This window comes from Clostridium kluyveri, from assembly GCF_001902295.1.
In the GTDB taxonomy this organism is placed as follows: domain Bacteria; phylum Bacillota; class Clostridia; order Clostridiales; family Clostridiaceae; genus Clostridium_B; species Clostridium_B kluyveri_B.
Map to the genome: position 1 here is coordinate 461,372 of NZ_CP018335.1, position 115,343 is coordinate 576,714.

Annotated in this window: 114 protein-coding genes and 1 other annotated feature (2 of these 115 running past the window's edge); of the genes, 94 read left to right on the plus strand and 20 right to left on the minus strand. The window is 30.5% G+C overall.

The window, feature by feature from the left end:
* The 3 genes from BS101_RS23660 to BS101_RS23190 all read left to right on the plus strand — a co-directional run.
* Positions 1–596 carry the 3' end of a polymorphic toxin type 15 domain-containing protein gene (locus BS101_RS23660; RefSeq protein ID WP_242951376.1) on the plus strand. It extends 1,216 nt beyond the left edge of the window, so the window shows 596 of its 1,812 coding nt (coding positions 1,217–1,812); its start codon lies beyond the left edge, outside the window; its stop codon occupies positions 594–596.
* Positions 597–607: 11 nt separating this feature from the next.
* Complete coding sequence (locus tag BS101_RS02575; protein ID WP_073537398.1) at positions 608–1,156, plus strand: T6SS immunity protein Tdi1 domain-containing protein; 549 nt, start codon at positions 608–610, stop codon at positions 1,154–1,156.
* 255 nt (positions 1,157–1,411) lie between these two features.
* The gene (locus tag BS101_RS23190; RefSeq protein ID WP_073537399.1) at positions 1,412–1,696 is read left to right on the plus strand and encodes a hypothetical protein; all 285 of its coding nucleotides are present in this window, start codon (positions 1,412–1,414) and stop codon (positions 1,694–1,696) included.
* Here BS101_RS23190 and BS101_RS02585 read toward each other — a convergent pair.
* Positions 1,693–1,983, minus strand: coding sequence for a hypothetical protein (locus BS101_RS02585; protein ID WP_073537400.1), 291 nt, complete (start codon positions 1,981–1,983; stop codon positions 1,693–1,695). The two genes, BS101_RS23190 and BS101_RS02585, sit on opposite strands and share 4 nt — an antisense overlap.
* Before the next feature lie 123 nt (positions 1,984–2,106).
* Between BS101_RS02585 and BS101_RS24160 the strand changes: the two genes are divergently transcribed.
* The 14 genes from BS101_RS24160 (at position 2,107) to BS101_RS02645 (ending at position 14,210) form a co-directional block, all read left to right on the plus strand.
* Entirely contained in the window at positions 2,107–2,235 is a 129-nt protein-coding gene (locus BS101_RS24160; protein WP_265874829.1) for a hypothetical protein, read from the plus strand.
* A gap of 53 nt (positions 2,236–2,288) precedes the next feature.
* Positions 2,289–3,947: a hypothetical protein gene (locus BS101_RS02590; RefSeq protein WP_073537401.1), complete on the plus strand. Its 1,659-nt coding sequence runs from the start codon at positions 2,289–2,291 to the stop codon at positions 3,945–3,947.
* A gap of 4 nt (positions 3,948–3,951) precedes the next feature.
* Complete coding sequence (locus BS101_RS02595; protein WP_073537402.1) at positions 3,952–4,368, plus strand: immunity 70 family protein; 417 nt, start codon at positions 3,952–3,954, stop codon at positions 4,366–4,368.
* Between the two features lie 226 nt (positions 4,369–4,594).
* Positions 4,595–4,723: a hypothetical protein gene (locus BS101_RS24165; protein ID WP_265874825.1), complete on the plus strand. Its 129-nt coding sequence runs from the start codon at positions 4,595–4,597 to the stop codon at positions 4,721–4,723.
* A gap of 136 nt (positions 4,724–4,859) precedes the next feature.
* Positions 4,860–5,222, plus strand: coding sequence for a WXG100 family type VII secretion target (locus BS101_RS02600; protein WP_073537403.1), 363 nt, complete (start codon positions 4,860–4,862; stop codon positions 5,220–5,222).
* A 1-nt stretch (position 5,223) separates the two neighbouring features.
* Complete coding sequence (locus BS101_RS02605) at positions 5,224–5,571, plus strand: hypothetical protein (RefSeq protein WP_198039553.1); 348 nt, start codon at positions 5,224–5,226, stop codon at positions 5,569–5,571.
* A 38-nt stretch (positions 5,572–5,609) separates the two neighbouring features.
* On the plus strand, positions 5,610–5,888 hold the full coding sequence (locus BS101_RS02610; RefSeq protein WP_073537405.1) for a DUF4176 domain-containing protein: 279 nt from the start codon (positions 5,610–5,612) through the stop codon (positions 5,886–5,888).
* Positions 5,889–6,036: 148 nt separating this feature from the next.
* Complete coding sequence (locus BS101_RS02615) at positions 6,037–6,291, plus strand: hypothetical protein (RefSeq protein ID WP_073537406.1); 255 nt, start codon at positions 6,037–6,039, stop codon at positions 6,289–6,291.
* A 156-nt stretch (positions 6,292–6,447) separates the two neighbouring features.
* Entirely contained in the window at positions 6,448–6,984 is a 537-nt protein-coding gene (locus tag BS101_RS02620; protein WP_198039554.1) for a hypothetical protein, read from the plus strand.
* A 5-nt stretch (positions 6,985–6,989) separates the two neighbouring features.
* A complete protein-coding gene (locus BS101_RS02625) occupies positions 6,990–8,225 on the plus strand; it encodes a D-glucuronyl C5-epimerase family protein (RefSeq protein ID WP_073537408.1) in 1,236 nt (411 codons plus the stop codon).
* Positions 8,226–8,305: 80 nt separating this feature from the next.
* On the plus strand, positions 8,306–8,680 hold the full coding sequence (locus BS101_RS02630) for a BlaI/MecI/CopY family transcriptional regulator (RefSeq protein ID WP_073537409.1): 375 nt from the start codon (positions 8,306–8,308) through the stop codon (positions 8,678–8,680).
* Positions 8,681–8,699: 19 nt separating this feature from the next.
* On the plus strand, positions 8,700–10,748 hold the full coding sequence (locus BS101_RS02635) for a M56 family metallopeptidase (RefSeq protein WP_156875989.1): 2,049 nt from the start codon (positions 8,700–8,702) through the stop codon (positions 10,746–10,748).
* 58 nt (positions 10,749–10,806) lie between these two features.
* Positions 10,807–11,796, plus strand: a complete 990-nt coding sequence (locus BS101_RS02640; RefSeq protein ID WP_073537410.1) for a cell wall-binding repeat-containing protein — start codon at positions 10,807–10,809, stop codon at positions 11,794–11,796.
* Between the two features lie 257 nt (positions 11,797–12,053).
* Positions 12,054–14,210, plus strand: a complete 2,157-nt coding sequence (locus tag BS101_RS02645) for an EAL domain-containing protein (protein WP_073537411.1) — start codon at positions 12,054–12,056, stop codon at positions 14,208–14,210.
* Positions 14,211–14,329: 119 nt separating this feature from the next.
* Here the strand turns inward: BS101_RS02645 and BS101_RS02650 are convergent, their stop codons facing one another.
* Positions 14,330–14,908 carry a cyclase family protein gene (locus BS101_RS02650; RefSeq protein WP_073537412.1) on the minus strand — a complete coding sequence of 193 codons (579 nt, stop codon included), beginning with the start codon at positions 14,906–14,908 and terminating at the stop codon, positions 14,330–14,332.
* 161 nt (positions 14,909–15,069) lie between these two features.
* Between BS101_RS02650 and BS101_RS02655 the strand changes: the two genes are divergently transcribed.
* The 4 genes from BS101_RS02655 to BS101_RS02670 all read left to right on the plus strand — a co-directional run bounded on the left by BS101_RS02655 (position 15,070) and on the right by BS101_RS02670 (position 16,614).
* Positions 15,070–15,567, plus strand: coding sequence for a MarR family transcriptional regulator (locus BS101_RS02655; RefSeq protein WP_073537413.1), 498 nt, complete (start codon positions 15,070–15,072; stop codon positions 15,565–15,567).
* Between the two features lie 38 nt (positions 15,568–15,605).
* Entirely contained in the window at positions 15,606–15,806 is a 201-nt protein-coding gene (locus BS101_RS02660; RefSeq protein ID WP_073537414.1) for a hypothetical protein, read from the plus strand.
* Positions 15,807–16,012: 206 nt separating this feature from the next.
* Positions 16,013–16,267 (plus strand): hypothetical protein, encoded by a 255-nt coding sequence (locus BS101_RS02665; protein ID WP_242951377.1) that lies wholly within the window; start codon positions 16,013–16,015, stop codon positions 16,265–16,267.
* Between the two features lie 83 nt (positions 16,268–16,350).
* Positions 16,351–16,614, plus strand: a complete 264-nt coding sequence (locus BS101_RS02670) for a hypothetical protein (RefSeq protein WP_083585625.1) — start codon at positions 16,351–16,353, stop codon at positions 16,612–16,614.
* Between the two features lie 605 nt (positions 16,615–17,219).
* Here BS101_RS02670 and BS101_RS02675 read toward each other — a convergent pair.
* Positions 17,220–17,414: a hypothetical protein gene (locus tag BS101_RS02675; protein ID WP_073537415.1), complete on the minus strand. Its 195-nt coding sequence runs from the start codon at positions 17,412–17,414 to the stop codon at positions 17,220–17,222.
* Positions 17,415–18,017: 603 nt separating this feature from the next.
* Here BS101_RS02675 and BS101_RS02680 point away from each other — a divergent pair.
* The 4 genes from BS101_RS02680 to BS101_RS02695 all read left to right on the plus strand — a co-directional run bounded on the left by BS101_RS02680 (position 18,018) and on the right by BS101_RS02695 (position 22,641).
* The gene (locus BS101_RS02680; protein WP_156875991.1) at positions 18,018–18,569 is read left to right on the plus strand and encodes a hypothetical protein; all 552 of its coding nucleotides are present in this window, start codon (positions 18,018–18,020) and stop codon (positions 18,567–18,569) included.
* 162 nt (positions 18,570–18,731) lie between these two features.
* The gene (locus BS101_RS02685) at positions 18,732–19,391 is read left to right on the plus strand and encodes a response regulator transcription factor (RefSeq protein ID WP_073537417.1); all 660 of its coding nucleotides are present in this window, start codon (positions 18,732–18,734) and stop codon (positions 19,389–19,391) included.
* 100 nt (positions 19,392–19,491) lie between these two features.
* The gene (locus BS101_RS02690; protein ID WP_073537418.1) at positions 19,492–20,745 is read left to right on the plus strand and encodes an IS110 family transposase; all 1,254 of its coding nucleotides are present in this window, start codon (positions 19,492–19,494) and stop codon (positions 20,743–20,745) included.
* Positions 20,746–21,147: 402 nt separating this feature from the next.
* Entirely contained in the window at positions 21,148–22,641 is a 1,494-nt protein-coding gene (locus tag BS101_RS02695; RefSeq protein ID WP_073537419.1) for a sensor histidine kinase, read from the plus strand.
* A 207-nt stretch (positions 22,642–22,848) separates the two neighbouring features.
* On the opposite strand, the gene BS101_RS24495 is transcribed toward BS101_RS02695, so the two are convergent.
* Genes BS101_RS24495 through BS101_RS24500 form a run of 4 tightly spaced genes read right to left on the minus strand, consistent with a single transcriptional unit; the run spans position 22,849 to position 23,619 of the window.
* Complete coding sequence (locus BS101_RS24495; RefSeq protein ID WP_083585626.1) at positions 22,849–22,962, minus strand: hypothetical protein; 114 nt, start codon at positions 22,960–22,962, stop codon at positions 22,849–22,851.
* Positions 22,949–23,119 carry a hypothetical protein gene (locus tag BS101_RS23195; protein ID WP_198039555.1) on the minus strand — a complete coding sequence of 57 codons (171 nt, stop codon included), beginning with the start codon at positions 23,117–23,119 and terminating at the stop codon, positions 22,949–22,951. Before BS101_RS23195 ends, BS101_RS24495 begins: the two co-directional genes overlap by 14 nt.
* A gap of 38 nt (positions 23,120–23,157) precedes the next feature.
* Positions 23,158–23,415 (minus strand): transposase, encoded by a 258-nt coding sequence (locus tag BS101_RS22240; protein WP_083585627.1) that lies wholly within the window; start codon positions 23,413–23,415, stop codon positions 23,158–23,160.
* A 24-nt stretch (positions 23,416–23,439) separates the two neighbouring features.
* Complete coding sequence (locus BS101_RS24500; RefSeq protein ID WP_073537420.1) at positions 23,440–23,619, minus strand: transposase; 180 nt, start codon at positions 23,617–23,619, stop codon at positions 23,440–23,442.
* Positions 23,620–23,679: 60 nt separating this feature from the next.
* On the opposite strand from BS101_RS24500, the gene BS101_RS02710 reads away from it, so the two are divergent.
* Both BS101_RS02710 and BS101_RS02715 read left to right on the plus strand, forming a co-directional pair.
* Entirely contained in the window at positions 23,680–24,099 is a 420-nt protein-coding gene (locus tag BS101_RS02710) for a sigma factor (RefSeq protein WP_073537421.1), read from the plus strand.
* Between the two features lie 11 nt (positions 24,100–24,110).
* Positions 24,111–25,340 (plus strand): DUF4179 domain-containing protein, encoded by a 1,230-nt coding sequence (locus BS101_RS02715; RefSeq protein WP_278335280.1) that lies wholly within the window; start codon positions 24,111–24,113, stop codon positions 25,338–25,340.
* Positions 25,341–25,515: 175 nt separating this feature from the next.
* On the opposite strand, the gene BS101_RS02720 is transcribed toward BS101_RS02715, so the two are convergent.
* Both BS101_RS02720 and BS101_RS02725 read right to left on the minus strand, forming a co-directional pair.
* Positions 25,516–26,526, minus strand: a complete 1,011-nt coding sequence (locus BS101_RS02720) for an AI-2E family transporter (RefSeq protein ID WP_073541051.1) — start codon at positions 26,524–26,526, stop codon at positions 25,516–25,518.
* A 368-nt stretch (positions 26,527–26,894) separates the two neighbouring features.
* A complete protein-coding gene (locus BS101_RS02725; protein WP_073537423.1) occupies positions 26,895–27,086 on the minus strand; it encodes a hypothetical protein in 192 nt (63 codons plus the stop codon).
* A gap of 805 nt (positions 27,087–27,891) precedes the next feature.
* Between BS101_RS02725 and BS101_RS02730 the strand changes: the two genes are divergently transcribed.
* From BS101_RS02730 to BS101_RS02785, 10 genes are all read left to right on the plus strand, one after another.
* On the plus strand, positions 27,892–29,181 hold the full coding sequence (locus tag BS101_RS02730) for a Wadjet anti-phage system protein JetA family protein (protein ID WP_198039556.1): 1,290 nt from the start codon (positions 27,892–27,894) through the stop codon (positions 29,179–29,181).
* Between the two features lie 36 nt (positions 29,182–29,217).
* Positions 29,218–29,832 (plus strand): DUF4194 domain-containing protein, encoded by a 615-nt coding sequence (locus tag BS101_RS02735; RefSeq protein WP_347472835.1) that lies wholly within the window; start codon positions 29,218–29,220, stop codon positions 29,830–29,832.
* A complete protein-coding gene (locus BS101_RS02740) occupies positions 29,801–33,037 on the plus strand; it encodes an ATP-binding protein (RefSeq protein ID WP_083585631.1) in 3,237 nt (1,078 codons plus the stop codon). The genes BS101_RS02735 and BS101_RS02740 overlap by 32 nt, the downstream gene beginning before the upstream one ends.
* Positions 33,024–34,241, plus strand: coding sequence for a Wadjet anti-phage system protein JetD domain-containing protein (locus tag BS101_RS02745; protein WP_073537425.1), 1,218 nt, complete (start codon positions 33,024–33,026; stop codon positions 34,239–34,241). The genes BS101_RS02740 and BS101_RS02745 overlap by 14 nt, the downstream gene beginning before the upstream one ends.
* Positions 34,242–34,516: 275 nt before the next feature.
* Positions 34,517–34,717, plus strand: coding sequence for an IS66 family insertion sequence element accessory protein TnpB (tnpB, locus tag BS101_RS02750; protein ID WP_083585632.1), 201 nt, complete (start codon positions 34,517–34,519; stop codon positions 34,715–34,717).
* A complete protein-coding gene (locus BS101_RS02755; protein WP_073537426.1) occupies positions 34,692–35,120 on the plus strand; it encodes a C-GCAxxG-C-C family protein in 429 nt (142 codons plus the stop codon). Before tnpB ends, BS101_RS02755 begins: the two co-directional genes overlap by 26 nt.
* 675 nt (positions 35,121–35,795) lie before the next feature.
* Positions 35,796–36,020, plus strand: coding sequence for a hypothetical protein (locus tag BS101_RS02765; protein WP_073537427.1), 225 nt, complete (start codon positions 35,796–35,798; stop codon positions 36,018–36,020).
* Positions 35,983–36,639, plus strand: a complete 657-nt coding sequence (locus BS101_RS02770) for an abortive infection system antitoxin AbiGi family protein (RefSeq protein ID WP_073537428.1) — start codon at positions 35,983–35,985, stop codon at positions 36,637–36,639. Before BS101_RS02765 ends, BS101_RS02770 begins: the two co-directional genes overlap by 38 nt.
* Positions 36,640–36,953: 314 nt before the next feature.
* Positions 36,954–37,217: a phage holin family protein gene (locus tag BS101_RS02780; RefSeq protein WP_083585634.1), complete on the plus strand. Its 264-nt coding sequence runs from the start codon at positions 36,954–36,956 to the stop codon at positions 37,215–37,217.
* 334 nt (positions 37,218–37,551) lie between these two features.
* Positions 37,552–37,797: a hypothetical protein gene (locus tag BS101_RS02785; RefSeq protein WP_073537430.1), complete on the plus strand. Its 246-nt coding sequence runs from the start codon at positions 37,552–37,554 to the stop codon at positions 37,795–37,797.
* Between the two features lie 59 nt (positions 37,798–37,856).
* Here BS101_RS02785 and BS101_RS24170 read toward each other — a convergent pair whose 3' ends face one another.
* Positions 37,857–37,979, minus strand: a complete 123-nt coding sequence (locus tag BS101_RS24170) for a hypothetical protein (RefSeq protein WP_265874811.1) — start codon at positions 37,977–37,979, stop codon at positions 37,857–37,859.
* A gap of 179 nt (positions 37,980–38,158) precedes the next feature.
* On the opposite strand from BS101_RS24170, the gene BS101_RS22570 reads away from it, so the two are divergent.
* From BS101_RS22570 to BS101_RS02820, 8 genes are all read left to right on the plus strand, one after another.
* Positions 38,159–38,296 (plus strand): hypothetical protein, encoded by a 138-nt coding sequence (locus BS101_RS22570; protein ID WP_156875992.1) that lies wholly within the window; start codon positions 38,159–38,161, stop codon positions 38,294–38,296.
* 377 nt (positions 38,297–38,673) lie between these two features.
* A complete protein-coding gene (locus tag BS101_RS02790) occupies positions 38,674–39,690 on the plus strand; it encodes a 2-hydroxyacyl-CoA dehydratase family protein (protein ID WP_073537431.1) in 1,017 nt (338 codons plus the stop codon).
* Positions 39,691–39,695: 5 nt separating this feature from the next.
* Positions 39,696–40,460: an acyl-CoA dehydratase activase gene (locus tag BS101_RS02795; RefSeq protein ID WP_073537432.1), complete on the plus strand. Its 765-nt coding sequence runs from the start codon at positions 39,696–39,698 to the stop codon at positions 40,458–40,460.
* A complete protein-coding gene (gene queC / locus BS101_RS02800) occupies positions 40,457–41,137 on the plus strand; it encodes a 7-cyano-7-deazaguanine synthase QueC (protein WP_073537433.1) in 681 nt (226 codons plus the stop codon). Before BS101_RS02795 ends, queC begins: the two co-directional genes overlap by 4 nt.
* A complete protein-coding gene (locus BS101_RS02805; protein WP_073537434.1) occupies positions 41,138–41,641 on the plus strand; it encodes a QueT transporter family protein in 504 nt (167 codons plus the stop codon). It begins immediately after the preceding gene.
* A gap of 62 nt (positions 41,642–41,703) precedes the next feature.
* Positions 41,704–41,984, plus strand: a binding site (T-box leader).
* Between the two features lie 93 nt (positions 41,985–42,077).
* Entirely contained in the window at positions 42,078–43,316 is a 1,239-nt protein-coding gene (gene ilvA / locus BS101_RS02810) for a threonine ammonia-lyase (protein ID WP_073537435.1), read from the plus strand.
* Positions 43,317–43,512: 196 nt separating this feature from the next.
* The gene (locus tag BS101_RS02815) at positions 43,513–44,364 is read left to right on the plus strand and encodes an Mrp/NBP35 family ATP-binding protein (RefSeq protein WP_073541059.1); all 852 of its coding nucleotides are present in this window, start codon (positions 43,513–43,515) and stop codon (positions 44,362–44,364) included.
* A 317-nt stretch (positions 44,365–44,681) separates the two neighbouring features.
* Positions 44,682–44,990: a 2Fe-2S ferredoxin gene (locus BS101_RS02820; RefSeq protein ID WP_073537436.1), complete on the plus strand. Its 309-nt coding sequence runs from the start codon at positions 44,682–44,684 to the stop codon at positions 44,988–44,990.
* A 202-nt stretch (positions 44,991–45,192) separates the two neighbouring features.
* On the opposite strand, the gene BS101_RS02825 is transcribed toward BS101_RS02820, so the two are convergent.
* The gene (locus BS101_RS02825; protein ID WP_083585635.1) at positions 45,193–47,373 is read right to left on the minus strand and encodes a methyl-accepting chemotaxis protein; all 2,181 of its coding nucleotides are present in this window, start codon (positions 47,371–47,373) and stop codon (positions 45,193–45,195) included.
* 887 nt (positions 47,374–48,260) lie between these two features.
* Between BS101_RS02825 and BS101_RS02830 the strand changes: the two genes are divergently transcribed.
* Both BS101_RS02830 and BS101_RS02835 read left to right on the plus strand, forming a co-directional pair.
* Complete coding sequence (locus tag BS101_RS02830) at positions 48,261–49,490, plus strand: ammonium transporter (RefSeq protein WP_073537437.1); 1,230 nt, start codon at positions 48,261–48,263, stop codon at positions 49,488–49,490.
* A gap of 111 nt (positions 49,491–49,601) precedes the next feature.
* Positions 49,602–49,967, plus strand: coding sequence for a P-II family nitrogen regulator (locus BS101_RS02835; protein WP_011989000.1), 366 nt, complete (start codon positions 49,602–49,604; stop codon positions 49,965–49,967).
* Positions 49,968–50,022: 55 nt separating this feature from the next.
* On the opposite strand, the gene BS101_RS02840 is transcribed toward BS101_RS02835, so the two are convergent.
* A complete protein-coding gene (locus BS101_RS02840; RefSeq protein WP_073537438.1) occupies positions 50,023–52,497 on the minus strand; it encodes a DsrE/DsrF/DrsH-like family protein in 2,475 nt (824 codons plus the stop codon).
* Between the two features lie 40 nt (positions 52,498–52,537).
* A complete protein-coding gene (locus tag BS101_RS02845) occupies positions 52,538–52,816 on the minus strand; it encodes an ArsR/SmtB family transcription factor (protein WP_073537439.1) in 279 nt (92 codons plus the stop codon).
* Positions 52,817–53,009: 193 nt separating this feature from the next.
* On the opposite strand from BS101_RS02845, the gene BS101_RS02850 reads away from it, so the two are divergent.
* Positions 53,010–54,137, plus strand: coding sequence for a THUMP domain-containing class I SAM-dependent RNA methyltransferase (locus BS101_RS02850; RefSeq protein WP_073537440.1), 1,128 nt, complete (start codon positions 53,010–53,012; stop codon positions 54,135–54,137).
* 26 nt (positions 54,138–54,163) lie between these two features.
* On the opposite strand, the gene BS101_RS02855 is transcribed toward BS101_RS02850, so the two are convergent.
* Entirely contained in the window at positions 54,164–55,609 is a 1,446-nt protein-coding gene (locus BS101_RS02855) for a DEAD/DEAH box helicase (protein ID WP_073537441.1), read from the minus strand.
* Positions 55,610–55,768: 159 nt separating this feature from the next.
* Here BS101_RS02855 and BS101_RS02860 point away from each other — a divergent pair, with 159 nt between their 5' ends.
* Positions 55,769–56,731: a hydroxyacid dehydrogenase gene (locus BS101_RS02860; protein WP_073537442.1), complete on the plus strand. Its 963-nt coding sequence runs from the start codon at positions 55,769–55,771 to the stop codon at positions 56,729–56,731.
* 70 nt (positions 56,732–56,801) lie between these two features.
* Here BS101_RS02860 and BS101_RS02865 read toward each other — a convergent pair whose 3' ends face one another.
* The gene (locus BS101_RS02865; RefSeq protein WP_073537443.1) at positions 56,802–57,662 is read right to left on the minus strand and encodes an AraC family transcriptional regulator; all 861 of its coding nucleotides are present in this window, start codon (positions 57,660–57,662) and stop codon (positions 56,802–56,804) included.
* Between the two features lie 172 nt (positions 57,663–57,834).
* On the opposite strand from BS101_RS02865, the gene BS101_RS02870 reads away from it, so the two are divergent.
* The 7 genes from BS101_RS02870 to BS101_RS02900 all read left to right on the plus strand — a co-directional run bounded on the left by BS101_RS02870 (position 57,835) and on the right by BS101_RS02900 (position 66,330).
* Positions 57,835–59,103: a dicarboxylate/amino acid:cation symporter gene (locus tag BS101_RS02870; protein WP_073537444.1), complete on the plus strand. Its 1,269-nt coding sequence runs from the start codon at positions 57,835–57,837 to the stop codon at positions 59,101–59,103.
* Between the two features lie 439 nt (positions 59,104–59,542).
* Positions 59,543–60,733, plus strand: a complete 1,191-nt coding sequence (locus BS101_RS02875) for a PLP-dependent aminotransferase family protein (protein WP_073541063.1) — start codon at positions 59,543–59,545, stop codon at positions 60,731–60,733.
* 340 nt (positions 60,734–61,073) lie between these two features.
* Positions 61,074–62,750 (plus strand): formate--tetrahydrofolate ligase, encoded by a 1,677-nt coding sequence (locus BS101_RS02880; protein WP_073537445.1) that lies wholly within the window; start codon positions 61,074–61,076, stop codon positions 62,748–62,750.
* A gap of 20 nt (positions 62,751–62,770) precedes the next feature.
* Positions 62,771–63,403: a cyclodeaminase/cyclohydrolase family protein gene (locus BS101_RS02885; RefSeq protein WP_073537446.1), complete on the plus strand. Its 633-nt coding sequence runs from the start codon at positions 62,771–62,773 to the stop codon at positions 63,401–63,403.
* 57 nt (positions 63,404–63,460) lie between these two features.
* Positions 63,461–64,315, plus strand: a complete 855-nt coding sequence (locus BS101_RS02890) for a bifunctional 5,10-methylenetetrahydrofolate dehydrogenase/5,10-methenyltetrahydrofolate cyclohydrolase (protein WP_073537447.1) — start codon at positions 63,461–63,463, stop codon at positions 64,313–64,315.
* A gap of 107 nt (positions 64,316–64,422) precedes the next feature.
* Positions 64,423–65,682 carry an NAD(P)/FAD-dependent oxidoreductase gene (locus tag BS101_RS02895; protein ID WP_073537448.1) on the plus strand — a complete coding sequence of 420 codons (1,260 nt, stop codon included), beginning with the start codon at positions 64,423–64,425 and terminating at the stop codon, positions 65,680–65,682.
* A gap of 27 nt (positions 65,683–65,709) precedes the next feature.
* Positions 65,710–66,330, plus strand: a complete 621-nt coding sequence (locus tag BS101_RS02900) for a DUF1836 domain-containing protein (RefSeq protein ID WP_073537449.1) — start codon at positions 65,710–65,712, stop codon at positions 66,328–66,330.
* Positions 66,331–66,387: 57 nt separating this feature from the next.
* Here the strand turns inward: BS101_RS02900 and BS101_RS02905 are convergent, their stop codons facing one another.
* Positions 66,388–67,020 carry a RusA family crossover junction endodeoxyribonuclease gene (locus BS101_RS02905; protein ID WP_073541065.1) on the minus strand — a complete coding sequence of 211 codons (633 nt, stop codon included), beginning with the start codon at positions 67,018–67,020 and terminating at the stop codon, positions 66,388–66,390.
* A gap of 171 nt (positions 67,021–67,191) precedes the next feature.
* Here BS101_RS02905 and tsaD point away from each other — a divergent pair, with 171 nt between their 5' ends.
* The 6 genes from tsaD (at position 67,192) to BS101_RS02935 (ending at position 77,479) form a co-directional block, all read left to right on the plus strand.
* Positions 67,192–68,217, plus strand: coding sequence for a tRNA (adenosine(37)-N6)-threonylcarbamoyltransferase complex transferase subunit TsaD (gene tsaD, locus BS101_RS02910; protein ID WP_073537450.1), 1,026 nt, complete (start codon positions 67,192–67,194; stop codon positions 68,215–68,217).
* A gap of 478 nt (positions 68,218–68,695) precedes the next feature.
* Positions 68,696–72,145 carry a pyruvate carboxylase gene (locus BS101_RS02915; RefSeq protein ID WP_073537451.1) on the plus strand — a complete coding sequence of 1,150 codons (3,450 nt, stop codon included), beginning with the start codon at positions 68,696–68,698 and terminating at the stop codon, positions 72,143–72,145.
* A gap of 239 nt (positions 72,146–72,384) precedes the next feature.
* Entirely contained in the window at positions 72,385–73,245 is an 861-nt protein-coding gene (locus BS101_RS02920) for a patatin-like phospholipase family protein (RefSeq protein WP_073537452.1), read from the plus strand.
* Between the two features lie 82 nt (positions 73,246–73,327).
* The gene (locus BS101_RS02925) at positions 73,328–76,249 is read left to right on the plus strand and encodes an insulinase family protein (protein ID WP_073537453.1); all 2,922 of its coding nucleotides are present in this window, start codon (positions 73,328–73,330) and stop codon (positions 76,247–76,249) included.
* 246 nt (positions 76,250–76,495) lie between these two features.
* On the plus strand, positions 76,496–76,783 hold the full coding sequence (locus BS101_RS02930) for a thiamine-binding protein (protein WP_073537454.1): 288 nt from the start codon (positions 76,496–76,498) through the stop codon (positions 76,781–76,783).
* Positions 76,784–76,945: 162 nt separating this feature from the next.
* Positions 76,946–77,479: a response regulator gene (locus tag BS101_RS02935; protein ID WP_073537455.1), complete on the plus strand. Its 534-nt coding sequence runs from the start codon at positions 76,946–76,948 to the stop codon at positions 77,477–77,479.
* Positions 77,480–77,532: 53 nt separating this feature from the next.
* On the opposite strand, the gene abc-f is transcribed toward BS101_RS02935, so the two are convergent.
* Entirely contained in the window at positions 77,533–79,443 is a 1,911-nt protein-coding gene (gene abc-f, locus BS101_RS02940) for a ribosomal protection-like ABC-F family protein (protein ID WP_073537456.1), read from the minus strand.
* 313 nt (positions 79,444–79,756) lie between these two features.
* Between abc-f and BS101_RS02945 the strand changes: the two genes are divergently transcribed.
* From BS101_RS02945 to BS101_RS03045, 21 genes are all read left to right on the plus strand, one after another.
* Positions 79,757–80,389: a redox-sensing transcriptional repressor Rex gene (locus tag BS101_RS02945; protein ID WP_011989022.1), complete on the plus strand. Its 633-nt coding sequence runs from the start codon at positions 79,757–79,759 to the stop codon at positions 80,387–80,389.
* Positions 80,390–80,604: 215 nt separating this feature from the next.
* Positions 80,605–81,384 (plus strand): short-chain-enoyl-CoA hydratase, encoded by a 780-nt coding sequence (locus BS101_RS02950; RefSeq protein ID WP_073537457.1) that lies wholly within the window; start codon positions 80,605–80,607, stop codon positions 81,382–81,384.
* A gap of 184 nt (positions 81,385–81,568) precedes the next feature.
* Positions 81,569–82,708 (plus strand): acyl-CoA dehydrogenase, encoded by a 1,140-nt coding sequence (locus BS101_RS02955; RefSeq protein WP_073537458.1) that lies wholly within the window; start codon positions 81,569–81,571, stop codon positions 82,706–82,708.
* Between the two features lie 16 nt (positions 82,709–82,724).
* Positions 82,725–83,504 (plus strand): electron transfer flavoprotein subunit beta/FixA family protein, encoded by a 780-nt coding sequence (locus tag BS101_RS02960; protein WP_073537459.1) that lies wholly within the window; start codon positions 82,725–82,727, stop codon positions 83,502–83,504.
* Between the two features lie 19 nt (positions 83,505–83,523).
* Entirely contained in the window at positions 83,524–84,528 is a 1,005-nt protein-coding gene (locus BS101_RS02965; RefSeq protein ID WP_073537460.1) for an electron transfer flavoprotein subunit alpha/FixB family protein, read from the plus strand.
* Between the two features lie 195 nt (positions 84,529–84,723).
* Complete coding sequence (locus tag BS101_RS02970) at positions 84,724–85,566, plus strand: 3-hydroxybutyryl-CoA dehydrogenase (protein WP_073541067.1); 843 nt, start codon at positions 84,724–84,726, stop codon at positions 85,564–85,566.
* 247 nt (positions 85,567–85,813) lie between these two features.
* Positions 85,814–86,707, plus strand: a complete 894-nt coding sequence (locus tag BS101_RS02975; RefSeq protein ID WP_073537461.1) for a sulfide/dihydroorotate dehydrogenase-like FAD/NAD-binding protein — start codon at positions 85,814–85,816, stop codon at positions 86,705–86,707.
* Positions 86,707–88,098 carry an NADPH-dependent glutamate synthase gene (gene gltA / locus BS101_RS02980; RefSeq protein WP_073537462.1) on the plus strand — a complete coding sequence of 464 codons (1,392 nt, stop codon included), beginning with the start codon at positions 86,707–86,709 and terminating at the stop codon, positions 88,096–88,098. The genes BS101_RS02975 and gltA overlap by 1 nt, the downstream gene beginning before the upstream one ends.
* 195 nt (positions 88,099–88,293) lie before the next feature.
* Positions 88,294–89,202, plus strand: a complete 909-nt coding sequence (locus tag BS101_RS02985; RefSeq protein WP_073537463.1) for a DNA-3-methyladenine glycosylase family protein — start codon at positions 88,294–88,296, stop codon at positions 89,200–89,202.
* A gap of 131 nt (positions 89,203–89,333) precedes the next feature.
* Positions 89,334–90,053, plus strand: a complete 720-nt coding sequence (locus tag BS101_RS02990) for a TVP38/TMEM64 family protein (RefSeq protein WP_073537464.1) — start codon at positions 89,334–89,336, stop codon at positions 90,051–90,053.
* Between the two features lie 354 nt (positions 90,054–90,407).
* Entirely contained in the window at positions 90,408–90,692 is a 285-nt protein-coding gene (gene groES, locus BS101_RS02995; protein WP_011989032.1) for a co-chaperone GroES, read from the plus strand.
* 69 nt (positions 90,693–90,761) lie between these two features.
* The gene (gene groL, locus BS101_RS03000; RefSeq protein WP_073537465.1) at positions 90,762–92,396 is read left to right on the plus strand and encodes a chaperonin GroEL; all 1,635 of its coding nucleotides are present in this window, start codon (positions 90,762–90,764) and stop codon (positions 92,394–92,396) included.
* A gap of 371 nt (positions 92,397–92,767) precedes the next feature.
* The gene (gene guaB, locus BS101_RS03005) at positions 92,768–94,222 is read left to right on the plus strand and encodes an IMP dehydrogenase (RefSeq protein WP_073537466.1); all 1,455 of its coding nucleotides are present in this window, start codon (positions 92,768–92,770) and stop codon (positions 94,220–94,222) included.
* Positions 94,223–94,374: 152 nt separating this feature from the next.
* On the plus strand, positions 94,375–95,907 hold the full coding sequence (gene guaA / locus BS101_RS03010) for a glutamine-hydrolyzing GMP synthase (protein WP_073537467.1): 1,533 nt from the start codon (positions 94,375–94,377) through the stop codon (positions 95,905–95,907).
* A 127-nt stretch (positions 95,908–96,034) separates the two neighbouring features.
* The gene (locus BS101_RS03015) at positions 96,035–97,003 is read left to right on the plus strand and encodes a tyrosine-type recombinase/integrase (protein WP_073537468.1); all 969 of its coding nucleotides are present in this window, start codon (positions 96,035–96,037) and stop codon (positions 97,001–97,003) included.
* 5 nt (positions 97,004–97,008) lie between these two features.
* Positions 97,009–97,575: a hypothetical protein gene (locus BS101_RS03020; RefSeq protein WP_242951380.1), complete on the plus strand. Its 567-nt coding sequence runs from the start codon at positions 97,009–97,011 to the stop codon at positions 97,573–97,575.
* Between the two features lie 557 nt (positions 97,576–98,132).
* Positions 98,133–98,363, plus strand: coding sequence for a type II toxin-antitoxin system MqsA family antitoxin (locus BS101_RS03025; protein ID WP_073537470.1), 231 nt, complete (start codon positions 98,133–98,135; stop codon positions 98,361–98,363).
* Between the two features lie 46 nt (positions 98,364–98,409).
* Positions 98,410–98,772, plus strand: coding sequence for a cyclic-phosphate processing receiver domain-containing protein (locus tag BS101_RS03030; RefSeq protein ID WP_073537471.1), 363 nt, complete (start codon positions 98,410–98,412; stop codon positions 98,770–98,772).
* A gap of 137 nt (positions 98,773–98,909) precedes the next feature.
* A complete protein-coding gene (locus tag BS101_RS03035) occupies positions 98,910–99,911 on the plus strand; it encodes a DUF6483 family protein (protein WP_073537472.1) in 1,002 nt (333 codons plus the stop codon).
* Complete coding sequence (locus BS101_RS03040) at positions 99,898–100,359, plus strand: hypothetical protein (RefSeq protein WP_242951381.1); 462 nt, start codon at positions 99,898–99,900, stop codon at positions 100,357–100,359. The genes BS101_RS03035 and BS101_RS03040 overlap by 14 nt, the downstream gene beginning before the upstream one ends.
* A gap of 357 nt (positions 100,360–100,716) precedes the next feature.
* Positions 100,717–102,297 (plus strand): hypothetical protein, encoded by a 1,581-nt coding sequence (locus BS101_RS03045; RefSeq protein WP_073537473.1) that lies wholly within the window; start codon positions 100,717–100,719, stop codon positions 102,295–102,297.
* A gap of 42 nt (positions 102,298–102,339) precedes the next feature.
* Here the strand turns inward: BS101_RS03045 and BS101_RS03050 are convergent, their stop codons facing one another.
* Positions 102,340–102,573: an alkaline phosphatase gene (locus tag BS101_RS03050; RefSeq protein ID WP_073537474.1), complete on the minus strand. Its 234-nt coding sequence runs from the start codon at positions 102,571–102,573 to the stop codon at positions 102,340–102,342.
* Positions 102,574–102,754: 181 nt separating this feature from the next.
* Between BS101_RS03050 and BS101_RS22575 the strand changes: the two genes are divergently transcribed.
* On the plus strand, positions 102,755–102,931 hold the full coding sequence (locus tag BS101_RS22575; protein WP_156875994.1) for a hypothetical protein: 177 nt from the start codon (positions 102,755–102,757) through the stop codon (positions 102,929–102,931).
* Between the two features lie 46 nt (positions 102,932–102,977).
* Positions 102,978–103,280 (plus strand): hypothetical protein, encoded by a 303-nt coding sequence (locus BS101_RS03055; RefSeq protein ID WP_073537475.1) that lies wholly within the window; start codon positions 102,978–102,980, stop codon positions 103,278–103,280.
* Positions 103,281–103,373: 93 nt separating this feature from the next.
* On the opposite strand, the gene BS101_RS03060 is transcribed toward BS101_RS03055, so the two are convergent.
* The gene (locus BS101_RS03060; protein ID WP_073537476.1) at positions 103,374–104,384 is read right to left on the minus strand and encodes a helix-turn-helix domain-containing protein; all 1,011 of its coding nucleotides are present in this window, start codon (positions 104,382–104,384) and stop codon (positions 103,374–103,376) included.
* 466 nt (positions 104,385–104,850) lie between these two features.
* On the opposite strand from BS101_RS03060, the gene BS101_RS03065 reads away from it, so the two are divergent.
* From BS101_RS03065 to BS101_RS03090, 6 genes are all read left to right on the plus strand, one after another.
* The gene (locus tag BS101_RS03065) at positions 104,851–105,180 is read left to right on the plus strand and encodes a hypothetical protein (RefSeq protein WP_073537477.1); all 330 of its coding nucleotides are present in this window, start codon (positions 104,851–104,853) and stop codon (positions 105,178–105,180) included.
* 63 nt (positions 105,181–105,243) lie between these two features.
* Positions 105,244–105,903 carry a hypothetical protein gene (locus tag BS101_RS03070; RefSeq protein WP_073537478.1) on the plus strand — a complete coding sequence of 220 codons (660 nt, stop codon included), beginning with the start codon at positions 105,244–105,246 and terminating at the stop codon, positions 105,901–105,903.
* Positions 105,904–105,906: 3 nt separating this feature from the next.
* Positions 105,907–106,710: a type II toxin-antitoxin system HicA family toxin gene (locus tag BS101_RS03075; protein ID WP_073537479.1), complete on the plus strand. Its 804-nt coding sequence runs from the start codon at positions 105,907–105,909 to the stop codon at positions 106,708–106,710.
* A 74-nt stretch (positions 106,711–106,784) separates the two neighbouring features.
* Entirely contained in the window at positions 106,785–107,714 is a 930-nt protein-coding gene (locus tag BS101_RS03080) for a ParM/StbA family protein (protein ID WP_242951382.1), read from the plus strand.
* On the plus strand, positions 107,714–108,202 hold the full coding sequence (locus BS101_RS03085; protein WP_073537480.1) for a hypothetical protein: 489 nt from the start codon (positions 107,714–107,716) through the stop codon (positions 108,200–108,202). The genes BS101_RS03080 and BS101_RS03085 overlap by 1 nt, the downstream gene beginning before the upstream one ends.
* Positions 108,203–108,306: 104 nt before the next feature.
* Positions 108,307–110,481, plus strand: coding sequence for a hypothetical protein (locus tag BS101_RS03090; RefSeq protein ID WP_073537481.1), 2,175 nt, complete (start codon positions 108,307–108,309; stop codon positions 110,479–110,481).
* A gap of 169 nt (positions 110,482–110,650) precedes the next feature.
* On the opposite strand, the gene lepB is transcribed toward BS101_RS03090, so the two are convergent.
* Entirely contained in the window at positions 110,651–110,896 is a 246-nt protein-coding gene (gene lepB / locus BS101_RS03095; protein ID WP_073537482.1) for a signal peptidase I, read from the minus strand.
* 231 nt (positions 110,897–111,127) lie between these two features.
* On the opposite strand from lepB, the gene BS101_RS03100 reads away from it, so the two are divergent.
* From BS101_RS03100 to BS101_RS03110, 3 genes are all read left to right on the plus strand, one after another.
* Positions 111,128–113,935 (plus strand): hypothetical protein, encoded by a 2,808-nt coding sequence (locus BS101_RS03100; protein ID WP_073537483.1) that lies wholly within the window; start codon positions 111,128–111,130, stop codon positions 113,933–113,935.
* 699 nt (positions 113,936–114,634) lie between these two features.
* Positions 114,635–114,826 (plus strand): hypothetical protein, encoded by a 192-nt coding sequence (locus tag BS101_RS03105; RefSeq protein WP_073537484.1) that lies wholly within the window; start codon positions 114,635–114,637, stop codon positions 114,824–114,826.
* 12 nt (positions 114,827–114,838) lie between these two features.
* Positions 114,839–115,343, plus strand: the 5' portion of a protein-coding gene (locus BS101_RS03110; protein ID WP_073537486.1) for a hypothetical protein. 62 nt of this gene lie beyond the right edge of the window; the window shows 505 of its 567 coding nt (coding positions 1–505); its start codon is at positions 114,839–114,841; the stop codon falls past the right edge of the window.

Consider the following 115,343-nt stretch of genomic DNA (forward strand, 5'->3'; position numbering starts at 1 on the left):
GGGGTGCTGCTACAATTAAATCAGCACATAATTTTAGTGAAGACTTGTTCTCATTGATTAAAGGTGAAGGGAATAAAGGGGCGGCTGAAGTTGAAAAAGCGATATCAAGAATAGATGAAGTTGAAGTGAATTTTAATTATAAGACTAAGTATGATGAAGCCGAATTTGCAAGACAATTAGCTGATCAAGAAGCTGGAATGAACAAATTAACGGTTGATGAGTACTTAAAGAATAGAGAAAGATACATTGCCGAAGGTAGAGCGATAGAAGGAAATATGGCTCAGCAAGCTGCTAGAAAAGAGGCACTTGCAAATAAAATAGATGAATTACTTGATTCTGGTATGTCATATCAAGAAGCTGAAAGACATGCTAATAAATGGTTAGAATCTCAAGCTGCACTACATAATCCAGACCAAGTCGCAGGAGGAAATTCATTAAATATTGGTGGCATGGGTGATAAAACAATCAATTCGTCTATTGGGGTACAGTGGAAGTATAGAATAGATGCTGTTGATGAACAAATTCAACAAATGGCTAAAAACATGACTGATATTGAAAAGGAAAGCACTTACTTAAATGTAAAATTAAAATATTAGGAGGATAATCTATGAATGATGATTTATTTAAAGAATATAACTTTAATAACAAAGTTGATATTAAAGTAATTGATAAATATAAAGAAATTATACCAATAGAATTAATATCTGTCTGGGAGGAGTATGGATTTGGTTCTATACTAAATGGTTGCTTAAAGATAGTTAATCCAGAGGAGTATCAATCAGTTGTAGATATGTCATATTTTAGAGCAAATGTGGCTATTCCAATAATGATAACTGGTTTTGGAGATATAGTTATATGGGAAAAAAATGAATATGTAAGTATTATAAAATATAAGAATGGAACATTTGATATTATATTAAAAAGATTCAAACATTTTTTTAATTGTTTAAAAGATGAGTATTTTGTAGAAAAATATTTAGAAGTAGATAAGTACAGTAAAGCAGTTTCTAAATTGGGAGAATTAGAATATGACGAATGCTTTGGATATGTACCTTTGCTAGGCTTAGGTGGTAGTGAAAAAGTTGAAAATTTAAAGAAAGTAAAAATAAAAGAGCACATAGAATTAATTACACAATTAGTAGGGAAAATAGAATAATAAAAATTAGTCAATTTGAGATGAGTACTTACTACAAAACTATAAAAAACTAAATGCATAAAACTTATCTCATAAGATATTGTTGAAAGTATAATAGTTTAATAAATTTGTTGAACTGCATAATAATGATAATGCAGTAAGATGTAACAAAGGTAAAAATCAAATATATATCATAGTAATAATGAAGGCTACCGCTGATGTAAAAAGGCGTTAGCCTTTTTTCTATGCCTAAAACAATGAAAGGAGCAAATAAGCATGATAAATGAACTTGTACAAAGATTCAAGATACACCTAGAAGAAGACGGAAAGAGTGTAAAAACAATAGAAAGTTATGTTGGAGCTTGCATTCCGCATGTAGAATTTTCCAGTATGTCTATTGGAGACTCTTACATTCTACAAAGGAAATATAGACTAGCATTACATAGCATTACAACTTTAATTAAGCATTATATGTTATATTTACCACACAAAAATCAAAAAGTTAAAGACCCATTAATAGTTTGTGGTATAAATAGGAATTTTTTAATATTTCTAGATTAATAGATAAAATCCTCTGTATATATTTTTTCACTAAAACCAGCTAAATTTAAAATCCTCTTTGTATTATCATTGATGTTGTTTATTACACGCATAGTACTGCCGTCCTTAAACGTGATAATAGATACAATGATATTCTTCAGGAGTTCCATAATATTTTTAGCCGTAGGAGTGTAACTTTTAACTTTACCAGGTATTATAACAGGCTCTTTCTGTTTTTTTAAAGCATTTCTTACTTCCCTTTCAATTGTAGTATAAACCATCAGTGCCAGCAGAAAAACATATCCCAAAGCCTCTATCCTTTTAGGTATTTTAAGATAAATTTCGTCTATAAAGTCAGAGTTTTTAAGAGACTTAAAGTTTGTTTCTACGCAAACTTGCTTTACCTCAATTGCATGAAATGGAGAAAATAAATGGATTTTAAATTAGATATTGGTGAATTAACTAATGCAATAAATGAATATGAAAACATTATAAAGACATTAGAAGAACAAAAAGAAAATATCAAGCGATTCTTAGGTTCAGATGGAGTTTTCTTATGAGGAATGCAATTTCTCCATCTGAACCTTAGAAGAACTTATCCAGGTGCGTAGCAGTGCTTATCCCCCACTTTGAAGAAGATGGGAGTGTTAGCAATGGTAGCATTCGGATAAATAAAACTATCGCAGAGCTTACTGAAGCTGGATGGTCAGGTGAAGCAAAAGATAAATTTATGGAAAAGCATATTAAAGATCAGGAGTTTTATACAAATTTAATAGAAGATATAAAGTACGTGAAAAATGCTTTAGAAAATGAAGAAAAGCCAAGGGCAATTAGATTAAAAAAGCAAAGTGAGGATTTTGTAAACTGCATAAAAAGAAGTGGTGGTGGGTCAGCCCTTACAAATGATGATACAGGAGTTATTTCACTCCAATATGGGGGACAATTCCAAATAAATAATAATGTTAGTGAATGTATAGATAATTATAAAAAGATGAATTCTAAATTTGAAGAAATATTAAATTTAGCAAATAGTTTAAGTTTTACATCATTTCCGATTGCAGATGATGTCCTCAATTTACAGAATTCGCTTAAAAATCAAACAACAAGTTTGACAGAATTCAATGATTCATTTAATTCATATTGTAATGGTGTAAGAGATATGGAAGAAAATATATGCTCAGTATTTTCAAAAATATCTGGAATAACTGTAGGAATATCTGAATTCAGGGGTATTTCTGCTATTTCAGAAAATGGACAAGTAGATAAGAATAAGGTAATGCAGTTAATGTTAAAGAATCCAAATGACTTGACTAATGGAGAAAAAGAGTTATTATCATATGTAGAAAAAGTATTAAGTAAAGATGAATATGCTGAATTAAAAGAACAAATGATAAAGGAAGATAATGAGGAGATAGCTGATAATTTAAAATTAAAGTTTGGTGATACAAGTATATATGGACCATTTTTAGAGTTAGCAAATAATGATGGTTTTCTTAAGTCTATAAAGAAGGCTGGGGAAGACTTTATAATAGGAGCAGGTAATTCACTTGATAAAAATATTTTTTGGGGGACTGTATTTACTGTTGGGGGAATAAATCAAAGCAGTATGCCTAAATCAATACCATATAAAATAGGTGAGTTAGCTGGTGATATAGGGTCATTTGCATTTGGAGCTGCAGAGGCTGGAACTGGAGCTGGAGGAGAGCTTTTAGGGTTTACAGCAGACGGTACAGGAGTACTCGCTCCCGCTGGTGTTGCTTTAAACGTTGCAAGTTTAGGTCTTGTAACCCATGGGGGTGCTACTACAATTAAATCAGCACATAATTTTAGTGAAGACTTGTTCTCATTGATTAAAGGTGAAGGGAACCAGGGGGTGGCTAAAGCTGAGAATATTCCTAATCGACCTTCATGGAGGCAATCAGAATTGGATGTACAATCAGATTTTCCTGATTATGATCCACAAAAATCATTCATTGATGGTGGGGAGGTTCCTTATGGGACAAAAGGAAGTTCTAGACCAGACTTTTATACAGATGGGTCAAGTATAGAAGTTAAAAATTATAAAATTACTACTCCAGAAGGAAGAAGTAGACTGATCAATAACATTTCAAATCAAGTAAATAAAAGAATTACTGATTTGCCAGATGGAACGTCTCAAACTATAATAATTGATGCTAGAGGTCAAGATGTTTCTAATGAAATTTTGAGAAATATTAGGGATAGTATTATTGAAAAATCAAATACCAATGTAACTATACAATTTAAGAGGTGATAAAATGGCTATTGGATTTAGAGTAGATTTTTTATGGTATCAAGTAGGCACACCAGATTTTCTACATGCATTATTTTCTACTATTTGTTATAATTTGGAATCAAAAAAATGGGGAGATAAATATCCTTATTTAATGAACGAATTATATCAAGGGAAATTAAGTTGGAAGAATGCAGATAAGGTAATAGAAGAATTAAAAGAAGTTAAAAGTAAATTCAAGAATTTTAGCCCATCACAAGTAATTTGGGATATTGGAGATATCTCAAAGCAACCTCCGTGGGGTGATAAAATAAGTCCTGAGATTACAGATCTATCTAATTATTTTGTAACAAGTGATGGTAGAGATTTAATTGAGATTATGCTAATGGCTTTAAATGATTCGATTTCTGAAAAAACAGATATTGAAATAATAAATATCTAACTGCAATACATTAACAATACTAACTGCATAAAATTAATTTATATTAATTTATGTGAAAATCTTAGTGATACAGAATGAATTTAACTTGCATAATAATGATAATGCAGTAAGTTGTAGTAAAAGTAAAACTAAATACATGGTAGAAACAATCATAAAAGAGTTAATGTTTCCAATCAGGGAGCATTAACTCTTTTTTAATGTAAAGAAATTGAAGGGAGTAAAGGTGATGTGCAAAGTAATAGAAGATTTCAAGATAAGCTTAACTGAGGATGGAAAAAGTCCTAAAACAATAGAAAGTTATGTTGGTGACATTAAGGTTTTCATAGAATTTCTAGGAACTAAAAAGGAAGAATAAAACAATGTTGACACGCATGTACAAAAAAATTAAAATAAAGGAAGTATATAAATATTAATGTAAAAATTAGATATATATGGTCAATTACATTAATATAAAAATACAATAAAGTAAATTAGTACATGGGAGAAAATAAATGGATTTTAAATTAGATATAGGGGAATTAACTAATACAATAAATGAATATGAAAACATTATAAAGACATTGGAAGAAGAAAAAGAAAATATAAATAAAACTATCGCAGAGCTTACTGAAGCTGGATGGTCAGGTGAAGCAAAAGATAAATTTATGGAAAAGCATATTAAAAATCAGGAGTTTTATACAAATTTAATAGAAGATATAAAGTACACGAAAAATGCTTTAGAAAATGAAGAAAAGCCAAGGGCAGTTAGATTAAAAAAACAAAGTGAGGATTTCGTAAAAGGTGCAAAATATAGCAAGCATTGCAGGTTTTATATCTGTTTTGATGATTTGCACAATGAATCATGCATCTCTTAATATGAAAGTGATAACAGGTGGGGTACTTACTATAATAGGTTTATTAATGTTTATAGGTAGTATTTGTATTCCAAAGTTTCGTGGGGTATCAGTCATAATGTTTATTGTTTTCTTAATAGGTGCTGTAGCTACACTTGGTACTTATTTAGATTTAAAAAATGTTGATTCTAAATTTCTACTTATAATAGTAGTAATTCTTTCTATTTTACTTGCTATTGTATCATATAAAATAGCTGATAAATCTGGGAATACAGAATTAATTATACAGGTGAAAAAGGGTATAATGATATTTATAATATCTGGGGTTTCATTACTACTAATGCTTATTATTGCGAAAGTTTTTAATTAAAGCAGGATAAAAAGGTATAATAGAAGGAGAATGGTTTGATGGAAAAATTTTTACCAATAGGATCAATAGTACTATTAAAAGGTGGACAAAAAAAGGTAATGATATATGGAAGAAAACAAATAGATAGAAAAACAAAGAAAGAATGGGATTATGCAGCATGCATTTATCCAGAAGGAAATATTGACTCAAATTATAGTTATTTGTTTAATCATGAACAAATTGATACAATATTTTTTACTGGTTATCAAGATGCGGAAGAATTAGAGTTTAATAGGCTTTGGCAAGGATTAGGAAAAGATGAAAATGTAGATTGTTGATGAATTTACTAATGTAATTGTGGGATAGAAGAAAAAATACCAGCTGAAGTTTTAGAAGAATTTGATGAATTATATTTAGAACAATTACTTTTAGGTTTATCATGGCAAATAGAATATTAATGGATATTGAAAGTGGTAGGTGATAATTTTGAACAAAGTATCAAAAATTGAAGTGCACAAGTTAAAAAAATTATCAAAAGAGTTTAATAAAACAGCTTCAGAATTAAGTAAAATCTTTTATAGATATAATGCTGAAACAAATAAAATATTACCTTTGATGGATGATAACTTTTGCAGAGTTTATATGAGATGCAGAGAAAATATGGAAGAACTTATAAAATCATATAGAGAAGATTCAATACAGGCACATAAGTTAGCAAAAGAGATTGAAATGGAGCGTTAGACTTTAATTTTGTTGTAAAAACTGATTTCAAATCAGATAAACAAAGGAGAGATCAATGCAAATAGAAGATATTGAGTATCGTAGCAAAGATCATCATTTCCGATTGCAGATGATGTCCTCAATTTACAGAATTCACTTAAAAATCAAACAGCAAGTTTGACAGAATTCAATGATTCATTTAATTCATATTGTAATGGTGTAAGAGATATGGAAGAAAATATATGCTCAGTATTTTCAAAAATATCAGGAATAATTGTAAGAATATCTGAATTTAGGGGTGTTCCTATTATTTCAGAAAATGGACAAGTAGATAAGAATAAAGTAATGCAGGTAATGTTAAAGAATCTAGGAGAGTTAACAGCAGAAGAAAAGCAAATACTAGAATATGCAAAAATTGTTTTAGGAGAAGACGAATATAAGAAAATAAAAGAAACTATATTTACGTATGAAGAAGCACGGAAATACATTAATTGTACTACTTTGGGAATGGTCGTGGGGCTTAAGACATATTTTCCAAATGAGATATCTAATTTGCCTAAACAAATAACTTATGAAAAAGATGGATATATTTATACTTATGTTTTAACAGAAAATTCTCCACTTACGTTTAATGGAGTAGAATTTCCTGATGATGATATAATAACAAAAGATGGTGGAGTGATTAGCAATAAATTATATCCAGAAATGAGGTGATGTTAATGAAAAATAATAAAATTAATAATAGAATTATAATAGTAATACTTACTGTAATAATATTAACTATTATAAATGTATATTTTAAAAATAGCAGATTACCATCTGCTATAAATGTTTATACATCAATTAATAATGATCCAGAAACTATATTAAATTACTCTAAATATAAACATTCAGTAGGAGGCTATAAAGAAGCTATTGAAGGATATGAGGCTGTTATAAATAACCCTTTATCAAGTAAATCTTTGAAATTGAAAGCACAGGCATATCTTATATTATCACAGCACGGACAAGCATTAGAGCCAATTGAAACAATTAAATACTTAGAAGATAGCAAGGCTAAGAGTAATGAATTTAAAAAAACAGGATATGTATTTTTAGATAGGGTTGATTACACAACTACAGATGATTATTTTAATGCCAGTAAAGAAACTTGTTATCATGAAAGTGAGTTTACTCATCTTGATGAAAATGGCTTACCTATGGTTAAATATAGTGCTTATAATGGGGGAGATGGAAATTTTCATTATAATCCTGTAACAATAGCACAATTTTCTTTGACTGCATTTGGCAGATATAAAAATGGAACCGGTACCAGGAAACAGTTTATAGATTCAATTGATAAATTATTATCCCTGCAGAGTCCTTCAGGTGCCATGAGACTTGATTTTAATTTCAAGCATTATGTAAATAGTGATATCTATAAACCAGGCTGGGTATCATCATTAGCTCAAGGACAGGCTATAAGTGTCTTTGTACGGGCCTATCAGGTAACAGGTGATAATAAATATTTAAATGCCGCAGATAAAGCTTATATGTTTATGTGTATTCCAGTAAATGAAGGCGGCACCAAAGATACTAGTGGGGATTTAGATGGAACCGATAATGTATTTTTTCAAGAATATATTACTACACCAAAATCATATACTTTAAATGGCTTTATATTTACTATTATAGGTATTTATGATTTATCTCAAACTAAAGATAGTATATATAAAGGAGATGCTCATAAGATGTTTGTTAATTGTAATGATACACTTCTAAAAGTTATACATAAATACGATTTAGGCTGTATGACAGCTTATGATGCAGCATATATTATAAAAAAGGATCAGTATCCTAACATGAATATACAATACCATGCAACTCATATAGAACTTGTAGATGCCATGTATTCTATAACTAATAATCCCATATATAAATACTATAATTTAATGTGGAAATCCTATGTTGTTTGAGGTATAATTATTGACTTGTATTGTTTAAGGGTGTAATATTAAATTATAAATTACATTTGTAAACAGAAAGGAGAATATTTTTGAGGAAAGTAGTTGCAATCTCTGATGCGGAACTAGAAATTATGAAAATAATATGGAAAAGCCCTAATATAACAGCAAATAAAATTATTGAAAAACTTAAAGGTAAAACTGAATGGAAACCTAATACCATAAAAACATTAATAAATAGATTACTTAATAAAGGGGCTATTGATTTTCAGAAGGAAGGAAAAGAATACTACTATTATAACTTGATTAATGAAGAGGAGTACAAAATTTCAGAGAGTAAGTCTTTTTTAAATAAAATATTTAATGGATCCTTGAATTTGATGTTACTGAACTTTATAAAAACTAAGAACCTGTCAGAAAAAGATATTGAAGAATTGAAAAAAATTTTAAATAATGCCCATAAATAAATGATGATGAGGTTTGCATATGGTGGATATAGTAAAAATACTATTTTTAATGTCACTGCAGGGAAGCTTTTTAGTTGTATTTATACTTTTAATAAAATTAATTTTAAGAGAAAGACTTAATGTCAAATTTCACTACTTTATATGGTTTCTGTTAGTAATAAAACTTATCATCCCTTATGGCCCCGAGAGCAATTTCAGCATATTTAACATATTTAATTCTGTAGTGGATATAAGGACTACTGGGTTAAATCCTGTTTTTAAAATTAATAAAAATAACTTTACCATATCAGATACTAAACAGGCAGAGCTTATAAAAAACACTGGAACTACAGAAAAACCTAAAAATACTATAAACCCAAATAGTATACCTGAATCAGATAAAAAAAATGATTATAAATTTATATTTATATGTATATGGATTCTAGGCATTATGATCATGAGTATATTTATATTATATGGAACTATAAAGATTAGGCTTATTAAAAAATTATCTACTTACCAGCAATCATCTAATATTAATAAAATTTTAGATGATTGTTTAGACATAATGGGTATTAAAAAAAAAGTAAATTTAGTATATACCTATAAAATAAACAATCCGTGTATATATGGGGTTATCAAGCCTTCAATTTTTATACCTATAAAGATTTTGGAAAGTATTTCAGAAGATGAATTTAAGTATATTTTATTACATGAGGTTTCTCATTTTAAAAGAAAAGATACTTTAGTAAATTGGATATTGATAATACTGAATATTATATACTGGTATAATCCTGTGATATGGTATGGATTTTATAAGATGAGGCAGGATTGTGAAATTGCATGTGATAACTGTGCCCTGAAGTATTTAGAATATGGGGAAAATATAAAGTATGGAAGTGCAATTATAAAATTGATACAGCTAACTAATGAATCACAGATTTTAATTGGTACTACCTCAATAGTTAGCAGCAAGTCTGAAATAAAAAAGAGAATTATTATGATATCAAAACATAAAAAAACATCATGGAAAGGCATATTATTTGGGATTATAGTTATTATAGGTGTGGGAATAGTTGGATTGACATCATCTAGTTTAAAAGTAAGTGCCCTGGATAACCATAAGATCACATTTACAAATAAAACTTTGGAAAAGGCCTTAAGAGAGAAAATGAATAAACCGGAGGGAGATATATTAAAAAGCGATGTATTAAAGATAGATGAACTCAACCTATCATATAAAGAAAAAGAACTTAAATCTTTAGATGGTATTGAGAATTTAACCAACTTGAAGAGTTTAAATTTAACATTTAGTTACGCAGTTGATATATCACCTTTAAAAGATCTAACAAAACTCCACTATCTAAACCTTTCAAGAAATTATTTTATATTGAATAAAGACATATCTTTCTTGAAAAATTTAGTGAACCTGGAAAGGCTGGATTTGTCATCGGATGGAATAGAAGATTTAACTCCATTAAAAAATATGAAAAATTTAAGGGTATTGAATTTATATTCTAATGAAATTACGGATTTAAACCCTATTAAAGACTTGAATCAGCTTAAAGAAATTAATTTAAGTGGTGGTTCGAGGGATGGATATAACCATATAAAAGATATTTCTATATTAAAGGATTTTAAAGATCTTCATAATCTAAATATTTCATTTAATGATGTTACCAAATCAGTTGTTGATGATTTGCAGAAAGCTCTTCCAGATTGCAATGTGAAATGTAAACAATTAGGAGAATTAGATTATCCCAGATTTATAACCTGCCAGGGATGGACCGGAGATGAAAAATATTGGAATGATAACACTGAAAATAATTCATTTCATGCAGAATTCAATCCATTTAGTGGAGTTGATATAAGAGAGATAGCTTACAGTACAGAGCCTTATACTATAAAGCTCAATTCAAATATTGTAAGTGGAAAATTGACTGTAAGAGTCTATTATGATGGAAAAAAACTCTTTGAAAAAGAGAATCCTGAAGGTGAAACTGTAAATATTCCATATACATCTAAAGGAGTATATATTGAAAGTGTGGGAGAAGGAGCAAAGGGTAATTTTAAATTTGAATTGAAGTAGTTGATGCATTGTTATTAATTTTTGTGCCTTTGGCACAGTGAAGGGAATGATAAATTTTATGAAAAATAAAAAATTATTAGCTTTGGTTTTAATTGTGTCCTTGTCTACGTCCCCATTAATCTTATTAAAATGTAATAGGGCATATGCATATTCCACTTCTAATGGAATTCAAAATGTAGTAAGGATTGGAGGAACTAACAGGTTTGATACATCATCTAAAATAGCTGAGCATGGATGGAAGCAGTCAGACAATGTGGTATTAGTAGGTGCACAGAGTGATATTGATTTTGCAGATGCTTTGGCAGGGACACCTCTGGCATATTCTTTAAATGCACCTATATTACTTACCAATATAATTAGCACTCCTGATGAAATTAATGATGAGATAAGTAAATTAAAAGCTAAGAATATATATATATTAGGAGGGACTGGGACAGTATCTCAAGCACAGGAAAATATTTTTAAATCAGAAGGATATGCTGTCACTAGGATAGCTGGAGCCACAAGATATGACACAGCCATAAAAATAGCAGATGAATTAAACAATAAATCTAAATTATCAGTAGTGAGTCAATCTTTAGAAGATGAAGTTAAAAATATGGGGGATACTATTGACATATCTAAATTAGGTGATAGAGACCAAGTAATAAAAGATGGTAATGTAGTTATGATTTCAACAATAGATTCTCAAGATAAGGAAAATAAAAATGAGGTCTATAATACAAAAAATCTTGATCAATTTATTAGGAATTTCAACAATTTTAAAGAAGATAAAGTAAGAATAATTAAGTATGTGAAACAAGGAAACCAGATATGGATTAATAAATTAGCGGATATAAAATATGATGGCAAAAATCTAATTTATGTAACTTATGACATCTATAGTGGAGCAAATATTGTCACAGACTCAACTTCAGCCTCATTTACTAAAATAGTGAAAACATGTTCAAATAATAATGTCAGATATATTTTACTTGAAAATGAAGATACAAAAGAAGATATGGGAGTAACTGTACTTAGCTTCTCATCTAATAGTATAAAAATTTAAAAATAAATGGTTCACAGGATACAATTTCTACTATAGATGAATCAAAACTTAAGTTGATTGCAGATATTATTATAAATTCGCTAGTTAACTTGGAAGTTTTAAATTATTGAGGTAAAATAACTGCTGCCCCCAAAATACTTATGAACTAAACAATATTTATTTCTAGGAGAAATAAGTATATAATATAGAAAATTGGAATTATATTGTGTAGATTTTGGTAACATATGTTAAACAAATCCACAAGGGGGTATAAGTTCATGATAAATTATAGTAAAATAGTGGGTATATTTTCTAGAGTCGATGAAGATTTAGGTAACAGTTCTCTGCTGGTTTCAGTGAGAAAAGGACTTACATATATGATTCCATTATTGTTAATTGGTTCTATAGCATTAGTTTTCTTAAGTTTGCCCATTCCTGCATATCAAAATATGATGAAAGAAATTTTTGGTGATGAATGGAAGAATGTTTTTTTGTATATTCGTGATGGTACGTTTAACATATTATCCCTTATTATGGTGCTGTGTATTAGTTATTCTTATATTATAGAACTTAAAGAAAAATATAATCATAATGTTAGTCCAATTATTGGATGTCTGGTATCATTATCTTCTTTTATCGTTGTTTTAGGAATCAGTAAAGATAATTTTTCTATAAAAAATTTTGGAGTGATAGGTATTTTTATTGCCATAATAGTGGCGATTACTTCTTCTATGGTTTTTTTAAAACTCAGCTCCCTTGATTTTTTAAAAATAAATGCTTTTACGGATGGAGCCAGTTCTACTTTTAACTATGCTTCTAATTCTATTTATCCTGCTGCAATTACAATAGCAGTTTTTGCAATTTTAAATCAGATATTGATAAGTGTTTTTGGCATATCAGACATACAGAATTTTATATCCAATTTTTTTAGTGAAATATTTTTTAAAATAAAATCTCCATTTTGGAGTGGTATATTATTTATATTTCTTATTCATATTTTGTGGTTTTTTGGCATGCATGGCAGTAATATTCTTGAACCGGTAGCTCAAAGTATATTTATACCTGCCCTTGCGAAAAATCAGACATTAGTTAGTTTAGGCCAAAGGCCTACAAACATATTTACTAAAACTTTTTTCGATACTTTTATTCTGATGGGGGGATGTGGTACAGTTTTATGCCTGGTATGTGCTATTTTAATTGCAGGAAAATATAAGAACCATCGAAGACTTGCAAGGTTATCATCTATTCCTATAATTTTTAATATTAATGAACTTATTGTATTTGGTCTTCCCATAGTATTAAATCCAGTTTATCTTATTCCATTTTTATTTACACCAATAATATTAACTATAACTTCTTATTTAGCCGTATATTCTGGTTTGGTACCCTACACAATAACTACTGTTGAATGGACAACTCCTATTTTTTTAAGTGGATATGTTGCAACTAATTCCATAAAAGGTAGTATACTGCAAGTATTTAATTTAACCTTAGGAATTTTGTGTTATATACCTTTTGTTAAGTTGGCAGAAAGTGTTTCTTATATAAGAATGATAAATAGTTTTAGAAGGGTATGTACTGTATTTAAAGAAAATGAAGAAAAGGGAATAGTCAGTACGTTGATTTCAAGAAACGATGATACGGGAAATATATCAAGATTTTTAACAGCTGATTTGGAGTATGCCCTTAAAAATAATAAAGTCACGTTATTCTATCAACCACAAGTGGACTATAAAGGGGATATTTTTGGGGTAGAAGCTCTGCTCAGGTGGAAACATGATATATACGGATACATTTATCCTCCTTTAGTTATTGTATTGGCATCAGAAGGGCATCTCATGGATAAACTTAGCTATTGGATATTAAATAGAGTCTGTAGTGATTTAAGTAAAATGAATAAGCTTGGATTTCCAAATATCATAGTATCTATAAATATGTCTGTAGTCCAATTAGAAAACGATTATTTTGTTAATAATCTTGAAAAAAGTATTAAAAAGCATAAAATAGCACAAGACAAGCTTGAAATTGAAATAACAGAGCAAATTGCATTGAGGAGTAGTAAAGATATTCGAGATAGAATTATGGCTATGAAGAAATTGGGAGTACGATTGGCCATGGATGATTTTGGTATGGGACATAGCTCTTTGATGTATCTTAAAGAATATGAATTTGATACCATAAAGCTGGATGGCTCTTTGGTTCGGGAAATTTTATATAATAATAATTGCAGGGATATTATTCAGTCTATTGTATCCTTGGGGAAATCATTAAATTATTCAGTAATAGCGGAATATGTGGAAGAAGAAGAGCAGCGGGATATACTTTATGAACTTGGATGTCATAGATATCAAGGATATTTATACAGTAAACCTCTTAATTATGATGAGCTAATAGAATATTTACTAGACAAATGTGAAAGTAAATTCTGTGGGTAAGTGGGATAAAGTTCAGGTTTTGTTATTTTCTATATAGTGGATAAAAAAGCCATGTGTAAGGGGAAATAAATTCTCCCTATATGCATGGCTTTTGTCTACAGAAATTTAAAATATATTTACTATACTTCTGCTATTACCCGGCAAGGAAGTCCGGAAAACCCGCTCATATTTACAGGGAAAGTATATACTGTAAAGAAATTAGAGATCATTTCCTCTAATAATAAGTCTAAATTGCTTAAATTTTCAATAATAAATATTCCGCTATCTGCACAGTATTGATCTGCCCTAGGATGATTTTTAGGTTTTTTAATTCCAGCCATGTCTACTCCTATAAAGCTTACTTTTTTGTCAATGAGGTAATCAATCAATTTATCAGATAGTTCTATATATGTGGAAAAGTATTCTTTTCTACCATATCCATACTTTTTTAGTATTCCTGAATGAAATATTACAAAATCATTTTGTTGTATGCTGCTTAAATCTAGATCTTCTACATTTACTTCTGAAGCTTTTATATTACTTATATCAAATATCTTTCCTTTAGTAAGGATGTTTTCTATGGAAAATTCCTTGTCCATAACATCAAAATGTGTTCCTATATGCCCTGCTTTTTCTAAGCCTGAATTTATCTGACCTATTGAGGCTAACATAGTATCTAGCATCTTTTTTTCTATTTTAAAGCTTAAATCAATTTTCATTTTAAACTCCTCCATAAAATTTTATTTTCCCAGGAAATAATAATATAATAACACAATATCATTTCCTTGTAAACTATTTTTTTGAATATTTATATAGGATTATTACTAATACTATGGTATAATTATTTCCTAGGATAATAATTTTGAAGGAGTTTTTAATTATGGAAATAGATAATGAAAAAATACAAATAAAATTGATATTAAATAGAATGACAAATCTATGGGACTATATAACTAATTTCACTGAAATTCATGAGAAGGCTTTGAAAGAATCATTAATTAAATACCATTATGAAGATATACTTAATAAAAATTTAATGCTTTCTGAATTTCATGTCATAGATTGTATAGGAAAAAATCAGCTGCCTAATGCAACTTTTATATCAAAAGAATTAGATATGACTAAGGGAGCAATATCTAAAATAGCTGCTAAATTAATAAAAAAGGGTTTTATAAAGGGAAATCGTTTAGAGAATAATAAAAAAGAAATTTATTATAGCTTAACATCTAAGGGAAAAATAGTTTTTCAGATACATGAGGAGCTTCATGAGATAAAGAATAGAAAATTTATAAATATGTTGAATAAATATAATAAAGAAGAATTGAACACAATTAATAATTTTTTAGATGATTGTATAAATAGTTTGTTCCAAGAATAACAATGTAATACTACAGGCTTTTCTAAAGCAGAAATTTTATGTATAATCATGGAAATGTTGTGGTAGGGGTTCTAATATTGTTTGCTTTTGTAGGAAGACTTTATATTTTAGAACTTCGCCTGCTAATGGAACTTAGATTAAACTTTGCTAGTATATTAAATGGGACGAAAAGTGAAAGAAGAGTCACTTCATACTACTTTACAAGAATTTTAAAGTATGATAAAATGAAAAATGTATAAATATACTTAATTGTTTAAATTTATATTAAAAAGATATCAATCATTTTATGGCCATCTATATTTAAAAAATAAGTATTTGATTTTTCGAGTACTTATTTTTGCTTTTGAAATAGTTATCAACAGTGTGTTGTTGATAATGTGGACAACTAATATAAGAAATTGAAAAGTCAATAGAAGTTATTGCAGAAAAAGCTGAACAAGGGGCTATGTCAGCTAATGAAATTAGCAATAAAGCAATTGAATTAAAAAGTAATTCTGTAGAACTCCAAGCTGATGCAGATAAAACTCGTACAGATATTAGAAAAACTATGGATGAAGCTTTGAAAAAAATCAAAGAAGTAGAGAAAATAAAGGTTTTATCAGATGCTATTTTAAATAGTACTCTAGAATATAGTGTCTCCTTTGAAATAATGTTAAAAGTAAGTACCCTTTATTTAAGGGGTTTATTTTTTATTTTATAAGAATTAACATGGTGTTAATTATATATTTTTCCAGAGGATTAGATAATATTTTGTTGAATTATAATTTTAAGGAGGTGACAACTTTGGTTTATTTAATAACATATGAGCTTCGTAAAGAAGATAAGGATTATGATTACCTTTATGAAAAAATTAAGTCATTAGGTGAGTGGCAGCGTCCTTTAGAATCTACCTGGTTTTTGGATTCAGAATTACCAATCCCTGAAATAAAAGGAGAATTAGAAAATTTTATGGACGGTGGAGATAAGCTATTTATTTCTAAAATTACAGAGGATTATGACGGATGTTTAATTGGAAGTATGTGGTTATGGTTATCCAGTCATGTGTAGGGTTATACTAATTTTGATATCTTATCAAGTGATTCTTAGGTTCAGGTGGAGTTTGCTGTAGGGACTGCTTATCTCCATCTGAACCTTATTAACAGTATTCTTAGTGTCTTTAGCACTTAGAATACGTTATCCTTTAGGGGAAGAACTTATCCAGGCGCATAGCAGTGCTTATTTTTATTCTGTTCACACAATAATGAAATTTGTTACAAATAGTTAATCATTATGCCATTAAGTTGTAACAAATACCACATATAATAATAAGTGTCCTAAGGAGATGACCTTAGAGGAAATAGAAATTAATGTGTGTTTACATATATAAGAAAAGTAATGGTAATTACCAGACTGGTGTCTGTAGTTGCAGGGCACTATAAATTCAAATGCAACTGCCAGAGTTTAGTATATTAAATTAAGCTCCTTAAAAAATAATGTTGTTAAAAATAAGTACCTGTCATTTGGGGTGCTTATTTTTGTCAAATAAAACCCTTAACTGAGGACCAGAGATTCCGTGAATAGCTTCCATTAAAATGATAAAAATAACCTTCAATTACTTTATAAGGTTATTTATACTTTGAAGAACTAATTTAGCATTGAAAATGGAAGCCCATTTAGTAGTTCTGTTGCCCTGTATGTTCACCTTCCGATTTAGTTATAACTTGCTCTTTATAAGATTTCTTATTTAATTTTGTTTCTTCTGATTTAACTTTTAACATATTTTGCTTTATAACATAATTTATTTCAATGCCTATAACCATTGCCACAACTGATTTATGCACATAATGATAACTAGTACCATTTTTCATTAATATATAGTGTTTACATTTTTTCTTCTCACCAGTATTTACAATATCAGTACCGTCAATGGCACATACAGTGTACCCATCAATAGTCCCTTTGCTAAAAGTTTTATTTTTAACTAATACAGAAATTATATTTTGAAAGCTTTCTTCTAAAGCTTCTAAATCCCATTTAGCAAGAGTTTCACCTATGGTATCTATACTAGGTAATTTTGTTTTTCCAGGGAATACTGGGTTAAAACAGCCATTCCTTTTTTATTGTGAACAAACTATATTATAAAGGGATGTTATTTTTTTGTCCAGTTTTCATAAAAGATGTTCAACTAATTTCCAATTACAAAGAGAATTTACTTTAAAACATTAAAACATTAAAACTACTTAAAGCACTGATTCACAAAACTTTCAGTGGCTTTTTATTTGTATCTGCGGAATTCATGGGAAAAGGCCCTGCTTGCCGGTTAGCGGAAGGCCGACAGTATGGTTCGTGGAAGTAACCGCCTTAATATGGATTAAATGCAAATTCCACAAGGATTCCTAAAACATTCCATACTGCTTCCAAAACCGTCCATTATACTAAAGCCATCCCAAATAAAGAAAGGAACGATGATAATGAAACTCAGAACAAACGGAAAATTCCTTACGGCAAGTTCAGTTTTGGCAGTTGCCTTGATGGTGGGCGGCGGCTCTCTCACAGCATTTGCCGCTTCCGCGCCAGCAACAGACGGTAGCGCCACAGTCTCCTACAGCTACCTTACCGGACAGCAGGAAAACAGCGACAGGTATACGCAATATGCCGCAGTATCCAGCTTTACGACAGACGAGGAGCGGGAAGCGTATTTTGAGGCGCAGGGTATCGGCGGCGATGGCTCGTACAGCGCAGCGCAGCATCTTGATGCAGAAGCACTTATGGAGGCTGGCGTGATTGATCAGTCAACTGCTGACCAAATCGTGGCATACGCTTCCCAAAAGCATGATGATATTCATGCCCTGTATGCCAACAAATCCAGTATGACGGCAGATGAGCGCCAGGCAATGTATGAGAGCATGAAGAAAGACGGTTTTGATGGCGACTCTGTCAGCGAACTTATAAACGCGGGAATTATCACACAGGAGCAAGCCGACAGCATCAATACCTATATTGCAGGCACCAGCGCGCAATAGCATAACCATGCGCCGGGCAATCCGAAAGCAAAACCGGCGCAGTATAAGGCTGCGTCGGTTTTGCTTTTTAACAATGACAAAATAAAACATAGACATCTTTGAAAGCAACGCCGAAACTGGTGTATAATGTAATAGAAAATTCTTAACAAGGAGGTGTTGCTGATGGCAAAGCTACTAATTGTGGACGATGAACAAGACATCCACCAGATGATACGCAGATATGCCGAGCGCGAAGGGCATGAAACAATAGAAGCCTCTGATGGCTTGGAGGCTGTGGCGTTATGCCGGGAAAACGACTTCGATATTGTGATTATGGATATTATGATGCCGGAAATGGATGGGTTTACCGCCTGCAAGGAAATCCGCAAGACAAAGGATATTCCGATGCTGATGCTATCCGCCAGAGGTGCGGAATATGACAAGCTGTTCGGCTTTGAGGTTGGGGTGGACGACTATGTGGTTAAGCCCTTTTCACCCAAAGAACTGATGGCGCGTGTGAATGTGATTATCAATCGGCACAAAGCACAGTCCGGCAAGACAGCTAAGGAGCAAATCGAATTGGGCGGTCTGCGAATTGACAAGCCGGGACGAAATGTATTTGTGGATGGAGCGAAAACGGAACTGACAACCAAGGAATACGAACTGCTGGTTTACCTTGCCGAAAACAATGGCATTGTAGTGACAAGAGATCAAATTCTCACCGCGGTGTGGGGTTACGATTACTATGGCGATGACCGGACGGTAGATTGGCAAATCAAACTGCTGCGGAGCAAGCTGGGTGATTATCGCAACTGCATTGTGACCATACGAGTATTCCTGTAATAAAGAGTTTTAGACTTTGAATGAAATAAAAAAACCTGATATAAATATATTGTGTCACTTGCAAGAAGACAACAACAATCTATATCAGGAGGAAAACAATATGAATAATCGAATTATAGTTCCTAACACATTAATATTAGGGATAGACATAGCAAAGGAAAATCACTATGGTCAATTTGTAGTAAATGGTGAATATATAAAAAAGCCGTTCCTTATAAAGAATACCAGAGAATCTTTCGAATGTCTATTAGATTCAATCAGACAATTAAAGGCGAAATATAACTTAGATTATGTATTAGTAGGAATGGAGCCAACAGGTCACTATTGGAAGAATCTTGCTTACTACTTAAAAAGTCAAGGGATAGAGCTATGCTTGGTCAATCCATATCATGTTAATAAAATTAAGGAGCTTGAAGATAATAGTCCAACTAAGAATGACAAAAAAGATGCCAAGATTATTTCTAAACTTATATATCAAGGTCAATACCTAAACTGCATGTTTGAGGAAGAACTCTACGTAAATCTTCGATTATGCAGCAACAATAGGCAAGAGCTAAAAAAACAGTTTATCTCAGAAAAAGTAAGACTAATAGCGCTATTAGATGAATACTTTCCAGAATTTAAAAAGATGTTTTCAGATATCTTAGGAAAGTCCGCTTTATGTATACTGAAAACATGTCCTTTCCCACAAGATATAGTGAATATAGGAGTTTCTGAGCTTACTCAAAAGCTTCTAGATGCTACACATAATCGTGTTGGATTTAAGAAAGCAGAGCTGGTTTTTAATGCAGCTAAAACTTCAATAGGAGTGCCTGTAGGGCTTGAAGGGGCCAGATATAGATTAAGGCTTATTTTAAGGCAATTAGAAGCTTTACAAAAGGAACTAGATGATGTGGAAAAGCTCATGGAAGAATATCTTTTGCAGACAGGTTATTCAGAATATTTACTTAGCATAAAAGGTGTAGGCATAGTAACAGCTGCGGGTTTTCTAGCTGAAATTGGAGACATATCAAAATATGACAGCTATAAGCAAATACAGAAAGTGGCAGGACTTAACTTGAAAGAAACCAGCTCTGGCATGAAAAAAGGTAAAACTAAAATTAGTAAAAGAGGTCGTTCAAATTTAAGAAATATTCTATATCAGGCAGCAACTGTTATGGTAGCTAAGAATGCTGCATTTAAAGAAATATATACCCATTTAACGAAAAGACAGGAAAATCAATTAACCGGAAAACAAGCAATAGTTGCACTAAGTGTAAGACTTATAAAAGTTATGTACACTTTATGCAAGAAAAAAACAACATATACACATGACAAAGTTCATGGGTTGACAAGTTATCAACAAGCAGCTTAATTTAATATATGCATAGGTATATTGAAATTTATAGTTCTTTGAAAAGAGTAAGGCAAAGCACGTTCAAACCCCCATAAGGGCTTAATTGACCCAGTATACGAGGATTAATGCTAGCACCTGCTCTAAAATGCAGAACGAAGGAATGTAGAGACATAGATATGTACTCCGTGAGACATGGTAGGGTAAGCATTAGAGCTATATAGGTGTGTTTCCTTCAAAATATTGGAATATCACTTACACTCTTATGCACACGTTCAACCTTCTCCATCCAGTATTACCTATATATTCAATATACTCACATATTTAAATTTAACCACTTGTTTATAAATAATGAAATTCTATGAAAATAGAAGTAAATAAAAGATAAATTAAAATTTATTGAGGTAGGGGTGGGATATAAATTTGAAATGGAATCGTAAATCCTTCGGGGTGAAATTGTGGTTATATTTTGCGGTATTTACTGCAATCATTTTCGGTGCGCTTTGGTTGCTCCAGACTGTTTTTCTGCAAAATTTCTATAATGGTATGGTCATGCAAAATGTTCAAAAAGTGGCCGAACAGGTGGATCAACAGCGTGATAGTGCCGATTTGGAAAATACCATTGATAGTTTAACCTACGATAATTCCCTGCTGATTTTTTTGACAGATGAACAAGGAAATGTCTTTTACAGTTCCGATGAACACAGCTATTCCTATCAGGAAAATAAAACCTATTACACCGCCGATAGTGAAGATGATGGAAACCCCTATCGCAGCACAGACGAACTGCTAAATTGGCAAATTGGAGCGTTTCGCAACTTGCCGCAAGGATATGATTTCTTTTTACAGAGCTTATCGGGCAGCGATGACGGAACTGTCGGTTATCCGCTTGAGAGTGGTGACACATATATTTATGGAATGGTTCTTCCGGCATCCGGGGCGGATTCCAACCTGCTGGGCGGCAAAGAGGCCGTCCTCTATATCAGTACACCGTTGAATACAGTCAATGCTACGGTGGGTATCCTGCGTATACTGCTTATCTGGGTAACGCTTGCGTCACTTGTCGTCGGCTTGGTAATCGCTTTCTTTATTGCACGTAGATTTGGGCGGCCAGTATCCGTAATTTCTATACAGGCGAAGCATATGGCAGGTGGCAACTTCGAGGGAACGTTTGAAAAGGGATTTTGCTCGGAGCTTGACGAACTTTCGGATACGCTCGGCCAGACAGCGGCAGAGCTTGCGCGGGCGGAAAATTTTCGCCGGGAACTTCTTGCCAACGTGTCACATGATCTGCGGACACCGCTCACCATGATAAGAGGCTATGCGGAAATGGTGAGGGATGTTTCTTGGGACGACGCAGAAAAACGTGATACGGATTTGGCTATCATCATCAGGGAAGCGGATAGGTTGACCGGCCTTGTAAATGAAATTTTAACATATTCTGAATTGCAGTCGGAGCATCAACCTCCCGAATTTGAAGATGTCGATATTGCCTCAACGGTGCAATACATTATCGGTCAATTTGACCCTCTGTGCAAACAGGACGGCTATCACATTGAGGTTTTGCATGCTCCCTGCCCAAAGGTCAAGGGTGACAGGAAACAACTTGAGCGGGTATTATACAACTTGATTGATAACGCAATCCATCACACAGGGAATAATGGAAAAATACAAGTTATCCTAAAAGACTTGGACGTAGCCGTTCGGATTGAAGTGCGCGATTATGGCAACGGCATTCCGAAAGACGAATTTCCATATATCTGGGAACGGTACTTTACATCTAAAAAGCGCAATGGAAAAGGAACAGGGCTTGGACTTGCTATTGTTAAAGAAATTCTGGTGACGCATAAGGCTGTATTTGGCGTGGAAAGCGATCCCGATGAAGGCAGCATGTTTTGGTTTGAATTAAGGAAATAGAAGATATTGCAGTATAACGTAACCGTAAAAAAATTAACGCCTATATTTAAAAAGTTTATCTTGGTAATATTACAGATATAAAAAAATGGTTTTAAACTCTTTACCAGGAGAAGAGGCCCAGGTGGACTTTGGATATATCGGTACCTTAAGTGTTGGAACCATACGAAAAAAGGCATGGGTATTTGTTATGACACTTAGAGCTTATCCCTAAATAATTTGTATTTTTCTAAAAGCAATAAAAGCACACGCAAGATTAATAAGACCCAAATAAGAACTCCCTGTTTTCTCAAATCGGACGAGCAATTTTCTAAAGCGATTCATCCATGAATGGGTTGCTTCTACTACCCATGGACGGGCTTTGTAATTTGGATTTTTTTTCTATATTCTTTTTTTCTTGTCCACGGGAAACTACATGGGGAATATACCCCCTAAGAACTATAATTTCAAGGGCAGATTCTCCAGTATACTTTATCCGCACAAAGGTTTTGTGGGTTTTTAACTGTAGGCTCTGGACGGCTATGTAACTATAGAGTTCAGCACTTCTTTTAATTGAGATACATCATGACGATTTGCCCCTGTTACCACTACTGATAATGGTACTCCTCTGCCGTCTACAAGGATGTGCTTTTTGCTCCCATTTTTTCCTCGATCTGTTGGATTTGAGCCAACAGATTCTTTTGCAAGGGGGGCCTTATTCATACTCCCATCTATACTAAGCCACTCCCAATCAATTCCTCGGATTTCATTATATCTCTCAAGTCCTAATTTCCACATGTTTTCAAATACTCCAGCTTCACACTATGCCATAAAATATCTGTGAATTGAACTAGATGCCCCAAACTTTTCTTTTGGTAGTGCTTTCCACTGTACGCCCGTTCGAAGTACATAAAGAATTGCTTCTAAGTTGAATTTTGCGGTGTTTTTATGCTTTTTAAATAAAATAAAAGATGTGAAAAATATGAGAATATTTCCATCCATATAACGTTATATAAGGTGTAGGAGCTTTTACAAAATACCTGTTTTATAGGGAGAATTAATATGAGATCAAATGAGGAAAACTATATTGAAAGACTTAAAAGAGGAAATGAGGATGCCTTGGATTATGTTGTTGACCAATATCTTTCATTAGTTAAGGGGACCATATGCAAGGTTTTGGGTCAATTTAGCGATACAGGGCTTATAGAAGAATGTATTAATGATGTTTTTCTTTCAGTGTGGAACAATGCATGTAAGTTTAAAGGGGAAGCAGAAGATTTTAAAAAATGGATTTTTGCTATATCAAAGTATAAAGCTATTGACTGCTATAGGACAAAGCTTAAGAAAGCAGAAGTTGTTTTAGAGACCATTGATAGTTTAGATGGGGCTTCTGTTGAAGATGAGTTAATGATCTCGATCAGAAAGAATTTGAAGAGGCTTATACAAGTGAAGAAGATAAAGCTAGAATTAAACTTAATTTAAGAAAGTCTATAATTAAAAAGAAACTAAGTGTTAAAAAGAAAGCAGCAGTTGCAGCTAGCATAATTTTTCTTATTAGTTCTTCTATAATAGCAGTTAAGCCAGCCCTAGCAAATGGCATACCAATAATCGGAAATATTTTGAATAAGGACTTAGTTAGTGTAAATAAACAGTATAAAAACTACATTGATAGTATCGGCAAGACAAAATCTGATAAAGGTATAGATATAACATTCGAAAGTGCAATAGCAGATGATAATGAGCTTTTCCTAAATTTTATTGTGAGGAATAACAATAAAGAAATCAAAAATGAATATATGGAAGCTCTTGGTATACCTACGTCATTGAAGGTAAACGGAGAAAGATTAAATACAGGGGCTGGAGCTTCATGGGAGTTTATTGACAATAACACTATTAGAGTACTTAAAAAGATTGATTGGTCTCAATATAAGAAAAAGGATAAGATGAATATAGATATAGATATAGATGAGCTTTATGGCAAGAAAGGAAACTGGGGAGTTAGGTTCTTCGTTGATAAAAGCAATCTAGTACAAAAGACAGTTCAATATAAGGTTAATAAAAAGATTGAGATTAATGGCAGAGAAGGTAAAATAGATACTGTTACAGTTTCACCTCTGACAGTGTCAATAAAAGGTACAGAAAATTTTAGTAAACATAGTGGAGGACAGTTTCTGAATTTTATAGCTTTAGACGACAAAGGGTATGGCTTGCTGTGGGATGGAAGTTCTTGCTCAGATTCAGGAAATACAAATCCAAGCGATTGGACAACAAACTTTATTAATACAGAAAACTCAAAAAGCGTAACAATCATACCAGTGTATACAACTAAACAAGAATCAAAGAAACTTCCTGATGTAAAGCTGGATGTTAATGCAGCTGCTAGACCATTAGTATTAACTATAGATACTGATAGAAGTATAAAGATAAAAGATTACTTTATTGAAGGTGATTACCTAGTTGTAAAGTATGCTCAGCAATACAATGGCAAGGAAGGTCTAAATAATTATATTGATATGCCAATATATTTGATTGCTGATGGTACTGAAATAAAAGAATATACTGTAGGTGACAAAGCTATTGAGCTCTGGCGTAAATATGACAATGATAATCAGCCAATACATGTATATAAAATTGGAAAAGCAAGAGATATTAGGATAGGAACATATGATGGTTCAGATTTAATGATTATGAAGGATAAGAGTATTACAGTTAAAACAAAATAACATTATTAAAAATAAGCGGGGATGTATCTAGATTCCATTTACACAAATCTAGATACATTATAAGCTTAAAATCATAAAAGATACTAAGAAATATTTTTAGTACTTATTTTCTCGGAAATTTAACTTATGGAATATTGTGGATAAACTATAGATAACTTGATCTTTTTTCTGTCTGCTAACTTTCCGATACTTGTAGAATATCTAGTAAGAATACAAACAAAGGTATACCTATAATTAAACCCCATATTCCCATATAGTGTTCTGAAAAAATTAAAATTAAGAAAACAAAGAATATAGGCAAATGTACTGATATAGACATCAATTTTGGTTTTATTATATAGTTTTCCAATAGGTGTAAAACCCCCAGAAGTATTAACACATCAACGACTTTGGGTATTCCCCCCAGAATAAAAGCTATTATTATAAGAGGGATAAGAGCTATAATAAGTCCTGCTACAGGTATAAGACCTAAAATAAATAACATGGCACCTAAGCCTAAAACATTATCAAAACCTAAAAAGAAAAGACCTATGGATGCCAGGACTGAATTTATTATGGAGAGAATAGCTTGAATCTCCATTATTTTTCCAAAAGAACTTAAAAATTTTTTTCCTAGATACTTATAATAATTATAAAAATAACCTATTTTGCTTTTTTCGATTTTTCTTCCGAAAGTTAATATTTGATCTTGTTCTAGAATAAGTAATAGGCTTAATACAAGGGAAAGTAAAATATCCACACTTAAATGTTCAATTTTAAGTGCTAACCTTAAAATTGAACCTCCACTTTTATTGAGGTAACTGCTTATATTTGTCTCCTTTATAAATAATATAATTTTATTGTCTAGTATGTCATGGTAGTTATTAACATTAAATTCCATAAGCTGTCTTTTTATAAAAAATAACTGTTTAATAACTATAGGAATATAATCGTAAAATAAAAAGCATATTCCTAAAAACATTAATATGTAAATCAATATTGTTATAACTTTCTTTTTAATTGGAAATATCTTACGTGTAAACCTATGAATGAAATTAGTTATTTTGTAGAATAAAAAAGAAAAAATAAAGGTTAAGAGAACTAATGTAACCATGTCCTTTATAGAATAAAATAAAATTGTTAATAAAAATATCGCAAAAAGCTTTTTTATAAGATTTTCAGTAAAAATCCTTTTAAATAAATCCATTGAAATAGATATCCTTTTGTTAAAATTTAATAATTTGTAAGTATATTTATTATTATAAGGTTTTTTGTATTGATTGCACAAGATGAAATCACCAATTAATTTTTGAGCCAAGTTTTAAAATTAGCCTTAAAAAGGAGTTTATCCGAACGCTGGGATCAGCTAATACTTCCAGCTTCTTAAAAGTGGGAGATAAGCAGGTCTACGCGGCTTTATAAGTTCTTCCCCTAAAGGATAAACGTATTCTAAGTGCTAAAGACACTAAGAATACTGTTAATAAGGTTCAGATGGAGAAAATATTACTAATGAGCAGACTCCACCTGAACCTCTGAATCATTTGATATATTAGTATCTTGATGCCTTATATCTGATTAATGCCTATGTCTATGTCTGTGATGATGATCTGATTCTGATGATTTTCGAGTAAGGTCCCTATCTGTTGGAGAGTCATTAAATATTTTTGAGAGAATTTCAGCAAATTGTTCTTTAGTTAAGTCGGATACTCTTTCAAAATCATAAGAGTTGAGTACGGAATTTATGATTTTATCATTCCTGGAAGACATAATATAACCACCTTTCATAAATAATATCAGCTATATAAAAATATGCTATTAATTCTAGGATATACAAGTAGGTGGTACAAAGTGATTGAAATATTATGGACTAAAAAAGAGTGATTTAATGTTTTCTCAATATGTCAACTAAAGATTCTGGTATATCATTAAAGAGTTTCAACAGAAAAAGGAGGGGTATGAATTTGCACTAAGAGGTACAGGCTATCAAATATTGACTGAACTACTGCGCAATTATACGAAAACAGTACCTGATCAATCCGAACTGGATATGCAGGAGTAATTGGAAATATGATTGAATTCTTAAATATAAGTATCAATGTCGGTTATTTTACTTTAGTAGAATTTCATGTAAATTTACTGGATGCCCTAAGGACACAATAAATGAAATCATAAAACTTATTGAGATAAAAGGGAACATTGATTATTGAGGTGGGATAAAGATATAATATTGTATCTTTGAAAAAATATAGACATAGATAATAGAACTGTCTGCAGATTTGAGCAGATAGTTTTTTTATTGTCATTTGGAGATATGAAGCCTTGCAGAAGGATTTCTCGCTATAATGCTCTGTAACATATAATCTTAGCTATATAAATCCTTGTAAATTAAAACTCAAAAATTGTATAATTATAGATAAAGATTTAAGGTTTCAACCTTAATAAATAAAAAATGAAACATCTAGATAGGGAGAAAAAGATGTTATTTAAAAATTTACCGGAAAATTTTTTTACGCCGTTATCTTGTAAAAATAAAAATATATATTGGGATTGTATTTATATACTGTATTCTATCATGAATAGCCGTTTGTCTTTCGGTATAGAGAGAGAACTAGTGATAGATGAACTTCAGGACTATTTTGATAGCTATGTCTCTGATATTGTGGAGGACGACATAACTGTGGCGGGTAGCAGAGACAAGGCTAATCTGTTTATAAGGAAGCTTATTGATTATGGATGGCTCACCAATGAGACTACCTACAGCCATGTGCAGCTTATTCATTTTAATGATTATGCTGTAGAGATTGTAAAGACATTGGATAGGATAGTGAACAATACTAAGTTAGAGTATCAAGGGTATATTTACACAATTTATACTCTTATACATTCCACCAGTGAAAGTAAGGGTATTTTATTGAACCAGATATTTGAGAATACTGATAAGCTAATAACAGGACTTAAGACTTTGAACTCCAATATTAAAAAATATATTGATGAGCTTACTAAATATTCTACGGTGGCAGAAATTATGGATATTCTCTTCAATGATTACCGGGCAAATATTATCGATAAAGCTTATCACCGACTGAAAACTTCTGATAATGTTTCTAAGTTCAGGCCGGAGATAGTGGAAGCTTTGGAGGATTATATGAAGGATGAGGAATTTATAAAAATTGCTGCAAAGGAAATCAGCGAAATAAAGGAGTTATCAAGTGAAGAGAGTATGGAAAGAGTGAGGGATATTCTTAGAGAATTGGTGGATGCCTTTCATAATATAGATTTTATTATAGAAGAAATCGATAGCAAGAATTCCCAGTACCAGAGATCATCTATAAACAGAGCTAAGTTTTTGCTTTCAAACAGTGAGGATTTATCTGGTCAAATAAAAGATATACTTATTTATATGTCTGAAGAGATAGCTGGTTGTGATATAAGTCTTAACAGCATTTATTCCTTAGACTATGTAGAAAATTTGTTTAAAATCTACAGTCAGGGCTTCGTAGATGAAGCTTCCTTTTATGCACCTGTTGAAGGAAAGAAGTATTTCAAGCCTGAGGCGCTTGTTGATATCACTGTTGACTCCAGAAGGCGAAAGCAGAAGCTACACAGCATGAAGAACAAATTGGAGAACTCCATGAACACTAGGAATATTGAAAAATATGTGGCAAAAATCCTTGGTATCAAAGAAGTAATGCTAGCTTCAGCTATGCCTCTTAACAATATTGAAGATTTCATAAAGATTATATACGTAAGGCTTTATGGACAGAGGAAACGGGTGTCTTACAGGATTGTTAACAAGGATGAGGTTAACATAAAGGGATATAAATTCAGAGATTTTGAAATTTGGAGGCTAAAGGATTATTAATCCTTTGGTACACATAAGGAATATGGAGGGGTGACTTTGGAGTTTTTAAATAAATTAACTGCAAGAGAAATGGAAGAATTTAAAAAGATAAGCAATAAGCTACTCAGCATATGTTTTATTTGCAAGAAGAATGAAGCAAGTAAAAATGATTACTATTTCATTCTTAGGAATAAGGAGGAGTTTAACAGCTACTTTAAAATTTTAGGTTTTCAGGTGGAAATCAATGAGGAATATGGTGTTGCTCAGCTGGTGAATACCTTGAATTTTAACAGAATTCAACTAAAACTTTTTGATTCCATAATACTTTTGATTTTAAGAGTACTTTTTGATGAAAAAATCAGAGAATTATCCTTGGTTAATGATGTAGTAGTGACAGTCGGTGAGATACAGGAGAAGTTTATGGCGTTAAAAATAAGAGATAAGCTTATTGATAAAACTACCTTAAACAACTCGCTTAAGTTGTTTAAAAGGTTTAATATAATAAACAATTTAGATAGGGATCTTACAAATGAAGATTCTAGAATTATAATATATTATTCCATTTTAATGGCTTTGAGAGTGGATGATATTAAGGCGGTTTATGACAAGATAAGTATCTATAAGAAAGGCGGTGAAGTCGTTGAAGAAATTGAAGAGGATGAGATTGATTAATTGGCATCGTTTTTTGAATGAAACTATTGAAATAAACAATTCTGTGTTGCTGTCAGGGGAAAATGGGGCTGGTAAATCAACTATTCTTGATGCTATTCAACTTGTGCTTACTTGCTCCAAGAATAATTTTAACAAGGCTGCCAACGAGAACGGCAAAAGAACCTTAGCAGGCTATGTAAGGTGTAAAACTGGTAAGGAGAGGAAACCTTATGAAAGAGAAGGCCAAATTACAGCTCATATTGCCTTGGAGTTTTATGAGGAAGAAAAGAATAAAACCTTTCTTGTAGGTGCAGTAATAGACTCTGCATCAGAAACCAAGGAGAAGACGGTATGGTATAGAATAGAAAATCAAGGTATAGAGGACGATTTGTTTTTACAGGGCAATAAGCCTAAGAATATCGATATATTCAGAAATACAAACAAGAAGGCACAGATTTTCAATCAAACAGATGCAAAGAAGGATTTTAAAAACCGCTTAGGACGTCTTGAAGATAAGTTTTTTGAACTTGTACCTAAGGCACTGGCTTTTAAACCTATTGATGATATTAAGGATTTTGTTTATTCCTATGTTTTGGATAAGAAGGAAGTTAATATTGAAGTCTTAAAGGAAAATGTTAGAAGTTATCAAGAACTGGAAAAGATGTTGAGTATTATAAAAGTTAAGATACAAAAGCTGGAGGCTATTAGTGAAAGTTATGACAAGATAGTGAACTTTAAAGAAAGAGAAAAAGTTTATGACTACATTATTAAAAGAGCTGACGCTGAAATTTCAAAAGAGAATATTTCAAGATTTGAATTTAATATCAAGAAGCTCAGCGACGAAATAGATGCATTGGAAACAAAGAGAAATCACATACAGAACGAAATCTATGATAAAAATGACACAAGGGATAAACTTGAATATGAATTGCTGCATAATGAGGAATATTTAGCCATAAAGGATTTGAACAGTAAAATCAATGCTCTTGAGCCTCAGATTAAGGAACTTGAATGGAAGAAAAATAGCCTTCTTCTAGCAGTAAAGGAATCCATTAAAAATACAGAAGCTTTAATGGCAAAGGAAGAAGAGTTTCCATCTGCCACCAGCTATCTTCAAGTGGCAAGACAACTTGTTCAAAATTTTGAGATTTCCTCTCTCAGCGGCATAATTGATAAATTTGTAAAAGATAAGAGGGAAAGGGCGGAGGAAGTTTCAAAGAAGATTTATAAGTTGGAAGCTGAGAAGGATAACTTTGAAACAAGGCTTTCACAGGTGAATAAAAAAATGGCTGAACTGAAGAAGAAGAAGCTTCAGTATAAATCAGAAATCACAATGCTTTTGGAGGAAATAAAGAAAGTCTTTAAAAAAGCAGGAAAAGGCAGCGAACCAAGGATTTTATGCGAGCTTTTGAGGATAACGGATGAACGATGGAAGAATGCTATAGAAGGTTATTTAAATACTCAGAGGTTTTATATTATAGTGGAGCCAGAGGATTTTGATCTGGCGTTAAATGTATATGAGAATCTCAGAAAAAATAGAGGATTACATTCTGTTGGGTTGATAAACACATCTAAGCTAGATGGATACAACAACTGCGGTAATAATACCTTGGCGGCGGTTGTGACCTCTCAGAGTATGTGGGCAAAGCGGTTTGCTAATATGATACTTGGAAAGGTTATTCTCTGCGAAAAAGTTGAAAAGTTAAAATTTTATCAATGCTCTATTACTCCAGGTTGTATGCTTTATCAAAATCATGTCGCTAGAGCAATAGACCCAAAGGTATATAACACTCCTTACATTGGAGAAGATGCTTATAAAATTCAGCTGGAGCAGGCCCTGGAGGAAAAAAGTGTTTTGGAGAAGCAGAGAAGAACTATAATAGATAGCTTGAAAGAGATTAATAAATATAAGGAACTCTTGGGAAGAGACAAAGAAACAGGTATAAAATATAATATAGAAGTTTTGGCAAGACTTAATGCTAACAAGGAACAGCTGGAAAGCTTGAGAGGAAAAAAATCTGAGCTTGAAAAAAACAATAAATTTTTTCAAAAGCATATAGTTATTGAGGATTTAAAAAGAGAAATAGAAAAGCTTGAAAAGAAAAAAGAAGATATAATAAGTAAAAAAGGATCCAATAATAATCAAATAAAAAATGAAATTAAGGCAAAGGAGCAGGAAGAGGAAAGGCTGGGAAAGCAAGCAGAAGAACTTAACAATTCGAAAAAGGCTCTTGGGGAAAAACTTGAAAAAGCACAAAAGGACTATGAGAAGATTCTGGCTTCGAAAAAACCTGTGAGAAAGATGAAAGAGGATTATGAAGGAACGAAGAAGAGAACAGAAACTTTGCGTGATGCTCAGAAAGATTTCTTAAGAGAAATGCAGTATAAATATAAATCTGAGCATGACTTTGGTGCAGAGCCCACCTATGAAGGTACAAAACTATTTATTGAGGAGTTAAATAAGCTGAAGGGTTCGGAACTTTTGACCTATGAAGAAAAGGTATTTGAGGCTAAAAAAGGGGCTGAACTTGAATTCAAGGAGCAATTTTTATCAAAGCTTCAGGAGAATATAAAAAAGGCTCAAGGAGAATTTAAGCAGCTAAACAAGGCACTTAAGGATATCAAATTCGGAAGCGAGTCTTACGAGTTTAAATATTCGGAAAGCAAGCATTTCAGTAAATATTACAAAATGATTATGGATGATTTTAACATTGTAGAGGGCTACTCTCTTTTGAGCGGACAGTTCAATAACAGGCATAAGGAAGTAATAGAGGAGCTTTTTGAAAAACTTACTCTGGACGAGGAGAACAGTTCAAAAACCTTGGAGGAATTTACAGATTACAGAACCTATATGGATTATGATATACATATAAGTCATGGTGACGGCACAGAATCCTTTTACTCAAAGGTTGCCAGAGAGAAAAGCGGTGGGGAGACTCAGACCCCTTTCTATGTAACTATAGCTGCTTCTTTTGTCCAGCTTTACAGTCAAGGCATTGGAACTGAAAGCATAGGGCTGATTCTCTTTGATGAAGCCTTTGACAAGATGGATGACGAGAGAACTACTGGTGTGCTGGAATTTTTGAATAACCTACCGCTGCAGATGATAATAGCTGCACCGCCGGAAAAGATTCAATATATAGGTCCTCAGGTTGACAGTACTCTCCTTGCTCTGAAAGAAGATAATATAAGTTATGTAGAGGTATATTCTTATGAAAAGATATGATGAGCTTTTAGTTAACAGGCTCTTGGACTCCTATGAAGGCAGCGCATTATATACTGAAAGCAATAAAAATAATCAAAGGATTTTCTTTGCTTTTAACAAGAAGAACATTCCAGATTATTTTGATGAAGAATCCACTATTTATGAGGATATAAATCAGATGGCAATGGATCTGCAGTACAAAGAATTGATAGAGATTCTCTGGAAAAATCGACGGGAAGGTCACATTATTGAAAAAGTTGTTCTAAATACCAATAAGCTTGATGAAGTATATAAATATGTTAAAAGAAAGCAAAAGAAATCTTTGGAGAACAAGATACTTGATCTGCTTGGTAATTTCCCTTGCCAAGATGCGACTGTGGCTGAATTTATACTATCAGTGACAGAAAGAATACTGGAGAACAAATCTGTGAAAAAGTATTTTGATCTAAATAATTTAAAGTATGTAGAGGAGCTTCTTCTTGCTGTTCAAGCTGTCACCTGCAATAAGGAAGAAATATATTTAAGAGAACTATCGATGAAAGTTTTTAAGAATTCCAAAACATTGGAGGTCATGGAAGGCAAAATAAAAAATATAATCTTAGAGTTTCATCCTAATAATGAATGTCTATTAGAAGTTGAAGATTTGCTTGGCGAATTCAATATACTCAAAAATCCATCATATGTAATGTTCAAGGGAAGCGGAAAAATCAAATTTAAAAGCAGTACTATTGATTTAAGTGATTTTGAAAACGGGATGGGTATAAGCAGTAAGGATTTGGATACTTTACAATTTGAAAGCTGCCATAAGGTTAAAAGGCTTATAACTATCGAAAATTTAACAACTTTTAATAGGTTTAAGGATGGGGAAGCCATAATTATATATCTTGGTGGTTATCACAATGAGAGTAGAAGAAGACTGCTTACGAAGCTTTATGATATATACCATAATATTGAGTATTATCATTGGGGTGATATTGACTGTGGAGGTTTTAGGATTTATAGGCATCTTAAGGAAAGGACTGGAGTGCCATTTAAACCTATGAATATGGGAGCGGATGTACTGAAAAAATACAAAAGTTATACAAAACCACTTACTGAATCAGATAGAAAAACTTTGGTAAATATGGCAGGAGATATCAATTTTGATGTGTTTAGTGACTCAATAGAAATGATGCTGGAAGATGGAAGAAAGCTAGAGCAGGAAATTGTAGGGTATGATTTGTAAAAAGTAGTAAGCATCTACTACTCCTATAACTGTGTTCCCAATTAAACAATATTGTAATTACATATTGTGCTAGGTTCTATATTTCAAAATAATCAAGTGGTTTTCCAGTGTCAAATAGAAACCGTGCGATTCTTTGTTCCTCTGTAACCGTAAAAGAATTGACGCCTTTTTCTAAAAAATTTATTTTGTTAAGATTACAGATATAAAGAATAGGGGAGGAAATCTGTAATGGAAATGAACTCTAATGAAGAGACTTGGAAGGAACTTTTAAAATCATGTTAAATATTGATAAGGTTGATACTGTATACTTAGCTTGTGGAAGCACAGATTTAAGAAAAAGTATAGATGGACTAACTCTTATTGTTCAAATGGAGCTCAATCTGAATCCTTTTGATAAAGCTTTGTTTGTATTTTGCAATAAGCAGATATTGATAAGTAGGAGGGGAATCAATGAAAAGTTATCAGAATATAATTAATGAGAGAGTACATAATTATTATTGGGAAGATGATATAAATTGTGCAACTACGGTTTTAAAAACTTTAGCAGAAATATGTGAAGTAGACTTAAATCCTCAAGTTATAGATTCTGCAATTGGAATGCATGGTGCAGGAAAGTTTGGTGCACAATGTGGACTAGTAGAGGGTTCTCTCATGTTTATAGGTATCTTTGGAAGAAAACTTGAATACAAAAATGAAGATATCGCAAATTATTGTTATAACTTTGCAAACGGATTTCAAGATAGTTTTGGAAGTATAGTTTGCAAGGATTTGCGTTCTCAAGGTTTTAATTCAGATGATCCACCTCATATTTGTGAAGAAATTACTAAAAAAGCAATTGAATTTACATATAATTATGTTAATAGAATGAAAGAAAATTAATTTATAATTATAATGTTGCGAGAATTTTTTGCATGGATTTTATGTCTATAAAGTGATTTTTAGTGTCATAAATATAACATATTATAAAAATTATAATCTTATGTTAAGCCCCGATATCATAAAGATTAGTGGCGCAGGATACTACAACAGTACAATAAAACACGAGGCAAAATAGGGGCTAGAGATAGCTTTTTTCTTTTAACTGGAAATACTTATAACGAAAACTTTCATGACAAATACTATAAAGCATAAAGAATTATTGCAGACTTATGTAAAAATACTTACTACAGTAGAAGAGGTGAATTCAGTAACATGGGATATAGTTATTCCAACAACTATTACTTAAAAAATAAAATAATCCATTTTCTAGTCTTTGAAAGTCTTTATTTGAACGTAGAGATATTCTCAAGAGAAATATAATTTTATGGGGCAGATATGTTTGAAGAACTTTATCTACTGGTATTTGTTGACTGTGGTAATTATATGGTTTGATGATGTTTTATCCTGCTATTTTTATGAGGATGAAAGGCCATCAAGTTTATGAAGTTATTTTGTAAGGTTAGTTAAGTTACAATAGAAACTTAATATATGCTAATATGTATTAGTATATATTAAGTATATTTGTATTTCAAAATGTAAAATAAGGTATATAATCGTTCTTAAGGGGTGGTTATATTGTCAGAAGTAAAAAGGCAAAACATAACTATAGATCCTGAAGCTTTTGAGGATTTTTGTAAATATGCAGGTAGAAAAGGAATTAAGATATCAACATGGGGAACTATGAAAATGCGTGAGTTCGTGGAAGAAGAGAAAGCCCTTGAAGAACTGAAGAAAAGTAATCTTGAAAGAAGGCGATTTATATTTGAATACCGAAAAGGATTTTCTGTATCATTTTACTGAAAATTATGATACAATATTAAAAATTTTAAAAGATGGTTTTAGATTAAGTGGGTGCCTAGAACAAAGAAAAGGGTTACCAGGTGAATTATCATTACTAAAAACCAAAGTATCGGTTTTGTGCTTAACTGATATTAGGTTACATGAAATCAAATATCATTCAGAAAAATACGGTAGTTTTGGCATAGGTGTGACAAAGAAATGGGCTCAATCCTATCATGCTCAGCCTGTTATTTACATTGATAAAAACTCAGGTTTATGTAAAGCTATAGAAGAATACTTTCCAAGCATTAAGAACAAATTTTTAAATACAAATAAGGAATCAAGGGATGAGGAAGAAATGTTCTTATTAAATTTAGAACTTTTTTGTAAAGACATAGAATATTTTACTGAAAGAGAATGGAGAATATTGCCTCAATTTATTGATGATAAATTATTAAAAACTATCAAAGGTGAATATTATATAGATATTTCTAATCAAGATGATATAGTATGCATTATAGCTCCAAGAAAACATATTCCCCAATTAAACAAAGATATTAGGCTCATTTTTAATAAAAAATATAAGAATGAAAATATACCATTCCCAATAATACCATATGAATATTTAGAAATGATATAAGTTGACTATAGAGCTCAGAATAAGGGCTCTTTTTTTTCATACTCATGGTTATTATCACATTATTAACTATAATGTAAATATAGATGTATTAATGGTTACAAGTAGATATATAAGAGGAGAGAATGAAATGAACTATCGTATTGAAGGAAAAGAAGAATTTCACATACTTTTAAAAGTGAAATATGGATACTGGTTATAAAAAGGAATAATAATTAAGACACATTAATCGTATTATACATCACAGCATATTAAGAGTTTTGGAGAAATCCAGAGTTCTTTTTTAGTGTTCAAAAATAACTATAAAGAGGCTACAGATGAACAAACATATATTTAACAGTATAGTGGCAAGGGTAGGGGGTGTATGTACTTATGTATTTGGTGGGTGGGATACTCCTATAATAGTTTTGTTTTGGTCTATGGGTGTCGACTATGCCACAGGACTTTTGAGTGCAGCAGTACAAAACAAATTGAATTCCAAAGTAGGGTATAAAGGTATCGCAAAGAAAGCATCTATATTAGTAGTGCTTATAGTAGCAGTGCTTTTAGACAGACTTTTAAATAGTGGAATATATTTTTAAATAATTAGGAAGAAAGTTTGAAACAGCTTTCTTTTTTAAATAATTTTTATATTTTATTGCCTATAAATAAAAATCTGCATATCTATTATGTAAGAAAACAATGGCTAAGTATAGAAAGAAACCTGTAACAATAGAAGCAATACAGAATATTTCTATTGCTCAAACCGAGTATCGATAGTTTAAGAAATATTCAATATCTCTTAATATTTCACACAGAAAAACATTAATATACCACTGGAATAACATGGATGATGCATCAAATCGTCATAAAGGATAACTAGAATATTAAGTATAGCAGCTGCAATAAATATTTTAAATTCAGGAGGTAATGAAAATGTTAAAAATGAAGTATAAAATAATTTCAGCTGTAATGCTTGCAGCACCATTGTTACTTAATACAGGAATTGGTACGACAGTTAGCGCATGTTCTGCCAACAACAAACCAGGTGTAGCTTATAAATCCAAATATAAAGCACCTGCTAAACCAGTAAAAGAGGTAGTAAACAAGCATAAAGTTAAGGCACCACATGCTAAACCAGCACCAAGAGTAGTTCATTCAGCACCAAATGCTTGTAGATAGTAGCATTATATGAATAAGCCTATTGGGATTTTCTCGGTAGGCTTTTTTATATATTTACTTTATCCCCAGAAGTTAAAGTTTCCTACAGATAATGTAGCTGTCCATGATGAACTTCCTCGTTTGACAGTACTTGTTACAATCATTCCAAGTCCATATGCTACATCAATATCCACATAATTCATACCTAATAAGAATCATTAATACTATTCTTTGCCCTATAAAATAGAGTATTTAAGTCTTGTATCTCACTTTTTTCATACACAGTGACTAGTTTAGCATCTTCTTTTAAAGATCTACTTTGCGCTTGTACACGTGTTGTTGAAAATGTTATGCCTAAAACTACAGATAAGGTGGACTATTTATGACTATTGCCGCAATTGGAGGAATGATATGTGTGTCATATTTTTATATTCTTTCAGGTATACTTCTAATAATACTAGGTATAATGGGATTGGTTAAAAAAGATCAAAGTAAAGCAAAAGTTAGTGTACAATTCTAAACACTATTTTAAGAAAAACAAAACTCCAGATTTGTTTTAGCTGGAGCTTTTGAATTTTATATTTTCCATTTCTGCATATCATTTCAAAATTTATTGATTGTAAAATTCATATTTGCAAACGTAAAATATGAATTTTAATAGAATTTGTTAGCATTTAATAAGAAATAGAAAATATATATTCACCACAAAACCCTTGATTTTAAGTATATTATAGCATATAATAATGTAGAAAATTATATACAAGACAGTTCGTGACCATCCTGTCTATAAACAAAACTAGGGGAAGCTGTACAATTTGTATAGTTTATTTTGTGATTAAAAGGTAGGGGTGTCTCTACCTTTTTTATGTTATTAAAATTAAAGACAAGGTGAGATAAATGAAAAATAAAACTATAGGAATAACTACTACTGTTCCTTATGAAGTTTTGATGGCTGCAGGATATAAAGTAATTGACTTAAATAATATTTTTATTACTTCAAAGGATTATAAAAAATTTATTGACATGGCGGAAAGAGAAGGGTTTCCCAAGAGCTGCTGTGCATGGCAAAAAGGAATTTTTGGAGTGTGTATGGATAAGAAAGTCAGTGAAATTGTAGGTGTTACTGAAGGGGATTGTTCTAATACAAAAGCTTTAGAAGCCATATTGGATATGAAAGGTATAAAGATACATTCATTTGCATTTCCACAAAGTCATGATATTTGTGATATTAAAATATCTATTGATAAATTTATGAATATTTTTAATGTTTCTTATAATGAAGTTGAAAAGGTTAGAGAGAAAGTGAATAAAATAAGATACCTTGTTAAGTGTTTGGATGAATTGACTTATACAGAAAATAGGGTTTCAGGTTTTGAAAATCATCTTTATCAGGTAAGTGCCAGTGATTTTAACAGTGATATTTATAAATTTGAAATGGATATAGAAAACAAATTGAAAGAGATAAAAAAAAGAAAGCCCTTTACCCAGAAATTGAGACTTGGTTTTATAGGGGTACCCCCTATGCCCTGTGATATATATGATTATGTTGAAAAATTTAATGCTCGTTTTGTTTATAATGAGGTTCAGAGAGAATTTGCATTTTCAAGAGCTATGGAAGCTAAGAATATTTATGAACAATACTATGACTACACTTATCCCTATGATATAAAATTTAGACTCAGTGAAATAAAAAAGCAAATTGAAGAGAGAAAAATAGATGCTTTGATCCATTATACCCAGGCATTTTGTCATAGACAAATTGAGGATATAGTTATAAAAAATGAAATTAATATACCTATATTAACTATAGAAGGGGATAAACTTAATTCTTTAGATGCCAGAACCAAAATAAGATTAGAGGCATTTTTGGATATGCTTCAGGATTTAATTATTATGAATGGAAAAGAGGAATAAAAACCTTGAGAAGATTAGGTATGGATTTAGGCAGCAGAGAAGTAAAAATAGTTATAATGGAAAATAGGCATATTGTATTTAAAAATAAAATAAGTACTATGATTTTTTATAGGGATTTTTGCAGTTATGATGGTAAGATGATAGTCAATCTTGAAAAGTTAAATATTAAACATATTGATTCTGCAGTTTCAACAGGTTACGGGAGGAATAACACAGATTTAAAATTATTTAAATCAATAAATGAGATAAAAGCCCATGTTTACGGAGCAATTTTTCAAACGAAATTAAAGGAATTTATACTTCTAGATATAGGAGGACAGGATGTTAAGGTGGTAAAAGTGGAAAAGGGATTGATAACAGATCTTGAACTTAATGAAAAATGTGCAGCATCAAGCGGGAGATATCTTGAAAATATGGCCAATATGCTGGAAATCTCTTTAGAGAATTTATGTGAATTTTATAAAGATCCTGTAGAATTAAATTCTACCTGTGCAGTTTTTTCTGAATCAGAATTAATTGGAAAAGTAGCAGAGGGAATTCCAATTGAAAGACTTTGTGCAGGGGTTAACTATTCACTTTATAAAAGAATTAAGCCTTTTTTAAATAGATTCCAGGGGCAAAGGCTTGTATTGGCCGGTGGAGTAGCTAAAAATCAAGCTATATACAACTATCTGAAAAATGATTATGAAAAAATAATAGTTTTAAAAGAATCTCAATTTAATGGAGCCATAGGTTGTTGCTATTATGCTGAAAGGATGGATTTGAAATGAAGAAAGCAGTGGTTTTACTGTCTGGCGGACTTGACTCTACTACAGTTTTATATTTAGCTAAAAGTCAGGGGTACGAAGTTTATGCCATGAGTTTTGATTATGGCCAGAGGCATAAGAAAGAAATTCAATGTGCAAAGGATATTGCCAGTGGCGCAGGTGCAGCAGAGTTTGTCTTGGTTACTACAAATATGAATGTTTGGGGCGGATCTGCACTTACAGATGATTCTATAAAGGTACCTGAATTTAATGAAGAAAGTGAGAAAATACCTGTTACCTATGTACCTGCAAGAAATATGATATTTTTATCTTATGCGGCTTCCTATGCAGAGGCAATAGGAGCCTATGATATTTTTATAGGAGTAAGTGAGGTGGATTATTCAGGATATGTAGATTGCAGACATGAATTTATTGATTCCATGGAAAAAACAATAAATTTAGGAACTGTGTGTGCTGTAGAGCATAAAAAATATATAAAAATACATGCTCCATTTCTGCATAAAACAAAATCAGAGGAGATTAAAATAGGTATGAATTTAGGCGTAAAATATGAAAAAACATGGACATGCTACAATGGAGAGAAATTTGCCTGTGGTATTTGTGATAGTTGTAGATTAAGATTAAAAGCTTTTAAAGAGGCCGGCTATAAAGACCCAATAAAATATAAAGGAGAGAAGTAAATGCAATATGAAAAGAAAGATATTTTCAGAAATAAAAAATCTCTGTCGAAAATAAATAAAATTGCTATCTCTGGCATTGTTATAGCAATATATGTAGTGGTTATGTATTTTACCCAAAGCTTTGCTTTTATGCAATTTCAGATAAGGATAGCTACATCTTTATATGGTTTGTCTGCCATTTTTCCATTTCTTATTTTGCCTATGGGATTGAGTAATCTTATCAGTAATACTTTAATGGGAGGCCTTGGACTTCCTGATATGCTGGGAGGGGCAATTGTGGGCATAATAACTTCACTTTTAGTGTATTTAATAAGCAAGTATAAATTTAATGATTGGCTTATTGCCTTACCTATTATTCTTATACCAGGGTTTGGGGTACCTATATGGCTATCATATCTTCTTCATATAAAATATATGGTGTTAGTGTGTAGTCTTTTGGTAGGTCAGATAATTCCTGCTATTTTAGCTGTATTTTTAGTTAAACAATTGAGAAAATTTTATTGATTTTATATTGACATTTTTTAATAAAAAGAATATACTTTTTTACAAGATTAAATTATTAATAAAATAAAACTAAGATGGAGAGAAAAATATTTAACCTATTAACTTCAGAGAGCCAGCAGAGGGTGAAAGTTGGTGTTAATATAAATATATAATAATCACTCCGGAGTTTCCAAGTAGAAAGACTTTTGTCTAGTAAACGAGGACGTCTACCAGCGGTATTTGGTTAGGGTTATAGTGGATATTGTATCTAGTTGTTTGAAGCTGACCTGAAAAATGAGTGGCAGTTAGGATATCTAATTGCAAATAAGGTGGTATCACGGAATGTTAATCTTTCGTCCTTATAAGCATATGTAAAGTGTTTATGAGTATGAAAGATTTTTTTATTTATAGAAATATAATCTTTTAATATGAATAATTAGAGAGGAGATTTAAAATTATGAAAGAAATGTTAACTTTAGAAACAGAAGAAGCACGTTTAACTTTAGAAGATGTATTGGAAGCCAGAAAAAGAATAAAGGACATATGTATAGATACGGAATTAATATATAGTTCGGAATATAGTTTGGAAAGTGGAAATCAGGTATATATAAAACCAGAAAATTTGCAGATAACCGGGGCATTTAAATTAAGGGGTGCTCTAAATAAAATTTCTAAATTAAGTGAAGATAATAAAAAGAAGGGACTGATTGCTTCTTCAGCAGGAAATCATGCCCAGGGAGTTGCCTATGCTGCAAACAAACTTGGAATTAAAGCTACAATTGTCATGCCAGAGACTACACCGCTTATTAAAGTGCAGGCCACAAAAAATTATGGAGCGGAAGTAGTACTTAAAGGAAAAGTTTATGATGAGGCTTATGAAGAAGCTAAGAGACTTGAAAAAGAAAAAGGATATACTTTTATACATCCTTTTGATGATTTGGATGTAATGGCGGGGCAGGGAACAATAGCTCTTGAGATTATAGAAAAATTAAAGGATGTGGATGCTATAGTAGCACCAATAGGCGGCGGAGGGCTTATAAGTGGTATATCAGTGGCCGCGAAGTCCATTAATCCCAATATAAAAATAATAGGAGTTCAGGCCGATGGGGCTAATCCTATGAAATGCTCTTTTGATACGGGAAATCTGGTCAGTGCAGAGGATATTGATACTATTGCAGATGGAGCTGCAGTGAAAAATCCAGGTAAATTAACTTTTCAGGTAATAAAAAAATATGTAGATGAAATTGTCACGGTAAGTGATCAACAGCTTATGGAGGATGTATATATTCTTTTGGAAAAGCATAAACTTGTAGCAGAGGCCACAGGGGCTATGTCACTGGCGGCATTAAGTAAATTGAAATTTAAAAATAAGAAAGTGGTATGTTTAATAAGTGGTGGAAATATAGATGTGGTAACAATGTCTGCACTTTTAAACCATGGACTTGTTTCAAGAGGAAGAATATTCTGTTTTTCAGTTAAACTTAAGGATACCCCAGGGCAGCTTTTACAGATATCAAAAATTCTGGCGGAAAAATCTGCAAATATAATAAAATTAGATCATAATCAGTTTAAAGCTATTGACAGGTTAAAACATGTGGCTTTAGAAGTAACAGTTGAAACAAATGGTCATGACCATATAGAAGAGATAATTAAATCCTTAAATGAGCATGGATATAACATTGATAAGGTATATTAGTTGATGGCCAAATAACTAGTAAGTATTTTATATATTTACTGGTTATTTAATTTATCCGAAGGCTACCATTGCTAACACCTCCTTTTTGAAATTATACTATATTTAAGTTTTATAATTTAATATATGTTTGACAATAATAATAAATAGGAGTAATATAAAAATGGCAAATGCCAATATAGATGCAGGAGATGATTTTATGTCAGATTGTAATTCATGTCCATCAAATGATGGATGCAGTAAGGATAAGGAAAGTTGTGATATTGATATTGATTTTAATCCTTATAATAAGGTAAAAAGGATTATTGGCATTATGAGTGGTAAGGGAGGTGTTGGAAAATCATCAATTTCTGTACTTGTAGCTAAGCAATTAAAGAAGATGGGATATAGTGTAGGAATTTTAGATGCAGATATAACAGGCCCGAGTGTTCCTAATTTAATGGGTCTAAAAGGTAAAAGAGCTGAGACTACAGAGGAATTTATAGTACCTGTAGACACAAAAGATGCAATAAAGGCTATATCATTAAATCTGCTTTTAGAAGATGAAAGTCAGCCAGTTATATGGAGAGGACCGGTAATAGGTGGTGCAGTTAAACAATTATGGACGGATGTAATATGGGGAGAGCTGGATTATTTAATAATCGATATGCCTCCTGGAACAGGAGATGTTGCTCTTACTGTAATGCAATCCATGCCTATAGACGGCATAGTTATGATATCGGTACCACAGGATTTAGTATCCATGATAGTTTCAAAAGCTGTGAATATGGCAAAAACCATGAATATTAACATACTGGGGGTTATTGAAAACATGAGTTATATAACCTGTCCAGATTGTGGCAAACAGATAAAGCTTTTTAATGGTGAAAGCACAGATAAATTTTTAAAGGATATGGATTTGAGACTTTTGGGAGAACTTCCTATGTTAAGTAGTATAAGCAGCTTATCGGAACAGGGAGATGAAAGTATAAGTGAAAGTCTTGAAAAGATTTTTAAGCCTATTGTTGAAAATATAATCAATAGTTTAGAGGACATACCTTCAAAGGAATAATCTATAAAAATATATCCTAAAGAAGGTATTATAAGAATAAATGTATATAATTACATAATGACTTAAGGAAAGTTACAGTGTTTAATTTAAAAATATAATTTATGAGCGGGACAGGCTGCTGATCCTGCTTTTTAGTTACAGAAAATCGGAAGGTTTCTTATTATATTGATTATTATATTTTATATTAATTGATATTGTATTATAATATATACCTTATAATTGATAAATTATTATTTTGCATATTGAATATTGAGAGGCAGTATGATATATTACTATAAACAAACATTATCAAATATATTAGTAGGGGGATATTCATTATGGTTAATCCTAAATATCATATTTTTGTCTGTACAAGTTCTAGAGTTAATGGAAAACAACAAGGTTTTTGTTTTTCTAAAGAATCTGTAGATATAGTCAGTGAATTTATGGAAGAGGTGGAGAGCAGAGACTTAAGTGGAGAAGTTATGGTTACAAATACTGGATGTTTCGGTATATGTAATAGGGGACCAATAGTGGTGGTATATCCAGAAGGAATATGGTATGGAGGAGTCACTGTAGAAGATGTAGAAGAGATAATGGACAAACATATTGAAGAGGGAGAAGTAGTAAAAAGACTTCAAATATAAAATAATACAAGATAGCTGTACATATATCACGGCTATCTTATTTTATCCAAACGCGGCAGCTAATACTTCCATCTTCTTCAAAGAAGAAAAGTACGGCTAATGCGGATGGATAAGTTTTTTAGGTTCAGATGGAGAAAAGCAGTTCTCTATAGCAAACTCCACCTGGATCTAAGAAAAAGTTGATATTGTGAATTAATGACAATCATATTTTGGTATTAAAATCTCCCACCATTTCCTGAAGATCTGTAGAAGAATATTCCAGATTATCTGTTACTTCTTTTAATCTTATAGTTTTACTTAAAATATCTTCTAACAAACTCAGGGATTCTTCACTGCTGCTTGCTCCTTTGGCAGTTCTTTTATTTATCTTCTCTGCAGAGGTGTTTATGTTTGTTACCATATTATTTATGTCAGTACTTTCTTTGTTGGTTATTTTAAGAATGGTTTCCATTTTTTCTGTTATATCTGTTATATTATTTACAATATACTTAAAAGAATCTATACTATTTTTTACGCTGTGTGAAGAATTTTTAACTTTGAAATTTATATCATTAATATCCTGAAAAGTATTAGTAGTCTCATTTTGAATATTAGAAACTATCAACCCTATGGATTGAGTAGCTTCCTCTGTTTCAATGGCCAATTTTGATATTTCCTCTGCTACAACTCCAAACCCTTTACCTAATTCCCCTGCCCGTGCAGCTTCTATAGTTGCGTTTAATGCTAGAAGCTGAGTTTGCTGGCTTATACTGCTGATACTTGTAACTACCTTGGTTATGGAATCAGAGTGATTTTGAAGCACATGAATTCTATCTAAAGTTACTTTCATGGTTTCTTCCAGTTCATTTATTGAATTCAGTACATCATTTGAAAAATCATTTGCTTTAACAGCATGTTCACTGGTGTTAACTATCTTATTTGCAGCTTGATGAATAAGAGAAGTCATTTCCTGTATTGAAGCTGAAAGACTATTAAAATGTTCTTTAGTATTTTGAAATATATTATTTTGATTTTTTGATATACCTACCAGGCCATCCACAGTTTTAGCTACAGTATTCATGCTCTCTTTTATGTTATTGGTCAAATTTGAAACTACTTTTACAGAATTTTTTGAGGTTTTTGACGAAATATCAACTCTTTTTATCATAGTCATCTGATTATTGATAAATTTGTTAAACCACCTGGAAAGTTCACCTAGTTCGTCATAAGAAAGCTTGTCCACTCGTTTGGTTAAATCCCCCTCTCCTTCAGCTAATTGATGGAGTATATCTACAGTCTTATTTAAGGGTGTCACAACTAGCTTTTGTGAAGATATGTAGCTTACCACAGTTATCAAAAGCCAGGTTATAACTGAGCTTATGATACCTATAGTCGTATTTGTATTATAAGCTATGGTATTTATTAATATAGCAGTGGCTGTACTAATTGATATTATAATAGGTAACTTTAAATTTAAGCTTTTAAAGTTGTAAATTTCGGCTATATCACCTTCACACATCATTCCCCATATTTCATCACTATGAGGAGGAGTTATTAAAGTGCCTTTACCTCCTACCATTATGTGTCTATAATCAGGGTATCCAGGCCAGCAGTCTAAGTTTTCCTCGTTTTTGATAGTATTCATCACGCCGGGATGTAAGTCACCTGTTTCAGGATCTGTGAATCGTATTTCAAATTCTGTATGGTTTTTAATCTTGACAATTCCCCATTTTAAAGTTCTGATTCCATCTTTTAAATTGTCACCCATAGTAAAAGTATTGTCTTCAAATCTGCTTCTAGATATGGCAGTTCCGGGAAGTATATCTCTATTTGTTTTTACCATGAATAAATAGTTATCTCCAGAATCTTTATATACATGGGTATCTTCGTCTTGAATTACATTGCTCATATCATCATTTAGAACCCTGCCAATAAGTATTTTCTTGTATTCACAGCAATCTGTGTAAGGTATAGAAAATAATAAGGTTACTTGATCTGCGAATTTCTTCTTGGATAAATCAATATCTAAAGTGTTTTTGTCTTCATAAGGTCCATACATGAATTCTTCTCCTTTTATTCCTTTTTCATAATTAGGAAGATAACTCATATTAAGTCCTATGTGTTTGCTGCAGGTGGATTCAATAACTGTTCCAGTATCATTTAATATGAAAAATTCACAAAAATCCTTGTATTGGTTTAATTCTTCATTTAGTTCTTCAAGTAATTTTTTATCATCTTCTTGAAAACATCGTATAATGTTACAGGTATTTTCAAGCTGCATCCATTTATCTTTAAACCAATTTTCTAAAGTTTTTTTTCTGCCCTTTGAAATACCTTCAAATACCTTTTCAGATTGTCTTTTAATTCTTCTGTTTAATAAATACATAATTTTTAATTTCATCATAGATTTTGACCTCTTTCTGATAAATTGTTATAAGGTAAGATTTTTATTGTATTCACTGGTAATCTTCTAATAAAAAGTATAATGTTTTAATGGTTTTTATTACTTTATGTTACAATAATATCTCGAAGTTATTAATATTCTACATAATTTATGAAAATCCTTTAAAAAATTAAAAAAAGTATACTAAAATGAGACAAATACCTTGTTAATCTTAACAATATATAAAATTATATAAAATATTTTTATCAAATTTTAAATTATATTAAATTCAATAAAAATATACTTTCATAAAATATAAGTATATTTATTATAGTTATAATAAATATACTTAAAGATAATGATAAAGTCATAATATAAATCGCAGAAAATTGATACTTTAATATATATGTATGCTAAATAGTGAATATATTATTGCATTGTAAAAAAATGTATAATTATGTTTTTAACTATATTATTTCAAATAAAATCAATATATAAAAAGTAAAATGGCTATTCATATATGAAAATATGACATATATTGCTATGAAAATGATTTTATTGGGGTAATTTTGAGGAAATTATATTTGAATTTATTGTTCATCCATTAATTTCCTTATAAAATATGAACACAAAAATTCAAAATTATAAAATTATATTTTTATTTCATCATTTGAAGCATTATATAACAGTTGTGATGTACTCCCTTAAATTTCTATATATGCATCAAAATTTGCAATTATTAATATAAATATACATAAAATAATAAATTAATAAAATTTCAATATTTCTATTGATAATTTGCATAAAAGTTAGTATTATATAAATAAGTTTTTTAAAAGATGACAGAAAGAATATACTTAAAAAAACTTATAATTTTTTTATTAATTTATTTTTAAGGAGGTATTTTTATGAGTGGAGTGAATGCAGCAGATACTGTATTTGTCATTATCAGTGCAGCTTTAGTAATGATAATGACTCCGGGACTAGCTTTATTTTATGGAGGAATGGTTAGAGGCAAGAATACATTAAATAGTACTCTTCATAGTTATTCAGCTCTAGCAGTAATATCCATACAGTGGATACTTATAGGTTATACACTGTGCTTTGGAAATAATATTGGCGGATTTATAGGTGGTTTTAATTTTGCAGGTTTAAAAGGAGTGGGATTTGCACCTAATGCAGATTATGCAGCTACAATTCCACAACAAGTATTTATGATGTTTCAGCTCATGTTTGCAATAATAACTCCTGCACTTATATCTGGATCTATCGCAGAGAGAATGAAATTTATGCACTGGCTTGCGTTTCTTTTGCTTTGGACAACTTTTGTTTATGATCCTATTGCTCATTGGGTATGGGGAACAGGCGGCTGGCTTAAGAACCTTGGAGCTTTAGACTTTGCAGGTGGTAATGTAGTTCATATAAGTTCAGGTGTATCAGGACTTGTAGCAGCATTAATGCTGGGCAAAAGAAGGAATGTAGGTAAACCTAGCAATCTTCCTTTAACTTGTCTTGGAGCTGCACTTCTTTGGTTTGGCTGGTATGGATTTAATGCGGGAAGTGGTCTTGGTGTAAATAGTGTAGCAGTAAATGCTTTTGTTACTACAAATACCTCCGCAGCAGCTTCAGCTGTAAGTTGGGCTATTTGTGAATATATATATAGAAAGAAAGTGACTTCTCTTGGAGTTGCCAGCGGATTAGTTGCAGGCCTTGTAGCTATAACTCCAGGTGCGGGATTTGTAAGTCCTTTGGCTTCATTGATTATTGGTCTAATAGGAGGAGCTATATGTTATACTTCAATTACTTTTATTAAATCTAAACTAGGATATGATGATGCACTAGATGCCTTTGGATGCCACGGCGTAGGAGGAATATGGGGAGGAATTGCTACTGGAATATTTGCATGGACAGCGATAAATTCAGCTGGATCAAATGGATTGATACATGGAAATCCAAAGCTGGTTGGAATACAGCTCATAGCTATTTTAGCCACAGTTATATATGCAGCGGTAGTTACATTTATTATAATTAAAGTAATTAATGTAGTAAGCAGTATGAGGGCAACTGAAAAAGACGAACAGACAGGCCTTGATGTTACAGAACATGGTGAAGAGGCTTATGGAGGAATAGGAGTTTAATATGGGCCCTATCTGCATATTTATTGATGAATAGAATAATATAAATTTGTATAGGATATTTTTACGTGATTTCAGGATATTGAAATATGTGTTTAATAAGGAGGTAAAATAATGAGTGATAAGCTTACTAAAGTAGATATTATTACTTCTAAAGGCAGATTTGAGGAATTAAAAAAAGCACTGGATGATATCGGCATCACAGGCATGACTGTTACCAATGTTTCAGGCTGCGGCATGCAGAAAGGTCATAAGGAATACTATCGAGGCTTGGCTATGGATATTAATCTTATACCTAAAGTAAAAGTAGAGGTAGTTGTTTGCGAAGTACCAGTAGATCTTGTGGTTGAAACTGCTAAAAAAGTACTTCATACTGGGGAAATAGGTGATGGAAAGATATTTGTATATAACGTGGAAAATGTTATACGTATAAGTACCGGTGATGAAGGCAGGGCGGCTCTGCAGTATAAAAAATCTTAGAACTTAAAAAATTCAAGTATTGAATTCTAAATTCAATACTTGAATTTTTTAAGTTCTAAATAAACAAATTTACATTTGAATCTTCTGCTTCACCTAAATAGTAGCCTACTCCACCTAGTTTAACTCCCTCAATGAGTTCTTCCTTTTTAAGTCCCATGACGTCCATGGACATTTGACAGGCTACTATTTCAATACCGCTGTCTATGGCAGATTTGATTAAATCTTCCAGGGAACTTATATTTTTATCTTTCATAACTTTTCTCATCATTTTTGTACCCATTCCTAACATATTCATATTGGACAATTTCAATTTTTTGCTTCCACGAGGCATCATCTTTCCAAACATAGAATCCATAAATTGTTTTTTTACAGGCACTTTTTCAGGTTTTCTTAATATATTTAGTCCCCAGAAGGTAAAAAACATTGTAACTTTTTTACCCATTGAAGCAGCTCCATTGGCGATTATAAAAGAGGCCAGTGCCTTATCTAGGTCACCGCTGAATACCACAATAGTTTTATTATCATTATATGATATTTTATAGGCGTTGGTATTTTTCGAATTTAGTTTATCGTTTTTTTTTATAAAAGCCGTTACATTGCAATTATTTTTGCTCAAACTAATAAGGTCATTATCAGTTCTCCTGCACCATGCTTTAATATCTTCATAAAAACCTGGATCAGAAGCAGTTACTTTAAGAATTTCTCCCTGTTCTAAATCATCAATAGAGGATTTTGTCTGCATAAGAGGTCCCGGGCAGGAAAGACCGCAGGCATTTACACTTTTGTTATAAGAAGGTTCCTCTAAATCAAACTTTAAACTTATAGTTTGATTATTGGAATTTGATTTTTTACCTGTGAAAACCTTAGTATTATCAAATTTTTTAGGCTTAAAATTTAATAATTTATAACTTTTATATCCCCCTGCTAGAATCTTAACTTTGTATCCATGTTGAGAAAGTATTCTAGCTGCGGTATAACTTCTTAAACCCACCTTACAATAGGCTATGATTTCTTTATTTTTATCTAGTTCTTCCAGTCTGTTTCTTAGTTCATCTAAAGGAATATTTAAGGCACCTTCAATATGCTGGTTTTCAAATTCTATTTTTGCATGTACATCTAAAATAAGGGTATTTTCTTTGTTATAATTTAAAAATTCTTCTGGAGTTATAACTTCTACTTTCCCGGATAAAATATTTCCTGCCACAAAGCCTGCCATATTCACAGGATCTTTTGCGGATGAAAATGGAGGGGCATAACTTAGTTCAAGTTTGGTCAAATCCTTTACTGTACCCCCAAGGCGAATGACTGCGGCAATAATGTCAATTCTTTTATCCACACCATCATAACCTGTACTTTGTGCACCTAAAATTTTACCTTCCTGATTAAAGATGAGTTTTAAAGATAATGGAAGTGCATCAGGGTAATAGGATGCGTGGGATGTTGGGTGAACATATATAACTTTATATGGAATGTTAAATTTCTTTAAAGTTCTTTCATTATTTCCTGTACTTGCCCCAGTTAAACTGAATACTTTAATTATTGCAGTACCTTGGGTTCCATCGTAGGTAGAATCTACTCCACATATATTGTCTGCTGCTATTCTTCCCTGCTTATTGGCAGGACCTGCCAGTGCAATTGCAGTATTATTACCATTTATGAAATCTACTACTTCTATGGCATCTCCCACAGCATAAATATTTTTAATATTTGTCTGCATTTTATTGTTGACTAATATATGTCCTTTAATTCCCAGGGTTATTCCACTGTCTTTTATAAAATTTGTATTAGGTACTACACCTATGGCAAGTATAACTAAATTGGTAGTAACCTTTGTATTGCTGCCAAGGGTTATTTCCACATTTCCTTCATTGTCTTTAAAGGATTTAACTCCGTCATTTAAAATTATATTTACGCTATTGTCCTCCAGCTCTTTTTCAAGAGCAGTTACCATATCTGAATCAAAAGGTGCTAAAATATGGGGTGCAGCTTCAATTAAAGTTACATCAAGACCTCTTTCTTTTAAATTTTCTGCCATTTCAATTCCAATAAAACCGCCGCCTATAATGGCTGCACTTTGAATATTTTCCCTGTCTACCAGGGATTTTATGTTATCTGTATCTGGTATATTTCTCAGGGTCAAAATCCTTTTACTGGTTATCCCTTCAATATTTGGTCTGATGGCTTTTCCGCCAGGGGATAATACCAGGTAATCATAACTTTCTTCATAGGTTCCAAGGTCTTTGCTTTTTACCTTTACTGTGTTTTTATTAACATCTATATCGATGATTTCACTATTGATTCTGGCATCTATATTAAACTTACCTTTCATACCTTCCGGGGTTTCAACCAGCAGTCTTTCTCTATCTTTAATAGTATTTCCTATGTAGTAGGGAAGACCGCAATTTGCAAAGGATATATATTCATCCATTTCAAACATGATTATTTCTGCATTTTCATCTAGTCTTCTGAGTCTTGTAGCTGTGGAAGCTCCTCCTGCTACTCCACCTACAATCAATATTTTTTTTCTCATGAAAATTCCTCCCTCTATAATCTTAGTGTTTAGTTATAAGTTATTTAAACAAAGCATTAACTAAGTCAATAACTAGTTCATTGCAGACTTTATAATTAATTTCTACCCCATTTCTCATACCTTTTATAATTCCAGCAGCTTTTAATTTCTGAAGATGCTGGGATAGTGTAGATTGAGGTATATTCAGGCACTGCTGCATATGAGTTACATTGCAGCTTCCTGTTTCAAGTAATCCCTTAATTACACATAATCTAATAGGATGAGCCATCACTTTAAGGATTTCTGATACTTCCGTGTATTTCATATAATTACTGTCCATAACGTACCTCTTTTCCATGGAATTTATTTATCGTTATATTTATATATTACAATATAAAGATGTAACAGTCAATAACTTAATTTAAAAATAATTTGTTGGATGTTTTAAAAAATGTTAATATATTTATACTATATTTTATAATTTAATTGTATTATAGGTATCAAGTAAAGCTGAATGGTTTAAGGAGAAAAATATGGAATATACATTGATTGCCACCTCCACTTTTGGATTGGAAGCTGTGGTGGCTGGAGAACTTAAAGAACTTGGATATGATAATTTGAAACTTGAAAATGGAAAGGTTACTTTTCGTGGAGATGAAATGGATATAGTTACTTGTAATTTATGGCTTAGGACGGCAGATAGAGTACTTATAAAAATGGCAGAATTCACGGCAGAAAGTTTCGAGGAACTTTTTCAAGGCACACTTTCTGTAGATTGGGGAAATATTATGCCTGAAGATGCATTTATGCATGTAACGGGCAAATCCATAAAATCTAAATTACATAGTGTGCCAGATTGTCAATCCATAGTTAAAAAAGCTGTGGTTGAAGCTATGAAAAGAAAATATCACATGGAAAGATTTCATGAAACTGGAGTGGAATATAAAATAGAAGTGGGTATACTTAAAGATAGAGTAACTTTGACTTTAGATACTTCAGGGGAAGCACTTCATAAAAGGGGATATAGAGAAAATTCTGGGGGAGCACCTATAAAGGAAACACTGGCTGCGGCCTTGGTTCTTTTAAGCAAATGGAAATCTTCACAAATACTTGCAGATCCCATGTGCGGTTCCGGCACTATTGCCATTGAGGCTGCATTAATAGCGAAAAATATGGCTCCGGGATTAAATAGAAGTTTTGTTTCGGAGAAATGGGATATAGTTCCTCATGGCTTGTGGCAAGATTTGAGGAAACACGCCCAAAATTCTATTAACAGTAATGATTTTAGAATTCTTGCTTCCGATATAGATGGAAGAGTGGTTAAAACTGCCAGAGCCAATGCAAGAAAAGCAGGAGTGGAGGAGTATATTGCTTTTCAAAAAATGCCCCTGCAAAAGTTTAGTTCTAGTAAGAAGTATGGGTTTATAATAAGCAATCCCCCCTATGGAGAAAGACTTGGAGAAAAAAAAGAAGTGGAAAATTTATATAAAGATATGGGAGAGGCATTTTCAAGGCTTGAAAAGTGGTCTTACTTTATAATAACAGCCCATACTGAATTTGAAAAATACTTTGGTAGAAAATCTCATAAAAATAGAAAACTTTATAATGGAAGATTAAAATGCTATTATTACCAGTATTTTGCAGAAAGAGATGAAAGTTAAAAATCAGGTAGTACACCTGATTTTTTCTACTTTTGTGCTTTTTCAGCTCGTATTGTTTTACCTTTTATGGTCTTATGTTGAAGTCCTTCAAGAACTATATCAGCTTTCCCAAAAAGTATATCTACGTAGGAAAAATTATCCTTTACATCTATTATTCCAATATCTTCAGGATTTACCCCAGGAATACTTGAAATGGTACCTGCCACATCACCAGGTCGTATTTTTTTCTTTTTACCTGCACTTATATATATTTTTGTAATATCTTTGTTTAACTTTGTTGATTTGTCTTCTTTTCGTTTAGGCGTAGATTTAAGTTTTTCATAAAATAGCTTTTTTCCTGTTTCAATTTCTTCTAAAGAGGGAATCCTGCCTTCTTTAATAGTAATATGAAAATGTTCTTCTATTTTTTCCAAATAGGGATATTCTTTAGGAGTAACAAAAGTTATGGCAGTTCCATTACTTGTAAAACGTCCTGTCCGTCCTATTCTGTGAATATAGTTTTCTCTTTCTACAGGTATATCATAATTTATTATATGGGTTATATTTTCCACATCGATTCCTCTGGCGGCTATATCTGTACATATAAGAAAAGTAAATTCCCCTCTTTTAAAGCTTTCGATTTTATTGATTCTTTCATTTTGAAGCATTCCGCCATGAAGGGCCCCGCAGGAATATTTTTTAGCTTTCATTTGTAGAACTAAATCATCTACGTTCTTCTTAGTTCTGCAAAATATCATGGAACTGTCTGGCCTCTCAGTATATATTATTTTATTCAATAGAGAAAATTTATAAGGTGCTTCTATCTTGTAGTATATTTGTGTTATTCTGTCTTTTACTGAGCTTTTACACTGAACCTCTATGTTGAGTGGATTTTCCATATACACATTACATAATTTTAGTATTTTCTCAGGAATAGTCGCAGAAAAGAGAAGAGTAGTTCTATTCTTAGGAAGACTGCCTATAACGGATTCCACCTGTTCCATAAATCCTCTACTTAGCATTTCATCTGCTTCATCTATAACTAAATACTTTATTTTTTCAAGGACTAAAGTATTTCTTTCTATATGATCCAAAATTCTTCCTGGGGTTCCAGTTACCACATGAACTCTCTGTTTTAGTTTTTCTATTTGAAGGCTTATAGGTTCCTTGCCGAATACAGCAGTACAGTTTATCTTTTTTAACCTTCCAATGTATGAAAAATCTTCTTTAATCTGAAGGGCTAGTTCTCTTGTAGGAGTAAGCACCAGTGCCTGTGGATTTTTCTCTTCTATTTCTATTTTTTCACAGATTGGTATTGCAAAAGCTGCGGTTTTTCCACTGCCTGTTTGTGATTTCACTATAATGTTTTTGTTTTTTAAAACTAGGGGTATAACCTTTCTTTGAACTTCAGAGGGAGAGTCATATCCAAGTTTTTCTAATGATTCTAATATAGTATTACTTAATTGAAAATCTTTAAAATTTAATTTATCCATAGTTTTACCTCATATGTTTTTAATAACACTATAATACTATTATGTACTGATAAAGTATAGTAATAGTTATTTTTTACATTAATATGGTTTGTGAAAGGTAGAATTGTAAATTAATTTAAGATAGAATAGAAAACAAAGATTGTGTAGGGAGGCTTCAATATGAATTACAAAATTTTAATTACAGAAAGTATAGAAGAGGAAGGGGTGGAATATCTAAAGAAATTCGGATATGAGATAAAAATGCCACGGGATACCTCCGAAGATGTTCTTATAGAGGAAGTTAAAGATTGTGATGCCATACTTGTTAGAATGGCAAATATTACAGAAAAGGTAATAAGGGCAGGAAAAAAATTAAAGGTTATCTCGAGGTTTGGCGTAGGTGTAAATAATGTAGACATTAAAACAGCATCGGAACTTTCCATACAAATTACCAATGCTCCAGAGTCAAATAAAAATACAGTAGCGGAGTATACCATGGGTCTTATTGTAGCCCTTGCTAAGAAGTTTTTTCTCTATGATAGAGAGCTAAGAAAGAGAAATTTCAATATAAGAGATATTCTAGGAATTGATCTTGAAGGAAAGGTACTTGGAATTGTGGGACTTGGAAGTATAGGAAAACTTTTGGCATTAAAGGCTTCAAAAGGTTTTGGTATGAAGGTTATAGGATTTAAACGTCATATTGATGAAGAGTCGAAGTCACTGGACTACGTTGAACTTACAGACAGCCTAGATTATTTGCTTGAAAATTCGGATTTTGTAAGTTTGAATGTTCCTCTTACTAAAGCTACTACAAGAATTATAGGAAAAAGGGAATTGTCTCTTATGAAAGAGGGTGCATTTCTTATAAATACGGCTCGTGGAGAAGTGGTAGATAATGATGCCCTTTGTAATGCTCTTTTAAATAAACAAATTGCAGGGGCAGCAACTGATGTATTTGATGGAGAGATACCTTCAAAGGATAATCCTATTTTTAAGATGGAAAATGTAATTGTAACTCCTCATAGTGCGGCTCATACCATAGAAGCCATGAAAAGAATGTCTGTTCATGCAGCTATTGGCATACATGAGGTTTTAAGTGGGAATAAGCCTTCCTGGCTTGTAAATATCAAAAATAATCTGTAATACGGAAAGGGAATGTACTTGGATTTTTGTGAATTAAATTCAGATATATTCCCCTAAATTTACGGGAAAGCTACTGCTTATAAGTCTTATAATATTTATTTGGAGAAACTCCAAACATTTTTTTAAAAGCTCTTATAAAGTTGGAATAATCACCAAATCCCGATCGCACACAGGCGTCTGTTATATTTTTACCATTTCTTATCAATAAATTTGACATGATCAGTCTTTTTTGAAGTATGTATGCATGGATTGTATAACCTGTTTGTTTCTTAAATTTGTGCATCAGGTAGTATCTGCTCACATAAAACCTAGAAGAAAGAAAATCTATAGATAGGTTTTGGTCTAAATGTCCATTTATGTAATTTAAAATATCATTTATGCGTTCATCATATTTAATGTCGTATAATTCTTTAGTATTTTTTTGTTTTAAAAATAGTCTGTTAATGTATATTATAAATTGTAAAAGTAAAGAAATTCTCAGTGTTTCATAGCCAAGGTCTTTGTTTCTAAAAGTATCTTTAATATCAAAAAGTATTTTCTTTATTATGTCAATCCAGTTATCTTCTAGCCTCAAAAGATTGAATCCCTGTTTTGAAGCTAATTCAAAACAGCTTAATAGATTACAATTGTTATTATATCTTATTAAAAAATCTAAATTTATCCACATAATTATGCGCTCATAGGTTTTGTCGGGATCTATTATTGCCTTGTGTATGTCATTGTTATTTATTAAAAGTATATCCCAAGGCCTTAGTTTATAGGATTTACCTTCTATTAAATAAGTTACATTTCCATCTATGAATATTACTATTTTATCAAAATTATGATAGTGGAATTCGAAGGAAATGTCTTTTTGATCTTTTAAATAAAATATTTGAAAATCAGTTTTTAAATAACCTCTTTTTATCTTTAAATCTTTACTTTCTTCCATAAGTGATTTACCTCAATAAATATTTATTGTTATAGAAGTTATAGCATAAAGTATAAACATAATTATATAGTAGGGCATTTTTTGCCATATTTCAAGCACTTTTAGCAATAAAAATAGCAAAAAATTAGAATATAATAATTATTAGATAATATAATATAGGAGGAAATTCACAATGAAAAAGTTTCTTGGAGGATATAAATTTTCCATAGTACTGTTGGGCTCAATAATCATAGGTGCAATTTTAGGTATTTTTTTAGGACATAAGGCATCCGTATTAAAACCTTTTGGTGATTTATTTTTAAATCTAATGTTTATGATAATAATACCACTGGTATTTTTTAGTGTTACTTCAGCCGTAGCTAATATGAAAGGCATGAAAAGATTCGGTAAAATTATTGGAAGTACATTTATAGTGTTTCTATGTACAGCGCTGGCAGCTTCTATAATAGGGATAATAGGTGTTTTTATAGTAGAGCCTGCAAAAGGTATAGATTATATGGCATTAAAACAAATTGTATCTGGAAGTAATGATTCACTGCAGCAAGTTAAACACGTAGGAGTCTTCCAGCAGATTGTAAATACTATTACAGTCTCAGATTTTACATCTTTGTTTTCTAAAAGTAATATGCTTCAATTAATCGTGTTTTCAGTGCTCTTTGGCATTTCAACAGCAGCACTTGGAGAAAAAGCAGAGGCTGTTACCAAATTTTTTACTGCAGCTTCCCGTGTAATGATGGAGATGGTAAGAATAATAATGTATTATGCTCCTATAGGACTTGGATGTTATTTTGCTTCAGTAATAGGGGAGCTTGGACCTCAAATATTGCAGGGCTATTTAAAGGTTTTTATTCTTTATATAATTATATCTGTTATTTATTATTTTGGTTTCTTTACTTTATATGCTTTTTTAGCAGGGGGAAAAAATGCAATTAAAATATTCTGGAAAAATGCTGCAGTCCCTACTATCACAGCTCTTGCCACCTGTTCCAGTGCTGCCAGTATTCCCGTTAACCTGGAATTCACAGAAAAGATGGGCGTTCCAAGGGATCTGGCAGAAACAGTAATTCCACTTGGGGCAAATATTCATAAAGATGGTTCTGTAATTGGGGGAGTTATGAAAATTGCTTTTTTATTTGGATTGCTTAATAAGAATATGACTAGTATGTCATCAGTACTTTCTATAATTTTTATGTCTTTTTTAGTAGGGGCTGTAATGGCTGCTATCCCTAGTGGAGGCATGATTGGTGAAATGCTCATACTTAGTATATATGGTTTTTCTCAAGGATTACTTCCTATAATTATGGTTATAAGTGTCATCATAGATGCACCAGCTACTGTTTTAAATTCAACGGGAAACACAGTATGTAGTATGATGATATCACGGCTTGTAGAAGGGAAAGAGTGGATTGATAATAGAGTAAGCGGAAATAATAATATTTAACTTTATTTTTTATGTTGACAAACTAAGGATAAAGTGATATTGTATGCAAATAAGAACTATTAGCTATAGGTAATAAATTACTAATGATATGGAAGTTACAAATATGTTAGTAACATTTAAATATAGTAAATCGTTGACAAGGAGATAAAACTATATGTTGCACTTAAAGAGAGTTGGCGGTGGTGGAAAGCTGACAGAACGCAGTATAGAAAAGTAGCCTTTGAGAGTGTGGGTCAAAAGGATTTTATAGAGTTCTGAGTAATTCACAACATTGGGATTATGTTATAAATCCGGAATGTGTTTGCATTCTTTAATGAGTGGATGTTTTACATCAATTAAGGTGGTACCGCAGGAAGATGAATTTAAATCCTGTCCTTTGTATTTATACGAGGGACAGGATTTTTTATTTTTATATATTATTAAAAAAGGAGAGATAAACATGAATTTTAAATATGCCCATAGAATGAATGGTTTAAATGCCTCTGAAATTAGAGAATTGTTAAAGATTACTCAACAACCGGAAGTTATATCATTTGCAGGAGGACTTCCAGCACCGGAGCTTTTTCCAATTGATGAGATAAAAGAAGCAAACAGACTTGTACTTGAAGAGGATGGAAAAAGTGCACTTCAATATTCGACCACGGAGGGATATGATCCTTTGAGAAAATGGGCTGCAGATAGGATGAATAGAATGTTAGGTACTTCCTTTGATTATGAAAATATATTAATTACACATGGTTCACAACAAGCCCTTGATCTTTCAGGAAAAGTCTTTTTAGATGAAGGAGATATTGTACTATGTGAAAGCCCTACATATCTTGCAGCAATCAGTGCTTTTAAAGCATATGGTTGTGAGTTTATTGAAATACCTACAGATGAAGATGGTATGGTTATAAGTGAGCTTGAAAAGATACTTAAAACTACTGAAAGAGTTAAACTAATATACGTTATTCCTAATTTTCAAAATCCTACAGGAAGAACCTGGGGTATTGAAAAACGTAAAGAATTATCAGAACTTGCTGCAAAGTATAATGTAATTGTCATTGAGGATAACCCTTATGGTGAGCTTCGCTATGAAGGTGAGCAATTACCATCTGCAAAATTATTTGATAAAAGTGGAAATGTTCTATGTCTAGGCACTTTTTCAAAAATATTTTGTCCAGGATATAGAATTGGATGGATTGCAGGAGAAAAGGAGATTATAAAAAAATATGTATTGGTAAAACAGTCCACTGATCTTCAGTGTAATACAATTGCTCAAAGAGATATTGCAAAGTATCTTGAATTATATGATATTGATAAACATATAGCGGAAATTCTTAAGGTTTATAAGAGAAGGCGTGATTTAGCTATAAAGACAATGGAAGCAGAATTTCCAAAAGAAGTTAAGTTTACAAGACCTCATGGTGGATTATTTATGTGGGTTCAACTGCCAGAAAATATAAATGCAAGGGATGTGCTTGAAAAATGTCTTGAGAGGAATGTTGCGTTTGTTCCAGGTGGCTCTTTCTTTCCAAATGGCGGAAAAGAAAATAATTTTAGAATTAACTACTCAAATATGCCAGAGGATAAAATTGTTGAGGGGATAAAATGTATTGGTGAAGTGTTGGGGGAATTTATTAATGGGTAGTCTCCTGGGGGATTTTTAATTGTAGAAGTACTGATATATCTTAATTTTAATTTCTTTGCAAGCCATTTGTTAATATGTTAATATATAAAATATATTTTAGATCAAGTGATTCTTAGGCTCAGGTGGAGTTTGCTTGTAAGGAATACCTTTCTCCAGATGAACCTTAGAAGAACTTATCCAGGGGTGTAGCAGTGCTTATCCCCTTTGAAGAAGATGGGGGTATTAGCAATGGTAGCCTTCGGATAAAAAATGTTTTTTATATATTCTTCTTATAATATCGTTAAGATTTTAACATTTGAAAACAAATTAAATGATCGAAATAGAGACGGGGGTACTTTGAATGAATTTTAAATCAGATATACAAATAGCACAGGAATGCAGCATGGAAAATATAAAGGATATTGCAAAGAAATTGAATATTTCTGAAGATGACATTGAATTATATGGGAAATACAAGGCCAAGATTGATTACAATCTTTTAAAAACCACTAAAGGTAAAAATGGAAAGCTTATATTATGTACAGCTATAAATCCAACACCTGCAGGAGAGGGAAAAACCACTACATCAATTGGAGTGGCAGATGCATTGGCAAGGCTTGATAAATCTGTGGTTGTTGCATTAAGGGAACCTTCTATGGGACCTGTATTTGGAATAAAGGGAGGAGCTGCTGGAGGGGGATATGCTCAAGTAGTACCTATGGAAGATATAAATTTACATTTTACAGGAGACATACATGCTATGACTGCTGCTAATAATTTACTGGCAGCCCTTATAGACAATCATATATATCAGGGAAATAAATTAAATATAGATTCTAGAAGGGTTGTTTGGAGAAGATGTGTAGACATGAATGACAGACAACTTAGATTTGTAGTTGACGGATTAGGGGGAAAGGTAAATGGAATACCAAGAGAAGATGGCTTTGATATAACTGTTGCTTCAGAAATAATGGCTATATTTTGTTTATCAACGAACATAAATGATTTAAAAGAAAGAATTTCAAAAATAGTTGTAGGATATACTACAGAGGGTAGTCCTGTAACCGCCCATGACCTAAAGGCTGAAGGAGCTATGGCGGCACTTCTTAAAGATGCTTTAAAACCTAATTTAGTTCAGACACTGGAAGGAACACCAGCCTTTGTACATGGTGGGCCTTTTGCTAATATAGCCCATGGATGTAATTCTATAATGGCAACTAGAATGGCAATGCATTTTGGAGATTATGTAGTTACAGAGGCAGGTTTTGGTGCAGATCTTGGGGCAGAGAAATTCCTAGATATTAAATGTAGAATGGCAGGGTTGAGACCAGATGCAGTAATAATAGTTGCTACGGTAAGGGCACTTAAATATAATGGAGGAACACCAAAGACAGAATTAAATAATGAAAATTTAGAAACTCTTGAAAAAGGTATTCCAAATCTGTTAAAGCATGTGGAAAATATAACTAAGGTATTTAAGTTGCCGGCAGTAGTAGCATTAAATGCATTTCCTACGGATACAGAAGCTGAACTTAAGTTGGTAGAGGAAAAGTGCAGAGAATTTGGAGTGAGTGTGAAGTTATCGGAAGTTTGGGCAAAGGGCGGAGAAGGCGGAATAGAGGTGGCAAAAGAAGTACTGAGGCTTATAAATGAGGGTAAAAATAATTTTCAGTTTGCATATGATGAAAAATTGCCAATCAGGGACAAAATAAGAGCTATTGCTGAAAGAATATATGGCGCAGATGGTGTTACTTTTACCAATCAGGCGGAAAAGGAAATAGATGAGCTTGAAAAGTTAGGTTTTGGAAAAACACCAGTTTGTATAGCTAAAACTCAATATTCCCTCACAGATGATCAAAGTAAGCTTGGAAGACCAAAAGGATTTAAGATTACAGTAAGACAGGTTAGCATTTCTGCAGGAGCAGGTTTCGTAGTGGCAATAACCGGTTCAATAATGAAAATGCCGGGACTTCCAAAAGTTCCTGCTGCAGAAAAAATAGATGTGGATGAAAATGGAGTAATAAGTGGATTATTTTAAATAGCCGGGGAGGAAATATTATGAAATTAAGAGATAAAAGTTGTATGGATTTTGTAGAAGTACTGGGATCCAAGAATGCAGCGCCAGGAGGGGGCAGTGTCTCTGCCTTAGTGGGAGCTTTGGGAGCGGCACTTTGTAGTATGGCTTGTAATCTTACCCTAGGGAAAAAAAAATATGCAGAATATGAGGAAAAATTAGAATTTATATTACAAAAGACCTATAAGCTACAGAGAGAACTTTTAAATATGGTAGATGAAGATGCAAAATGTTTTCTCCCTCTTTCTAAGGCTTATGGCATGCCAAAAGATACCAAAGAAGAAAAAATGATAAAGGAGAAAACTTTGCAAAGATGTTTAAAGGACGCCTGTGAAGTACCTATAAATATTATTAAAAAGGCATATGATGCCATTAAACTTCATGAAGCTTTAGTGGACAATTGTTCAAAACTTGTAATAAGCGATGTAGGGGTAGGAGTTCAGTGTTTAAGAGCTTCAATAGTTGGAGCACAACTTAATGTAATAATCAATATAGGTTCCATAAATGATGAGGAGTATGTCCATAAGGTAAAATCAGAAATAGAATCTTTAGTTAAGGAAGGCATTGAAATTGCAGATAGGGTATATAGTAAGGTAGTTGAGATACTTTCTATGTAGCAGCATATTTTTAAATAATCACTGTAATATATTTTGAATATAAAGGAGAACGTAAGTATGGGTCTAATAATTAAAGGTAATCCCGTAGCAAATGCTATAAGTGAAACTTTGATTAAAGAAGTGGATAATTTTAAAATACAAGGTATTATTCCTAAACTGGTTATAATAAGAGTCGGAGCCAAGGCAAGTGACCTTGCTTATGAGAGGGGAATATTGAAAAGATGTAATGGAATTGGAATAGAAACATATGTGAAAGAATTTCCAGAGAATATATCACAAAGAGAATTTATAAGGGAATTAAGAAGGTTAAATGAAGATAGAAATGTAGATGGCATAATGGTATTTAGGCCCTTACCCAAACATTTAGATGAAAATATTATAAAATATGTAATTACACCTGAAAAGGATATAGATTGTTTTAATCCCATAAATTTAGCTAAAGTAATGGCAGGGGATAGTACTGGTTTTGCACCTTGTACACCACGTGCAGTTATGGAAATATTAAAGTACTATAATATTGACGTAGAGGGTAAGTTTTCGGTGGTAATTGGAAGAAGCATGATAGTCGGAAAGCCTATGTCAATGCTGCTTTTAAATGAAAATTCTACAGTTACAACATGTCATTCAAAAACTCTTCACCTGGATAAAATTTGTTCCCAGGCAGATATATTGGTGGTAGGTATTGGAAAGGCTGAATTTATAGATTCAAAGTATATTAAAGAAGGGGCTGTGGTTATAGATGTAGGAATAAATGTAGATAAATACGGGAGAATGTGTGGAGATGTAGATATAAAAAGCTGTCAGTGGAAAAATGTAATTGTGACGCCGGTTCCAGGAGGAGTGGGGACAGTTACTTCTTCTGTATTGGCACAACATGTTGTAGAAGCATGTAAACATAAAAACAAGCTGTAATTGAGTAATTATAATCCTCAAAAATTACTTATCCCCAATTTAAAAGGAGTCAGGGTGCTAATGATATCACTCTTAGGATAAATTTAGGATGGTTGGAGGTTTTATATGTGGAAAAGTATGATCTTGTGATAATAGGAGGAGGACCAGCAGGGTTATCGGCAGCTGTAACTGCTAAAGAAGAAGGTGTAGATAATATATTGATACTTGAAAGGGAAAATCAACTTGGAGGAACATTAAATCAATGTATACACAGTGGCTTTGGATTTAGTATATTTAAGAAAGAACTGACAGGTCCAGAATATGTGGAGAAGTTTATAGAAAAGATAAAAAGTATAAAAATTCCGTATAAATTAAATACCACTGTATTTAATTTAACCAGAAATAAAATCATAACTGCAGTAAATGAAGAAGAAGGAATAATTGAGATAAAGGCCAAATCCATAATTTTATCAACCGGCTGTAGGGAAAGACCCTGGGGTATTATGAATATATCCAGTAGTAAATGTGCAGGTATACTTACAGCAGGTTCCGCTCAGAGATTTATAAATATAGAAGGCTATATGCCAGGGAAAGAAGTTGTAATATTAGGTTCTGGAAATATAGCTCTTATAGTTGCAAGGAGAATTACTTTAGAAGGTGGAAAGGTGAAGGCAGTTATAGAACCACTATCTTATTATAGTGGGCTTAAAAAAAATATAGTACAGTGTCTTTATGATTTTAAAATTCCTTTAAAACTAAATCATACAATAGTAGATATAAAAGGGAAGGGTAGGGTAGAAGGTGTAACTATTTCTAAAATAGATAGAAACAAAAAAATTATTAAAGATAGTGAGGAGCACATACCTTGTGATACGGTAGTTTTATCTGTAGGATTATCCCCGGAAAATGAACTTTTAAGAAGTGCAGGAATAAAAATATCAAATGTAACTGGAGGTTCCCTGGTGAATGAAAGTCTAGCTACAAGTATAGATGGGATATTTACCTGTGGAAATGTACTCTATGTTCATGATCTAGTTGACAATATTATTTTAGAAAGCATAAATGCAGGTAAAAATGCAGCAGCTTATATACAAGGTAAAAAATTTAATGGTAATAAAATAAAAATTTTGGCTCTTTATGGTGTTAAATATACAGTTCCCCAGTATATAAATATAGAAAACGTAGACAAAACCATAAATATTGTATTAAGGGTTACAAATGTATTCAGAGATAAATTTATATCTGTATATTTTGATGGTGTTAGGGAAATGCATATTAAAAAGAAAATGCTTACCCCATCAGAAGTAGAAGAAGTTAAATTTACTAAGGAATTGTTAGAAAAATATCCCAGATGCAGACAAATAACTATAAGTGTACAAAAAGATTGATATACTTTTATATTAGGAGGATACTGTATGTATAAAGATGAATTGGAAAAATTGATACAGGGGTTTGGCAATTTTACACAGTTAAAGCTTGAAAATATACCAGATATAGATTTATACATGGATCAAGTTACAACTCTTATTGAAGAAAAATTGGCACATTTAAAAAGAACAGAAGGAGAAAGTACTCTCACTAAGACTATGATAAATAATTATACTAAATCGGGAATACTTATGCCTCCTAAAAAGAAAAAATATTCTAAACAACACATTATATTGATAGTATTGACATACTACTTAAAACAAATCTTATCCATAGGAGATATACAAAAGCTATTTTCTCCCATAGTAACATCTATAATAAATGGAGAAGATTGTAGGGAAGAATTAAATAGTATCTATAAAAGTTTTCTGAAAATAGAGAAAAGTGAAATAGAAAGTTTCATAAAGAATTTTGAACATAAAATTAAATTAGAAGATATTCTTGAAATTGAAGGAAATGATGAAAAGGGAGCCTTTGAAAACAAATTCCAGTTAGAAGGAGAAAAGGATATAGTTGATCTTATACTAGTTGTAATTATGTTAATTGTAAAGGCCAATATGGAAAAGAGAATGGCTGAAAAGATAATTGATAATTTTTTTACAAAATAAAAATATACATAAATTTATTTATAAGTTTTCAAGATAAATTTATGTATATTTGTTTTATTATTTAAATAGTTTATTAAAGCATTTCCTGCACAGTATAGTTTTCCCTTTATTTCCAGATATCATATCATCCTTGGTTACCTTTTTTCCACAGATTTCACAGTGACAATTTATATATTTACTGCTGTAGTTTAATATTTTTTCTGGTTTTTTAAGTTTATTTCTTCTATTAGGTGGAGGAGAATAATTTATAGGTTCTCTTATTACAGGATTTTCTGAAATTTTATATTCTATGTTATACAAACTTTCTCCAAATAGTTCTAATTCAAAGCGAGGATTGTCCTTATCGTAGAATTCTTCTATGATTATTTTTCTTATTTGGGCATCATTCACTATTAATCCGCTTTTTTCAATTCCATCAAATATACTTTTAGTTATATTGTTTGTATCTGGATGTCTTTTTTTACTTTTATAGTATACTTTAAGTAGTGCTATTAAAGATTCAGATATAACAAGTCCGGGATTTTGATTTCTACATTCATAAGCTATCTGTTCTTCATACAGTGCATATCTGTCGTGATATTTACCCGAGTTATAAGGTAATATGGCTCTTCCCTGTACATTGAATAACTTAAAATTTGATTTTGATATAGGGGAACCATTGATAATTATTTTTGCATAGGGTTTATTCATTTTTCTATCTCCAGTATCATAGATTACATGTTGTATTAATAAAAAACTTGTATTGTTTAAATATATCATAATTTTAGTCCCCATAGGGTATTTTAATGTATTAACTTGTATTTTTAATAAACTAATACTAAAATAAGTACAGTTAAATAACTTTAAGAAAGGTATAAAATCATGGATAAAGATTTAAAAATACTTGCCATTGAAAGCAGCTGCGATGAAACTTCTGCAGCTGTAGTAGTTGATGGGAGAATTGTATTGTCTAATATAATATCTTCCCAGATAGATATTCATAAAAAATTTGGAGGAGTGGTGCCGGAGGTAGCATCCAGAAAACATATAGAAGTTATAAGTGTGGTAGTAGAGCAGGCTTTAGAAGAGGCCCAAATAACACTTAAAGATATAGATGCCATAGGAGTTACTTATGGTCCCGGTCTTGTGGGGGCACTTCTTGTAGGACTTCAATATGCAAAAGCATTATCCTATGCTTTAAACAAACCATTAATAGGGGTAAATCATATAGAAGGACATATAAGTGCTAATTTTATACAATATAAAGACTTAAAACCACCTTTTGTATGTCTGGTGGTATCTGGAGGCCATACCTATCTAGTGTATATGAAAGATTATGGAAAGTTCGAAGTATTGGGGCAGACCAGGGATGATGCTGCTGGAGAAGCATATGATAAAATAGCAAGAGCTATTGGCCTTGGATATCCAGGAGGACCTAAAGTTGATAAAATAGCAAGAGAAGGAAATCCAGATGCTATTAAATTTCCAAGGGCAAATTTTCATGATAATAAAACTCTGGATTTTTCTTTTAGTGGTTTAAAATCTTCAGTATTAAACTATTTAAATCAAAAAAGTATGAAAGAAGAAGATATAAACAAGGCGGATGTAGCGGCTTCTTTTCAAAAAGCTGTAGTCAGTTTTTTAGTAGATAATTCATTAAGGGCGTGTAAATTAAAAAATGTAAACAAAATAGCAGTAGCAGGAGGGGTAGCTTCCAATACTTGTCTTAGGGAAACATTTAAAAGTCAGGGAAGTAAAAATAAAGTAGATGTTTTATTCCCTGAACCTATACTTTGTACGGATAATGCAGCTATGATAGGCAGCGCTGCTTACTTTGAATACATGAGGGGAAATACAAGTTCTTTAAATTTAAATGCAATTCCAAATTTAAAGTTGGGGGAAAGATAATATATATTTTTGTGTCAAACTCCACTTGAACCTATGAAGGATTTGATCGAAATAATTCAAGAAAATGTAACATATATGACACTAAATTAAATACCATATATGTTATTATTGTTACTATATTTACATATAATATAGAGTAGCATAATTATTATATATAATACACTATTTACAAAAGCAATTTTAAGATATATAATAATTTGTGTTGAGATTGATTTTTTATATAAAAAGAAGTTGCAAATATTACTTTAATCTATAGCTTTAGTTTATGAAAAATAAACGTATAAGTCTGTTTGGACGTACTATCATATGTATGACATAGAGATATTTTGGGGCAATTAGTTATAATTAATATATGCAAGGATAAAAAAAATAAAATTCAATTGAAATAATTTTAATACTTATATATAATAGTACTATATTGTCTAGATTTAATACTAGTTGTTAATAAATATGCAAAATATATTTTTTATAAAAGGGGATGGTTGATTTGGCAAATAAATTTAAAAGAGTTCTAGTAGCCAATAGAGGAGAAATCGCTATAAGAATATTTAGGGCATGCGAAGAATTGGGAATAACTACCGTTGCTATATATTCAAAGGAAGATAAAAGAGCCCTCTTTAGAACTAAAGCAGATGAATCTTATCTATTGAGTAGTGATAAAGGACCTATTGAGGCATACTTAGATATTGATAAAATAATAAATATAGCTTTAAAGAAAAAAGTTGATGCAATACATCCAGGATATGGGTTTTTAGCAGAAAATCCTGAATTGGCAAGAAAATGTGAACAAGCAGGTATTGAATTTATAGGACCTACTTCATCTATGATGGAAATGCTTGGGGACAAGATAAAATCCAAAATTGTTGCCAAAAAAGCAGATGTTCCTACAATACCAGGAATACAGGAACCTATAAAAACAGAAGAACAAGCTCTTGAATTTGCAAGATATTGCGGATATCCTGTTATGGTTAAAGCAGCTGCCGGCGGCGGTGGCAGAGGAATGAGAATAGTAAGAGAGGAAAAAGATCTTTTAGAATCCTATAATAGTGCTAAAAGTGAATCCATGAAGGCCTTTGGATCAGAAGATATATTTATTGAAAAATATATTGAAAGTCCAAAACACATAGAAGTTCAGATTCTCGGAGACAAACATGGAAATGTAGTTCATTTATATGAAAGAGATTGTTCCATACAAAGAAGGCATCAGAAAGTAATAGAATTTACACCTTCTATAGCATTATCGGATGAAAAAAGAAATGAAATATGTGAAGATGCTTTAAAAATTGCAAGAAGTGTAGGATACAGAAGTGCGGGTACTTTGGAATTTTTAGTAGATAAGCATGGAAATCATTATTTTATAGAAATGAATACCAGAATTCAGGTAGAACACACAGTAACTGAAATGGTTACAGGAATAGATTTAGTTCAAGATCAAATACTTGTTGCGGAAGGGTACGAACTTGGTTCCAAAGAGATAGGAATAAAATCTCAAGATGATATAAAGATGAATGGTTATGCTATTCAGTGTAGAATTACTACAGAAGATCCATTAAATAATTTTGCACCAGACACTGGAAGAATCGATATGTATAGGACTGGTTCTGGCTTTGGTATAAGGCTTGACGGAGGTAATGGATTTACAGGAGCCGTCATAAGTCCTTATTATGATAGTCTACTAGTAAAAAATATATCCTGGGCAAGAACTTTTGAGGATGCTATAAGAAAGTCAATACGTTCTATAAAGGAGACTATTATATCGGGAGTAAAAACTAACAGCGATTTTCTGATTAATGTTTTAAAACATGAAAAATTTATAAAAGGAGAATGTGATACTAATTTTATTGCAGATACTCCAGAGCTTTTTAATATAACTCCAAAACTTGATCCAGAACTTAGTATAATGAAGTATATAGGAGAAAAAGTAGTAAATGAAACTCGTGGTAAAAAGCCGTCCTTCAATGTACCTGTGGTTCCTAAGGTAGATGAAAGCCTTAGACCAAAAGGTACAAAGCAGATATTGGACGAACAAGGACCACAGGGGTTAGTTAATTGGATAAAATCCCAAAAGAAACTTTTGGTTACAGATACTACCATGAGGGATGCCCATCAATCACTTATGGCAACTAGGGTTAGAACTAGGGATATGGAAAAAATAGCAGCAGCTCAATCTGTTTTAGCCGGAGATATATTTTCTATGGAAATGTGGGGAGGAGCAACTTTTGATGTAGCATATAGATTCTTGAAGGAATGTCCATGGGAAAGAGTTGAAAAACTCAGAGAAAAAATACCTAATGTATTATTCCAAATGCTTTTAAGAGGAGCTAATGCAGTAGGATATAAAAATTATCCAGACAATGTTATAAGAGACTATATAACAGAATCTGCAAAAGTGGGTATTGATGTATTTAGAATATTTGACTCGCTAAATTGGCTTAAGGGAATGGAAGTTGCAATAGATCAGGTATTAAAAGAAGGTAAGATAGCGGAAGCCTGCATGTGTTATACAGGAGATATACTCGACAGCAGCAGAGGTAAGTATACTCTTAAATATTATGTAAATTTAGCTAAAGAAATAGAAAAGACCGGAACTCATATTCTAGGTATAAAAGATATGTCTGGATTATTGAAACCTTATGCAGCATATGAGCTTATAAAGGCACTTAAGGATGAAATATCAATACCAATACATCTGCATACTCATGATACTACAGGTAATGGAGTTGCAACTGTACTTATGGCTACTCAAGCAGGGGTGGACATAGCGGATCTTGCATTTAACAGTATGTCAGCTCTTACCAGTCAGCCAGCGTTAAATTCTGTAGCGGCAGCACTTAGGAATACAGAAAGAGATACTGGACTTGATGCAGATAACCTTCAAAAAATAGCTAATTACTGGGAAGATGTTAGACCTGTATACAGTCAGTTTGAATCAGGACTTAAGTCAAGTACTGCAGAAATATACAAATATGAGATTCCGGGAGGACAGTATTCTAACTTGAAACCTCAGGTTGAAAGTTTTGGACTTGGAGATAGATTTGAAGATATAAAAGAAATGTATAAGAAGGTAAATGCTTTGGTGGGAGATATAGTTAAGGTTACCCCTTCTTCTAAAATGGTAGGAGATTTAGCTATATTTATGGTGCAAAATAATTTAGATGAAAATACTATATATGAAAAAGGAAAAACTTTGAATTTCCCTGATTCTACAGTTTCATACTTCCAGGGGATGATGGGTCAACCTATGGGAGGATTTCCAGAAGAATTACAAAAGTTAGTATTAAAAGGGGAAAAGCCTTTAGATGGAAGACCAGGAGAATTTCTTCCACCAGAAGATTTTGAAAAAATAGAAGAATATTTAACTAAAAAGTTCAAGAGGAAGTTTAATAAAAAAGAGATTTTAAGTTATGCCCTCTATTCTGATGTATTTGAAAATTACTTGAAGTTCATAAATGAATATGGTGATCTCAGCCGTATGGACAGTGATGTGTTCTTCTATGGACTTACTGAAGGAGAAATGTGTGAAGTCGAAATAGGTGAAGGAAAGAGTTTGTTTATGCAGCTCCTTGATATTACTAAAGTTAATGCTGAAGGATGTAGGTTCTTAGTATTTGAAGTTAATGGAAATAAGAGGGACATACAGATTAAAGATAAGCATGCTTTTGAAGGAGGTTCAGCAGTTCAACAGGCCGAAGCAGTTATGGCCGATGAGGATAATGAAAAAGAAATTGGGGCAAGTATACCAGGAAGTGTTATTAAGGTACTTGTAAAAGCAGGAGATGAAATTGAAGAAGGACAGACTTTAATTGTAATAGAGGCCATGAAAATGGAAACTAACGTTACTGCTAGTGTTCCAGGTGTTGTTGAGGGAGTTTTTGTAAAAGAGGGTCAAAGGGTTAAAACTGGTGAACTTTTAGTTAAGTTAAAGTAAGCTGGTTTCAAAATAAAAGTTTCATGATTTAACCAAAAAACAATGTTTATTCTAAAATAACTGTATTATTTAATTATATAAGTAGGCACTATTTAAAATTTTTTAAGATAAGAAATTTTAAATAGTGTTCTTTTTTATAATTTATTATTTAAAATAGGTAACTTCACTAACTTAACCAGTTATGTTAAAATATATTAACAATAAAATATGAGAGTATTCACAAGTGAGGTGTAGAGCACATGGAAAATATAGGTTTAGTTTTAGAAGGAGGAGGTATGCGAGGATTATATACTACAGGTGTATTGGATTTTTTCATGGAAAAAAATTTGTATTTTCCATATGTTATAGGAGTATCTATGGGAGCTTGCAATGGATTGTCGTATATATCCAGGCAGAAGGGTAGAAATAAAAATATAAATGTGAATTATGTAAATGATCCAAGATATTTAAGCTATAAAAATCTAATACTAAAAAAGGGCCTGTTTGGAGCAGAATTCATATTTGACGAGTTACCTAATAAATTGGAAATATTCGATATAGAAACTTTTACTAGGGCAAAGGAGAAATTTGTAGTTGCTGTTACAGATTGTGATAGAGGTGAGGCTGTATATTTTGAAAAAAGTGAATGTAAAAATAAAGATGTATATGATGTAGTAAAAGCTTCAAGCAGCTTACCTTTTATGGCACCTGTTGTGAAATTCAGGGGATTGAACTTATTGGATGGAGGAGTGGCAGATCCTATACCTATAAAAAAATCTATAAAAGATGGAAATAGTAAAAATGTAATTATTTTAACCAGAAATAAGGGATATGTTAAGAAACCTTTTAAGATGAAATTTTTGGCACGAAAAATATATTCACAGTATAAGGGACTGACAGATGCCATGGTGTATAGATATAAAAAGTATAATAGTACCCTAGCCTATATAGAAAAGCTGGAAAGGGAAGGTAAAGTTTTTGTCATGAGACCCAGGGAGAATTTAAAGGTTAAAAGAATAGAAAAAGATAAAAATAAACTTATAGAATTATATAATCAGGGATATAAGGAAGCATCACAGTGTTATGATAAATTAAAAGAATGGATTAAACAATCAAATTAAGTTATATAATATAAATATAAGTTTTAATTTTAGTTAATGATATTAGTAAAATATATAAGATTAATAGGAGAGAATTGATAATATGGATTTAGGGAAAATATATAATGGTTTTAAACTATTAGAGAAAAAAAACATAGAAGAAATAAACTCCATGGGAATGCTTTTTGAACATGAGAAAAGTGGCGCAAGGTTGTTCTTTTTAAAAAATGAGGATGAAAATAAAGTGTTTTCAATAAGCTTTAGAACTCCACCAGATGACAGCACTGGAGTTGCACACATACTTGAACATTCTGTACTTTGTGGCTCTAGAAAATTTCCGGTAAAGGAACCTTTTGTGGAATTGGTAAAGGGCTCCTTAAATACATTTTTAAATGCAATGACCTTTCCAGATAAAACTATGTATCCTGTAGCCAGTGTAAATAATAAGGATTTCTCAAATCTTATGGACGTATACCTAGATGCAGTTTTTTATCCCAATATATATAGGTATCCAGAAATTATGATGCAGGAAGGATGGCATTATGAATTAGATAGTAGAGATAAGGAAATAACTTATAAAGGTGTAGTTTATAATGAGATGAAAGGAGCTTTTTCATCTCCAGAATCTATATTGTTTAGAAAAATATCAGAATCATTATATCCAGATACCCAATATGGAGTGGAATCGGGAGGAGATCCGGATATAATACCAGAATTAACTCAACAACAGTTTTTGGCTTTCCACAGTAAATATTACCACCCGTCTAATAGTTATATATATTTATATGGAGATATGGATATACTTGAAAAATTAGAATTTATAGATAGAGAGTATTTGAGTAATTTTAATAGAAGGCAAATAGATTCTGATATATTGGAGCAGGTTCCTTTTGATTCCCAAAAGGAAATGACCATAAAATATCCTATTTCAAGTGGTGAAAAAGAAGAGGATAAAACTTTCCTGAGCATGAATTATTCAGCGGGAAAAGTTATAGATAATGAATTATATCTGGCTTTTGATATACTTGAGCATTTGCTTTTAGAAACTCCTTCTTCTCCTCTAAAAAAAGCTTTAATTGATGCCAGTATAGGAAAAGATGTATTTGGCGTATTTGAGGCTAGTATGCTCCAGCCTATGTTCAGTATAGTAGTTAAAAATTCCAACGAAGATAAAAAGAATGATTTTAAAGAATTAGTAGAAAAAACTTTAAAGAGTATTGTGAATAAAGGTATGGATAGAAAGCTTATAGAGTCTTCCATAAATATAAAGGAATTTCAGCTCAGGGAGGCGGATTACAAAGGATATCCTAAAGGATTAATATATGGAATGAAGTGCATGGATAGTTGGCTGTATGGTGGAGAACCTTGGTCGCATCTTTCCTATGAATCAGTATTGAATAAGATAAAATCACAGGTAGATAATAATTATTTTGAAAATCTTATAGATAAATATATTTTGAAAAATAATCACAGTTCTGTGCTGATAGTTAAACCTGAAAAGGGATTGGCAGAGAATAGAGAAGCAGAATTAAAGAAAAAGTTAAAGGACTTTAAGGAAAGTATTTCAGATAGTGATATAGATAGTATAATTAAAGATACCTTAAAATTGAAAGAAAGACAAAATATAAAGGATAGTAAAGAGGACTTGATGAAAATACCTCTTCTGTCCATATCAGATATAGAGCCAAAGCCTAAAAAACTGGAGCTTATAGAGAGAGAAGAAAATAAGGTGAAAATATTGTTTTATCCTATATTCACCAATGGTATATATTATGTAAATCTATATTTTGATACTCAAGGAGTAAAAGAAGATTTAATACCATATTTATCTCTTTTAAGTACGGTACTTGGAAAGGTAAGTACAAAAAATTATGATTATGAAGATTTGACGAAAGAAATAAATATATATACAGGAGGTATAAGTTATTCACCACAGATATTTGGAGAAAATAAGAGCAATAAAGAATTTTATCCTAAATTTATAGTTAAGTCTAAAATTCTGGTTAATAATCTGGAAAAATTAATTTTACTATTGAAAGATATAATAAACTATACTAAATTTGATGAAAAAAAGAGATTGAAAGAAATAATTCAAGAGACTAAATCCAGAATGGAAATGACTATGTTTCAAAGAGGACATATAGTGGTTGCAAATCATGTTTGTTCCTATTTTTCACCTATGAGTAGATATGAAGATATATTAGGTGGACTGGAATTTTATAATTTTATATGCCAGTTGGAAAAGAATTTTGAAGATAAAGTAGAGGATATAATAAGAAAATTAAAAGAAGTTTCTAATGAAATATTTAATAAGAGAAATTTGATTATAAACTTAACTTGTGAAGAAAAAGATTATGGTATTTTTAAAAATGACATAAATGAATTGCTTTCTGAATTAAAAGATGAAGAGGTAACTAAGGTAAAATACAAATTTGATTTAGGAGCTAAAAATGAAGGTCTTATGACTTCTTCAAAAGTTCAATATGTGGCTAAAGCTTATAATTATATGGAACTTGGCTATCCTTATACAGGGAAACTTTTAGTTTTAAAAGCTATAGCTAATTATGAATATTTATGGAATCAAATAAGAGTTCAGGGAGGAGCTTATGGGAGTTTTGCTTCTTTCCAAAAAAACGGCAATGCTTTTTTTACCTCCTATAGAGATCCTAATTTAAAACGTACCATTGAAGTTTATAATAATGCAGCGGAATATTTCAAAAATTTCAAGGCAGATAGTAGACAAATGACTAAATATATAATAGGAACTATATCAGATTTGGATTTTCCATTATCACCTTCCATGAAAGGAGAACGTGCTGCAGAATATAATATAAAGCATATAACTTATGAGGATTTACAAAGAGAAAGAGAAGAAATACTAAATACTAAAGAAGAAGATATAGTTGCTTTTGCAGATTTGATTTATCATATTATGATTAAAGATAATATATGTGTCATGGGAAATGAAGATATCATAAGAGAGAACAAAGATATATTTGAAAATTTAGTAAATTTATTTGAATAAATTATTATAAAATATACAATTTTAAAAAGTTAAAATTACTATATATTTTAATATAATGGCCAAATTCCACAGTGTAATAATTTTATTTATACTGTGGATTAGGCTTTTATCTGAAGGTGGGAATAGCCAATACTTCCGCCTTCTTTAAAAAGATAAGCATTTTTCTATAGCAAAATCCACCTGAACCTTTGGATAACTTGATATTATTTTATTATAAAGTATTTTTAAATAACTAGGAGGGACATTATGGCATTAGCAAATGTTAGTATACAGGTTTTACCTGTAGTTGAAGAGATAAATTTATATAAAGTGGTAGATAAGGTTATAGAATATATAGATTCTTGTGGAGTGAAGTATGAAGTAGGGCCTATGGAAACTACCATGGAAGGTGAGTTGAGTAAGCTTTTAAAAATAGTAGAAACTGCACAGGAGATATGTATAAAATGGGGTGCATCTAGGGTAGTATCTGTAGTGAAAATAGATTATAAACCACAGGGAGTTACTATGGAAGAAAAAATTAAAAAATATAGGTGATAGGTCAGAATATTTTTCAATTCAAAGTGTATGAGCCGTATTATCCATTGTATAAATGAGCATAATATAATTTTTATCGTATGATTAATGCTAAAATTTAGTTGAAAAATAGCAGCTTATGATTTAATATATAGAGTATATAAAGGATATGGTGGTGAAACCATGAGGAAAATATTATTAGTAAACGATTGTAAATTTGAAAGTATTATTATGAAAGATAAACTGATGAATATGGGTTATGAAGTGGAAATTTCTAATGAGTATGGTGTCTTTTCAAAAATTGATAAATTTAATCCAGAAGTTGTCATAGTAAATTTTGTGATGAAGGAGATTACTGGAGACAAACTTATAGAGAAAATAAAAATCAAAAATCATAATATTGTCTGTATCCTTTCCTCCTGTGATAGAATAAATTTAAAAGATTTTAAAGGAAAAGGTGTAGATGAGGTTATAAATACACCTATAGAGGAAAAAGAACTCTCTATGCTGATAAATAAAGCTATGTTAAAGTATCAGGTAAAGGATACTGATTCCGAAGATAATGAAATTGAATATAAACAAGATAGTAAAATTGAACATAATAATGTAGTAACTATGTTAAAAAAAGTAATCTTGTTTTGTCCCTATTGTGGGGGAAAATTAAAAAATGGAAGTAATTCTTTTGTATTTTGTCCATACTGTGGTGAAAAACTATAATAGAAATTATGGAGGAAATTAGTGTATATCCTAATGCCCTCCATATCTATATCTTAAAATATTTCTTCCCATGTATTATATAGTTCATCTAGTTTATTTTGTGTAATTAAAATTTCTGAGTGTATTTCACTACTCTTATTGGGATCTGAATAAACTTCTTCTAGACATAGTTTCTGCTGTAATTCTAATATATAATCTTCTAACTTTGATATTTGGTCTTCAGTAGTTTTTATGAGAAGATTTTTTTTTCGTTGATTCTTTTCATAATCTTTTTTTCTCTTTTTATCCTGATGTGTTTGAGTTTTAGTTTTTGAAATACTTATCTCTTCTTGAAATCTCAAAGGATTTTTTTTCTTTTCTATATAGTAAGTATAATTACCTACATATTCTTTTATTTCATTCTGGTTTAATTCATATATTCTATTTATTGATTTATTCAAAAAATATCTGTCATGAGATATTACAAGTATAGTACCATCATAATCAAACAAAGCTTCCTCTAAAGCTTCCCGAGAAGCTATATCTAAATGATTTGTAGGCTCATCCAGAAGCAAAAAATTAGATTTGGATAACATTAGTTTTAATAGATTTATTCTGCATTTTTCCCCACCACTTATGGAAGAAATTTTTTTAAATACATCCTCCCCTGTAAATAGAAAACTGGCTAGTGCATTTCTAATTTCGGTAGTAGTAAGTTTTGGAAACTTATCCCATACTTCATCTATTATAGTTTTTTCAGGATCTAAATCAGATTGTTCCTGATCATAATACCCTATTGTGATATTTTTACCTAATTTACAAATCCCTGTATTAGATTCTATTTGTCCCATGATCATTTTAAAGAGAGTGGTTTTACCACAGCCATTTTTACCTACAATTGCTGTTTTATCTCCTTTCTTTACTTGAAAATTTACATTCTGGAATAATAATTTCTCATTAAATCCTTTGCTCAAATTTTCCACATAGAGTACATCATTACCGCTATTTATCTCAGTTTTAAATGTTATATTTTTAATTCTTATATCTTTATCTGGAGGAGGCAGTCTATCCATTTTATCCAACATTTTTTGACGGCTTTCTGCTGCCCTTATGCTTTTTTCTCTGTTAAAAGATCTATATTTTTCTATAATTTCTTCCTGCTTTTTTATTTCCATCTGTTGTATGTTATACGCTTTTAATTGAATCTCATAGTTCTTTTTTTTAAGCTTCAAAGAGTTAGTATAATTTCCATTATAAAAATTTATATGACCATTTATAAGCTCCATAGTTGATTGTGTTATAATATCTAAAAAATATCTGTCATGGGATATTATAATTATGGTTCCTTTATAGGATTTTAAATAGTCTTCAAGCCATTCTATAGCTTCTAAATCTAAGTGATTGGTGGGCTCATCCAGTAAAAGTATATCCGGCTTTGTTAAAAGCAATTTACAAAGGGCAACTCTTGTCTTCTTACCTCCACTTATTATGCTTATAGGATCATGAAATTCATCCATGGAAAAACCTAGTCCTGTTAAAATTTTATTTATTTCTGCTTTGTAGGTATATCCTCCCCTATTTTTATAAAGTTCTGAATAGGTAGTATAATCATTAATCAATTTGTTTCTATAGTTTTCATCTTTGGAATTATAGGGCTCATTCATTAAAGTCTCTAATTTATTTAATTTATTCTCTAAGTCAGTTATGTCCTGAAATACAGTGAGCATTTCATCGTATATTGCATTTGAAGAATCCAGTGATAAATGCTGGGTTAGATATCCTATTGTTTTAGTCTTATCTATATACATATCTCCACTATCTGGAGTTATATTATTAGTTAAAATTTCAAACAGGGTAGACTTTCCAGCTCCATTTGGACCGATTAGTGCTACACGATCTCCTTCGTTTATATTGAAAGTTACATTTTCTAATATGACGTCTATTCCATAGCTCTTATGAATATTTTTACAGCTTAAAATAATCATAGTAATAACACCTTCCTCAATTTAATATTTTACTATGTAAAATGATTTTTTTATAGATTTTATTTAAAATATAGAGAGTATTTATTGATATAATAGAAATCATTGATATAATAGATATAATATAAATATTATAAAGATTGAAAAACCTTAATAAAAAATATAAAATAATAAAAAATAGGAGATTAACATATGTTATAATTGAGATAATACTATATAGCAATAAAATTGAATTATGAACTTATAGTATAATTTATTTTGATATATAAATTTTAGTATATAATTAAAACATATAGTTATGGATATGAGGTGCGGTATGGATAAGAAAAAAGATATATCAATGTCTGTTATAAAGAGACTGCCTAAATATCATAGATATTTAGGCAACTTAATGAGAAATGATGTAGATAGGATATCTTCAAAGGAGTTAAGTGAAAAAATAGGATTTACAGCTTCACAAATAAGACAGGATTTAAATTGCTTTGGAGATTTTGGTCAACAAGGATATGGGTATAATGTAAGTGAATTATACAGCCAGATGTGCAATATACTTGGACTTACGAAAGTATATAGAACAGTTATAATAGGCGCAGGGAATATAGGGCAAGCTATATCTAATTACATCGGTTTTGAAAAATTAGGTTTTGAATTAAGAGCTATATTTGATATAAATCCAAAACTCATAGGTATCAGTATTAGAGATATTGAAATAAGGGATATAGATTATTTGGGTGATTATCTAAGAGAAAATGTTATAGATATAGGTATAATATGTGTTCCCAGTAATAATGGTCAAAAGGTTTGTAATATTTTAGTTAAAAATGGAGTAAAAGGTATATGGAATTTTGCCCCGGTGGATCTCATTGTACCGGAGGATGTAAAAGTAGAAAATGTTCATTTAAGTGACAGTTTATTGACCTTGAGTTGTCTCCTGAATGATATAGAATGATCTTTAAAGTTATATATTTTTACCGTAAATGTTAAAATGAAATATTAATATAAAATTTATTTAATATTTTATATTAATTTATATTGAAATATATAAGGTTAAGGTATATAATAATAAATGAAGTGAAAACTTCAATTATTTTTAAGTGTATTTGTGATATTATTAACAATACTTTGTTAATGTTACTTTTAAAAGGTTTAGGAGGGAGGAGTAATATGGAATTCAAAAATATCATTCTTGAAAAGGATGGAAATGTAGCTTCAATAACGTTGAATAGACCTAAGGCATTAAATGCATTAAATGCAGCAACTTTAAAAGAGATAGATGCTGCAATAAATGACATTGCTGAAGATGATAACGTATATGCTGTGATAATTACTGGTTCAGGTAAAGCTTTTGTAGCAGGAGCAGATATAGCTGAGATGAAAGATCTTACTGCAGTTGAGGGAAGAAAGTTTTCAGTTCTTGGCAATAAAATATTTAGAAAATTAGAAACTTTAGAGAAGCCAGTTATAGCAGCTATAAATGGATTTGCACTTGGTGGTGGCTGCGAATTGTCGTTGTCTTGCGATATAAGAATAGCTTCATCAAAGGCTAAATTCGGTCAACCAGAGGTTGGTCTTGGAATTACTCCAGGGTTTGGAGGTACTCAAAGACTTGCAAGAGCAATAGGCGTTGGTATGGCTAAGGAACTTATATATACCGGAAAAGTAATTAATGCTGAAGAGGCTTTGAGAGTAGGTTTGGTAAATAAAGTAGTTGAGCCAGATAAATTATTGGAAGAAGCTAAAAGTTTAGTAGATGCTATTATTGTTAATGCACCTATAGCTGTTAGAATGTGTAAGGCTGCTATAAATCAAGGACTTCAGTGTGATATAGATACAGCTGTAGCTTATGAAGCAGAAGTATTTGGGGAATGTTTTGCTACAGAAGATAGAGTAGAAGGAATGACAGCATTTGTAGAAAAAAGAGACAAGGCTTTTAAAAATAAATAATTTAATATTATTATAAATCAGATAAATAACTTAATGTATAAGATTTAAGATTATAAATTAATAACTCACGTTTAAATTGTGATCTTTATTTTGATTAAAGGTTTACAAATAAAGGTTTACAAGAAATAATAAATAAAAGATATGTGCTATATTTAGTATGAAAACTATTTAGGAGGTAAAATAAATGGATTTTACGTTAACAAACGAGCAAAAATTTGTAGAACAAATGGTAAGTGAATTTACTGAAAATGAAGTTAAACCTATAGCTGCTGAAATAGATGAAACAGAAAGGTTTCCTCTTGAGACAGTAGAAAAATTTGCTAAATACGGAATGATGGGTATGCCTTTCCCAGTTGAATACGGCGGTGCAGGTACAGATTATTTATCCTATATATTAGCAGTAGAAGGACTTGCAAAGGGTTGTACTTCAACATCAACTATATTGTCAGCACATGTTTCACTTTGTGCAGCACCTATTTATGATTGGGGTACAGAAGAACAGAAAAAGAAATACTTAGTTCCTCTTGCAAAAGGAGAAAAACTTGGAGCATTTGGTTTAACTGAACCTAATGCAGGTACTGATGCTGCTGGACAACAGACAACAGCTGTTTTAGATGGAGATAATTATATATTAAATGGACAAAAAATATTTATTACAAATGGTGCATATGCAGACATATTTGTAGTAATGGCAATGACAGACAGAAGCAAAGGAACAAGAGGAATAACAGCATTTATAGTTGAAAAAGATTTCCCTGGTTTCTCCATAGGAAAATCCGAAGATAAATTGGGAATTAGAGCTTCCTCAACTACAGAGCTTATATTTGAAAATTGCGTAGTTCCAAAAGAAAACATGTTAGGAAAAGAAGGAAAAGGATTTACTGTAGCAATGCATACTCTTGATGGAGGAAGAATTGGTATAGCAGCACAAGCTTTAGGTTTAGCAGAAGGTGCATTAGCTGAAGCACTCACTTATATGAAAGAAAGAAAGCAATTTGGAAAAGCTCTTTATAAATTCCAAGGATTAGCATGGATGGTTGCAGAGCTAGATACTAAAATAGAAGCTTGCAAACAACTTGTTTATAAAGCAGCAGTAAATAAACAGAAGGGTCTTCCATATTCAGTGGAAGCTGCAAGAGCTAAATTAGCTGCAGCTACTGTAGCTATGGAGACAACTACTAAGGTTGTTCAAATCTTTGGAGGATACGGATTCACTAAGGATTATCCAGTAGAGAGAATGATGAGAGATGCTAAGATAACTGAAATATATGAAGGAACTTCACAAGTACAAAAGATGGTTATTTCAGCAAATTTATTTAAATAAACAGGAGGAGTTCATAATGAAAATAGTAGTTTGCTTAAAGCAAGTACCAGATACAACTGAAGTTAAAATAGATCCAAAAACAGGAACATTAATAAGAGAAGGCGTTCCATCAATAATAAATCCAGATGATAAAAATGCACTTGAAGAATCAATTGCTTTAAAAGAAAAAGTAGGAGGTACAGTTACAGTAGTAAGCATGGGACCTCCACAGGCAGTGGATGCACTTAGAGAAGCTCTAGCTATGGGAGCTGATGAAGCAATATTAGTTTCAGACAGAGCTTTTGCAGGAGCAGATACTCAAGCTACTTCCTATGCATTAGCAGGAGCACTTAAAAATTTAGATTATGATTTAATATTTGCAGGAAGACAGGCTATAGATGGAGATACTGCACAGGTTGGACCTCAAATAGCAGAAAAATTAGGAATACCTCAGATAACATATGTAGAAAAAGTTGATGTAGATGGAGATACTTTAACAGTTCAAAGAGCTTGGGAAGATGGATATGAAGTAGCAAAAATTAAAACTCCATGCATGTTAACTGCTATAAAAGAGTTGAATGAACCAAGATATATGAACATGAAGAACATATTTGAAGTTTTCAAAAAAGAAGTTAAAATATGGAGTGCTGATGACTTAGATGTAGATAAAAGTAAACTTGGTCTTAATGGTTCCTGCACAAAAGTTAAGAGATCACATACAAAAGAAGCAAAAGGAGCAGGAGAAATCGTTAATAAACCAATAAAAGAAGCAGTAGCATATTCAATTTCAAAATTAAGAGAAAAACATGTCATTTAATATATAGGAGGGGTTTAGAATGAACTTAGCAGAATACAAAGGCGTATGGGTATTTGCTGAACAAAGGGATGGAGAACTACAAAAAGTAGCACTTCAATTAGTTGGAAAAGGAAGAGAATTAGCAGACACTTTAGGAGTAGAATTAACTGCTGTATTACTTGGCAGTGAAGTAGATGATTTAGCAAAAGAATTAGTTGCATATGGAGCAGATAATGTTTTATACGCAGATAGTCCTCTTTTGAAACATTATACTACAGATGGATACACTAAAGTAATAGATGAACTTATAAAAGAAAGAAAACCAGAAATATTACTTATAGGAGCTACATTTATCGGAAGAGATTTAGGACCAAGAGTTGCAGGTAGAGTGTTTACAGGTCTTACAGCAGACTGTACAGGACTTGATATAGATGAGGCAACAAAGAATTTGATGATGACAAGACCTGCATTTGGTGGAAACTTAATGGCAACTATAGCTTGCGAAAAAACAAGACCTCAAATGTCAACAGTAAGACCAGGAGTTTTTAATGCGCTTCCAAGAGATGCTTCAAGAACTGGAAAAATAGAAAAAATAGCTGCAAATGTTGCAAAGGGTGACATCAGAGTTGACGTAATTGAAGTAGTTAAATCTGCTGGTGATACAATAGATATTTCAGAAGCAGATGTAATTATATCAGGTGGAAGAGGACTTGGTGGTCCAGATGGATTCAAAGTTCTTAAAGAATTAGCAGATTTATTAGGTGGAACTATAGGTGGATCCCGTGCAACTATAGATGCTGGCTGGATAGATAAGAGCTATCAGGTTGGACAAACTGGTAAAACAGTAAGACCAGGTCTTTATGTTGCATGCGGAATATCAGGTCAAATACAACATTTAGCTGGTATGCAGGATAGTGGATTTATAGTGGCTATAAATAAAGATGAAAACGCTCCAATGATGCAAGTAGCGGATCTTGCCATTGTAGGAGATTTATATAAGGTTGTTCCAGAATTTGTAGAACAAGTTAAAGCTTTAAATCTTTAATTGATTTTGTGAATGTTTATAATCTATAAATAGTATTTCTATGTGTTAGGAACCTCCCCTGCAGTATTAATGTAAGTATTGCAGTGGAGGAAACTATATGAATAAATGCTTGTATTTTAAGCATACTAATTTTAATTAATTTATTACTAAAATTCAATCATATTAAATTTTTAAGGAGGAGTGACATATATGAGTATTAAAAGTGTAGCAGTTTTAGGTAGTGGAACTATGTCTCGTGGAATTGTGCAGGCTTTTGCAGAAGCAGGTGTAGATGTAATTATCCGTGGAAGAACTGAAGGTAGTATTGGAAAAGGTTTAGCAGCAGTAAAGAAAGCTTATGATAAAAAAGTAGCAAAGGGAAAAATGTCTCAGGAAGATGCTGATAAAATAGTTGGAAGAGTAAGTACAACAACTGAACTTGAAAAATTGGCTGATTGTGATCTTATAATAGAAGCGGCATCAGAGGATATGAATATAAAGAAAGACTATTTTGGAAAATTAGAAGAAATATGCAAACCTGAAACAATTTTTGCTACTAATACTTCTTCATTATCTATAACTGAAGTAGCAACATCTACAAAAAGACAGGATAAATTTATAGGAATGCATTTCTTTAATCCAGCAAATGTTATGAAATTAGTTGAAATCATAAGAGGTATGAATACTTCACAAGAAACTTTTGATATTATAAAAGAAGCTTCCATTAAAATAGGGAAAACTCCTGTAGAAGTTGCAGAAGCTCCAGGATTTGTTGTAAACAAGATATTAGTACCAATGATCAATGAAGCAGTAGGAATTTTGGCAGAAGGAATAGCTTCAGCAGAAGATATCGATACAGCTATGAAATTAGGCGCTAATCACCCAATGGGTCCTTTAGCATTAGGAGATCTTATTGGACTTGATGTAGTTCTTGCAGTTATGGATGTACTTTATAATGAAACTGGAGATTCAAAATATAGAGCTCATACATTACTTAGAAAATATGTAAGAGCAGGATGGCTAGGAAGAAAATCAGGAAAAGGATTCTTCGCTTATTAAAATTATGTGATTTAGATAGATTTAAATGCATTTTAAGTAATATTTAAATTATAATAATTAAAAAGAATTTTGGGCTAATTAATGATTAGTCTAAAATCTTTTTTTAATTATATAGTTTTTTATAGTAGTGAAATTATTTTAGTAATATGATATAATATAATAAAGGGCTTATGTTTGAAATTAGATTTAAGTCTTAAAGTTAAACGTTTTATAATAGTTATTAGTTTTTTCAGATGGGGTGAATGGAATGTATAAAATTGTAGACAAACAAGCTCTTGCACCTAAGATATATTCAATGGATATAGAGGCGCCAAGAGTAGCTAAGTCCTGTCTTCCAGGGCAATTCATTATAGTTATAATAGACGATAAGGGTGAAAGAGTACCTCTTACTATTTGTGACTATGATGCAGAAAAAGGAACAGTAAAGATAGTATTTCAAACAATGGGTGCATCAACACAAAAATTGGCAGAATATGAAGCAGGAGATTCTATTAGAGACTTCGTAGGACCTTTGGGAATGCATTCAGAATTTGTGGATGAGGATTTAGAAGAACTTAAGAAAAAGAATATTATATTTGTAGCTGGAGGAGTAGGAACAGCTCCAGTTTATCCACAGGTGAAATGGTTAAGTGAGCACGGAGTAAAAGCTGATGCTATAGTAGGTTGTAAATCTAAGGAACATTTACTTTTGGAAGAAGAAATGAAGGCTGTAACAGATAACCTATATATAGCTACTGATGACGGAAGCTATGGATATAAAGGATTTGTTTCAGACAAACTTAAAGAACTTCTAGATGATAAAGAAGGTAAAAAATATGATTGTGTAGTTGCTATAGGGCCAATGATTATGATGAAGTTTTTATGCAAACTCACAAAAGAATATGATTTAAAAACTATAGTAAGCTTAAATCCAATAATGGTAGATGGAACTGGTATGTGCGGAGCTTGTAGGGTTACAGTGGGTGGAGAAGTTAAGTTTGGATGTGTAGACGGACCGGAATTTGACGGACATTTGGTTGATTTTGATGAAGCTATGAGAAGACAAGCTATGTATAAGACTGAAGAAGGAAAGAAAATTCTCCAAGCAGAAGAAGGAGACACCCATCATGCTAAGGGATGTAATTGCGGAGGTGACAAATAATGGCTGTAGATAGAATGAAAAGAGTACCAATAACAGAACAGGATCCAAAGGTTAGGGCAACTAATTTTGATGAAGTATGTCTTGGATATACTGAAGAAGAAGCAGTACAAGAAGCATCAAGATGTTTAAATTGTAAAAAACCAGGATGTGTTTCAAAATGTCCTGTTTCAATAAGCATACCACAGTTTATTGAGCAAATTAAAAATAAAGACTTTGAAGCAGCAGCTAAAGTTATAGCAAAATCCAGTGCACTTCCTGCAGTCTGTGGAAGAGTATGTCCACAGGAAAGTCAATGTGAATCAAAATGTGTGCTTGGAATAAAAGGAGAAGCTGTTGCGATAGGAAAACTTGAAAGATTTGTAGCTGACTGGTCAAGAGAAAATAATGTAGACCTTTCAGATAAAGAAGCACCAAAGGGTAAAAAAGTAGCGGTTATAGGAAGTGGTCCTTCAGGACTTACCTGTGCAGGGGATCTAGCAAAACTCGGATATGATGTTACTATATTTGAAGCACTTCATGAAGCAGGCGGAGTTTTGGTTTATGGAATTCCAGAGTTCAGACTTCCAAAAGATACTGTAGTAAAACATGAAGTAGAAAATGTAAAAAAATTAGGTGTTAAGATAGAAACAAATGTAATAATAGGAAGAACTATTAGTATAGACGAACTTGTAGAAAATGAAAAATTTGATGCTGTATTTATAGGTTCTGGTGCAGGACTTCCAATGTTTATGAATATACCAGGAGAAAATTTAAATGGTGTATTTTCAGCTAATGAGTTCTTGACTAGAAGTAATCTTATGAAAGCATTTAAAAATGATTATGCTACACCAATAAAAGTTGGTAAGAAAGTTGCAGTAATAGGTGGAGGAAACGTTGCTATGGATGCAGCTAGAACTGCATTGAGATTAGGAGCAGAATCATATATAGTATACAGAAGATCAGCAGAAGAAGTTCCAGCAAGGGCAGAAGAAGTTCACCATGCTAAAGAAGAAGGAGTGCAATTCCATCTTTTAACTAACCCTATAGAAATATTAGGTGATGAAAAGGGTTGGGTTAAAGGTATGCGTTGCATAAAGATGGAACTTGGAGAACCAGATGCATCCGGAAGAAGAAGACCGGTTCCAATAAAGGGTTCAGAATTTGAGTTAGAGGTAGATACAGTAATAATGTCCCTTGGAACATCACCAAATCCATTGATAGCATCTACAACAAAAGGACTTGAAATGAACAAACGTAAGTGTTTAATAGCAGAAGAAGAAACTGGACTAACTACAAGAGAAGGAGTATATGCAGGAGGAGATTCAGTAACTGGAGCTGCTACTGTTATACTTGCTATGGGAGCAGGTAAAAAAGCTGCAAAAGCTATAGATGAGTACTTAAGCAAGAAATAGTTTATTTTCTATAAAAGCTGTATTAGGTTGTTAACCTAATACAGCTTTTATATTGGCATCGTAATGAAATAGTATTGATTGCCTTTACTTTGTTCTGGGTTATTGTATAAAATTCATTTCAATTTAAGAATCATTTAATGAAATCATAAGATAGTTAGTGTATAATGATATTAAAAATTTGTAGGGAGTAATTATATGGATTTTAATTATATAGAAAATTTACAAAATGGAGTTATATTGAAAGGTGTAAGGAATTTTGAATTACCTCATATATTTGATTGTGGCCAATGCTTCAGATGGAATAGAGAGAAAAATGGAAATTACATAGGAACAGCTTTTGGAAAAGTTATAGAAGTAGAAAAAAAAGAGGATGATGTATTTATATATAATACCTGTGAAAAAGATTTTAAGGAAATATGGTGTGAGTATTTTGATCTGTACCGGGATTATGGGGAAATAAAGCACATATTAGGTAAAGATCCTATCTTAAAAAAAGCTGTAGAGTTCGGAGGAGGTATTAGACTCTTAAAACAGGAACCTTTCGAATTAATTGTTTCTTTTATAATATCTGCTAACAACAGAATTCCCATGATAAAGAAAGCTATAGAGAATATAAGTAAAAGATGGGGTGAAACTTTAGAGTTTAAAGATAAGGTTTATTATGCCTTTCCTAAATTAGATAGGTTGAAAGAAGCCACATTAGAGGAAATAGAAGCCTGTGGAACAGGTTTCAGAGCAAAATATATTGTAGATACCATATCAAAAATTTATGATAACGGAATAAAATCTAGAGGAAGTTATCATGAGGCGTATGATATTGACTGGATTAAGATGCAGGAAGATGAAGCCTGTCATAAAGAACTACAGAAGTTTATGGGTATAGGACCTAAGGTGGCAGACTGTATTATGTTGTTTTCCATGCAAAAATACTCTGCATTTCCTGTAGATGTGTGGGTTAAAAGAGCTATGAATCATTTTTATCTGGCACCGGATGTATCCTTAAAGAAAATAAGAGATTTTGGAGTAAACAAATTTGGAGAATTATCAGGATTTGCCCAGCAGTATTTATTTTATTATGCTAGAGAAAATAATATAAAAATTTAGTTAGTAAAAATAACTTTTACAAATAAGTATTTTATATTGGGTTAAAATATATTAAAGTAAACTTTTAATTCAGAATAGTGAATTAAACATAGTTCATATTAAAATATAAGATGGATCAGAGGATAAATTATATGTTAAAACATGTTGAAAAAAATTTTAAATATTATAAACTTTATTTTGCACTGTTTATTGTATTTTTTATATTTATTATTTTAGCCTATACATATTATCATGAATATATATACTTGTTTACAGAACCCGCTAAACTAAAAAGTTTAGTAATGTCTTATGGCAAGTATAGTGTATTGGCATTTATAAGTATTCAAATTTTACAGGTGGTGGCTTTTTTTATACCAGGAGAGATTATTCAGATTGCAGGAGGATATATATATGGAGCATTTTGGGGAAGTTTAGTATCTATTATAGGTATAATTATAGGCAATATAATTGCCTATAGTGTATCTAGGTACTATGGAAGGCCCTTTGTAAATAGAATAATATCCAATAAAAATTTAACATTCTTTCAAAAAATATTAGATTTAGGCAGTATAAATACCATAGTATTTATACTATATTTAATTCCTGGAATACCCAAAGATATTTTGGCCTATATATGTGGTATATCTAAAATTAAATTTAAAAATTTTATAATTTGCTCTCTATTAGGAAGATTACCGGCAATAGTATTATCTGCTTATTTTGGGGCAGAAATATATTCTGGTAATAAGATAATAATTGTAAGTATAGTTGTGATAGCTGTATTCTTATTTACTGTAGGAATTTTTAAGGGAGAAAAAATATTAATGAAATTTTTAAAAAATAAAACATCTCAAAGTAATGAACAACTTTAGTATTCCAATCCATGTTCTCTTCCAGTAGAATATTATCATTATCTCAATTTTTATATATAGTTATTTCCCAAGTTAAATTATATCAATTCTGTATATATGTAATTATAATTGGAAAATACTAATAATATATAACACATGTGAAATTATTAGTAATAAGGTGAAATAAGGATATAATCAAAGTATAACCTATATTTTTTGCCATAAATAGTTGAATAAGTGCAAAATTTAAATTTGAAAATATAAATGCTATTCATTATTATAATAATTGTATTAGCACTCATAATTAATGAGTGCTAACAATAAAGCTAAAAATAATTTAAAATAAATTCAAAGTATTTTTAAGGAGGGGTTTAGATGAAAATTAGACCACTTGGAGACAGAGTTGTAATTAAAAAAATTGAGGCAGAGGAAACTACAAAAAGTGGTATCGTTTTGCCGGGAAGTGCTAAGGAGAAACCGCAAGAAGCAGAAATTGTGGCAGTAGGACCTGGTGGAGTGATAGATGGAAAAGAAATTAAAATGGAAGTTAAGGTAGGGGATAGGGTATTGTTCTCTAAATATGCTGGAAATGAAGTAAAAATAGATGGAGTGGAATACACTATTCTAAGACAGGATGACATACTTGCTATAATTGAGTAGTAAATTATAAAGTATGATGTCAAAAACAAATAAGTATTTATATAACGGAAGTTGTAAGGAGGGTTTTTTATGGCAAAAAGTATTTTATTTAGTGAAGATGCTAGAAAAAGAATGCAAGAAGGCGTGGACAAATTAGCTAATACAGTAAAAGTTACTCTTGGACCTAAGGGAAGAAATGTAGTACTCGATAAGAAATTTGGTTCTCCACTTATAACAAATGATGGAGTTACAATAGCAAAGGAAATAGAACTAGAGGAACCTTATGAAAATATGGGAGCACAGCTTGTAAAGGAAGTTGCTACAAAAACTAATGATGTGGCAGGAGATGGAACAACTACAGCTACATTACTTGCCCAGGCCATAATAAGAGAAGGATTAAAAAATGTTACGGCTGGAGCAAATCCTATGCTTATAAGACAGGGCATAAAAATAGCAGTAGATAAGGCTGTAGAAGAAATAAAGAAGGTTTCAAGGACTGTAAAAGGTAAAGAAGATATAGCAAGGATTGCTGCTATATCAGCTTCTGATGAAGAAATAGGCAAATTGATAGCTGATGCTATGGAAAAAGTGGGCAATGAAGGAGTTATAACTGTTGAAGAATCAAAGACCATGGGAACAGAATTAGATGTAGTTGAAGGTATGGAATTTGACAGAGGTTATTTAAGTGCATATATGGTAACTGATACGGAAAAAATGGAAGCGCTATTAGATGATCCTTATATTTTAATTACAGATAAAAAAATATCCACTATTCAGGATATACTTCCATTACTGGAGAAGATAGTACAACAGGGTAAAAAATTACTTATAATAGCTGAAGATGTTGAAGGAGAAGCACTTACAACTTTAGTTGTTAATAAATTAAGGGGAACATTTACTTGCGTTGCAGTAAAGGCACCAGGTTTTGGTGATAGAAGAAAGGAAATGCTCCAGGACATAGCAACACTTACTGATGGTAAGGTAATATCAGAAGAACTAGGAAGAGATTTAAAGGAAGTTTCATTAGAAGATCTCGGAAGAGCAGAGTCAGTAAAAATTGATAAAGAAAACACTACCATAGTAAATGGAAGAGGGGATAAAAAATCCATACAAGATAGAGTATCCCAGATTAAAGCACAGATAGAAGAAACTACTTCCGAATTTGATAAGGAAAAGTTACAGGAAAGACTTGCAAAACTTTCAGGCGGAGTAGCTGTAATAAAGGTTGGAGCAGCAACAGAAACTGAATTGAAAGAGAAGAAAATGAGAATAGAAGATGCCCTTGCAGCTACAAAAGCTGGTGTTGAAGAGGGTATGGGACCAGGAGGAGGAACTGCATATGTAAATGCAATCCCAGAGGTTTCAAAACTTACTTCAGATATAGCTGATGTAAAAGTTGGTATAGACATAATAACAAAGGCATTAGAAGAACCAGTTAGACAGATAGCAGCTAATGCAGGAGTAGAAGGTTCCGTAATAATTGAAAAAGTTAAAAACAGTGAAGCTGGTATAGGATATGATGTGTTAACTGATAAATATGTAAACATGATAGACAATGGAATTGTTGATCCTACTAAAGTAACAAGATCTGCACTTCAAAATGCAGCATCTGTAGCAGCTACATTCTTAACTACAGAGGCAGCAGTGGTAGATATACCAGAAAAGAATAATGCTGCAGGATTGCCAGGAGCACCAGGAATGGGCGGAATGGACGGAATGTATTAAAAAAATATGTATAACTTAAAACAAAAAACTAACCCGATATCTATTTAGATATCGGGTTAGTTTTTTGTTTTAAGAATATTATAAATTCACGTTGACAAAAACTAAAAAATTGAATAAAATAGTGTAAATAGTTAATAAGATAGAGAGAAATATATTAAAATTCGTAAAAAATTAAATAAGTTCTTTATTCAATTCATATATCCTGAATGTGGTAGGGAAATGTCTGCAGGAAACCATAAATTTCTGAATGTTATTGGAATTATTATGGTAAAGTCATATTAATTTTCTTTAAGTGAATTTAATATGTTTTTTTTATTACGTTATATTTTAAGAATATTTTATAAAATAATTTAGAATTGGAGTGATTTTAAGTGGCAAAGATTTTAAAAGAAGCATATACTTTTGACGATGTGCTTTTAGTACCAAATAAATCTGAAGTTTTACCTGGAGAAGTTCTATTAAATACTAACTTAACTAAAAATATAAAATTAAATATACCTCTTATCAGTGCTAGTATGGACACGGTTACGGATTCAAAAATGGCTATTGCTATGGCAAGAGAAGGAGGCCTTGGAATAATACATAAAAATATGTCTATAGAACACCAGGCCATGGAAGTGGACAAAGTAAAAAGACAGGAAAATGGTGTAATTACAGATCCATTTTATCTTTCACCGGATAATAGTATAAATGACGCATTAGCACTTATGAGCAAATATAGAATATCGGGTATTCCAATTACCGTAAATTATAAATTGGTAGGTATAATTACAAACAGAGATATAATCTTTGAAACAGATTATGATAGAAAGATATCAGAAGTTATGACCAGTAAAAATCTTATAACAGCTCCGGAAAACACTACTATTGAAGAAGCAAAGGAAATACTGAAGACTCATAAAATAGAAAAACTTCCACTAGTAGATGGTAACAATAATTTAAGAGGGCTTATAACTATAAAGGATATAGAAAAAGTAAAAAAATTTCCTAATGGAGCAAAGGATGTAAAAGGAAGACTTTTATGCGGTGCTGCGGTAGGAGTAACTAAGGATATGATGGACAGAGTAAATGCTTTAGTTAAAGTGGGGGTAGATGTAATAACCGTAGATACATCCCATGGACATTCACAGGGAGTATTGGATGCAGTTAAAATTATAAAAGAAAAATATCCTGATATACAAATTATTGCAGGAAATGTTGCAACTGCAGAAGCTACCAGAGATCTAATTGAAGCGGGTGCAGATGCAGTTAAAGTAGGAATAGGACCTGGTTCTATATGTACTACGAGAATAATATCAGGAGTAGGAGTACCACAGCTTACTGCAGTAATGGATTGTGTAGAAGAAGCTGATAAATATGGCGTTCCAATTATTGCAGATGGAGGAATAAAATATTCAGGAGATATAGTAAAAGCATTGGCAGCAGGAGCAAAGGTAGTTATGATGGGATCTATGTTTGCAGGTTGTGAGGAAGCTCCTGGTGAGACGGAAATATATAAAGGAAGAAGTTATAAAGTGTATAGAGGAATGGGATCCCTGGCTGCCATGGCTTGTGGAAGTAAAGATAGGTATTTTCAGGAGGGAAATAAAAAACTGGTTCCAGAAGGTGTTGAAGGAAGGGTACCTTATAAAGGACCTTTAGCAGATACTATATTTCAGCTTTTGGGAGGAATACGTTCAGGTATGGGATTATTAGGTGCACCTACTCTAAAAGACTTATATGAAAAAGCTACTTTTGTAGTTCAGTCTTCTGCAGGGCTAAGAGAAAGTCATCCTCATGATATATCTATGACTAGGGAAGCTCCTAATTATAGTATTGCACAGTGATAATATTGTATAATTAAATAAAGAACTATCTTTTAGTATTTATGACTTTTAATAGTTTATAATATAGGAATAAACTATAATTGATCTTCACAAAATATAAGGATGGATCTAAATAAAAGCAGTTAAGTAAATTTTACATTGGGAGGACACTAATGGAAAGAGAATTAGTTATTGTAGTTGATTTTGGAGGGCAATATAATCAACTTATAGCAAGAAGAGTGAGAGAAAATAATGTATACTGTGAAATAGTCCCTTATACCTATTCTGTAGATAAAATAAAAGAAAAAAACCCCAGAGGAATAATATTTACAGGAGGACCTAATAGTGTATATGATGATAATGCTCCTAAAATAAGTGAAGATATATTTGAAATAGGTGTACCGGTTTTAGGTATATGTTATGGTCATCAACTTATATGTACTACACTAGGGGGGAAAGTTGAAAGTGCACAAGTAAGGGAATATGGAAAAACAGATGTGGTTCTCAATAATAGCAGTGGTTTATTTTCTGGCATAGATAAAAATGAGAGTTGTTGGATGAGTCATACGGATTTTGTATCATATCCTCCAGAAGGATTTAAAATAATAGGAAAATCAGGAGAAAGCCCTGTAGCTGCTGTAGAGAATATTGATAAAAAAATATATGGAGTTCAGTTTCATCCAGAAGTTGAACATACCCCTTTTGGTAAAAAGATGCTTTCTAATTTTTTATTTGATATATGTAATTTAAAAGGAGATTGGTCTATGTCTTCTTTTGTGGATGAAAAGATAAAATCAATAAAAGAAGAAGTTGGAGATAAAAAGGTAATATGTGCCATGTCCGGTGGAGTAGATTCTTCAGTGGCAGCAATGATTGTACATAAGGCTGTAGGAAAGCAGCTTACCTGTATATTTGTAGATCATGGTCTTTTAAGAAAAGATGAAGGAGATCAGGTTGAAGATATATTTAAAAAACAGTTTAATATGAATTTTATAAGAGTAAATGCAGAGAAAAGATTCTTACAAAAGTTAAAAGATATATCAGATCCTGAAAAGAAGAGAAAAATAATAGGAGAAGAATTTATAAGAGTATTTGAAGAAGAGGCTAAAAAGTTAGGAGAAATAGCTTTTCTGGTTCAAGGAACCATATATCCTGATGTGGTAGAAAGTGGGCTTGGAACATCTGCTACTATAAAAAGTCATCATAATGTAGGCGGATTACCTGAAGATATGGATTTTAAACTTATAGAGCCTCTAAGGGAACTATTTAAAGATGAGGTCAGGGCAGTAGGTAAAGAACTTGGTATACCTCATAAATTAGTGTGGAGACAACCGTTTCCGGGACCGGGACTTGCTATAAGAGTTTTAGGAGATGTTACAGAGGAAAAGCTTCAAATAACTAGAGATGCAGATGCAATATTTAGAGAAGAAATAGCAAATGCTGATTTAGATGAGACTATATGGCAGTATTTTGCCTGTCTTCCAAACATACGCTCTGTAGGAGTAATGGGGGATGAGAGAACTTATTGCTATACTATTGCATTAAGGGCTGTCATATCCACAGATGCAATGACTTGTGACTGGGCTAGGGTACCTTATGAGGTTTTAGACAAAGTTTCAAGAAGAATAGTTAACGAAGTTAAAGGAGTTAATAGGATTGTTTACGATGTAACTTCAAAACCTCCTTCAACTATAGAGTGGGAGTGACACGGAATGGCTTAAACCCTAGATATATCAATAAAATAAGTTAATAAAAGTGTTTATGAAAAGTGTTGTTAAATTAGTTTTTCATAAGCGCTTTTTTGATGTTTTTTAATAAAAAATAAGGGTGGTCATGAAATTGAAAAAAGGTATATCAAAAGGAAAGCAATTATTCAAAAATGAAAGCCAAATTATTAAAAAAACATACCAAGAAGCATTTAAGGAATACATTGCTATTTCTAAGGTTAGAGGATTATCGGAAGATACAATAAAAACTTATTATTATCACAATAAATATTTTTGTGAATTTCTAGGAAAAAATAAAAATTGCGGTGGCTTAGATGTTAAAACAATAGAATCATACGTACTTTTTTTACAGGAAAAAGGTATGAAAGGGACTACCATTAATAGTTATTTACAGAACATATCGCCAGTTTTAAAGTATTGTATGAAAAAAGGATATATTTTTGAATATTTCAATATACCCTATGTTAAAGTACAACAAGAACATAAAGAAATTTTTACAGAAGATGAACTTAACACACTTTTACAACCTCCTAAAAGTAAAGATTTTGTAAGTATTAGAGTATATACTTGTGTTTGGTTATTAGCTAGTACGGGATTAAGAGCCAGTGAATTAAGGCACTTAAAAGTCAATAATTTAAATATGATAGATAGAATAATAACTTGTAATTATACTAAAAACAAAAAAGCTAGATATCTTCCAATAAGTAGTTCTCTTTATGAGGTTTTAGACAATTACTTAAATTTAAGAAAAGGTGATGGTGAGGATTACTTATTTCCGACTGTATATGGAGATATGTTAAGCCGAACTTCGTTGCAAAAAGGCATAGTTAAATATTGCCATCAAAGAGGGATTAAAAAAAGTGGAATTCACATATATAGACACACATTTATTACTCGTTCAGTTGAAAAGAATGTATCTCCACTTATACTAAAAAATATTACAGGTCACGCGACTTTCAAACAATTGAACAATTATTATAATTCAAGAATGTCAAGCATGGTTGAAGTTATAGATAATATTGCCCCTAAATTAAAGAGAAAAGAAAGTAATCTAAAGAAAAGGGGTAGAAGGTAATGTTAATGAGTGAACAATTAAAAGAAAAACTTAGAAACGAATTTATGCCCCTAAAAAATATAAAAGTTTTTAGTAATGCATTTCCAGTAAATATAAAAATAGCTTTCTTAAAGTCATTGCCTAAAGGTATTATGGGAGCTTGTGGTCTAATTTTGGATTTTTTTGAAGGCAGAGTTAATACTGATATAACCCAAAATAATTATATGATTGTATATGCATCACAGAAGGAGATAGCAGACGAATTTAGATTTACTAGAGAATATATATCACATTGTATTAATCGTATGGTAGAAAGCCCTCTATGCCCGTTTATAAAAATTAGACAAGGGTTGAATAAAGCTAATTACTATATTATGGCAAAGAAAAAGGAATTAGTGGATTTATTAAAACAAATATATAAAGCACAGCAAGAAGAAGCCAAAATTAAAAATGCAGAAAAGCAGGACAAGCAAAAGAAAGAATATAGAAAATATAGTAACGGAAAAACATCTACATTTAATAATTTTAAACAGCGAACATATGATTTTGATTTATTAGAAAAGCAATTATTAGGGTGGGAAGATATAGAATAAAAATATAAAAAGTTAAAGAGATTATATAAGTTGCACCCAATATAATCTCACCATAAACAAAATAATATATATTATTAAATTAATTATACCACTAATTTTTAAAGATTTCATCAAAAATTTTTAAAAACTTAGGTTTATTAAAGTCAACCTTTTTTAAAGGAAAATTTAAAAGGTCTTATTTGCTATTCATAAAAATATGCATATCTTATAAAGCTTGAAATAACAATTCTTAAATAATAGCAACTCTAAAATATAATACTTATCTTTATACCTCAAATTACCAATTCTATTATTAAAATTCTCAAAATTGACCGTATTTATTTTTGGATGTGAACTGTAGTTTTCAGTTATATGATTTATAGTTTACAACCAGATGTGGGTATCAAATTAAATTAAAATGTGGATACCAGATTACGGAAATATATATATACTATTTATATCTATTCTTTAAATAGTAATTACTAATAGCAGGCGATATATATTTGGATGATAATAACATATTATTTAGATAAATATTAATGGTATAATTGCTTAAGAACCATAAGGAAGTGATTAAGATGAATTGCATTTTATGTAAAGGTGATTTGATACAGGGTAATGTTAATCATATTGTTGATTTGGATGGACACATTATCATAATTAAAGGTGTTCCAGCAAATGTTTGTAAGCAATGTGGGGAATATTTTCTTAAAAATGATATTGCATTAAAAGTGGAAAAAATAGTAGAAGAAGCTAAAAAGAATAAAGTTGAGATATTGGTACTCAATTATTCTGAAGGAGCTGCTTAAAGAGATGCTCAATATTATATTATTAAAAAAGGATTGAAATAAAAATATGAAAGAAAAAATAAACCTCTATTTAGATGACCTACGAGATGTTCCAGAAGGTTTTATATTAGCAAGAACAGTAGAAGAAGCGATATATTACTTAGAAAACTATAAAGTTGAAATTCTTTCTCTAGATCATGATTTAGGAGAAGATGAAAAAGGTAATTTATTACCAACAGGGTATGATTTAGTTAAGTATATGTGTAAAAATGGATTAAGAGCTGATAAAATATATATACATACTTATAATCCTATTGGTAGAGACAACATGTGGCAAACATTAATAGGAGCACAGAGAAGAGGGTTCATAGATATAGATATTGAGATATATAATCGTCCAGTAGTGCCAAATAAATATACTGAAAGGTAAATAAAGATATATGAGTAGATAATGTTATAATTTACTTAGAAGTTAATTAGGAATCTAATAATAATGACTAATAATGTAATAATGCCATCTTAGAATTAATTATATTTGAAATAGTGATTTGTAGGGGGATTTTTAACATGACTAAGATTCATACGAGGAATTTAGAAATTATGCGAAAAATTAAAGAAGGGGTAGGTCTTGAAGAATTAGCTAAAGAATATAAGATATCTTTTTCAACAATTACTTCAACAATTGAGAGGTATAAAGAATTTGAATCTTATTCTAATGAAATGGAGAATTTAAAAGCAAAGAATAGAATAAATCAAGAAACAGAATTATATGATTTGTGTAAATTATTAAAATTTCATACACATAGTATTAAAGCTTTAGTTCATAAAAATATTAGAAGTATTGATAAGCTTCTATCATTAAATGAAGAAGAGTTTTATCTAATAAAAAACCTTGGAGAAGTAAGTCAAAAATATATAAAAGAATGTATAAGTGAATATAAAGAAAAAATGAAACAACATCCTAATACGAATGATAATGCTAATAAAAATGAAGTAATAGAAGAAGTTAATATTGAAGGATCTGAACTTCAAAGATCTATAAATGAGCAAGTAAGGGGCATGAAAGTGAATAGAGAATATATTTATAAACTTATTGAAGATGTACATAATGGGAAAAATAATTTAGAATTTTTGCAAAAAGAAATAAGTAAAGAATTTGAGAGAATAGAAAATGTAAACAAAGAGCTGCTGCAAACCTTAATAAATTTATATATGGCTAGAGTTATGCCCTGGGCAGATAACGCAAGAAGATATAAAGTTGATATGGAATGTGAATTACAATGGATTTTAGATAAATACAATAACAATGATGATGGAACTATTTCACAAGATGGATTATTGGAAATCATGGTGAAAAGAGATATACATGATCATAAACTTAGAGAAGCTGAGAGTAAACTAATTGGAGCAATACATTCACGTAAATCAAAAAGAAGTTATGAGATAGCATTATTCTTTTATAATGATATTGATAAATGGGATGAAGATAAACTTGCTAAGTGTAACTTTTCAAAACAAAAAATAAAAGAAGGATTAAAATTTGTAAAAGAGTTATATGAGCAGGGCTAATTTATTTGCTTGTAAATATTTAGGAATAAAAGAAATACCTTATGAAAGAATTGAGTTTAAAGATAAAAATGAAGAATTAGAAAGATTATTATTAGAAAACTTTTATAGGGAAAAAACATTTGTACAAAAAATGAAAGAAGCTGAAATATGGGAAGATATAGTCAAAGTTAAAGCCGAAAAGAGAATGAAGGCAGGAATTAAACAAAGCAACCCTACGGACAATTGTCCTGAGGGTATATCTAAAGGAAAAGGAGAAACTAGAAATATAGTAGCTCCCAAAATAGGAATTAGTGGAAGAACATACACTAGAGCTAAATCAGCATTTAAAGAGATAAAGAGATTAGAAAATGAAGGAAAAGAACAAGATGCTAAATTCTTAACAGCTATATTAAATGAAAGTGTTAGAGGGGCTAAAGATATTTCCGTTATCCTTCTCAGGGATATCTGATTTTAAATTTTAACTACCAATTTTATAACTTCATAGAGCCATTTTAAGGGCATTAGAAATGAGAGGTATGTAAAATTGTACCTCTTTATTTTTTTGGTGCCTTAAATTGTGTTTTTTGAAAAATAGATACTCTGGAAATGTTGGTATAACTATGTTTTTAAAATAAGAAAATTGGGATATATATCTTTTTTAAAAATTTATATTATTTATGTTATTTCAGGTATTTTTTGTATTATTAATGTATATTCTATAATGCATGTGGAAAAATATATATAATTAATCCAAGAATTTTATATAGAGGTGAATATTATACAACATTTACATGTAAATTTTACAAATATATTTAGTTATAGTAAAATGAATAAATCATTTGAAAAAATAAGGTCTTCAAATATTCTTAAATATGAATATAAAAGTCATGATTTGAAACAAAATTTTGATATATCTGTTTTAAATCATATAAAAAATCTAGAAGATAAAATATTTAATAATTATACAGGTATATCTGAAGAAATTATAAACTTATTACCAACAATTTATTTAACACAAATATCAGACATAGATAAGAAATTTGAAAAAATAATAACTGAGTTTGATAAATTGAATGAAAATGGGAAAAAACAAATTTTTAGTTATATTTATTGGAAATATAAAAATGAAAAAAGTAATGAAAAGGTAGATGTGTTAAAAATAAAAAGAGTAATAGGATTTAAAGGTGCAAAAGAAAACTATATAGAGCCAGTGGGGGTAAAAGTAAAGTGTCTTAAATGTAATGGAAAAGCATTCATATATTTTTATAATTATGATTTAAATTGTACTAAATATAAATGTATTGATTGTAATCACGAGGAAGAAAGAGAAATTAATATGCATGATAAATTTGATAATTTATTAAAATGTTCTTGTAGTGATTGTTTAAATGTAAAAAAAGAGTTGTTTTATGTCATAAAAGATAATTTGAAAAATGTAATTACTGAAATAAATTCTCAATTGTTAAATAAATATTTTGAAATAAATGATACAGAAATTCCGTCACAATTTATTATGGAAAAAGATTTTAAATTATATAGAAGTAATCTAACCAAAGATGAAAGAGAAGTTTTATCATTCTCACCAAAGTGTAAAAAAGAATTATATATGATAATTAAAGATATTGAGGAGAGAGATTCTAATTATAATAATAAACGTAATAATGTTTTCGAAAATCTCATACTTCATAGAGTAATATATAGTATAAGGAAGAAAAAAGGTAAAGATGAAATTAAGGACTTATTATTTAAAAGGGCTATTGATGAAATATTAGAAATACAAAATTTCAACCGATATAGCATAATGGCTATGAATGAAAAGATAGAATGTTTAAATAAATTATATAATTATTTAGATGATATAACATTTGATGAGTTTTTTGATGGAAAGTTTTTTAAAATAAAATATAATGATCATATAATTTTTAAATTTGAAAAATTCAGGATCAAATATAGTAATGATTTATATTTAGATTTAAGTAATGAATATTTTACATATGATATAATATTCAATGATTGTTACATGAAAAAAGAAAAACGAACTAATATACCATCTAATACAGAATTATTAAAAAAGGGATTAATAAAAAATATATTTAAGTCAAGCGCTGAAATAAATAAATATATATATTTGAAAGATGAATACACTGATTGTATAATAGTACCTAATTATAATTTTTCAAAGATATTTAATGTATATTCGTTAGAACATTTTTTGAATGATAATGAACTTAATTATTTAAAAACTTGTGAATTAGATTTTGTAATATGTAATAAAGAAGGAATACCTTTTAGAGTAGAAGAAGTTCAAAAAGGTGATCATCATAATGATAATGAATGGATATGGAAAGACAATGTAAAAAAACGAGCATTACAAATATTGGGAATAGAATTTGAAGAGATATTTTAAGTATATATTTATTTATACAATCTAAACGGATAGGTAAAGGATTTATTCCTCTACCTTTTCTTCATCTATAAAGTTAATAACATCTGTTAAAGCAATATTGTTATCTAATGTTTTAAATGTTTTAACTATTTTATTTAGATCATCAATATTTATTCTTTGAATGTTTTCCTTATAATATAAACCAATCGTTGTTGGTCTAATTTTTGCAGTGTCAGCAAGCCATTTTTGACTTTTCTTAAATCTACCTAATAAATCAGATACATAAATTCTAATCATAATATCTCTCCTCTAGTTATTCAATACTATTTTATAAGATATATAATACCTTGTATCTATAAAAAAGTCAAGTTAAAGTTATGAAATCCCCTTAAAAGTTATTGACATATAACCTTTATAGTGATATTATATACTTAATAAGTATAATATAACCTATGAAAGTAAAGTCCGGGAGGGAAATATGAATAATATTTTAAAAGTAAAGCAAGAGCAATTAGGAGATCGATTAGGTAAAATAGTACCTTGGGACTATAAACCACTACCAGGTGAGTATGTATTTACTGCTTACATTTTGGACAATATACCTATAAGAATATGCAGCGAATTAACGCATGAAGAATTTAAAAAAATATGTTAAATGGGTTTCCTTTTTTTAAAGGGGAAAACTAATAGGAGGGATAAATATGTTAAAAAATTTAGTGTTTGCAGCGTTAGATAATTTTGATAAGGAATGTTTATTTGTAAAAGGAACCCTGGGGGATTTCGTTATTGAGGATTTTACTGTATGTGTAGATAAAAATTTTGTAATTGTAAAAGGTTTTGAATGGGATAAATGCGACGAGGAAAGAACTGGATACATAAAGAAATTAAAAATTGATTCCAGTGAGTTAACGGATTTTGAAGAGTTAAGTTCGCCTGGAAGTGATTTTATTGCATTAGGAATAAATGATGGAATGGATTTTATAGAGATGTCTAATTGCTATTAAATGGTACATAGAATAGTAATTAAAATTGAAATAGTTACTTTAATAAAAATAATGTCTATAGGTTTATTTTTTAAAAACGTATAGACATTATTATTAAAGAATAAAGTCATCTTCAGTGGGTTGTTTATATTTTGCTATTAATTTTTGAACCTCATCAATAAATACTTTTTTTCGTTCATTAGATATATCTTTTAATTCAGAAAAATCTAGTTTCAATATACCATACATCAAATTTTTATTTAAATTTAATGATCTATAAAAGGCCTTAAGAACAGCTAGACCATATACAGGATTTATATCTCTTAAAGCAGAGAAATCTCCTGCTATATCATAAATATATTTACTACATTCACTATCTTCTTCTGAAATTATAGTACTTAAATCTATATTTCCATTTTTGGCTTTCTTTATTTTTTGATTTCTTTCCTCTAGTGTATAAAATTTAAAATCTAATAATTTTTTATCTGCTTTAATATTAGCATCAAATGGATTCATACCTTCAAGTTTGTAGATACTATATAAAATTCCTTCCATGTTAATTTTATTAATTGTTTTAATTTTTTTATTTAATATCTGGTCAATATAATCTTCAGCAAGGTTAAACTTTATTGCAGTTTGAGTTTGACCATCTTCATCCATTTTTACCCATACTACATTATCTTTTAATTTATTTAGAACACTTTCTTCTAAATCTTCATTTTGGTTGATTCTTAGAACTAAATCTTTAGGAGATATGTTTAAATTATTTAATTTAGTTTGCAAATAATTTATTATTTCGAGGGATATTGGAAATAATCTAAATTGATATTCTAAATTAAGTATCCATTCTCTTTTACGGATATCTTTTTCTGTGAACTTAATGTTTTTATCAAATTTTTCAAATATATAATCAGATAAATCTTTTTCAGGTAAATCAATTATTCTTTTAAAAATTGCATAAAGTATGCTTATATCCATAGTAGAAATAGTTCCATTTTCAATTTGACTTATATAACTCGCACTCTTATGTATATCTTTTGCTAAAATATCTCCTCTAAGACCTCTTTTTTTACGTTCTTCTTTTATAGCATTTCGCAATGTATCATCAACATGAACTACTGGCAATGAAATCACCTCCTTAATATCAATATAACACTTATATTATTAGTATAATAAGATAATTATTATTTGTCAAATAAAAATTATAGAATAAATATATATATTAATAATTAATTATAATTTTTATATAATAAACTATAATTAAGAAAGTAAACTATAATTTTTTATAAAATTACACAACTATGTATTGACGATATAATTAATCATGATATAATAGAATTACGCCAAAGAAATGCAAGAAAGTTATAAATTATGAAAGGAGATGATAGGGATAAACACAAAAAATAGAAAAAGGCATAGCAGAAGAACTAAACCTTAATCAAAAATATGTAGTTTCAAATGTAGAATATAAGTGTGCGAAACTTAAATTCTACTGAATAAAAATTTAAACTTAACTATAGTATACACAATTAACTGGATTTTAACCATAAAATTTTAAAAATTATTAAGGGAATTTAAGGAGGAATAATACATGGACAAGTACAGAGAAGAGCAATTAAGGTTAACGAAAATGCAGGATGATGACTGGGTGAAGACAATTACTGAACTAAAAACATTGGGATCTAATGCTAAGGGTAAAGGATATTGTGTTTTTTATAAGGAAAACAATCAGGGGGAGCAAAAAGAATATTCTTTTAATGCAGTGCAATATGTAGAAGAAACTAAAAATTTTATATTTACTAAATTTAATAGAGATAGAGATAGTGTGGATTCTAGAGTGGTATTAATTGACGTTGAAATCGAGAAATATACTACAGATGGAGATGATTCGGATTATGAGTTTGTATTTTCTTATAGTTAAAAAATAACATATCTATTGGAGGGGATATTCTCCTCCAATTATAAAAAATAGGGAGAATAAATTATGGATGAAAGATTAGAAAGTACTATTAATAAAATTGGGCAACAAATAAGGAATGCAAATGATTTAAGTTGTGAAAGTATTAATGAAATAGGTAAAACAATATTAGATTGGCAAGATGAATTTGCAGATTCTGATGTTGGAACATTTGATTTTTTAAACGAGGAAACAATTTTTGATAATGCGATAGAACTTGATAATAAGATTATTTTTACATTACAAGATGGTAGTAGATGGAGATATTTAAGAAATCAATATCAATGTATACTTCATCCTTTTAGTAATATGTTTGATGAAGGTTTAAATATATTTCAATGTTTAGATGAAGAAAATCTTTTTAAATGTGGAGATTGTAATGCATTTTTAAGACAAAGAGAGGATATTACTAAAAACTATTATGCAGTAGATGGAGGTTTTATATTATTTCCTATAGGGTGGAAAGATAATGGAATTATTGCATGGTGTAAAAAAAGAGAGATAAAAGAGCAGGAGTATGAAGAGCAAAGGTATGAAAATTATTTAGGAAGAAGACAAGATTATTTAAATTCTATATACAAAGATTGTTCAACTTGTATTCATATGAAACATAGTGAATGTGAATATACTTATCCAGAATATGATAATGAAACTGGTGAATGTGAAAATTGGGAAATGGAGGAATAAATAATGAACAGAGAAGAAATGGAGTTAATGATAATGAATGCTTTTAAAATACAAGAAAGAATAGTGGAAGATTTCATGATGACGGATGTGAATGATGAATTAGTTAAATTAGCAGACAGTAAAGCAAATGAAAGATATGAAAAGATAAAAGATATATCTAATAAGATGAAAAATAGGTTATTAAAAGTTAATAATTTACATGATTTTTCGAATTTTTTTAATGATTATGTTAAATATCAAAATAATTTTGTTAATTTAGTAGATAAATACATGGATTATTTTCATAAAGAATATTTTGAAGCAGAAATTTTTGAAACAGAAATTTTAAAGGTAATTAAAGAGAAAGTTGTTCCAGAAACAGATAAATTAAATGCATTGATTATAATAGCACAACTTAGTAATATGAACAAATTCGCAAATATTTTGAAGTTTAGAATGAAAAAACTAACAGATAATATAGAATTTATATGTAAAGAATGTGTAAAACCAACTTTACATATTTACAGAGTATTGGTTGAAAATTTAATAAGAGATATACAAAAATTAGAAAAAGAAAGAATTGAATTATTAAAAACTCTTACACTGGATGCTAAAGTTGATATTTCTAAAGAATATAAAAAGGATATCTATAAAATATTTAACTATAAAGACATGAATAGGTTGCTAGAAATAAATGGATATGAAGAGGATAGGCAAACTGGTGATCATAAAATCTATAAAAGTAAAGATGGCAAAAAAAGTATTCCAGTACCTCAACGTTCTTTAGGGAAATCGCTGAGTTTTAAAATTCAAAAACAGATTGGTTAGTCATATAGCTTCCCTAATAATTTTTAAAAGGGAAGCTACAAGTTATCAATTAAAATATAGGGGGAATTAATATTATGGAAAATGTAAATGTAAAAAATGTAAAGGTAAAAGAGAATTTAAAAGAAGTTAAATTTTGTGCGGCTGATCCTGGAAATTGGAACACAAAATGGATTAATAATAGAGGAGTTAAAGGTGTTTGTAGCAGTAGAATCAGTACTGACTATGAAGCTTATGACGAGGGATTTCAAAGAATAGAGTATAATGACCAAACTATATATTTTGAAATTGGAGAAATACAAAAGGAACTAAATAAAGCAGAAAAAGGATATATAGTTCCTCAAATTTTATATGCATTATGTAAAGCAAATCCAAAGGAGCAAATTGTGGAAACTAATTTAACTTTATTATTACCCATAATTCAAATGCAAACAAAAACAAAGTTAATAAATAAATTTAAAAATCAAGAATTCACTTTTAAATATAATGGAGAAGATCGCATAATTTCCATTAAAGATGTTCTTATATTACCAGAAGGGTATTCGACATATTTTTCATTATCAAGTGAGGATAAGAAAGGTTCAATAGTTATAGTTGATATAGGTTCAAGAACTGTTAATTTAGCAGTGCTAATAAATGGGAAAATTGAAAAGCTTAATACTATAACATTAGGAAGTTATAATTTTTTTCAAAAAATAAAGAATATTGAGAATGCCAAAGGGCAAAATTTTGTTGAAGAAGACATAAAAAGATTGATTGATGAAGGGTTCATAAAGGTATATCAAAAGCAATACATAGAGTTTCTTAACAATATATTAGATAGTATTAAACCGTTAATTAATTTATCGACATATAAGGTAATCTTTACAGGTGGGACATCTCTAATGTTACAAGAGTATATAAATCAATTAAAATTACCCAAATTTAAGATTCATGAAGATGCCTTAAACTCAAATGTAATTGGTGCAATGGAAGCTTCAAAAATAACTTGGGGAGCAAGTGCATAATGATTTCTAAATCAAGTAAAAGAGTCCAACTTACATTTAATGCCAATAAGGAGCATGAGAAGATAATTATAGATTATCTCTCAGAATCCTTTAACGAGAATAATGAGATTAAAAGAATATTGTATGAGTATATAGTTAATCAAAGCAGCACTAAAAGAGGAAGAAAACCTAAAAGTAGCAGTAAAACAGTAACTAGTGGTAATTTAGGGTCAAAGTTGGTTAAAGGAACCAACGGTAAATCAAAGTCAATTAAAGATAATAAAGGTGATAAAAAGTTACTTACTATTAATAAAAGTAGGCAAAAGTTAATACAAGATAGTAATAGTGATGTAAATGAAATAAAAAATACTGAAAGTGATGATTTTACACTTGATATAAGTAATTTTGATGATGAGACAATAGAAGTAAATAAAAATGATAATAGTGATGCTGAAGCAGAGCTTATAAGGCAAAATGAATTAGAGGAATTAAGAAAGTTTAGGTCATAAGAATAGATGAGGGGAGTAATTTCCTCTTGTCTAATATGCAATTTTTACATATAAGATTCTGGAGGAAGTTTGCATACTAAGAGTATAAGGTGAGGGGGAGATTAATGAGGAAGATAAGTTTAATAAATGAATTAGAATATAAAAGAAAATATGATGAAATAATTGATGCTAATGGAAATGTATATTTAGATGAAAGTAACTATACATATTGGGAAACAAATTTAATAAAAACTATATACGAAACTGATGATTTAGTTTTATTGGATAGCGATAGTAACAATATAGCTAATAATATAACTAATGGATACATAAATCTATTTACTAAGAGGGGACTGGTTGCAACTGATTCACAAAAAGAATTTGCCAAAAAAACAGCTAAAATATTATTAGGAAAATTAAAAGATGTAAATACAATACCAGTCATACCAGCTCCATGTGGTTTTGGAAAATCCACGATTACCCAGGTATTTTTAGAAGAAATCTGTAAGGCATATAAAAATAATAAATATGAAGATGGATTAATTATAGTAACGGATAAAATCGAGCAGCTTTATGAATTACATAATAGCATAAAAGATTTAATGGGATATTATAAAATTGAAACAAAAGATAAAAAAGAATATAAAACGTCCTTTACATATATATTAGAAGGTTGGAAAGAAGATAGTTATGAGCGTGGAGTATGCTTAAATAAAGATATAAAGGTATATGAAATAGGAATGTGTAGTGAAGAAAATTGTCCTTATTTTGGAGAATGTAAAATATCAAAACAAAAATATCAACAAATCTATTCTCCTATACTATTGATTACAAATGCAAGATTACAAACATGTGGTGAAAGTGTAGATATGTATTCTACATATAAGGATAAAAATGGAGAAAAGAAAAGTAGAACATTGAGAATTAATGATGAGAAACCACCAATGAGAGATACATTTATGGTTAATATAAAAATACTTAATGAAATAAAAAATGAAATTTATAAAATAAGTGATAAGGACAAAAGAAGATTACTTATAGATAAATGGACAAATATATGTAATATTGTAGAAGCTAAATTTAAGGATTATGAAGTTTATGAAAGAATGTTAATAAGTAATGTAAATAATTCTCCTATCTTATTAAATGATATTGAATTCACTAGTTTATGGAAAGAATGTATAGGAAGTAAATTTAAAAATGAATTAAGACATATTCATACAGTATTAACTAAAGGCGGGTTATATTGTAATACTAAAAAAAATAGTATATTTATTAATACATTAGGCATGAAGAATTTAATAAGTGAGAATTTTAAAACTGTAATATTTGATGCTACTGCCTTAATAGATCAGGACTACTCCAATGAAGATATTATTAGATTTGTAGATATAGAAAATCCACGAACATTTGAAAATTTAACCTTTAATTTTTACATGAGTAACAAACTTAATAAAACTGAATTTAATAATAAGAATTATCTTATAAGTGCATGTTCTAAATTTTTGAATACAATTAGTAAGGAAAATACTTATATTGTTACTTATTCAGAAAAAGCAAAAATTATGTTAAGAGAAATCAAAAACAATCCTAATATAACAATTAACAAGAAATGTTTAAGTAAAGCTAATATAATAACCTTCGATGAGGATACATTATTTTATTTTGGAAATACAAAAGGGAGTAATAAAGCTAAAGATTGTACTCAAATGGTTCAGTTTGGATGGAATAACTTACCCGACTACGAATATATTACAAGATATTTATCCACTAATTATAATCAAGAATATTTAAATAAAATATTTGAAGATTGTGCTGATATAGATAAGGCCGAAGTATTAATTGATAAATTAACTAATAAGGATTCTGATGAGATGAGGTTGTATAAGAATTATAGTATGCTGACCGATTTTGTACAAGAGATATTTAGAACTAATTTAAGGCAATATGATTGTAATAACAATATAATTATCCACTGTTTTCAATGTAATGGAATATTAGTTGAAATGATTAAACAGATATTTCCTAGATGTACTGTTAATATGATAAGAGAAAAATTAGAATGTTTTAAAGAAAGTAAGATTGATAGTAGAGCAAACGGAGACAAGGCACAAATATTAAAAAATTTTATTATTAATGAATGGAAAATTGGTGAAATATTAAAAATTAAGAATATAGTTGAAAAAACTGGACTTAGTAGAGATGATGTAAATAACCTTAAGAGAAAAAATAATTATTTTATAAAATTATTCAATAAATATAGAACTGATAAAAATGGTACTTATAAAAAGGTTTCATAAAAAAATAGTACAATCTCTTATATATAATATATAAGGAAATGTACCAAAAAATTAAATAAGATAAACTCTGGTGTTCTGACTTTGCGTAGTTTACGGAGCAAAGACAGAACGCCAGAAAAGGTTTGGTACTTTCTAAAAGTACTATATAGAGGAAAATTTATATATTATCCTATCTAAAAATATTATTTATATCACAAAGCATTTTAGCTTTAATTCTACTTATAGGAATGCTACCCAAATATCTACTATCATAACTATTAGGTCTATTATCACCTAAAACAAAAACTTCATTGTCGGGTACTGTAAAAGAAGCAATATTACTATATGTTTGTATATCGGATGGTAAATATTTCTCACTTAATTCCTTTTTATTTATAATTTTGTTACTGTCCCACAGGAGGCCACTAACAAACAATTTAAACTTTCATAGAGCCATTTTAAGCCATGTTAAATTCTAAGGTATACAATTCCACTTATTCAAAAATTAGGTGCCTTAAATGCGATTTTTTTTAGAAATGGACTTTCTGAAGTGTTGATATTACTAGATTCTTAAAAATGAAAAAATTAGATATATATAGATTGATGAAACAAAAATTTAATTGATGTGTCGCAGGGAGATACACGTTATAAGGGGGAATAATTAATAATGGAAAATAGAAATATATATATAAATTCTTTTGAAGGTGCAGTATTATGGGAACATATGAACAAGGGTAGATATTTAAAAAATAATTTTTGTGGTATGTTACCTTTCTCAAGACATTTGAATAAATTACAAGCATTAGGTATAAAAACTTTTACAACAAAAATAAATCCTGATAAATTATTAAGTAGAGAGGTAATAAATGTTAAATTTGAATGGAGTGTTGATAATACTGGACAATTATTCAATAATAATGAATACAATAGTTTGGTTGTGTTATATAATTTTAATAAAAAATATAGAACAAAATTAAAAAGATTAAGAAATAAATATGATAAAAAATTACAAAAGACACCAGGTGATGCAATACAAAAATTATTAAACAAGATTGACAATAGTATAATTAAAAAAGATAAGATAATTATTGAACAAGAAAATAGGATTAATGATATGAGAAAACCACATCTTTATAATGTAGACAAACTAAGAAAAATATTATATAGAGATGGAGTTACTATTACAAATAAAAATAAGAAAACTGGAGAAATTAAAAAAATTAAATATGTTGTAATGTCAAGGTCGTCAGCAAAATCTAGAACTGGACAAGTATTATTTGTTAAAGAAAATATTAGAGATAAGATTGTTAAATATATGAGATTAGGTATGAATTTAGATAATAGAAATGATATAAATTTTCCGAGTTTATTAGCATATGAAAGTTTGATATCTTCAGGGTCAGAAGCAACAATAAAAATAGATACTAAAAATATATTTGTAGTAAGTGATGTAATAAGCCAATTCTACATTAATTGTAATGTAGTAGAGAAGGATGATACTGGACATTTAGTAAGTAATCCTGTAGATAATTATTTAATGAAAAATGATATATTTGATGGGGAATCCCTGATTGATATTAGTTTAATGGAATCTATTAATAGAGAAAATCAAGGTATGGTTTTACTCAGGCATCATATGTTTAAATCCTGTGCTTTTAATACGAATATTCAAAAATTTTTAAAATATAATTGTCCTAAAGATATTAATTATAATGATTGGAAATTAAAAGATATGTTTGGAGAATATATATTTGCAAAAGATATTTTATATATATCAACTCCTAATTCATTAAAATTCCTAAAATTTGAAAATGTAAAAGGCAGTACATTGAAGATGTGGAATCACTGGAAATATAAAGTGAATAAAGACGATAATATATTTTTTATTTGTAAAAGTGAACATGAAAGTAAAAGGGGATATGATAAAGAAGGAAAAATAATTAATCAAACAAGTTACCAGATGTTAAATAGTATGCCTATAAAGCTTAATGATATGAAGGAGTTAAGCCGATTTGAAGTTAATTATATTAGTAGATTAAAAAATGATATTTTTACATATATACAATATTTACAGGATAATGCTAATGAAATGAACTCTAATGAAATGTTTGTAGATTTATATAGTAGAAATAATAAAATTATGAATACAGAAATATTTAGAAATAAAAGGACTAAAGATATACAAAAATATAAAGAACATGTAAAAAAAGGTAAGATTAGATTACCTGGAGATTATTTAACTATTATGCAGAATGGAAAAGAATTATTATATCATGCCATTGGTAAACTTCCAGTAAATAAAATAAAAACTAAGAAGGGTGATTATATATACATATTAAATCTAGAAGCATGGGACAATAATATGATTCTAAAGAAAAATGAGTGTTATACTACCTTGCATCCATTTAATGATGAATATGTTGCCTTTAGAAATCCAAATACAGCACAAAGTAATGTATTAATTCTAATAAATAAAGATAATGAATTTATTAAACAGTATTTCAATTTCACAGATAATATAATTTATGCAAATGCAGTAGATTTTCCATTAAACAGAATATTATCAGGCCAAGACGTAGACTCCGATTCATTAATTTTATTCAATTCAGATTGTTTATTAAAAAATGCTAAAAAATGTTATATTGGAAGTGAAGAATCTAATTATAGAGTATGTGTAAATGGTGTTGCTAAAGATACAACTCCATACAGTGTAAATTTAGATTGTATGGCAACCATTGATAATAAATTAGCAACAAGCCAGCGAAATATTGGAACTGTAGTTAATGCTGGAGCTTTATATATGTCTACATATTGGGATGAAATTAATAATGGTTGCACAGATAAAGAAAAATTAAATAAATTATTACAAGGTATAGATATCGCAACAATACTTTCAGAAGTTTGTATTGATTCTGCTAAACGAACCTTTGATATAAATATTGAAGAACAAATAAAATATTTAACCGAAACTAATCTTTTAAAAGCTAAAAAACCTTTATTCTTCGAGTATGTAAGCCAAAATGATAATATACAAAATAATATTATACATTATGATACAGCAATGGATTATTTACAAAATATACTTAATAAAATAAAAAAAGCAAATTATAATACAAAAACCAAGATTGAGTTTAATAAATTATTAAAAGATATTGATCGTAAAAAAGTAAAAGCAAGGCAAGTTAATGCTTTAGTAAAAAATATTAATGATATGACAAAAGAAGTTAAACATATTAGAAGCAAATATAATTCTGATGATAAAGAAGAACAGAAAGAAATGTATAATAGATTAGATACAGTTAAAAACAAAGGTATGAATAATATTAAGAAGTATAAGATTAAAGCAGAAACAATATATACAATAATATATAAGGTATTTGATGGAACAGTAGAATGTAAATATAAATTAGATTTGCTTAATGCTTTATATAAATACAACAATGAAATGTTTTTAGAAGTATTTAAAAAAAAGTAAATAATAGTTTTAGAAAAAAATGGGTGTTTTTTGTAATTTTGTGGACATCCATTTTTTAAAATCATTAATATGATAATGTTTTTTTGACTTAAAATTGGTGACTAATAGGAAGGGGATATGGTGGGAAGGTTAACCAATATTGTCTCGAAAGAAAGCTTGTATACGGTTAGTATTTGTATTCCCTTTCATTATTTTTTTAATTTAGTATAAATAAATCCCATTATACTATACATATAAATTAGTATAATGTCAACAACTTTAATTTATATTGTTTTTATTTTCTTCATATTTTCTCTATTGGACTAGGGGATTTTTTCTCTAGTCCAAATTATAAATAGCTGAATTTAGTTATCCACAAATTAGATGGCTAAATTGAACTATTTATATAGTTCTTTTTTTAAATTTAAATAATTTGATTTGTGCAGCAATTTGCTTGTTTATGTGGGGCAGAGCCACCTTCCTCCAAAAGTAATGAAAACAAGCTAATTTTGTAGCAGTTAAACTGAAAGGTAGATAAATTTTACCTGTATTACATATAAGTAATATCCTATGGAAGAAGTCATTTGCTATTTTTTGACAATAACTTAAAATAGTTTTTATTATTTTTTTAAAAGCACAAAATGATTATAGCTTATATTATAGAACTTAGTTAAATGCCTGTTTAAAAAAGTGTTTAAGCACAAGTAAGGAGGGAGTTGAATGGAAGATGGTGTCAGACAGTTTATAAGAGAGAAGATTATCTATCTAAAAAAGGATAAGGGTGTTACATATCAATTTATTGCTGATAAGGCAGGAATTACTAGATATGATGTGGCACATTTAGCAAAGGATAATCGAAGGTTGGGAATAGAAAAATTGAGCAAATTAAAAGAATTTATTTTAAATTATTAGGAGGTTATGTTGATGAAATTAAGTGGTTTTATGCAGGACAGACAGTTAGAATTTTTTGTAAATGATAGAGGTGTGGAAGAGAGTAGGATTGTGGAGCCAGTATTACAAGAAAAAATAAAGTTTCATCCAATTAGCAAAAAATTGTTAGAGGAATTTAAATCTATAAAAATTAACGAGGAAGATAATTATGAAGAAGTGACTTATAAATTAATAGATATTTTAACAGACGTAGATAAGGATATTTCTTTCGAAGATTTCCAAGAAATATTGGCTTACCCACCAAATGACCAATTTATTACATTTGTTGATGAAATAAATAAAAGCTTTATAAACCTAGTAAAAAGGTTTAATAAATTTAAGGAAAATATAGACAATACAAATAAAGAATTAACTGAAAGTATAAGTAAATTGCCAGAAGAATTGAAAGAGAAAATTGAAGAAGGTAAACTATCTAATGAAGAGAGGTTAACAAAGTTAGAGGAACAATATATTGCAGAGGAAAATGGCGATAAAAAGC

Excerpts from the sequence above, each read along its gene's own strand:
- BS101_RS02575 (WP_073537398.1), top strand. The coding sequence starts at position 608 with ATGAATGATGATTTATTTAAAGAATATAACTTTAATAACAAAGTTGAT.
- BS101_RS23190 (WP_073537399.1), top strand. The coding sequence starts at position 1,412 with ATGATAAATGAACTTGTACAAAGATTCAAGATACACCTAGAAGAAGAC.
- BS101_RS24160 (WP_265874829.1), top strand. The coding sequence starts at position 2,107 with ATGGATTTTAAATTAGATATTGGTGAATTAACTAATGCAATAAATGAA.
- BS101_RS02595 (WP_073537402.1), top strand. The coding sequence starts at position 3,952 with ATGGCTATTGGATTTAGAGTAGATTTTTTATGGTATCAAGTAGGCACA.
- BS101_RS24165 (WP_265874825.1), top strand. The coding sequence starts at position 4,595 with ATGTGCAAAGTAATAGAAGATTTCAAGATAAGCTTAACTGAGGATGGA.
- BS101_RS02600 (WP_073537403.1), top strand. The coding sequence starts at position 4,860 with ATGGATTTTAAATTAGATATAGGGGAATTAACTAATACAATAAATGAA.
- BS101_RS02605 (WP_198039553.1), top strand. The coding sequence starts at position 5,224 with ATGAAAGTGATAACAGGTGGGGTACTTACTATAATAGGTTTATTAATG.
- BS101_RS02610 (WP_073537405.1), top strand. The coding sequence starts at position 5,610 with ATGGAAAAATTTTTACCAATAGGATCAATAGTACTATTAAAAGGTGGA.
- BS101_RS02625 (WP_073537408.1), top strand. The coding sequence starts at position 6,990 with ATGAAAAATAATAAAATTAATAATAGAATTATAATAGTAATACTTACT.
- BS101_RS02635 (WP_156875989.1), top strand. The coding sequence starts at position 8,700 with ATGGTGGATATAGTAAAAATACTATTTTTAATGTCACTGCAGGGAAGC.
- BS101_RS02640 (WP_073537410.1), top strand. The coding sequence starts at position 10,807 with ATGAAAAATAAAAAATTATTAGCTTTGGTTTTAATTGTGTCCTTGTCT.
- BS101_RS02645 (WP_073537411.1), top strand. The coding sequence starts at position 12,054 with ATGATAAATTATAGTAAAATAGTGGGTATATTTTCTAGAGTCGATGAA.
- BS101_RS02650 (WP_073537412.1), bottom strand. The coding sequence starts at position 14,908 with ATGAAAATTGATTTAAGCTTTAAAATAGAAAAAAAGATGCTAGATACT.
- BS101_RS02655 (WP_073537413.1), top strand. The coding sequence starts at position 15,070 with ATGGAAATAGATAATGAAAAAATACAAATAAAATTGATATTAAATAGA.
- BS101_RS02660 (WP_073537414.1), top strand. The coding sequence starts at position 15,606 with ATGTATAATCATGGAAATGTTGTGGTAGGGGTTCTAATATTGTTTGCT.
- BS101_RS02665 (WP_242951377.1), top strand. The coding sequence starts at position 16,013 with ATGTCAGCTAATGAAATTAGCAATAAAGCAATTGAATTAAAAAGTAAT.
- BS101_RS02675 (WP_073537415.1), bottom strand. The coding sequence starts at position 17,414 with ATGAAAAATGGTACTAGTTATCATTATGTGCATAAATCAGTTGTGGCA.
- BS101_RS02680 (WP_156875991.1), top strand. The coding sequence starts at position 18,018 with ATGAAACTCAGAACAAACGGAAAATTCCTTACGGCAAGTTCAGTTTTG.
- BS101_RS02685 (WP_073537417.1), top strand. The coding sequence starts at position 18,732 with ATGGCAAAGCTACTAATTGTGGACGATGAACAAGACATCCACCAGATG.
- BS101_RS02690 (WP_073537418.1), top strand. The coding sequence starts at position 19,492 with ATGAATAATCGAATTATAGTTCCTAACACATTAATATTAGGGATAGAC.
- BS101_RS24495 (WP_083585626.1), bottom strand. The coding sequence starts at position 22,962 with ATGAATCGCTTTAGAAAATTGCTCGTCCGATTTGAGAAAACAGGGAGT.
- BS101_RS22240 (WP_083585627.1), bottom strand. The coding sequence starts at position 23,415 with ATGTGGAAATTAGGACTTGAGAGATATAATGAAATCCGAGGAATTGAT.
- BS101_RS24500 (WP_073537420.1), bottom strand. The coding sequence starts at position 23,619 with ATGGATGGAAATATTCTCATATTTTTCACATCTTTTATTTTATTTAAA.
- BS101_RS02710 (WP_073537421.1), top strand. The coding sequence starts at position 23,680 with ATGAGATCAAATGAGGAAAACTATATTGAAAGACTTAAAAGAGGAAAT.
- BS101_RS02720 (WP_073541051.1), bottom strand. The coding sequence starts at position 26,526 with ATGGATTTATTTAAAAGGATTTTTACTGAAAATCTTATAAAAAAGCTT.
- BS101_RS02725 (WP_073537423.1), bottom strand. The coding sequence starts at position 27,086 with ATGTCTTCCAGGAATGATAAAATCATAAATTCCGTACTCAACTCTTAT.
- BS101_RS02730 (WP_198039556.1), top strand. The coding sequence starts at position 27,892 with ATGAATAGCCGTTTGTCTTTCGGTATAGAGAGAGAACTAGTGATAGAT.
- BS101_RS02745 (WP_073537425.1), top strand. The coding sequence starts at position 33,024 with ATGAAAAGATATGATGAGCTTTTAGTTAACAGGCTCTTGGACTCCTAT.
- tnpB (WP_083585632.1), top strand. The coding sequence starts at position 34,517 with ATGTTAAATATTGATAAGGTTGATACTGTATACTTAGCTTGTGGAAGC.
- BS101_RS02755 (WP_073537426.1), top strand. The coding sequence starts at position 34,692 with ATGAAAAGTTATCAGAATATAATTAATGAGAGAGTACATAATTATTAT.
- BS101_RS02780 (WP_083585634.1), top strand. The coding sequence starts at position 36,954 with ATGAACAAACATATATTTAACAGTATAGTGGCAAGGGTAGGGGGTGTA.
- BS101_RS02785 (WP_073537430.1), top strand. The coding sequence starts at position 37,552 with ATGTTAAAAATGAAGTATAAAATAATTTCAGCTGTAATGCTTGCAGCA.
- BS101_RS24170 (WP_265874811.1), bottom strand. The coding sequence starts at position 37,979 with ATGAATTATGTGGATATTGATGTAGCATATGGACTTGGAATGATTGTA.
- BS101_RS22570 (WP_156875992.1), top strand. The coding sequence starts at position 38,159 with ATGACTATTGCCGCAATTGGAGGAATGATATGTGTGTCATATTTTTAT.
- BS101_RS02790 (WP_073537431.1), top strand. The coding sequence starts at position 38,674 with ATGAAAAATAAAACTATAGGAATAACTACTACTGTTCCTTATGAAGTT.
- queC (WP_073537433.1), top strand. The coding sequence starts at position 40,457 with ATGAAGAAAGCAGTGGTTTTACTGTCTGGCGGACTTGACTCTACTACA.
- BS101_RS02805 (WP_073537434.1), top strand. The coding sequence starts at position 41,138 with ATGCAATATGAAAAGAAAGATATTTTCAGAAATAAAAAATCTCTGTCG.
- ilvA (WP_073537435.1), top strand. The coding sequence starts at position 42,078 with ATGAAAGAAATGTTAACTTTAGAAACAGAAGAAGCACGTTTAACTTTA.
- BS101_RS02815 (WP_073541059.1), top strand. The coding sequence starts at position 43,513 with ATGTCAGATTGTAATTCATGTCCATCAAATGATGGATGCAGTAAGGAT.
- BS101_RS02820 (WP_073537436.1), top strand. The coding sequence starts at position 44,682 with ATGGTTAATCCTAAATATCATATTTTTGTCTGTACAAGTTCTAGAGTT.
- BS101_RS02825 (WP_083585635.1), bottom strand. The coding sequence starts at position 47,373 with ATGATGAAATTAAAAATTATGTATTTATTAAACAGAAGAATTAAAAGA.
- BS101_RS02830 (WP_073537437.1), top strand. The coding sequence starts at position 48,261 with ATGAGTGGAGTGAATGCAGCAGATACTGTATTTGTCATTATCAGTGCA.
- BS101_RS02835 (WP_011989000.1), top strand. The coding sequence starts at position 49,602 with ATGAGTGATAAGCTTACTAAAGTAGATATTATTACTTCTAAAGGCAGA.
- BS101_RS02840 (WP_073537438.1), bottom strand. The coding sequence starts at position 52,497 with ATGAGAAAAAAAATATTGATTGTAGGTGGAGTAGCAGGAGGAGCTTCC.
- BS101_RS02845 (WP_073537439.1), bottom strand. The coding sequence starts at position 52,816 with ATGGACAGTAATTATATGAAATACACGGAAGTATCAGAAATCCTTAAA.
- BS101_RS02850 (WP_073537440.1), top strand. The coding sequence starts at position 53,010 with ATGGAATATACATTGATTGCCACCTCCACTTTTGGATTGGAAGCTGTG.
- BS101_RS02855 (WP_073537441.1), bottom strand. The coding sequence starts at position 55,609 with ATGGATAAATTAAATTTTAAAGATTTTCAATTAAGTAATACTATATTA.
- BS101_RS02860 (WP_073537442.1), top strand. The coding sequence starts at position 55,769 with ATGAATTACAAAATTTTAATTACAGAAAGTATAGAAGAGGAAGGGGTG.
- BS101_RS02865 (WP_073537443.1), bottom strand. The coding sequence starts at position 57,662 with ATGGAAGAAAGTAAAGATTTAAAGATAAAAAGAGGTTATTTAAAAACT.
- BS101_RS02870 (WP_073537444.1), top strand. The coding sequence starts at position 57,835 with ATGAAAAAGTTTCTTGGAGGATATAAATTTTCCATAGTACTGTTGGGC.
- BS101_RS02875 (WP_073541063.1), top strand. The coding sequence starts at position 59,543 with ATGAATTTTAAATATGCCCATAGAATGAATGGTTTAAATGCCTCTGAA.
- BS101_RS02880 (WP_073537445.1), top strand. The coding sequence starts at position 61,074 with ATGAATTTTAAATCAGATATACAAATAGCACAGGAATGCAGCATGGAA.
- BS101_RS02885 (WP_073537446.1), top strand. The coding sequence starts at position 62,771 with ATGAAATTAAGAGATAAAAGTTGTATGGATTTTGTAGAAGTACTGGGA.
- BS101_RS02890 (WP_073537447.1), top strand. The coding sequence starts at position 63,461 with ATGGGTCTAATAATTAAAGGTAATCCCGTAGCAAATGCTATAAGTGAA.
- BS101_RS02900 (WP_073537449.1), top strand. The coding sequence starts at position 65,710 with ATGTATAAAGATGAATTGGAAAAATTGATACAGGGGTTTGGCAATTTT.
- BS101_RS02905 (WP_073541065.1), bottom strand. The coding sequence starts at position 67,020 with ATGAATAAACCCTATGCAAAAATAATTATCAATGGTTCCCCTATATCA.
- tsaD (WP_073537450.1), top strand. The coding sequence starts at position 67,192 with ATGGATAAAGATTTAAAAATACTTGCCATTGAAAGCAGCTGCGATGAA.
- BS101_RS02915 (WP_073537451.1), top strand. The coding sequence starts at position 68,696 with ATGGTTGATTTGGCAAATAAATTTAAAAGAGTTCTAGTAGCCAATAGA.
- BS101_RS02920 (WP_073537452.1), top strand. The coding sequence starts at position 72,385 with ATGGAAAATATAGGTTTAGTTTTAGAAGGAGGAGGTATGCGAGGATTA.
- BS101_RS02925 (WP_073537453.1), top strand. The coding sequence starts at position 73,328 with ATGGATTTAGGGAAAATATATAATGGTTTTAAACTATTAGAGAAAAAA.
- BS101_RS02930 (WP_073537454.1), top strand. The coding sequence starts at position 76,496 with ATGGCATTAGCAAATGTTAGTATACAGGTTTTACCTGTAGTTGAAGAG.
- BS101_RS02935 (WP_073537455.1), top strand. The coding sequence starts at position 76,946 with ATGAGGAAAATATTATTAGTAAACGATTGTAAATTTGAAAGTATTATT.
- abc-f (WP_073537456.1), bottom strand. The coding sequence starts at position 79,443 with ATGATTATTTTAAGCTGTAAAAATATTCATAAGAGCTATGGAATAGAC.
- BS101_RS02945 (WP_011989022.1), top strand. The coding sequence starts at position 79,757 with ATGGATAAGAAAAAAGATATATCAATGTCTGTTATAAAGAGACTGCCT.
- BS101_RS02950 (WP_073537457.1), top strand. The coding sequence starts at position 80,605 with ATGGAATTCAAAAATATCATTCTTGAAAAGGATGGAAATGTAGCTTCA.
- BS101_RS02955 (WP_073537458.1), top strand. The coding sequence starts at position 81,569 with ATGGATTTTACGTTAACAAACGAGCAAAAATTTGTAGAACAAATGGTA.
- BS101_RS02960 (WP_073537459.1), top strand. The coding sequence starts at position 82,725 with ATGAAAATAGTAGTTTGCTTAAAGCAAGTACCAGATACAACTGAAGTT.
- BS101_RS02965 (WP_073537460.1), top strand. The coding sequence starts at position 83,524 with ATGAACTTAGCAGAATACAAAGGCGTATGGGTATTTGCTGAACAAAGG.
- BS101_RS02975 (WP_073537461.1), top strand. The coding sequence starts at position 85,814 with ATGTATAAAATTGTAGACAAACAAGCTCTTGCACCTAAGATATATTCA.
- gltA (WP_073537462.1), top strand. The coding sequence starts at position 86,707 with ATGGCTGTAGATAGAATGAAAAGAGTACCAATAACAGAACAGGATCCA.
- BS101_RS02985 (WP_073537463.1), top strand. The coding sequence starts at position 88,294 with ATGGATTTTAATTATATAGAAAATTTACAAAATGGAGTTATATTGAAA.
- BS101_RS02990 (WP_073537464.1), top strand. The coding sequence starts at position 89,334 with ATGTTAAAACATGTTGAAAAAAATTTTAAATATTATAAACTTTATTTT.
- groES (WP_011989032.1), top strand. The coding sequence starts at position 90,408 with ATGAAAATTAGACCACTTGGAGACAGAGTTGTAATTAAAAAAATTGAG.
- groL (WP_073537465.1), top strand. The coding sequence starts at position 90,762 with ATGGCAAAAAGTATTTTATTTAGTGAAGATGCTAGAAAAAGAATGCAA.
- guaA (WP_073537467.1), top strand. The coding sequence starts at position 94,375 with ATGGAAAGAGAATTAGTTATTGTAGTTGATTTTGGAGGGCAATATAAT.
- BS101_RS03015 (WP_073537468.1), top strand. The coding sequence starts at position 96,035 with ATGAAATTGAAAAAAGGTATATCAAAAGGAAAGCAATTATTCAAAAAT.
- BS101_RS03020 (WP_242951380.1), top strand. The coding sequence starts at position 97,009 with ATGAGTGAACAATTAAAAGAAAAACTTAGAAACGAATTTATGCCCCTA.
- BS101_RS03025 (WP_073537470.1), top strand. The coding sequence starts at position 98,133 with ATGAATTGCATTTTATGTAAAGGTGATTTGATACAGGGTAATGTTAAT.
- BS101_RS03030 (WP_073537471.1), top strand. The coding sequence starts at position 98,410 with ATGAAAGAAAAAATAAACCTCTATTTAGATGACCTACGAGATGTTCCA.
- BS101_RS03035 (WP_073537472.1), top strand. The coding sequence starts at position 98,910 with ATGACTAAGATTCATACGAGGAATTTAGAAATTATGCGAAAAATTAAA.
- BS101_RS03040 (WP_242951381.1), top strand. The coding sequence starts at position 99,898 with ATGAGCAGGGCTAATTTATTTGCTTGTAAATATTTAGGAATAAAAGAA.
- BS101_RS03045 (WP_073537473.1), top strand. The coding sequence starts at position 100,717 with ATGAATAAATCATTTGAAAAAATAAGGTCTTCAAATATTCTTAAATAT.
- BS101_RS03050 (WP_073537474.1), bottom strand. The coding sequence starts at position 102,573 with ATGATTAGAATTTATGTATCTGATTTATTAGGTAGATTTAAGAAAAGT.
- BS101_RS22575 (WP_156875994.1), top strand. The coding sequence starts at position 102,755 with ATGAATAATATTTTAAAAGTAAAGCAAGAGCAATTAGGAGATCGATTA.
- BS101_RS03055 (WP_073537475.1), top strand. The coding sequence starts at position 102,978 with ATGTTAAAAAATTTAGTGTTTGCAGCGTTAGATAATTTTGATAAGGAA.
- BS101_RS03065 (WP_073537477.1), top strand. The coding sequence starts at position 104,851 with ATGGACAAGTACAGAGAAGAGCAATTAAGGTTAACGAAAATGCAGGAT.
- BS101_RS03070 (WP_073537478.1), top strand. The coding sequence starts at position 105,244 with ATGGATGAAAGATTAGAAAGTACTATTAATAAAATTGGGCAACAAATA.
- BS101_RS03075 (WP_073537479.1), top strand. The coding sequence starts at position 105,907 with ATGAACAGAGAAGAAATGGAGTTAATGATAATGAATGCTTTTAAAATA.
- BS101_RS03080 (WP_242951382.1), top strand. The coding sequence starts at position 106,785 with ATGGAAAATGTAAATGTAAAAAATGTAAAGGTAAAAGAGAATTTAAAA.
- BS101_RS03085 (WP_073537480.1), top strand. The coding sequence starts at position 107,714 with ATGATTTCTAAATCAAGTAAAAGAGTCCAACTTACATTTAATGCCAAT.
- BS101_RS03090 (WP_073537481.1), top strand. The coding sequence starts at position 108,307 with ATGAGGAAGATAAGTTTAATAAATGAATTAGAATATAAAAGAAAATAT.
- BS101_RS03100 (WP_073537483.1), top strand. The coding sequence starts at position 111,128 with ATGGAAAATAGAAATATATATATAAATTCTTTTGAAGGTGCAGTATTA.
- BS101_RS03105 (WP_073537484.1), top strand. The coding sequence starts at position 114,635 with ATGGAAGATGGTGTCAGACAGTTTATAAGAGAGAAGATTATCTATCTA.